This is a genomic window from Streptomyces sp. enrichment culture (assembly GCF_964272855.1).
Lineage (GTDB): Bacteria > Actinomycetota > Actinomycetes > Streptomycetales > Streptomycetaceae > Streptomyces.
In genome coordinates this window covers 2,920,409-3,032,530 of record NZ_OZ186847.1, presented here as the reverse complement: position 1 = coordinate 3,032,530, position 112,122 = coordinate 2,920,409, and the positions used below count along the sequence as shown (strand labels likewise).

Annotated in this window: 107 protein-coding genes, 1 tRNA gene, 1 pseudogene and 1 riboswitch (2 of these 110 only partly in view); of the genes and pseudogenes, 57 read left to right on the top strand and 52 right to left on the bottom strand. The window is 70.8% G+C overall.

Features of this window, described 5'->3' with window-relative positions; all coding sequences use genetic code 11:
• Positions 1-1,380 carry the 3' portion of a catalase gene (locus ACSU6L_RS12710; protein ID WP_437056440.1) on the top strand. 75 nt of this gene lie to the left of the window's left edge, so the window shows 1,380 of its 1,455 coding nt (coding positions 76-1,455); its start codon lies off the left edge, out of view; its stop codon occupies positions 1,378-1,380.
• A 100-nt stretch (positions 1,381-1,480) separates the two neighbouring features.
• On the opposite strand, the gene ACSU6L_RS12705 is transcribed toward ACSU6L_RS12710, so the two are convergent.
• Both ACSU6L_RS12705 and hisN read right to left on the bottom strand, forming a co-directional pair.
• Positions 1,481-1,891, bottom strand: coding sequence for a CBS domain-containing protein (locus ACSU6L_RS12705; protein ID WP_437056438.1), 411 nt, complete (start codon positions 1,889-1,891; stop codon positions 1,481-1,483).
• Positions 1,892-2,053: 162 nt separating this feature from the next.
• Entirely contained in the window at positions 2,054-2,854 is an 801-nt protein-coding gene (gene hisN / locus ACSU6L_RS12700) for a histidinol-phosphatase (protein WP_437056436.1), read from the bottom strand.
• Between the two features lie 690 nt (positions 2,855-3,544).
• On the opposite strand from hisN, the gene ACSU6L_RS12695 reads away from it, so the two are divergent.
• Positions 3,545-4,153, top strand: a complete 609-nt coding sequence (locus ACSU6L_RS12695; protein WP_437056434.1) for a TetR/AcrR family transcriptional regulator — start codon at positions 3,545-3,547, stop codon at positions 4,151-4,153.
• Between the two features lie 7 nt (positions 4,154-4,160).
• Here ACSU6L_RS12695 and ACSU6L_RS12690 read toward each other — a convergent pair whose 3' ends face one another.
• The 4 genes from ACSU6L_RS12690 to ACSU6L_RS12675 form a co-directional block, all read right to left on the bottom strand.
• The gene (locus tag ACSU6L_RS12690) at positions 4,161-4,484 is read right to left on the bottom strand and encodes a DMT family transporter (protein WP_073940824.1); all 324 of its coding nucleotides are present in this window, start codon (positions 4,482-4,484) and stop codon (positions 4,161-4,163) included.
• Positions 4,485-4,619: 135 nt separating this feature from the next.
• Complete coding sequence (gene rsgA / locus ACSU6L_RS12685) at positions 4,620-5,630, bottom strand: ribosome small subunit-dependent GTPase A (RefSeq protein WP_437056432.1); 1,011 nt, start codon at positions 5,628-5,630, stop codon at positions 4,620-4,622.
• Between the two features lie 10 nt (positions 5,631-5,640).
• On the bottom strand, positions 5,641-6,978 hold the full coding sequence (gene aroA, locus ACSU6L_RS12680) for a 3-phosphoshikimate 1-carboxyvinyltransferase (RefSeq protein ID WP_437056430.1): 1,338 nt from the start codon (positions 6,976-6,978) through the stop codon (positions 5,641-5,643).
• 95 nt (positions 6,979-7,073) lie between these two features.
• Positions 7,074-7,787, bottom strand: coding sequence for a M50 family metallopeptidase (locus ACSU6L_RS12675; RefSeq protein ID WP_437056428.1), 714 nt, complete (start codon positions 7,785-7,787; stop codon positions 7,074-7,076).
• Between the two features lie 51 nt (positions 7,788-7,838).
• Between ACSU6L_RS12675 and ACSU6L_RS12670 the strand changes: the two genes are divergently transcribed.
• From ACSU6L_RS12670 to ACSU6L_RS12625, 10 genes are all read left to right on the top strand, one after another.
• A complete protein-coding gene (locus tag ACSU6L_RS12670) occupies positions 7,839-8,654 on the top strand; it encodes an SOS response-associated peptidase (RefSeq protein ID WP_437056426.1) in 816 nt (271 codons plus the stop codon).
• 1 nt (position 8,655) lies between these two features.
• Positions 8,656-9,306, top strand: a complete 651-nt coding sequence (locus ACSU6L_RS12665; RefSeq protein ID WP_437056424.1) for an alpha/beta hydrolase family protein — start codon at positions 8,656-8,658, stop codon at positions 9,304-9,306.
• Positions 9,307-9,583: 277 nt separating this feature from the next.
• Positions 9,584-10,279: a sigma-70 family RNA polymerase sigma factor gene (locus ACSU6L_RS12660; RefSeq protein WP_198948493.1), complete on the top strand. Its 696-nt coding sequence runs from the start codon at positions 9,584-9,586 to the stop codon at positions 10,277-10,279.
• Entirely contained in the window at positions 10,276-10,578 is a 303-nt protein-coding gene (rsrA, locus tag ACSU6L_RS12655) for a mycothiol system anti-sigma-R factor (RefSeq protein ID WP_073940829.1), read from the top strand. The genes ACSU6L_RS12660 and rsrA overlap by 4 nt, the downstream gene beginning before the upstream one ends.
• 132 nt (positions 10,579-10,710) lie before the next feature.
• Positions 10,711-12,018 carry an HD-GYP domain-containing protein gene (locus tag ACSU6L_RS12650; protein WP_437056421.1) on the top strand — a complete coding sequence of 436 codons (1,308 nt, stop codon included), beginning with the start codon at positions 10,711-10,713 and terminating at the stop codon, positions 12,016-12,018.
• Positions 12,015-13,256, top strand: a complete 1,242-nt coding sequence (locus tag ACSU6L_RS12645; RefSeq protein WP_437056419.1) for an HD-GYP domain-containing protein — start codon at positions 12,015-12,017, stop codon at positions 13,254-13,256. The genes ACSU6L_RS12650 and ACSU6L_RS12645 overlap by 4 nt, the downstream gene beginning before the upstream one ends.
• Before the next feature lie 116 nt (positions 13,257-13,372).
• Entirely contained in the window at positions 13,373-14,353 is a 981-nt protein-coding gene (locus ACSU6L_RS12640) for a tetratricopeptide repeat protein (RefSeq protein ID WP_073940831.1), read from the top strand.
• A 120-nt stretch (positions 14,354-14,473) separates the two neighbouring features.
• On the top strand, positions 14,474-15,124 hold the full coding sequence (gene def, locus ACSU6L_RS12635) for a peptide deformylase (RefSeq protein WP_437056417.1): 651 nt from the start codon (positions 14,474-14,476) through the stop codon (positions 15,122-15,124).
• A gap of 279 nt (positions 15,125-15,403) precedes the next feature.
• Complete coding sequence (gene cyc1, locus ACSU6L_RS12630) at positions 15,404-16,501, top strand: epi-isozizaene synthase (RefSeq protein WP_437056415.1); 1,098 nt, start codon at positions 15,404-15,406, stop codon at positions 16,499-16,501.
• On the top strand, positions 16,498-17,877 hold the full coding sequence (locus ACSU6L_RS12625) for a bifunctional albaflavenone monooxygenase/terpene synthase (RefSeq protein WP_437056413.1): 1,380 nt from the start codon (positions 16,498-16,500) through the stop codon (positions 17,875-17,877). The genes cyc1 and ACSU6L_RS12625 overlap by 4 nt, the downstream gene beginning before the upstream one ends.
• Before the next feature lie 47 nt (positions 17,878-17,924).
• Here ACSU6L_RS12625 and ACSU6L_RS12620 read toward each other — a convergent pair whose 3' ends face one another.
• From ACSU6L_RS12620 to ACSU6L_RS12595, 6 genes are all read right to left on the bottom strand, one after another.
• Positions 17,925-18,929 carry a ribonucleotide-diphosphate reductase subunit beta gene (locus ACSU6L_RS12620; protein ID WP_437056411.1) on the bottom strand — a complete coding sequence of 335 codons (1,005 nt, stop codon included), beginning with the start codon at positions 18,927-18,929 and terminating at the stop codon, positions 17,925-17,927.
• A gap of 56 nt (positions 18,930-18,985) precedes the next feature.
• A complete protein-coding gene (locus tag ACSU6L_RS12615; protein ID WP_437056409.1) occupies positions 18,986-21,346 on the bottom strand; it encodes a ribonucleoside-diphosphate reductase subunit alpha in 2,361 nt (786 codons plus the stop codon).
• Positions 21,347-21,471: 125 nt separating this feature from the next.
• A riboswitch (cobalamin riboswitch) is annotated at positions 21,472-21,608 on the bottom strand.
• Positions 21,609-22,033: 425 nt separating this feature from the next.
• Positions 22,034-22,435 carry a hypothetical protein gene (locus tag ACSU6L_RS12610; RefSeq protein WP_437056407.1) on the bottom strand — a complete coding sequence of 134 codons (402 nt, stop codon included), beginning with the start codon at positions 22,433-22,435 and terminating at the stop codon, positions 22,034-22,036.
• A 269-nt stretch (positions 22,436-22,704) separates the two neighbouring features.
• On the bottom strand, positions 22,705-24,315 hold the full coding sequence (gene mctP, locus ACSU6L_RS12605; protein ID WP_437056405.1) for a monocarboxylate uptake permease MctP: 1,611 nt from the start codon (positions 24,313-24,315) through the stop codon (positions 22,705-22,707).
• Positions 24,312-24,569, bottom strand: coding sequence for a DUF3311 domain-containing protein (locus ACSU6L_RS12600; protein ID WP_437056403.1), 258 nt, complete (start codon positions 24,567-24,569; stop codon positions 24,312-24,314). The genes mctP and ACSU6L_RS12600 overlap by 4 nt, the downstream gene beginning before the upstream one ends.
• Before the next feature lie 112 nt (positions 24,570-24,681).
• The gene (locus ACSU6L_RS12595) at positions 24,682-25,446 is read right to left on the bottom strand and encodes a GntR family transcriptional regulator (protein ID WP_437056401.1); all 765 of its coding nucleotides are present in this window, start codon (positions 25,444-25,446) and stop codon (positions 24,682-24,684) included.
• A 343-nt stretch (positions 25,447-25,789) separates the two neighbouring features.
• Here ACSU6L_RS12595 and ACSU6L_RS12590 point away from each other — a divergent pair, with 343 nt between their 5' ends.
• The 5 genes from ACSU6L_RS12590 (at position 25,790) to ACSU6L_RS12570 (ending at position 31,226) form a co-directional block, all read left to right on the top strand.
• Positions 25,790-27,067 carry an extracellular solute-binding protein gene (locus ACSU6L_RS12590; RefSeq protein WP_437056399.1) on the top strand — a complete coding sequence of 426 codons (1,278 nt, stop codon included), beginning with the start codon at positions 25,790-25,792 and terminating at the stop codon, positions 27,065-27,067.
• A 92-nt stretch (positions 27,068-27,159) separates the two neighbouring features.
• A complete protein-coding gene (locus ACSU6L_RS12585) occupies positions 27,160-28,155 on the top strand; it encodes a carbohydrate ABC transporter permease (RefSeq protein WP_437056397.1) in 996 nt (331 codons plus the stop codon).
• Positions 28,152-28,982, top strand: coding sequence for a carbohydrate ABC transporter permease (locus ACSU6L_RS12580; protein WP_437056395.1), 831 nt, complete (start codon positions 28,152-28,154; stop codon positions 28,980-28,982). Before ACSU6L_RS12585 ends, ACSU6L_RS12580 begins: the two co-directional genes overlap by 4 nt.
• Positions 28,983-28,990: 8 nt before the next feature.
• Complete coding sequence (locus ACSU6L_RS12575; protein ID WP_437056393.1) at positions 28,991-30,508, top strand: glycoside hydrolase family 3 protein; 1,518 nt, start codon at positions 28,991-28,993, stop codon at positions 30,506-30,508.
• 166 nt (positions 30,509-30,674) lie between these two features.
• Positions 30,675-31,226, top strand: coding sequence for a DoxX family protein (locus tag ACSU6L_RS12570; RefSeq protein WP_437056391.1), 552 nt, complete (start codon positions 30,675-30,677; stop codon positions 31,224-31,226).
• A gap of 91 nt (positions 31,227-31,317) precedes the next feature.
• Here ACSU6L_RS12570 and nagB read toward each other — a convergent pair whose 3' ends face one another.
• A complete protein-coding gene (nagB, locus tag ACSU6L_RS12565; protein WP_437056389.1) occupies positions 31,318-32,103 on the bottom strand; it encodes a glucosamine-6-phosphate deaminase in 786 nt (261 codons plus the stop codon).
• 220 nt (positions 32,104-32,323) lie between these two features.
• Between nagB and ACSU6L_RS12560 the strand changes: the two genes are divergently transcribed.
• Positions 32,324-33,394, top strand: coding sequence for an SIS domain-containing protein (locus ACSU6L_RS12560; protein ID WP_437056387.1), 1,071 nt, complete (start codon positions 32,324-32,326; stop codon positions 33,392-33,394).
• A gap of 117 nt (positions 33,395-33,511) precedes the next feature.
• Here the strand turns inward: ACSU6L_RS12560 and ACSU6L_RS12555 are convergent, their stop codons facing one another.
• Complete coding sequence (locus tag ACSU6L_RS12555) at positions 33,512-34,261, bottom strand: SDR family oxidoreductase (RefSeq protein ID WP_437056385.1); 750 nt, start codon at positions 34,259-34,261, stop codon at positions 33,512-33,514.
• A gap of 97 nt (positions 34,262-34,358) precedes the next feature.
• Here ACSU6L_RS12555 and ACSU6L_RS12550 point away from each other — a divergent pair, with 97 nt between their 5' ends.
• Together ACSU6L_RS12550 and ACSU6L_RS12545 are read left to right on the top strand one after the other, a co-directional pair.
• Entirely contained in the window at positions 34,359-35,012 is a 654-nt protein-coding gene (locus ACSU6L_RS12550; RefSeq protein ID WP_437056383.1) for a TetR/AcrR family transcriptional regulator, read from the top strand.
• Positions 35,013-35,452: 440 nt separating this feature from the next.
• Positions 35,453-36,919 carry a sensor histidine kinase gene (locus tag ACSU6L_RS12545; RefSeq protein ID WP_437064858.1) on the top strand — a complete coding sequence of 489 codons (1,467 nt, stop codon included), beginning with the start codon at positions 35,453-35,455 and terminating at the stop codon, positions 36,917-36,919.
• Between the two features lie 227 nt (positions 36,920-37,146).
• On the opposite strand, the gene ACSU6L_RS12540 is transcribed toward ACSU6L_RS12545, so the two are convergent.
• The gene (locus ACSU6L_RS12540; protein WP_003992873.1) at positions 37,147-37,404 is read right to left on the bottom strand and encodes a WhiB family transcriptional regulator; all 258 of its coding nucleotides are present in this window, start codon (positions 37,402-37,404) and stop codon (positions 37,147-37,149) included.
• A 318-nt stretch (positions 37,405-37,722) separates the two neighbouring features.
• The gene (locus ACSU6L_RS12535; protein WP_437056381.1) at positions 37,723-38,691 is read right to left on the bottom strand and encodes a diacylglycerol/lipid kinase family protein; all 969 of its coding nucleotides are present in this window, start codon (positions 38,689-38,691) and stop codon (positions 37,723-37,725) included.
• A 169-nt stretch (positions 38,692-38,860) separates the two neighbouring features.
• On the opposite strand from ACSU6L_RS12535, the gene ACSU6L_RS12530 reads away from it, so the two are divergent.
• Positions 38,861-39,307 carry a hypothetical protein gene (locus ACSU6L_RS12530; RefSeq protein ID WP_437056379.1) on the top strand — a complete coding sequence of 149 codons (447 nt, stop codon included), beginning with the start codon at positions 38,861-38,863 and terminating at the stop codon, positions 39,305-39,307.
• Between the two features lie 19 nt (positions 39,308-39,326).
• Here ACSU6L_RS12530 and ACSU6L_RS12525 read toward each other — a convergent pair whose 3' ends face one another.
• From ACSU6L_RS12525 to ACSU6L_RS12515, 3 genes are all read right to left on the bottom strand, one after another.
• Positions 39,327-40,457: an RNA polymerase sigma factor SigF gene (locus tag ACSU6L_RS12525; protein ID WP_437056377.1), complete on the bottom strand. Its 1,131-nt coding sequence runs from the start codon at positions 40,455-40,457 to the stop codon at positions 39,327-39,329.
• 17 nt (positions 40,458-40,474) lie between these two features.
• A complete protein-coding gene (locus ACSU6L_RS12520) occupies positions 40,475-40,888 on the bottom strand; it encodes an anti-sigma factor (RefSeq protein ID WP_015657891.1) in 414 nt (137 codons plus the stop codon).
• A gap of 275 nt (positions 40,889-41,163) precedes the next feature.
• On the bottom strand, positions 41,164-41,424 hold the full coding sequence (locus tag ACSU6L_RS12515) for a UBP-type zinc finger domain-containing protein (RefSeq protein WP_437056375.1): 261 nt from the start codon (positions 41,422-41,424) through the stop codon (positions 41,164-41,166).
• 61 nt (positions 41,425-41,485) lie between these two features.
• Here ACSU6L_RS12515 and ACSU6L_RS12510 point away from each other — a divergent pair, with 61 nt between their 5' ends.
• A complete protein-coding gene (locus ACSU6L_RS12510; protein WP_437056373.1) occupies positions 41,486-43,081 on the top strand; it encodes a Na+/H+ antiporter in 1,596 nt (531 codons plus the stop codon).
• Between the two features lie 105 nt (positions 43,082-43,186).
• Positions 43,187-44,395 (top strand): annotated as a pseudogene (locus ACSU6L_RS12505) (TIR domain-containing protein); the annotation flags it as partial.
• Between the two features lie 19 nt (positions 44,396-44,414).
• Here ACSU6L_RS12505 and ACSU6L_RS12500 read toward each other — a convergent pair.
• Positions 44,415-45,311 (bottom strand): 1-aminocyclopropane-1-carboxylate deaminase/D-cysteine desulfhydrase, encoded by an 897-nt coding sequence (locus ACSU6L_RS12500; RefSeq protein ID WP_437056371.1) that lies wholly within the window; start codon positions 45,309-45,311, stop codon positions 44,415-44,417.
• A 57-nt stretch (positions 45,312-45,368) separates the two neighbouring features.
• Positions 45,369-45,959 (bottom strand): N-acetylmuramoyl-L-alanine amidase, encoded by a 591-nt coding sequence (locus tag ACSU6L_RS12495; RefSeq protein ID WP_437056369.1) that lies wholly within the window; start codon positions 45,957-45,959, stop codon positions 45,369-45,371.
• Between the two features lie 314 nt (positions 45,960-46,273).
• Here ACSU6L_RS12495 and ACSU6L_RS12490 point away from each other — a divergent pair, with 314 nt between their 5' ends.
• On the top strand, positions 46,274-47,680 hold the full coding sequence (locus ACSU6L_RS12490) for a family 2B encapsulin nanocompartment shell protein (protein WP_437056367.1): 1,407 nt from the start codon (positions 46,274-46,276) through the stop codon (positions 47,678-47,680).
• Between the two features lie 34 nt (positions 47,681-47,714).
• A complete protein-coding gene (locus ACSU6L_RS12485; protein ID WP_437056365.1) occupies positions 47,715-48,881 on the top strand; it encodes a family 2 encapsulin nanocompartment cargo protein polyprenyl transferase in 1,167 nt (388 codons plus the stop codon).
• A 152-nt stretch (positions 48,882-49,033) separates the two neighbouring features.
• Here ACSU6L_RS12485 and ACSU6L_RS12480 read toward each other — a convergent pair whose 3' ends face one another.
• Complete coding sequence (locus tag ACSU6L_RS12480; RefSeq protein WP_437056363.1) at positions 49,034-49,624, bottom strand: TetR/AcrR family transcriptional regulator; 591 nt, start codon at positions 49,622-49,624, stop codon at positions 49,034-49,036.
• A 129-nt stretch (positions 49,625-49,753) separates the two neighbouring features.
• Between ACSU6L_RS12480 and ACSU6L_RS12475 the strand changes: the two genes are divergently transcribed.
• Genes ACSU6L_RS12475 through ACSU6L_RS12465 form a run of 3 tightly spaced genes read left to right on the top strand, consistent with a single transcriptional unit; the run spans position 49,754 to position 51,056 of the window.
• Entirely contained in the window at positions 49,754-50,338 is a 585-nt protein-coding gene (locus tag ACSU6L_RS12475; protein ID WP_437056361.1) for a dihydrofolate reductase family protein, read from the top strand.
• Positions 50,339-50,392: 54 nt separating this feature from the next.
• Positions 50,393-50,614 carry a hypothetical protein gene (locus tag ACSU6L_RS12470; RefSeq protein WP_437056359.1) on the top strand — a complete coding sequence of 74 codons (222 nt, stop codon included), beginning with the start codon at positions 50,393-50,395 and terminating at the stop codon, positions 50,612-50,614.
• A 16-nt stretch (positions 50,615-50,630) separates the two neighbouring features.
• A complete protein-coding gene (locus tag ACSU6L_RS12465) occupies positions 50,631-51,056 on the top strand; it encodes a YciI family protein (protein ID WP_437056357.1) in 426 nt (141 codons plus the stop codon).
• Between the two features lie 164 nt (positions 51,057-51,220).
• Here the strand turns inward: ACSU6L_RS12465 and ACSU6L_RS12460 are convergent, their stop codons facing one another.
• Positions 51,221-51,964, bottom strand: a complete 744-nt coding sequence (locus tag ACSU6L_RS12460) for a VOC family protein (protein WP_437056355.1) — start codon at positions 51,962-51,964, stop codon at positions 51,221-51,223.
• Between the two features lie 66 nt (positions 51,965-52,030).
• On the opposite strand from ACSU6L_RS12460, the gene ACSU6L_RS12455 reads away from it, so the two are divergent.
• Positions 52,031-52,459, top strand: coding sequence for an HIT family protein (locus tag ACSU6L_RS12455; RefSeq protein WP_437056353.1), 429 nt, complete (start codon positions 52,031-52,033; stop codon positions 52,457-52,459).
• Here the strand turns inward: ACSU6L_RS12455 and ACSU6L_RS12450 are convergent.
• Positions 52,446-52,886: a hypothetical protein gene (locus tag ACSU6L_RS12450; RefSeq protein ID WP_437056351.1), complete on the bottom strand. Its 441-nt coding sequence runs from the start codon at positions 52,884-52,886 to the stop codon at positions 52,446-52,448. The genes ACSU6L_RS12455 and ACSU6L_RS12450 overlap by 14 nt on opposite strands.
• 153 nt (positions 52,887-53,039) lie before the next feature.
• Positions 53,040-53,435, bottom strand: coding sequence for a superoxide dismutase, Ni (sodN, locus tag ACSU6L_RS12445; RefSeq protein ID WP_020136639.1), 396 nt, complete (start codon positions 53,433-53,435; stop codon positions 53,040-53,042).
• A 144-nt stretch (positions 53,436-53,579) separates the two neighbouring features.
• Between sodN and sodX the strand changes: the two genes are divergently transcribed.
• Entirely contained in the window at positions 53,580-54,014 is a 435-nt protein-coding gene (gene sodX / locus ACSU6L_RS12440; RefSeq protein WP_437056348.1) for a nickel-type superoxide dismutase maturation protease, read from the top strand.
• Here sodX and ACSU6L_RS12435 read toward each other — a convergent pair.
• The gene (locus ACSU6L_RS12435) at positions 53,918-54,547 is read right to left on the bottom strand and encodes a CGNR zinc finger domain-containing protein (protein ID WP_437056346.1); all 630 of its coding nucleotides are present in this window, start codon (positions 54,545-54,547) and stop codon (positions 53,918-53,920) included. The genes sodX and ACSU6L_RS12435 overlap by 97 nt on opposite strands.
• Positions 54,548-54,651: 104 nt before the next feature.
• Here ACSU6L_RS12435 and ACSU6L_RS12430 point away from each other — a divergent pair, with 104 nt between their 5' ends.
• Positions 54,652-55,422: a class I SAM-dependent methyltransferase gene (locus tag ACSU6L_RS12430; RefSeq protein ID WP_437056345.1), complete on the top strand. Its 771-nt coding sequence runs from the start codon at positions 54,652-54,654 to the stop codon at positions 55,420-55,422.
• 63 nt (positions 55,423-55,485) lie between these two features.
• On the opposite strand, the gene ACSU6L_RS12425 is transcribed toward ACSU6L_RS12430, so the two are convergent.
• From ACSU6L_RS12425 to ACSU6L_RS12415, 3 genes are read right to left on the bottom strand one after another with little or no spacing between them, the layout of a single operon-like run.
• Positions 55,486-56,292, bottom strand: a complete 807-nt coding sequence (locus ACSU6L_RS12425) for an amino acid ABC transporter ATP-binding protein (protein ID WP_073940867.1) — start codon at positions 56,290-56,292, stop codon at positions 55,486-55,488.
• A complete protein-coding gene (locus tag ACSU6L_RS12420; RefSeq protein ID WP_437056343.1) occupies positions 56,289-57,230 on the bottom strand; it encodes an amino acid ABC transporter permease in 942 nt (313 codons plus the stop codon). Before ACSU6L_RS12420 ends, ACSU6L_RS12425 begins: the two co-directional genes overlap by 4 nt.
• A 41-nt stretch (positions 57,231-57,271) precedes the next feature.
• Positions 57,272-58,240 (bottom strand): ABC transporter substrate-binding protein, encoded by a 969-nt coding sequence (locus ACSU6L_RS12415; protein WP_437056341.1) that lies wholly within the window; start codon positions 58,238-58,240, stop codon positions 57,272-57,274.
• A gap of 548 nt (positions 58,241-58,788) precedes the next feature.
• Between ACSU6L_RS12415 and ACSU6L_RS12410 the strand changes: the two genes are divergently transcribed.
• From ACSU6L_RS12410 to ACSU6L_RS12395, 4 genes are all read left to right on the top strand, one after another.
• Entirely contained in the window at positions 58,789-60,012 is a 1,224-nt protein-coding gene (locus ACSU6L_RS12410; RefSeq protein ID WP_437056339.1) for an NAD(P)-dependent malic enzyme, read from the top strand.
• Between the two features lie 288 nt (positions 60,013-60,300).
• Positions 60,301-61,266, top strand: a complete 966-nt coding sequence (locus tag ACSU6L_RS12405; RefSeq protein WP_073940871.1) for a zinc-binding dehydrogenase — start codon at positions 60,301-60,303, stop codon at positions 61,264-61,266.
• Positions 61,267-61,385: 119 nt separating this feature from the next.
• A complete protein-coding gene (locus tag ACSU6L_RS12400) occupies positions 61,386-61,595 on the top strand; it encodes a helix-turn-helix domain-containing protein (protein WP_437056337.1) in 210 nt (69 codons plus the stop codon).
• A gap of 3 nt (positions 61,596-61,598) precedes the next feature.
• Positions 61,599-62,165 (top strand): Clp protease N-terminal domain-containing protein, encoded by a 567-nt coding sequence (locus ACSU6L_RS12395; RefSeq protein WP_437056335.1) that lies wholly within the window; start codon positions 61,599-61,601, stop codon positions 62,163-62,165.
• A 220-nt stretch (positions 62,166-62,385) separates the two neighbouring features.
• Here the strand turns inward: ACSU6L_RS12395 and ACSU6L_RS12390 are convergent, their stop codons facing one another.
• The 8 genes from ACSU6L_RS12390 to ACSU6L_RS12355 form a co-directional block, all read right to left on the bottom strand.
• Positions 62,386-63,558 (bottom strand): helix-turn-helix transcriptional regulator, encoded by a 1,173-nt coding sequence (locus tag ACSU6L_RS12390; protein ID WP_437056333.1) that lies wholly within the window; start codon positions 63,556-63,558, stop codon positions 62,386-62,388.
• Between the two features lies 1 nt (position 63,559).
• The gene (locus ACSU6L_RS12385; protein ID WP_437056331.1) at positions 63,560-64,528 is read right to left on the bottom strand and encodes a DUF4097 family beta strand repeat-containing protein; all 969 of its coding nucleotides are present in this window, start codon (positions 64,526-64,528) and stop codon (positions 63,560-63,562) included.
• A 165-nt stretch (positions 64,529-64,693) separates the two neighbouring features.
• Positions 64,694-64,873 (bottom strand): DUF6104 family protein, encoded by a 180-nt coding sequence (locus ACSU6L_RS12380; protein WP_003992906.1) that lies wholly within the window; start codon positions 64,871-64,873, stop codon positions 64,694-64,696.
• 105 nt (positions 64,874-64,978) lie between these two features.
• Positions 64,979-68,791, bottom strand: coding sequence for a multifunctional oxoglutarate decarboxylase/oxoglutarate dehydrogenase thiamine pyrophosphate-binding subunit/dihydrolipoyllysine-residue succinyltransferase subunit (locus ACSU6L_RS12375; protein ID WP_437056329.1), 3,813 nt, complete (start codon positions 68,789-68,791; stop codon positions 64,979-64,981).
• Positions 68,792-69,082: 291 nt separating this feature from the next.
• Positions 69,083-70,192 (bottom strand): sensor histidine kinase, encoded by a 1,110-nt coding sequence (locus tag ACSU6L_RS12370; protein ID WP_073940880.1) that lies wholly within the window; start codon positions 70,190-70,192, stop codon positions 69,083-69,085.
• A complete protein-coding gene (locus ACSU6L_RS12365; protein ID WP_073940881.1) occupies positions 70,189-70,929 on the bottom strand; it encodes a response regulator transcription factor in 741 nt (246 codons plus the stop codon). Before ACSU6L_RS12365 ends, ACSU6L_RS12370 begins: the two co-directional genes overlap by 4 nt.
• Before the next feature lie 123 nt (positions 70,930-71,052).
• On the bottom strand, positions 71,053-71,730 hold the full coding sequence (locus ACSU6L_RS12360) for a spermidine synthase (RefSeq protein ID WP_437056327.1): 678 nt from the start codon (positions 71,728-71,730) through the stop codon (positions 71,053-71,055).
• 76 nt (positions 71,731-71,806) lie between these two features.
• Positions 71,807-72,298 carry a MarR family winged helix-turn-helix transcriptional regulator gene (locus tag ACSU6L_RS12355; RefSeq protein ID WP_437056325.1) on the bottom strand — a complete coding sequence of 164 codons (492 nt, stop codon included), beginning with the start codon at positions 72,296-72,298 and terminating at the stop codon, positions 71,807-71,809.
• A gap of 255 nt (positions 72,299-72,553) precedes the next feature.
• Between ACSU6L_RS12355 and ACSU6L_RS12350 the strand changes: the two genes are divergently transcribed.
• Positions 72,554-73,375, top strand: a complete 822-nt coding sequence (locus ACSU6L_RS12350; RefSeq protein ID WP_437056323.1) for a lysozyme — start codon at positions 72,554-72,556, stop codon at positions 73,373-73,375.
• Between the two features lie 70 nt (positions 73,376-73,445).
• Here ACSU6L_RS12350 and lon read toward each other — a convergent pair whose 3' ends face one another.
• Positions 73,446-75,869: an endopeptidase La gene (gene lon / locus ACSU6L_RS12345; protein WP_437056321.1), complete on the bottom strand. Its 2,424-nt coding sequence runs from the start codon at positions 75,867-75,869 to the stop codon at positions 73,446-73,448.
• Between the two features lie 157 nt (positions 75,870-76,026).
• On the opposite strand from lon, the gene ACSU6L_RS12340 reads away from it, so the two are divergent.
• The gene (locus tag ACSU6L_RS12340) at positions 76,027-77,403 is read left to right on the top strand and encodes a tetratricopeptide repeat protein (protein ID WP_437056319.1); all 1,377 of its coding nucleotides are present in this window, start codon (positions 76,027-76,029) and stop codon (positions 77,401-77,403) included.
• Positions 77,404-77,501: 98 nt separating this feature from the next.
• On the opposite strand, the gene ACSU6L_RS12335 is transcribed toward ACSU6L_RS12340, so the two are convergent.
• Complete coding sequence (locus tag ACSU6L_RS12335) at positions 77,502-78,290, bottom strand: hypothetical protein (RefSeq protein ID WP_437056317.1); 789 nt, start codon at positions 78,288-78,290, stop codon at positions 77,502-77,504.
• 356 nt (positions 78,291-78,646) lie between these two features.
• Here ACSU6L_RS12335 and ACSU6L_RS12330 point away from each other — a divergent pair, with 356 nt between their 5' ends.
• From ACSU6L_RS12330 to ACSU6L_RS12310, 5 genes are read left to right on the top strand one after another with little or no spacing between them, the layout of a single operon-like run.
• A complete protein-coding gene (locus ACSU6L_RS12330; RefSeq protein ID WP_437056315.1) occupies positions 78,647-81,670 on the top strand; it encodes a nitrate- and nitrite sensing domain-containing protein in 3,024 nt (1,007 codons plus the stop codon).
• Positions 81,667-82,170, top strand: a complete 504-nt coding sequence (locus ACSU6L_RS12325; protein WP_437056314.1) for a roadblock/LC7 domain-containing protein — start codon at positions 81,667-81,669, stop codon at positions 82,168-82,170. Before ACSU6L_RS12330 ends, ACSU6L_RS12325 begins: the two co-directional genes overlap by 4 nt.
• Positions 82,167-82,589, top strand: coding sequence for a DUF742 domain-containing protein (locus ACSU6L_RS12320; RefSeq protein WP_073940890.1), 423 nt, complete (start codon positions 82,167-82,169; stop codon positions 82,587-82,589). The genes ACSU6L_RS12325 and ACSU6L_RS12320 overlap by 4 nt, the downstream gene beginning before the upstream one ends.
• Positions 82,570-83,208, top strand: a complete 639-nt coding sequence (locus ACSU6L_RS12315; protein WP_073940891.1) for a GTP-binding protein — start codon at positions 82,570-82,572, stop codon at positions 83,206-83,208. Before ACSU6L_RS12320 ends, ACSU6L_RS12315 begins: the two co-directional genes overlap by 20 nt.
• A 24-nt stretch (positions 83,209-83,232) precedes the next feature.
• Positions 83,233-84,486 carry a styrene monooxygenase/indole monooxygenase family protein gene (locus tag ACSU6L_RS12310; RefSeq protein WP_073940892.1) on the top strand — a complete coding sequence of 418 codons (1,254 nt, stop codon included), beginning with the start codon at positions 83,233-83,235 and terminating at the stop codon, positions 84,484-84,486.
• Between the two features lie 115 nt (positions 84,487-84,601).
• Here the strand turns inward: ACSU6L_RS12310 and ACSU6L_RS12305 are convergent, their stop codons facing one another.
• The gene (locus ACSU6L_RS12305; protein WP_437056311.1) at positions 84,602-84,949 is read right to left on the bottom strand and encodes a hypothetical protein; all 348 of its coding nucleotides are present in this window, start codon (positions 84,947-84,949) and stop codon (positions 84,602-84,604) included.
• Positions 84,950-85,252: 303 nt separating this feature from the next.
• On the opposite strand from ACSU6L_RS12305, the gene ACSU6L_RS12300 reads away from it, so the two are divergent.
• Positions 85,253-85,603, top strand: coding sequence for a DUF1330 domain-containing protein (locus tag ACSU6L_RS12300; protein WP_437056309.1), 351 nt, complete (start codon positions 85,253-85,255; stop codon positions 85,601-85,603).
• Positions 85,604-85,620: 17 nt separating this feature from the next.
• On the opposite strand, the gene ACSU6L_RS12295 is transcribed toward ACSU6L_RS12300, so the two are convergent.
• The 4 genes from ACSU6L_RS12295 to ACSU6L_RS12280 all read right to left on the bottom strand — a co-directional run bounded on the left by ACSU6L_RS12295 (position 85,621) and on the right by ACSU6L_RS12280 (position 88,841).
• Positions 85,621-86,631 (bottom strand): NlpC/P60 family protein, encoded by a 1,011-nt coding sequence (locus tag ACSU6L_RS12295; RefSeq protein WP_437064856.1) that lies wholly within the window; start codon positions 86,629-86,631, stop codon positions 85,621-85,623.
• Positions 86,632-86,774: 143 nt separating this feature from the next.
• Positions 86,775-87,086 (bottom strand): hypothetical protein, encoded by a 312-nt coding sequence (locus tag ACSU6L_RS12290; protein ID WP_437056307.1) that lies wholly within the window; start codon positions 87,084-87,086, stop codon positions 86,775-86,777.
• Between the two features lie 10 nt (positions 87,087-87,096).
• Complete coding sequence (locus ACSU6L_RS12285) at positions 87,097-87,753, bottom strand: TetR/AcrR family transcriptional regulator (RefSeq protein ID WP_437056305.1); 657 nt, start codon at positions 87,751-87,753, stop codon at positions 87,097-87,099.
• Between the two features lie 149 nt (positions 87,754-87,902).
• Positions 87,903-88,841, bottom strand: coding sequence for an AurF N-oxygenase family protein (locus ACSU6L_RS12280; protein WP_073940897.1), 939 nt, complete (start codon positions 88,839-88,841; stop codon positions 87,903-87,905).
• A gap of 138 nt (positions 88,842-88,979) precedes the next feature.
• Here ACSU6L_RS12280 and ACSU6L_RS12275 point away from each other — a divergent pair, with 138 nt between their 5' ends.
• Positions 88,980-90,086, top strand: a complete 1,107-nt coding sequence (locus ACSU6L_RS12275; protein ID WP_437056302.1) for a ferritin-like domain-containing protein — start codon at positions 88,980-88,982, stop codon at positions 90,084-90,086.
• Positions 90,087-90,110: 24 nt separating this feature from the next.
• On the opposite strand, the gene ACSU6L_RS12270 is transcribed toward ACSU6L_RS12275, so the two are convergent.
• From ACSU6L_RS12270 to ACSU6L_RS12250, 5 genes are all read right to left on the bottom strand, one after another.
• Positions 90,111-91,568 carry a penicillin-binding transpeptidase domain-containing protein gene (locus ACSU6L_RS12270; RefSeq protein WP_437056300.1) on the bottom strand — a complete coding sequence of 486 codons (1,458 nt, stop codon included), beginning with the start codon at positions 91,566-91,568 and terminating at the stop codon, positions 90,111-90,113.
• Positions 91,565-92,929 carry an FtsW/RodA/SpoVE family cell cycle protein gene (locus tag ACSU6L_RS12265; RefSeq protein WP_437056298.1) on the bottom strand — a complete coding sequence of 455 codons (1,365 nt, stop codon included), beginning with the start codon at positions 92,927-92,929 and terminating at the stop codon, positions 91,565-91,567. The genes ACSU6L_RS12270 and ACSU6L_RS12265 overlap by 4 nt, the downstream gene beginning before the upstream one ends.
• Before the next feature lie 136 nt (positions 92,930-93,065).
• Positions 93,066-94,337 (bottom strand): ATP-binding protein, encoded by a 1,272-nt coding sequence (locus tag ACSU6L_RS12260; RefSeq protein WP_437056296.1) that lies wholly within the window; start codon positions 94,335-94,337, stop codon positions 93,066-93,068.
• On the bottom strand, positions 94,334-95,104 hold the full coding sequence (locus tag ACSU6L_RS12255) for a hypothetical protein (RefSeq protein WP_437056294.1): 771 nt from the start codon (positions 95,102-95,104) through the stop codon (positions 94,334-94,336). The genes ACSU6L_RS12260 and ACSU6L_RS12255 overlap by 4 nt, the downstream gene beginning before the upstream one ends.
• Positions 95,105-95,251: 147 nt before the next feature.
• Entirely contained in the window at positions 95,252-95,758 is a 507-nt protein-coding gene (locus ACSU6L_RS12250) for a protein-tyrosine phosphatase family protein (RefSeq protein WP_437056292.1), read from the bottom strand.
• 97 nt (positions 95,759-95,855) lie between these two features.
• On the opposite strand from ACSU6L_RS12250, the gene ACSU6L_RS12245 reads away from it, so the two are divergent.
• Positions 95,856-96,659, top strand: a complete 804-nt coding sequence (locus tag ACSU6L_RS12245; protein ID WP_437056290.1) for a nuclease-related domain-containing protein — start codon at positions 95,856-95,858, stop codon at positions 96,657-96,659.
• A gap of 84 nt (positions 96,660-96,743) precedes the next feature.
• On the opposite strand, the gene ligD is transcribed toward ACSU6L_RS12245, so the two are convergent.
• On the bottom strand, positions 96,744-97,625 hold the full coding sequence (ligD, locus tag ACSU6L_RS12240) for a non-homologous end-joining DNA ligase (RefSeq protein ID WP_437056288.1): 882 nt from the start codon (positions 97,623-97,625) through the stop codon (positions 96,744-96,746).
• A 96-nt stretch (positions 97,626-97,721) separates the two neighbouring features.
• Between ligD and ACSU6L_RS12235 the strand changes: the two genes are divergently transcribed.
• From ACSU6L_RS12235 to ACSU6L_RS12205, 7 genes are all read left to right on the top strand, one after another.
• Positions 97,722-98,807: a Ku protein gene (locus ACSU6L_RS12235; RefSeq protein WP_437056286.1), complete on the top strand. Its 1,086-nt coding sequence runs from the start codon at positions 97,722-97,724 to the stop codon at positions 98,805-98,807.
• Positions 98,808-99,089: 282 nt separating this feature from the next.
• Positions 99,090-100,727: an MFS transporter gene (locus tag ACSU6L_RS12230; protein ID WP_437056284.1), complete on the top strand. Its 1,638-nt coding sequence runs from the start codon at positions 99,090-99,092 to the stop codon at positions 100,725-100,727.
• 184 nt (positions 100,728-100,911) lie between these two features.
• Positions 100,912-101,109 (top strand): hypothetical protein, encoded by a 198-nt coding sequence (locus ACSU6L_RS12225; protein WP_437056282.1) that lies wholly within the window; start codon positions 100,912-100,914, stop codon positions 101,107-101,109.
• Positions 101,110-101,302: 193 nt separating this feature from the next.
• A complete protein-coding gene (locus ACSU6L_RS12220) occupies positions 101,303-101,992 on the top strand; it encodes an HdeD family acid-resistance protein (protein WP_437056280.1) in 690 nt (229 codons plus the stop codon).
• Between the two features lie 113 nt (positions 101,993-102,105).
• Complete coding sequence (locus ACSU6L_RS12215; protein WP_437056278.1) at positions 102,106-102,564, top strand: SHOCT domain-containing protein; 459 nt, start codon at positions 102,106-102,108, stop codon at positions 102,562-102,564.
• A 10-nt stretch (positions 102,565-102,574) separates the two neighbouring features.
• Positions 102,575-103,000 carry a DUF7144 family membrane protein gene (locus tag ACSU6L_RS12210; RefSeq protein ID WP_437056277.1) on the top strand — a complete coding sequence of 142 codons (426 nt, stop codon included), beginning with the start codon at positions 102,575-102,577 and terminating at the stop codon, positions 102,998-103,000.
• A 726-nt stretch (positions 103,001-103,726) separates the two neighbouring features.
• Positions 103,727-105,583, top strand: a complete 1,857-nt coding sequence (locus tag ACSU6L_RS12205; RefSeq protein ID WP_437056275.1) for a GmrSD restriction endonuclease domain-containing protein — start codon at positions 103,727-103,729, stop codon at positions 105,581-105,583.
• A 139-nt stretch (positions 105,584-105,722) separates the two neighbouring features.
• Here ACSU6L_RS12205 and ACSU6L_RS12200 read toward each other — a convergent pair whose 3' ends face one another.
• Together ACSU6L_RS12200 and ACSU6L_RS12195 are read right to left on the bottom strand one after the other, a co-directional pair.
• Positions 105,723-106,331, bottom strand: a complete 609-nt coding sequence (locus ACSU6L_RS12200; RefSeq protein WP_437056273.1) for a hypothetical protein — start codon at positions 106,329-106,331, stop codon at positions 105,723-105,725.
• A gap of 271 nt (positions 106,332-106,602) precedes the next feature.
• Positions 106,603-106,674: transfer RNA gene (locus ACSU6L_RS12195), tRNA-Arg, on the bottom strand.
• 61 nt (positions 106,675-106,735) lie between these two features.
• Between ACSU6L_RS12195 and ACSU6L_RS12190 the strand changes: the two genes are divergently transcribed.
• From ACSU6L_RS12190 to thrC, 5 genes are all read left to right on the top strand, one after another.
• The gene (locus tag ACSU6L_RS12190; RefSeq protein ID WP_437064855.1) at positions 106,736-107,308 is read left to right on the top strand and encodes a response regulator; all 573 of its coding nucleotides are present in this window, start codon (positions 106,736-106,738) and stop codon (positions 107,306-107,308) included.
• Between the two features lie 284 nt (positions 107,309-107,592).
• A complete protein-coding gene (gene nrtL, locus ACSU6L_RS12185; RefSeq protein WP_437056271.1) occupies positions 107,593-108,630 on the top strand; it encodes an ArgS-related anticodon-binding protein NrtL in 1,038 nt (345 codons plus the stop codon).
• Between the two features lie 17 nt (positions 108,631-108,647).
• Positions 108,648-110,039 (top strand): diaminopimelate decarboxylase, encoded by a 1,392-nt coding sequence (gene lysA, locus ACSU6L_RS12180; protein WP_365508288.1) that lies wholly within the window; start codon positions 108,648-108,650, stop codon positions 110,037-110,039.
• A 162-nt stretch (positions 110,040-110,201) separates the two neighbouring features.
• Positions 110,202-111,491, top strand: a complete 1,290-nt coding sequence (locus ACSU6L_RS12175; protein WP_073941283.1) for a homoserine dehydrogenase — start codon at positions 110,202-110,204, stop codon at positions 111,489-111,491.
• A 6-nt stretch (positions 111,492-111,497) separates the two neighbouring features.
• Positions 111,498-112,122: the 5' portion of a threonine synthase gene (gene thrC, locus ACSU6L_RS12170; RefSeq protein ID WP_437056269.1), read on the top strand. It continues 434 nt past the right edge of the window; the window shows 625 of its 1,059 coding nt (coding positions 1-625); its start codon is at positions 111,498-111,500; the stop codon falls past the right edge of the window.

Sequence of the window (112,122 nt, the reverse complement as noted above, 5' to 3'; positions counted from 1 at the left end):
GGCGGCCCGGTGCTCGTCCAGGACCAGCTGCTGCTCGAGAAGCTGGCCCACTTCAACCGTGAGCGCATCCCGGAGCGTGTCGTGCACGCGCGCGGTGCCGGTGCCTACGGCACCTTCACGGTGACCGCCGACGTCACGAAGTACACGCGTGCCAAGTTCCTCTCCGAGGTCGGCAAGCAGACCGAGACCTTCCTGCGGTTCTCCACCGTGGCCGGCAACCTCGGCGCCGCGGACGCCGTGCGCGACCCGCGCGGTTTCGCGCTGAAGTTCTACACCGAAGAGGGCAACTACGACCTCGTCGGCAACAACACCCCGGTGTTCTTCATCCGCGACGCGATCAAGTTCCCGGACTTCATCCACACCCAGAAGCGCGACCCGTACACCGGCTCGACCGAGGCGGACAACGTCTGGGACTTCTGGAGCCTCTCGCCCGAGTCCACCCACCAGGTGACCTGGCTGTTCGGCGACCGCGGCATCCCCGCCTCGTACCGCCACATGGACGGCTTCGGCTCGCACACCTACCAGTGGAACAACGAGGCCGGCGAGGTCTTCTGGGTCAAGTACCACTTCAAGACAGACCAGGGCATCAGGAACCTCACCCAGGAAGAGGCCAACAAGCTCGCCGGTGAGGACCCCGACTCCCACCAGCGCGACCTGCGCGAGGCCATCGAGCGCGGGGAGTTCCCGAGCTGGACCGTGGGCGTGCAGATCATGCCGGCGGCCGACGCGGCGACCTACCGCTTCAACCCGTTCGACCTGACCAAGGTGTGGCCGCACGCGGACTACCCGGTCATCGAGATCGGCAAGCTGGAGCTCAACCGCAACCCGCAGAACGTCTTCGCCGAGGTCGAGCAGTCGATCTTCTCGCCCGCGCACTTCGTGCCCGGCATCGGCCCCTCGCCGGACAAGATGCTCCAGGGCCGGCTGTTCGCCTACGGCGACGCGCACCGCTACCGCGTCGGCATCAACGCCGACCACCTGCCGGTGAACCGTCCGCACGCCACCGTCGCGAACACCAACTCGCGGGACGGCTTCCTGTACGACGGCCGGCACGGCGCCGCGAAGAACTACGAGCCGAACAGCTTCGGCGGCCCGGCCCAGACCGGCCGTCCGCTGTGGCAGCCGTTCGACGGGTTCGCCGGCGGCACCGGCAACCACCCGACGCCGCGGCACGCCGAGGACGACGACTTCGTCCAGGCGGGCAACCTCTACCGCCTGATGAGCGCGGACGAGCAGGAGCGGCTCATCGGCAACCTGGCGGGCTTCATCGCCAAGGTCTCGCGCGAGGAGATCATCGAGCGCGCGATCGGCAACTTCCGCAACGCGGACGCCGACTTCGGCAAGCGGCTGGAGGCCGCGGTCCAGGCCCTGCGCGGCTGAACAACCCGACCAGCGCTGGATCGCTTGCCGTGGACAGCGGGCCGGGTCCCTTCGGGGGCTCGGCCCGCTGGTCTGTGCGGGATCGGGCGGATCGGGTGGGTCAGGCGGGTACGGCGGGTGCGGCGGATGTCTGCCGCCGGGCCGGGGCCCAGCAGCGGATGATGTCGCGGACCGAGACGATGCCGACCGGCTCGTCGCGGTCCAGGACGACGAGATGGCGGAAGCCGCCGTGCGCCATGGCGCGGGCCGCCTCCTCCAGGGTCCAGGCCGGTGCGGCGAAGACGACGTCGGTGGTGGTGTGGGCGTGGGCGCACTCCGTGTCCAGGTTCTGGCCGAGGCCCACGGAGTTGAGGATGTCGCGTTCGGTGAGGATGCCGATGCCGCCGGCGTCCGGGTCGTGGACCACGGCCGCGCCCACCCGGCGGGCGGACATCAGGGCTGCGGCCTGGCGGAGGGTGTGGGTGGGGCCGATGGTGAGGACCACGGTGCTCATGGCGTCGCGGACGAGCATGGGCGGGAGCCACCTCCTAAGGGAACCCCTGATGAAGCCCCGGGCGGGGATTGTTCAGGGATTCACAAATGCACAAGTGGGGGGACTCTCAGAGTGGCAGGCAAAGAGAGGGTCAACAAGGGGGCGCGTGAAGCTCGGACGCGCCCGCCTGTGACTGCTGGCTCAGTACCGCTGGTTCAGGTAGCCCAGGAGCTCGTCGTGCAGGAGGCCGTTTGACGCGGCCGCGTTGCCGCTGTGCGGGCCCGGGCGGCCGTCGAGGCCGGTGAAGGTGCCGCCGGCCTCCGTGACGATGATCGCGTTGGCCGCCATGTCCCACAGCGACAGCTCGGGTTCCGCGCACATGTCCACGGAGCCCTCGGCCACCATCATGTACGGCCAGAAGTCGCCGTACGCGCGCGTGCGCCACACCTCGCGGGTGAGGTCCAGGAAGCCGTTGAGGCGTCCCTGCTCCTCCCAGCCTGAGAGCGAGGAGTACGAGAAGGAGGCGTCCGCGAGCTTGCCGACGCGGGAGACGTGCAGGCGGGTCGCCTTCGTCAGGCTGCGGCCGGTGAACGCGCCGTGGCCCTTCGCGGCCCACCAGCGGCGGCCCAGCGCGGGGGCGGAGACCACGCCGACGACGGGCTGGTAGCCGCCCTCGCCGGCTTCCATCAGGGAGATGAGAGTGGCCCAGACGGGGACGCCGCGGACGTAGTTCTTGGTGCCGTCGATCGGGTCGACGACCCAGCGGCGGGGGCCGGTGCCCTCGATGCCGTACTCCTCGCCGAGGATCGCGTCGCGGGGGCGGGCGCGCTGGAGCTGGCCGCGGATGAGCTCCTCGGCGGCCCGGTCCGCCTCGCTCACCGGGGTCATGTCCGGCTTCGTCTCCACCTTGAGGTCGAGAGCCTTGAAGCGGTCCATGGTGGCGGCGTCTGCGGCGTCCGCGAGGACGTGGGCGAGGCGGAGGTCGTCGAGGTAGTCCGGCATGTGAGGAACCGTATCTGGCGTTGGCGGTACGGGGCCACATGGGCCCTCGGGGTGCTGTGACCGGCGGGGGCGGGCGAGGGTGGGGCGCGCGCCCCGGCGCCGAGGAGGTGCCGCCCGCGCCGCCCCGTGTCGCCCGGGGGCGCGAATGCCCGCGGCTGTGGCGAGCGTGTCCGACCGCGCTTGGGGGGTGGAGGGGTGGTGCGTGCTGCCGAGGCCGGGGCGGGGTGGTGGTTCCGCGGCTCGGGGAAGCGGTGCGCGCGCTGCTGGGAGGGGGAGGGGTGGTGCGGGTTGCCGAGAGAGACGTGGTGCGCGCAGCTCGGGGGCGGAGGGCAGCCCGCGCGGGTCGCGGGAGGCCGTGCTGCCCGCGGCTGGGCGGAGCGGTGACGGCGTTGCTTGCGCGAGGGCTGCCCCGCGTGGCCTGGAGGGGTTCGGTCGTGCCCGCGACTGTGGCCAGCGTTGCCTGGGTGAGGGCTGCACGCGTGGCTTTCCAAGGGCTGGCGGTGGGCGTTGCTGGGGGAGGGGCCGTGTGTGCTGCTCGGTCAAGGGGGCGTGCGTGGCCTTGGTGGGGCGTGCTGGGGGCCGCGGTCGGAACGGGTGGCGGGTGAACCCCTTTGTGCCTGCGTGAGACCTTGACAGTGGTTTGGGGGGCGTCAAATCTGTGCGCAGAGCCGGTTGCCGGCGAGGGAGGCGATGATGCCTGCAGCGCGGGAGTCCCTGCTGGACGCCGCTTACACGGCGCTGGCGCGCCGGCCGTGGTCGGCGGTGCGGATGGTGGACGTGGCCGCGGCGGCCGGGGTGTCCCGGCAGACGCTGTACAACGAGTTCGGCAGCAAGGACGGCCTCGCGCGGGCGCTGGTGCGGCGGGAGGCCGACGGCTTCCTCGCCGGGGTGGAGCGGGCGCTCGCCGCCCACCCCGAGCCCCGGGAGGGGCTGGCTGCCACCGCCGAGTGGATCGCCGAGGCCGCCCGGGAGAACGCGCTCGCGCGTGCCCTGCTCACCGGCTGCTGGAGCGAGCGGCTGCCCGCCCTGGCGCTGACCGCCGTACCGTCCACCTCGGCCGTCCCGGCGCAGCGGCGGGCGGACGGGCCGCTGCCGTCGCCCGGTGACTTCGTGGCCCTGGTCCGTGACCGCGCGGTCGCCGTGGTCTGCGGGCCCGGCGAGGACAAGGCGGAGGCCGCCGAGGCGGCGCGCTGCTGCGAGCTGGTGGTCCGGCTGGCCCTGTCCTGTGTGGCGGCCCCGCCGGGCGAGGGGGGCGTCGCCGGTCTGGTGCGCGGTGTCCTGTACCGGCAGCCGGTCTGACTTACGCTCAGTGCGTCGAGCCCGACAGCTGGAGACCGATCACCCCGATGATCACCAGGCTGATCGAGACGATCTTCAGGGTGGACACGACGTCGCCCAGGAAGACCATGCCGTAGATCGCGGTGCCCGCCGCGCCGATGCCGGTCCACACCGCGTACGCCGGGCCGACGTCCAGCTTCCGCAGGGCGAGGGTCAGCAGGCCGAAGCTGCCGAGGGCGAAGGCGGCGAAGGCGATGGTGGGCCACAGGCGGGTGAAGCCGTGCGAGAGCTTGAGGCAGACGGCGAAACCGGTTTCGAGCAACCCGGCCACGATGACCAGCAGCCACGCCATGTGCTGTCCTCCTGTACGACCCCGTGTATCCCCGTTGCGCACTGTGGCCGCATTGCCCGACTTTGGCTGAGCTTGCTTCCGGCTCGGTGCGATTATGCCCTTACCGGACCCGCTGCCAGGCAAACAATGTCGAGGTCAGTCGCCCTCCCGGCGCTCCCGGGTGGCCAGCAGCCGGCGCAGCGAGTAGAGGCGGGCCGGGTCGGCGTGCCCCTCGGCCACCCAGTCGTCCAGCGCGCAGTCCGGCTCGTCGTGACTGCACGCGCGCGGACACCCCTCGGTGCCGGGTTCCAGGTCGGGGAAGGCGTGGATCACCCGGGACGGGTCGACGTGGTGCAGGCCGAACGACCGTACGCCCGGAGTGTCGACCACCCAGCCGTCCGCGTCGGGCAGAGGGAGGGCCAGGGCCGAGGTCGTGGTGTGCCGGCCGCGGCCCGTCACCGCGTTCACATGGCCGGTCAGCCGTCGCCGCTCCTTCGCCACCAGCGCGTTGACCAAGGTCGTCTTGCCGACCCCGGAGTGCCCGACGAACGCGGTGACCTTGCCCCGCAGGTGGTCGCGCACCCGGTCCGCCGCGCCGCCGTTCTCCAGCTCCTCGCGGCTGGTGACCACGTACGGGATGTCCAGGTCGCCGTACAGCTCCAGCAGCTTGTCCGGCGGGGCGAGGTCCGACTTCGTCATCACCAGCAGCGGCGTGAGTCCACCGTCGTACGCCGCCACCAGGCACCGGTCGATCAGCCGCGGGCGCGGTTCCGGGTCGGCTAGGGCGGTGACGATGGCGAGCTGGTCGGCGTTGGCGACGACCACCCGCTCGTACGGGTCGTCGTCGTCGGCGGTGCGGCGCAGCACCGAGGACCGCTCCTCGATGCGGACGATCCTCGCGAGGGTGTCCTTCTTGCCGGACATGTCGCCGACGAGGGCGACCCGGTCGCCGACCACGGCCGCCTTGCGGCCCAGTTCACGGGCCTTCATCGCGATCACCGGCCGGTCCTCGACGAGGCAGGTCAGCCTGCCCCGGTCGACGGTGAGGACCATGCCCTCGGCGGCGTCCTCGTGCTTGGGCCGGATGTTCGTACGCGGCCGGTTGCCCTTGCGGTTGGGACGGCTGCGGATGTCGTCCTCGTCGGTGTGCTTGCCGTAGCGGCGCATCGCGATGTCCCTATGCCCCGAGCATCCCGGTCCACAGCTCGGGGAAGTCCGGGAGGGTCTTCGCCGTCGTCGCCACGTTCTCGATCTGCACGCCCTCGACCGCCAGGCCGAGGATCGCGCCGGCGGTGGCCATGCGATGGTCCTCGTACGTGTGGAAGACGCCGCCGTGCAGCGGGCGCGGGCGGATGTGGAGGCCGTCGGCGGTCTCGGTGACATCGCCGCCGAGTTCGTTGATCTCCTTGGTCAGGGCCGCCAGCCGGTCCGTCTCGTGAAGCCGCAGATGCGCCACGCCCCGCAGCGTCGACGGGGAGTCGGCGAGCGCGGCGACCGCCGCGATGCCCGGGGTCAGCTCGCCGACCTCGCTCAGGTCGACATCGATGCCATGGACGGCCCCCGAACCGGTGAACCGCAGACCCTGTTCCGTCAGCTCGCAGGAACCGCCCATCTCGGTGAAGATCTCGCGCAGCCGGTCACCGGGCTGCGTGGTCCGGGCCGGCCAGTCCGGGACGAGGATCTTGCCGCCGGTGACCAGGGCCGCCGCGAGGAACGGCTGGGCGTTGGACAGATCCGGCTCGACGGTCAGGTCACGGCCGAGCAGCGCACCCGGCGTGACCCGCCACACGTTCGGTTCGCCGCCCGACTCGGGCGTGTCCACCTGGGCGCCGACCGCGCGGAGCATCTCCACCGTCATCCGGATGTGCGGCAGCGAGGGCAGCGCGGCACCGACGTGCCGCACCTCCACACCCTGGTTGAACCGCGGCCCCGACAGCAGCAGCGCCGACACGAACTGCGAGGACGAGGATGCGTCGATCTCGACCCGGCCGCCGTCCAGGGCGCCCCCGCCGTGCACGGTCAGCGGCAGCGCGCCCCGCCCGTCGTCGTCGATCCGGGCGCCCAGGACGCGCAGCGCGTCGATGACGCCGTGCAGGGGACGCTCGTACGACCTCGGGTCGCCGTCGAAACGGACCGGGCCGTCGGCGAGCGCGGCGACCGGCGGCAGGAAGCGCATCACCGTGCCGGCGTTGCCGACGTCGACCGTGGCCGGGCCGCGCAGTCCCGTGGGGAACACCCGCCAGGCCTCGCCCGTGACGTCACCGGCCCCGGCGCCGACCGAGCTGGACGACACGGTCTCCTCGATCCCCACGCCCATCGCCCGCAGGGCACCGGCCATCAGCAGGGTGTCGCGGGAGCGCAGCGGGCGGCGCACCCAGCCCGGTTCCGAGGCGAGCGCGGCGAGCACGAGGGCGCGGTTGGTGACCGACTTGGACCCCGGCACGTGGACCGTCGCGTCGACGGCTCCGCTCGCGTGGGGGGCGGGCCAGAGGGCGGGGTGTGCATCGTGGGCCATAGGGCCACTTTATAAGGAGGCCGCTCCTCGAGTGCGGCGCCGTTGTGGCTGGTCGCGCCCCGGGCGATACGGCCTCGCGCACCCGCCGCCGGCCGTCACAGGGCCAGCAGCCACCGCCCGCCGCCGATCAGCGAGCACAGCGACACCGCGTGGAAGAGGAACAGCCACACCGCGGCCGGCGCGTGCGTCAGCCTCGCGAGCTGGTCGGCGTCGGAATCAGGCGCTCCGCCGTGCCGCCGCTTCGACTGCAGCTCGAACGCCGGGCGCACGCCCCCCAGCAGCAGGAACCACACCACCGCGAACGCGAACGCCGACTGCACCTGGGGCCCCGTAAGCCAGGACACCAGTACGAACAAGGCCCCCGTCAGCACCACCGTCAGGACCCCGTACGCGTTCCGGATCATCACCAGCATCACCAGCAGCAGGGCCGTCGCCAGCCACAGCAGCAGGGTTATGCGGCCGGAGGCCAGCAGGGCCGCGCCGCCCAGGCCCAGCAGGGGCGGCGCGGTGTAGCCGGCGGCGGCCGTGAGGATCATGCCCAGGCCGTACGGCTTGCCGCGGCTGACGGTGAGGCCGCTGGTGTCGGAGTGCAGCCGGATGCCGGTGAGGGTGCGGCCGGTGAGCAGGGCGACCAGGCCGTGGCCGCCCTCGTGGGCGATGGTGATCGCGTTGCGGGCGAGTCGCCACGGGCCCTGGGGGACGACGACGGCGAGGGCGGCGACCAGGGTGGCGATCACCACCCACAGGTCGGGCTCGGGCTGGGTGCCGACGAGTTCGTCCCAGAGGGAGGTGGCGGTGGTGCTGTCCATGATTGCTCGAGCGCTCCCTCTCGTCGTGCGGAGTCTGGCAGTGTGGCACGTATGTGCGGACGGTTTGCAGCGAGTCGTAGGCCCGAGGATCTCGCGGGCGTCTTCGAGGTCGAGAAGTGGGAGCCGGAGGAGACCCTGGCACCCGACTACAACGTGGCGCCGACCAAGGAGGTCTACGCGGTCCTGGACCGTCCTCTGAAGGACGCCGACGACCCGCGCCCGGTTCGCCAGCTGCGCAAGCTCAAGTGGGGCCTGGTGCCGTCCTGGGCGAAGACCCCGGAGGGCGGCGCCCGGATGATCAACGCCCGCGCGGAGACCGTCCACGAGAAGCCCGCCTACCGCCGCGCCTTCGCCACCCGGCGCTGCATCCTGCCCGCCGACGGCTACTACGAGTGGGTCACCGGCAAGCAGGAGCGGGAGCTGGAGGCCGAGGGCAAGCGGAAGCGGCCCCGCAAGCAGCCCTACTTCGTGCTGCCCGCCGACGGCTCGGTCTTCGCGATGGCCGGGCTGTACGAGTTCTGGCGGGACCGCACGCTGCCCGACGACCACCCGCAGGCCTGGTGGGTCACCTGCTCGGTGATCACCACCGAGGCGGAGACCGCCCCCCTCGCCGTCGCGCCCGCCGAGGGCCCGTACGTGCTCGCCGACATCCACCCCCGGATGCCGCTGATGCTGACCCCGGACCGCTGGGACGCCTGGCTGGACCCGTCCCGCACCGAGACCGAGGATCTGCGCGCCCTGCTCGCCCCGCCGCCGCCCGGCCTGATGCGCGCCTACCCGGTGACCACGGCCGTCAGCAACGTCCGCAACAACGGACCGGAGCTGCTGAAGGAGCTGGAGGGGCCGGAGGAGGGCACACTCTTCTGATGTGACCAGGACTGAGACCACCGAGATCACCGAGCTCGTCGAGACCGACGCCGGAACCGCCCGTATCACCTGGCGCCGGGTGGCGAAGGCCCGGCTCGTGCTCGCCGTCAGCCACGGCGCGGGCGGCGGCGTCGACGCCCGCGACCTGCGGGCGCTGGCGGCGGTGCTGCCGGGGCACGGCGTGACCGTGGCCCTCGTCGAGCAGCCGTGGCGGGTGGCCGGGAAGAAGATGGCACCCGCGCCGAAGACGCTGGACACCGGCTGGCGGGGCATCTGGCCCGCGCTGAGCGCGCCGGGGCTGCCGGTGGTCTCCGGCGGGCGCAGCGCGGGCGCCCGGGTGGCCTGCCGTACCGCCACGGAGCTGGGCGCGGCCGGGGTGCTGGCGCTCGCCTTCCCGCTGCACCCGCCGGGCAAGCCGGAGAAGTCCCGCGCCGAGGAGCTGCTGGGGGCGGGGGCGCGCACGCTGGTCGTGCAGGGCGGCAACGATCCGTGGGGGAAGCCGGCGGAGTTCCCAGACGGGGACTTCGAACTGGTCGAGGTGCCGTACGCCGATCACGGCCTCGCGGTGCCGAAGCGGGCGCCGCTGGACCAGGACGAGGCCCTGGCGGTCGTCACCGACGCGGTCGTGAAGTGGACCGGCTCACTGGCGTGACGCGCCGGGAATGACCGGCGGGTGGTCGCTGTTGCAGCGGACAGAAGTGCTGACGACCAGCACCGACGTCGTAGGAGAGGAAGTCCGCCGCATGGGTTCGACCTTTTGCCCGAGCCGCAGCAGCCGTGCTGACCTGGACTGGACGGTGCTGCACGCGGCCAAGACGGCACCGCTTCGCGCGGCGGGCGGAACGGATCGACAGGCGTCCCCGGCCGCGGGTCGTCTATCCTCCGATTCCAGTGGGACCTTTTTCGGTCCCGTCCGGAACTTTGAGGAGGTGGGTCCGGTCAGCGGTACCGACGCAGGGACCGACAACGGCCAGGCGGAGCTGCCCGAGGGCCAGGGCATCAGCGCGGACGCGAGCACGGAGACGACCGCGGAGCGCAGCGCGCGCTTCGAGCGGGACGCGCTCGAATTCCTCGACCAGATGTACTCGGCCGCGCTGCGCATGACGCGCAACCCGGCCGACGCCGAGGACCTGGTGCAGGAGACGTACGCGAAGGCGTACGCGTCCTTCCACCAGTTCCGCGAGGGCACCAACCTCAAGGCGTGGCTGTACCGGATCCTCACGAACACGTTCATCAACTCGTACCGCAAGAAGCAGCGTGAACCCCAGCGCAGCGCGGCCGAGGAGATCGAGGACTGGCAGCTGGCCCGCGCCGAGTCGCACATGTCGACGGGTCTGCGCTCCGCGGAGTCGCAGGCGCTCGACCACCTGCCCGACTCGGACGTGAAGGAAGCGCTCCAGGCCATCCCGGAGGAATTCCGCATCGCCGTGTATCTCGCCGACGTAGAGGGCTTTGCGTACAAGGAGATCGCGGACATCATGGGGACACCCATCGGTACGGTGATGTCCCGGCTGCACCGGGGCCGCCGTCAGCTGCGCGGGATGCTCGAGGACTACGCCCGCGAGCGCGGGCTGGTCCCGGCCGGCGCCGGTAAGTCGGACGAAGCGAAAGGCTCGGGCTCATGAGCTGCGGAGAGCCGCACGAGACGGACTGCAGTGAGGTCCTGGACCACCTGTACGAGTTCCTCGACAGCGAGATGCCGCCCGTCGACCGGGACAAGTTCCAGCACCACTTCGAGGAGTGCTCCCCGTGCCTGGAGAAGTACGGGCTGGAGCAGGCCGTGAAGAAGCTGGTCAAGCGGTGCTGCGGGCATGACGAGGTGCCGACCGACCTGCGCGCCAAGGTCATGGGGCGCATCGACATGATCCGCTCCGGGCAGGCCGTGCCCGAGCACGACGTGACGGCCACACCGCAGGAGTCCTGAGCCTCCTCCCGGCGGCCGGCCGCCGTCACCCGAACGTGCTAATCGGCGGACCATCGGTCCGCACCCTCCCCCTCGCCGCCCTAGGCTCCCAGCCCGAAACAGGCAGGAACGGGGGCGGGGAGGGGCGGCGTCATGGAGGCGGTTCCGGCACAGGCCCGGGTGTACGTCGCCGGTGTCGCCCTGGGCGCGCTGTGCTGCCTCGCGCCGCTGTCCGCCGCAGGCCCGCCCTGGTGGGCGACGGCCCTGCTCGCCGCCCTCTACGCGGGCGGTGAGCAGATCGCCGGCCGGAGGTTCTCCGGCACCTGCTACCCCGTGCTCCTCGCCGGCGCCTTTCTGCTGGCGCCGCCCGCCGCCGCGCTCGTCGCGCTGCCGGGGGCGCTGTCGGCCCGGGTCGAGCAGCGGCCCGCGGCGCTCCGCCGGATCTGGCGGGCCGCCGAGCTGGTCCTCGCCGTCTGGGCCTCGGCACAGGTCTTCCGGGCGCTGGGCGGCGGGGCGGCCGTCGCGACCGCCGACTTCCCGTACGCGCTGCTGCCCGCCACGGGCGGCGTGCTGGCGTTCTGCGCGGCGCTCGCCCTGCTCGACGGCGGTGTCCTGGTGCTCGCGGAGCACGTGCCCGCCCGCCGGGCCTGGCGGGGCCTGTTCGCGCGCTCGCTCGCCCCGCTCGGGGTGCACGGGCTGGCCGGGCTGATGATGGCCGTGCTGTGGCGCAGCCCCTACGGGCCGACCGCCGCGCTGCTCGTGCTGCTGCCGATGTGCGTCTCGTGGTGGGCGTTCGCCCAGTACCACCGGGAGCGGGCCGCCCACCGGGCCACCATCCGGGCCCTGGTGCAGGCCGTCGACATCAAGGACGGATACACCCGGGGCCACAGCGAACGCGTCGGACAGGCCTCGATGATGATCGCCCGCGAGCTGGGCATGGCCGACGACCGCGTCGAGGTGCTGCGGTTCGCCGGGATCCTGCACGACGTGGGCAAGCTCGGCGTCCCCACCCGGCTGCTGCGCAAGGACGGGCCGCTGACGCCCGAGGAGCGGCGGATCATCGAGCTGCACCCCGAGTACGGGCACGAGATCGTGCGGGGCATCTCCTTCCTGTGCGAGGCCCGGGCCGCGGTACTCCACCACCACGAGCGGCTGGACGGCAGCGGATACCCCTACGGGCTCGTCGGCACCCAGATCCCGGAGTCCGCGCGGGTGGTCGCCGTCGCCGACGCCTTCGACGCGATGACCTCCACCCGGTCCTACTCGCGCGCCCGGCCCGTCGAAGCCGCGCTGGCCGAGCTGGAGCGGTGCGCCGGGACGCACTTCGACCCGCGCATGGTGGCGGCCCTCACGCAGGCCCTGACCCGGTACGGCTGGCATCCGGCGGTCACCGCGGACGAGATGCCGGCGCCCCGGCCGCCCGCCGCGCCCTTCCCCGGCAAGGAGGGGGCGCGCCGATGACCGCCGCCCTGCCCCGCACCCTCATCCACACCAGCGCCGCCCTCGTCGCCGCCGTCTCCCTCGCCGTCACCCTCTGGACCGGGATGACGGAACGCGGGGTCGCCCTCGCCTTCGGCGCGCTGATCACGCTCGGCGAACTCAGCCGGTGGACCGGGGCCGCCCGGGTCAGGGAGGCGGCGCCGCTCGGAGCCGCCGGGGCACTGTCGTACGCGCTGCTCGGGGAGAACGCGGGCCGGCCCACCGGGCACGGGGTCGCCCAGGTCCTCACGGTCGTGCTCGCCGCCTCGCTGCTCGGCTGCGTCCCGCACATCGCGCGCGGCCGGGGCCCGATGTACGACCATCTGGCGCGCCGGGTGCTCACCGTCGCCTTCGCCGCCGCCTGCTTCCAACCGCTCTACAACCGGGGCGTGTTCGACGACTGGACCGGCGCCGCCTACGCGCTGCTGCTGATCGCGCTGCTCTCCCTCACCGCGCTGTGCGACGCCGTGCTCGCCGCCGCGCTGGCGCACGCCCGTACCGACTGGCCGTTCGTGCCGCTGCTGCGGGACGGGCTGCGGGCCATGTCCGGAGTGGGGTCCGCGGTGTGCGCGACCGGGGCCGTGATCGCGCTCGCGGTGGCCGTCGCCGGACTGTGGGCGCTGCCCGTGTTCTGCGTGCCGCTGCTGCTCACCCAGGTCTCCGTCCGCCGGTACGCCGCCGTGCGCGCCACCTACCGGCAGACCATCGCCTCCCTCGCCCGCGCCACCGAGATCGCCGGATACACCCCGGCCGGGCACGCCCACCGGGTCGCCGCGCTCAGCCGGGCCGTCGGCAGGGACCTGGGGCTGTCCGGGAGCGAGCTGACCGTGCTGGAGTACGCGGCCCTGATGCACGACATCGGGCAGCTGAGCCTGGTCGACCCGGTGCCGGCCGGGGCCACCGCCGCACTGCCGGCCGCTGAACAGCGGCGGATCGCGCTGCTGGGCGGGGCCGTCGTCCGGCAGACCGGGGTGGACCGGCGGGTGGCGGAGGTGGTGGAGCGGCAGGCCGACGCCTGCGCGGAGCAGCCGCTCGCCGCCCGGATCGTGCGGGTGGTGAACGCCTACGAGGAGAAGGCGCGGTCCGCGGGGCCCGGCGGGCCGCTGACCGCGCTTGAGGAACTGCGGCTGGCGACGGCCGGGGAGTACGCCCCGGAGGTGGTGGAAGCGCTGGCCCGAGTGCTGTCCAGGGACTGTCTGACCCTGCCCGCAGGTGGGTAACCCATGGGTAATGAGCGCCTCTCCAGGCGTACGTGGTTGGATGCGAAGGAGAGGGAGTCCGAGAGGCTGTCCGGGGGCACAGCCGGCCCACTCCACAAAACTGGCAGGCGGGAATCGTGAGGATCTTCGGCAAGGGACGGCACCGGCCCTCCGCCTCCTGGCGGCAGGCCACCGACCGTGCGTTCACGCTGATCGGCGACGGCCGGTACGAGGACGCGGGCGCGCTGCTGACACGGGCCGCCGACCTCGAGCCCTGGCTGTCCGAGTCCTGGTTCAACCTGGCCCTGCTGCACAAGTTCCGGCACGACTGGGAGCAGGCCCGCACGGCCGGCCTGCGGGCCGTCGCGCTGCTGGACCGGGAGGCCGGGGCGCCCGACTGGTGGAACGTCGGCATCGCCGCCACCGCGCTCCAGGACTGGCCGCTGGCCCGGCGGGCCTGGCAGGCGTACGGACTCCAGGTGCCCGGCGGCGCCACCGACAACGGGGAACCCGTCGGCATGGACCTGGGCAGCGCGGCCGTGCGGCTGTCGCCCGAGGGCGAGGCCGAGGTGGTGTGGGGGCGGCGGCTGGACCCCGCGCGCATAGAGGTGCTGTCCATTCCGCTGCCGTCGTCCGGGCGGCGCTGGGGCGAGGTCGTACTGCACGACGGGGTGCCGCACGGCGAGCGGACCACGGCCGTGGGGCACTCCTATCCGGTGTTCGACGAGATCGAACTGTGGGCGCCGTCGCCGGTGCCGACCTGGGTGGTGCTGCTGGAGGCGGCCACCGAGGCGGACCGGGACGCGCTGGAGCAGCTGGCCGCGGACGCCGGGTTCGCTGCGGAGGACTGGTCGTCGTCGGTGCGGCTGCTGTGCCGGATGTGCTCGGAGTCGCGGATGCCGGCGGACGAGGGGGACGGGGAGCACCTCGATCCCCACGATCACAGCGAGCCGGGGCATCCGGGGCCGCTGGGGCATCGGACGGACGGGCAGTTGTGGGTGCCGGAGCGGGAGTGCGGGGTGGCCGCGCCGGCTTCACTGGTCAGGGGGTTGTTGGACGGGTGGGTTGCGGACAGCCCGGACTCTCGTGACTGGCGGGATCTCGAAGAGGTGTGCTAGCGCCGTTGCCGGGTCTCCGTAGTGGGGGTTGATCGCGCAGTTCCCCGCACCCCTCGCGGCGTCACCCGTACCCTGTATCAGCATCACCACCCTGTTTTTCTAGGAAGGCATACGTCGGTCATGGCGCAGCAGGACACCGATCAGCAGCACGTGGGCGTGCTCCCCGTGGACGACGAGGGCTTCGTCATCGACACCGAGCAGTGCGAGGAGCGCGAGGCCGAGTGGCGCGGGCGGGGCACCTCGCGGCCGATCACGGTCGTCGGCAACCCCGTGCTGCACAAGGAGTGCAAGGACGTCACCGACTTCGGTGACGAGCTCCAGCAGCTCGTCGCGGACATGTTCGCCAGCCAGCGCACCGCCGAGGGCGTGGGCCTGGCCGCCAACCAGATCGGCGTCGACCTGAAGGTCTTCGTATACGACTGCCCGGACGACGAGGGCGTGCGCCACGTCGGCGTGGTGTGCAACCCGAAGCTGGTCGAGCTGCCGGCGGACAAGCGCCGCCTAGACGACAGCAACGAGGGCTGCCTGTCGGTGCCGACCGCGTACATGCCGCTCGCCCGGCCGGACTACGCCGAGGTGACCGGGCAGGACGAGAAGGGCAACCCGATCAAGGTGCGGGGCACCGGGTACTTCGCTCGGTGTTTGCAGCACGAGACCGACCACCTGTACGGCTACCTGTACATCGACCGGCTGTCGAAGCGGGACCGCAAGGACGCGCTGCGGCAGATGGCCGAGAACGAGCCCCGCTACCCCGTGGTCGCGAACGACTGACGTCGTCCGCCCCATCCGTACGGCGCCCGACCGGGCTTCCCTTCCCGGTCGGGCGCCGTTCGTATGTCCGTCGCACGTTCGACCGTGTCCCCTTCCTTAGTGATCCAGAACCAGTCACGCAAGAGGGGTGTCTCGGCAGTATGGGGTAGTGAGTGAAGCAAATCCGTTCCCAGAACGGTCAGTTGTGGTGCTGAATGGTAAGTGCGGGATTACGCAACGGCGCACGCCCTGGCACAACGGAGAGGCGTGCGCCAACCGGCGGCTGAGAGGGGTTTGTTCGTGCCTGCTTTCCCACACAGCACCACCGCGACCGCGGTCGCCGTTCCACCGTCGCTCGCACTCCCGGTGATCGAGGCGGCGTTTCCCAGGCAATTGCACCCGTATTGGCCCAGGCTCCAGGAGAAGACCCGTGCCTGGCTCCTGGAAAAACGGCTCATGTCGGCGGACAAGGTGGCGGAATATGCCGACGGCCTGTGCTACACCGACCTGATGGCGGGGTACTACGTGGGCGCCCCGGACGAGGTCATGCAGGCGATCGCGGACTTCAGCGCGTGGTTCTTCGTCTGGGACGACCGCCACGACCGGGACATCGTCCACCGCCGTCCGCTCGCCTGGAGCCGGCTGCGGTCCCGGCTGCACACGGCACTCGACTCCCCCCGGGGCCATCTGCACCACGAGGACCCGCTGGTGGCGGGGTTCGCCGACAGTGTGCTGCGGCTGTACTCCTTCCTGCCGGGAACGTGGAACGCGCCGGGCACGTGGAACGCGCGGTTCGCCCGGCACTTCCACGCGGTGATCGAGGCGTACGACCGGGAATTCCGCAACCGCGCCGGGGGATTCGTACCCACCGTCGAGGAGTATCTGGAACTGCGCCGCCTCACCTTCGCGCACTGGATCTGGACCGATCTGCTGGAGCCGAGCGCGGGACGCCAACTCCCGGACGACGTGCGGAAACACCCGGCATTTCGGCAGGCGGCACTGCTGAGCCAGGAATTCGCCGCCTGGTACAACGACCTCTGTTCGCTGCCCAAGGAAATTGCGGGCGACGAGGTCCACAATCTCGGCATCAGTCTCATCGTCCATCAGGGAATGAGCCTGGAAACGGCGGTCATCGAAATACGGCGCCGGATCGAGAACTGCATAGCCGACTTCCTCGTCGCCGAGCGGGACGCCCTGCGATTCGCCGACGAGCTGGCCGACGGCACGGTCCAGGGAAAGGAATTGAGCGCCGCCGTGCGGTCCTGCGTCGCGAATATGCGGAACTGGTTCAGCTCCGTCTACTGGTTCCACCACGAGTCCGGCCGGTACCGGGTCGACAGCTGGGAGGACCGGTCCACACCCCCGTACGTCAACAACGAAGCGGCAGGTGAGAAATGACCGTCGAGTCCGTGAAGCCCGCGACCTCCGCGGCCGCCCAGGCGTCGCAGCTGCGCGAACCGCCCCTCGCGGGAGGGGCCGTGCCACTCCTCGGGCACGGTCTGAAGCTGGTCCGCGACCCGCTGGCCTTAATGTCCCGGCTGCGCGAGCACGGGGACGTCGTCCGGCTGAGGCTGGGCCCGAAGACCGTGTACGCGGTCACCACCCCGGCGCTCACCGGGGCCCTCGCGCTGAGCCCCGACTTCAAGATCGACGGGCCGCTGTGGGAGTCCCTGGAGGGCCTGCTCGGCAAGGAGGGCGTGGCCACCGCCAACGGCCCCCGGCACCGCCGCCAGCGCCGCACCATCCAGCCCGCCTTCCGGCTGGACGCCATCCCCGCCTACGGGCCGATCATGGAGGAGGAGGCGCACGGGCTGACCACCCGCTGGCGGCCCGGCGAGACCATCGACTGCACCTCGGAGTCCTTCCGGGTGGCCGTGCGGATCGCGGCCCGCTGTCTGCTGCGCGGCGAGTACATGGACGAGCGCGCCGAGCGGCTGTGCAACGCGCTCGCGGTCGTCTTCCAGGGCATGTACCGGCGGATGGTCGTCCCGCTGGGGCCCCTGTACCGGCTGCCGCTGCCGGCCAACCGGGAATTCAACCGGGCGTTGGCCGATTTGCATCTGCTCGTCGACGAGATCATCGCCGAGCGCCGGGCGTCCGGTCAAAAGCCGGACGATTTGCTGACGGCACTGCTGGAGGCGAAGGACGAGAATGGCGACCCCATCGGGGAGCAGGAGATCCATGATCAGGTGGTGGCGATACTCACCCCCGGAAGCGAAACCGTGGCTTCCACGATCATGTGGCTGCTCCAGGTGCTCGCGGAACATCCGGAACACGCGGACCGGGTCCGGGAAGAAGTTGAATCCGTGACGGGTGGCCGTCCGGTGGCATTCGAGGACGTCCGCAAACTGCGGCACACCAACAATGTCGTCGTCGAGGCGATGCGTTTGCGCCCGGCCGTCTGGATATTGACCCGGCGGGCGGTCACCGACACCTCGCTCGGCGACTATCGCATTCCGGCCGGAGCCGACATCGTGTACAGCCCGTACGCGATCCAGCGCGATCCGCACTCGTACCCGGACCACCTCGAGTTCGACCCTGACCGATGGCTTCCGGAACGCGCCAAGGACGTGCCGAAATATGCCATGAGCCCCTTCAGTGTGGGTAATCGGAAGTGCCCGAGCGACCACTTCTCCATGGCCCAGCTGTCGCTCATCACCGCGGCGATCGCGACGAAGTACCGGTTCGAGCAGGTGGCCGGCTCCGACGATGCCACCCGCGTGGGCATCACACTCCGTCCGCAGCGGCTGCTGCTGAAGCCCGTACCGAGGTGAGGGAAGACGGGCCGGGGCCGGCCCCGTGCCGGCCCCGGCCGCGGGGCTCAGAAGTCCTCGTCCAGGTCCACGGTGCCCTCGACCGCGACCTGGTACGCGGACGGACGCCGCTCGAAGAAGTTGGTCAGCTCCTGCACGCCCTGCAGCTCCATGAAGGAGAACGGGTTCTCCGAGCCGTAGACCGGGGCGAAGCCCAGCCGGCTGAGCCGCTGGTCGGCCACGCACTCCAGGTACTGCCGCATCGAGTCGGTGTTCATGCCCGGCAGGCCGTCCCCGCACAGGTCGCGCGCGAACTGCAGCTCCGCTTCCACGGCCTCCCGCAGCATGTCCGTCACCTGCTGCTGGAGCTGGTCGTCGAAGAGGTCCGGCTCCTCCTTGCGGACGGTGTCGACCACGTCGAACGCGAAGCTCATGTGCATCGTCTCGTCGCGGAACACCCAGTTGGTGCCGGTCGCGAGACCGTGCAGCAGGCCCCGGCTGCGGAACCAGTAGACGTACGCGAACGCGCCGTAGAAGAACAGGCCCTCGATGCACGCGGCGAAGCAGATCAGGTTCAGCAGGAAGCGACGGCGGTCCGCCTTCGTCTCCAGCCGGTCGATCTTCTCCACCGAGTCCATCCACTTGAAGCAGAACTCGGCCTTCTCGCGGATGGAGGGGATGTTCTCGACGGCCGCGAAGGCCGCCGCCCGGTCGTCCGGGTCGGGCAGGTAGGTGTCCAGCAGCGTCAGGTAGAACTGGACGTGGACGGCCTCCTCGAAGAGCTGCCGGCTCAGGTACAGCCGCGCCTCGGGGGAGTTGATGTGCTTGTAGAGGGTCAGCACCAGGTTGTTCGCCACGATCGAGTCGCCCGTCGCGAAGAACGCGACCAGACGGCCGATCAGGTGCTGCTCACCCGGCGTCAGCTTCGCGAGGTCGGCGACGTCCGAGTGGAGGTCGACCTCCTCCACGGTCCAGGTGTTCTTGATGGCGTCCCGGTAGCGCTCGTAGAAGTCCGGGTAGCGCATCGGGCGGAGAGTGAGCTCGAAGCCGGGGTCGAGCAGATTCTGAGTCATGACTGTCGGCGCGAAGCGCCGTCCTCCAGGGGTGGTGGTCGGGTGGCGGGTGGGAATTACTGGCAGGCCTCGCAGGACTCGGGGTTCTCAAGGGAGCAGGCGACCGCTTCGGGGTCGGCGGCCTGCTGGACGGGGACGGTGGCCTGCGCGCGGGCGGCGCGGGCGATGCGCGTCGCGGGGCGCGAACGCAGGTAGTACGTCGTCTTCAGCCCGGACTTCCAGGCGTAGGCGTACATCGAGGAGAGCTTGCCGATGGTCGGCGTCTCCATGAACAGGTTCAGGGACTGCGCCTGGTCCAGGTACGGGGTGCGGGCCGCCGCCATGTCGATCAGGCCGCGCTGCGGGATCTCCCACGCCGTGCGGTACAGCCGCCGTACGTCCTCCGGGATCCACGCGAAGTCCTGTACCGAGCCGTTCGACTCGCGCAGCGCCTCCCGGGTGCGGGCGTCCCACACGCCGAGGTCCTTCAGGTCCTGCACCAGGTAGGAGTTCACCTGGAGGAACTCGCCGGACAGCGTCTCACGCTTGAACAGGTTGGACACCTGCGGCTCGATGCATTCGTAAGCGCCCGCGATCGAGGCGATGGTCGCGGTCGGCGCGATCGCCAGGAGCAGCGAGTTGCGCATGCCGACCCGCGCGATCCGGGCCCGCAGCGCCGCCCAGCGCTCCGGCCAGGCGGGCTCCACGCCGTAGTGGTCTGGGTGCAGCACACCCCGGGCGGTACGGGTCTGCTCCCAGGCCGGCAGCGGGCCGCTGCGCTCGGCCAGGTCGGCGGAGGCCTCGTACGCGGCGAGCATGATCCGCTCGGCGATCCGCGTGGACAGGGCCCTCGCCTCCGGCGAGTCGAACGGCAGGCGCAACTTGAAGAACACGTCCTGCAGGCCCATCGCGCCGAGGCCGACGGGGCGCCACTTGGCGTTGGAGCGGCCCGCCTGCTCGGTCGGGTAGAAGTTGATGTCGACCACGCGGTCGAGGAAGGTGACGGCCGTGCGGACCGTGGAGTCCAGCCGCTCCCAGTCGATGTCGCTGTCGGCGACGAACGCGCCGAGATTGACGGAGCCCAGGTTGCAGACCGCCGTCTCGCCGTCGTCGGTGACTTCCAGGATCTCCGTGCAGAGGTTGGAGGAGTGGACGACGTGGCCCGGCTCGGCGGTCTGGTTGGCGGTGCGGTTGGCGGCGTCCTTGAAGGTCATCCAGCCGTTGCCGGTCTGCGCCAGGGTGCGCATCATCCGGCCGTACAGGTCGCGGGCGGGGATGGTCTTGCGGGCGAGGCCCGCCGCCTCGGCCTTGCGGTACGCCGCGTCGAACTCCTCGCCCCACAGGTCGACCAGCTCCGGCACGTCGGCGGGGGAGAACAGGGACCACTGCCCGTCGGCGTTCACGCGGCGCATGAACTCGTCCGGGATCCAGTGCGCCAGGTTCAGGTTGTGGGTGCGGCGGGCGTCCTCACCGGTGTTGTCGCGCAGCTCCAGGAACTCCTCGATGTCGGAGTGCCAGGTCTCCAGGTAGACCGCGGCGGCCCCCTTGCGCCGGCCGCCCTGGTTCACCGCGGCGACCGAGGCGTCGAGGGTCTTCAGGAACGGGACGATGCCGTTGGAGTGGCCGTTGGTGCCGCGGATCAGCGAACCGCGCGAGCGGATGCGGCTGTACGACAGGCCGATGCCGCCGGCGTGCTTCGAGAGCCGGGCGACCTGGTGGTAGCGGTCGTAGATGGAGTCCAGCTCGTCCTTGGGGGAGTCCAGGAGGTAGCAGGACGACATCTGGGGGTGCCGGGTGCCCGAGTTGAACAGCGTGGGGGAGGAGGGCAGGTAGTCGAGGCGGCTCATGAGCCCGTAGAGCGCCGCGACCTCGTCCAGGGAGTGCGTGGTGTCGTCCTCGGCGAGACCGGCGGCGACCCGCAGCAGGAAGTGCTGGGGCGTCTCGACGACCTTGCGGGTGATCGGGTGGCGCAGCAGATATCGGCTGTGCAGGGTGCGCAGGCCGAAGTAGCCGAAGCGGTCGTCGGCGGTGCGGTCGACGAGGGCGTCCAGGCGGTCGGCGTGCAGCCGCACGAACTCGGCGGTGCGGTCGGCGATCAGGCCCTCGCGGTGGCCGACGGCGACGGACTCGGTGAAGGACGTGACACCCTGCGAGGCGGCCTCGGCGGCGATGCCGATCGCCAGCAGGCGGGCGGCCAGCCTGCTGTACGCGGGGTCCTCGGAGATCAGGCCGGCGGCCGCCTCCGTGGCCAGCTCGCGCAGCTCCGCGTCGTCCGCGTGGGCGGACCGGCCGCGCAGCGCGGCGGCAGCGACCCGGCCGGGGTCGGCGTCGGGGAGGTCGGCGGTCAGCTCGGTCAGGGTCCGCAGCAGCGCGGCACCGGGACCGTCGTCGTTCGACCGGGTCGCTGCTGAGGCCGGATCTGCGGGCGCGATGGTCACGTGGGGGCTCTCCCTCGCTGGGCACGGGGGCCTCGGTCGAGGGCAGGGGGCAGCTCACGAGCGCACACGGCGTCGCGTCCACCGGCCCATTCCACGAGGCCCGGACGTCAGGCACCCGGACCGGACGGCCGGGCGCACTGTCGGCAGGTCCTCGGACTGACGCTCGTGTGCGCGTATGCGGGCATACGCGCATGAGTACACCGTTGCGGGACAGTTCCGGATTCGCACCGGATTCCCCTGCGGCGACAGCGAGCATGAGCATACATGTTGTGCCGGGTGACGGTGACACCCCCAGATGTTGTGTCCGGGTGGTTTCACACTGTCAACTGGCCACGGCAAAAGCCAAGTGTCTCGCCGTTTCCATGAGCCCAGGACTCGCGTGAGGAGACCGCATCATGACGAGGGCGTCCCCCGACGAGGGCCGTCCGCCGCCCACCGGGCGAGGTGCGCCCGTGAGCCGCGCCGATCGGCTTCCCCGCCCGCGCCACCGGCGGATACCGCAAGCACAGCCTGTGGACCCCGAACACGCCCCCGGCCGGCTGGCGCGCCCTCGGTCCGCAGCGCGATGAGGGTGCGCCGACTGCGCCGCTTCCGGGTTCAGATGGCACGGCGGACGCGGGCGTGGTTCAGGCCGCGTGAATCGATGACTGATCGAGACTGATCGAGTGAATCCGACCGATCGGGCAATCAGACCGTGAAGACGCGTACGTCCACGTCCGGGCCGGAGGAGATGAGGGAGTACTCGCAGGAGCCGGTCGGCGTCACCTGGTCCGCCTGCGGCGGGAAGCCGGTGAACTGGATCCACAGCTCGTCCGTCTCGCCCTCGTCCCAGTGCAGGGTGCCCTCGCCGAAGAACGCGTTGCTGCCCGACTGGTCGCTGACGGCGGCGGTGACCGTGGCGGCCTCGCCCCGGAAGTTCTCCACCTTGATGTCCACGGTCAGCGGTTCGCCGGGGCTGGACAGTGCCGTACCGGTGGCGGCCGCCACGCTGCCCACCCTGAAGGCGCTTCCGAGATCTGCGGAGTTGGTGCCGGACACCTGCTGGACCTTCACGTTGAATGTGCGCTGGCTGCCGGATACCGAGGTCATGGGGACCTCCTGAGTCACTACTGAGGGGTCGGGCAGGGGCCACCGTGTGCGGAGAACAGGGCCGGGTAGCCCAGTGACGGAGCCTTTGGTTGAACAGGTCGGCGATCTGGCGGGCGGACACCAGGGCTCCCTCGGGGCTGGGTGCCGACACTTCGCGGGACCACCACGGTCGACCGTTGTACAGGATGCAGACCGGCCAGGACACGGTCCCCTTTCGCAGCAGACGGCGGCCCGCAACTCGCGGGCCGCCGTCGAAAACCGAGGCGCGGTCAGTGGGCCGATCCCGCCGTCGCCGGCGGCAGCTCCACCTGGACTCCCGGGTCGCCCGCGTCGGCCGTGTAGTCCTCCGGCTTGGTCTCGTCGACGCCCTCGGGGGCCTTGACGGCCTTCAGGACGAAGGTCAGGACCACGGTCACCACGACGTTGAGCACGAACGCGGTGAGGCCGATGTAGCCGATCTCCCCGATGCCCGGGATCTCCTTCGACGAGCCGCCGAAGTGCTTCTGCGTCGGCGAGGCCACCCCGTACGCGGCGATCGTGCCGTAGAGCATGCCGACCGCCCAGCCGGCGAGCAGCGCCCAGCGGTGGAACCAGCGCGTGAACAGGCCGCCGACCAGGGCCGGGAAGGTCTGCAGGATCCAGATGCCGCCCAGCAGCTGGAAGTTGATGGCGACGGTCTTGTCCATGGTCAGGACGAAGGCCAGCGCGCCCACCTTCACCAGCAGCGACACCAGTTTGGAGACCTTGGTCTCCTGCTCGGGCGTGGCGTCCTTGCGGATGAAGTCCTTGTAGATGTTCCGGGTGAAGAGGTTGGCCGCCGCGATGGACATGATGGCCGCCGGCACCAGCGCGCCGATGCCGATCGCCGCGAACGCGACGCCCGCGAACCAGTCCGGGAACATGTTCTCGAACAACTGCGGGATGGCCAGCTGGCCGTTCTGCACCTTGATGCCGGCCGCGATCGCCATGAAGCCCAGCAGGGCCAGCAAGCCCAGCATGAGGGAGTACAGCGGCAGGATCGTGGTGTTGCGGCGGATCACCTCACGGCTCTTGGAGGAGAGCGTCGCGGTGATCGAGTGCGGGTACATGAACAACGCGAGCGCGGAGCCCAACGCCAGCGTGGCGTACGTCCACTGCCCCGCCTCCGGCGGGACGAGGCCGCCCGCCCCGGCGCTGGTGAACTTCTCGTCCGCCTTGGCGAAGATCTCGTCGAAGCCGCCCAGCTTGATCGGGATGTAGATGATCGCCACGGCGATGACGATGTAGATCAGCGTGTCCTTCACGAACGCGATCAGTGCCGGGGCCCGCAGGCCCGAGGAGTAGGTGTACGCGGCCAGCACGCCGAACGCGATCAGCAGCGGCAGGTCCTTGATGAACCAGTTGGTGTCCTCGCCGCCACCGACGCCCATCACGTCCAGCACGGCCTGGATGCCGACGAGTTGGAGCGCGATGTACGGCATGGTGGCGAGGATGCCGGTGAGGGCCACCGCCAGGGACAGGCCCTTCGAGCCGAACCGGCCGCGCACGAAATCCGAGGTCGTCACATAGCCGTGCTTGTGCGAGACCGACCACAGACGCGGCAGGAACGTGAAGATCAGCGGGTACACCAGGATGGTGTACGGCACGGCGAAGAAGCCGGCCGCGCCCGCGGCGTAGATGGCCGCCGGTACGGCGACGAAGGTGTAGGCCGTGTAGAGGTCGCCGCCGAGCAGGAACCAGGTGATCCAGGTGCCGAACGACCGGCCGCCCAGACCCCATTCGTCGAGGCTGTGCTCGTTCTCGGCCTTGCGCCAGCGCGCGGCCAGGAAGCCCATGACCGTGACGGCCAGGAAGAAGAAGATGAAGACGGCGAGTGCGACGCCGTTCACGCCGTCCTTCATCGCTGCTCACCGCCCCGGCGGGCGCGCTGGTCACGCTGCCACAGCTTGAACGCGACCATCGTGAGCACGGTGGAGATGACCACCCACGCCATCTGGTACCAGTAGAAGAACGGGATGCCGATCAGAGCCGGGTCGGTCTTGGCGTACGAGCCGACCCACAGCATGGCCACGAACGGTGCGACAAGACAGAGGGCGATGACGACGCGAACGGGCGTCACCACCGGCCCTCTGTTCACTTCTGGCGCTTGCGACATCTGGCGACTCCGTCCCCTCGCTGATCACCTGCGTAATGGGCTGGCAATCTAGGTCACGGTGTCGGCCAGAGGAACCCCTCGTCCGTATATCGGTACCGGCTTTACAAAGTCGCTACTCGGTGGGGCGCTTCAGCCGGGCCACGAACTTGTACCGGTCGCCCCGGTAGACCGACCGCACCCACTCCACCGGCTTGCCCTCCCGGTCCAGGGAGTGCCGGGACAGCATCAGCATCGGCAGGCCCACGTCGGTGCCGAGCAGGCCGGCCTCGCGCGGGGTCGCCAGTGAGGTCTCGATGGTCTCCTCGGCCTCCGCGAGGTGGACGTCGTACACCTCGGCGAGGGCGGTGTAGAGGGACGTGTACTTGGCCAGGGAGCGGCGCAGCGCCGGGAAGCGCTTGGCGGAGAGATGGGTCGTCTCGATCGCCATCGGCTCCCCGTTGGCCATGCGCAGCCGCTCGATGCGCAGCACCCGGCCGCCGGCGGTGATGTCGAGCAGGCCGGCGAGCCGGTCGTCGGCGGTGATGTAGCCGATGTCCAGCAGCTGCGAGGTCGGCTCCAGGCCCTGGGCGCGCATGTCCTCCGTGTAGGAGGTCAGTTGCAGCGCCTGGGAGACCTTCGGCTTGGCGACGAAGGTGCCCTTGCCCTGGATGCGCTCCAGCCGCCCCTCGACCACCAGCTCCTGGAGGGCCTGGCGCACGGTGGTGCGGGAGGTGTCGAACTCGGCGGCCAGGGTCCGCTCGGGCGGGACCGGGGTGCCCGGTGCCTGGGTCTCCGTCATGTCGAGCAGATGCTTCTTCAGGCGGTAGTACTTAGGCACGCGCGCGGTACGGACGGTCGTCCCACCCTCGTTCTCCGCACTGCTGACGTCGGTGCTCATGCTCCGCCTTCCCGGCTCCGTAGAGGTGTCGTCGGCACGCTCCGTGATCCCCTCTGTATACCGTCGCGGGCCTTGTTGGTCTAGTCCACCATGCCCGAAGTGGTCTACCCGAGTATGACGGGTGGAGCCCCTGTTTTCGCGGGGTTCTTACTTAAAGGTTCCTGCATATGTAGGTCCCATAACGGCTGGTCGGGCCGTACTTCAGACCCTTGACACGCCTTTTGGTCTGGGCCAAGCTCCCCGGTACTGGTCTACACCATTGGTCCAGGTCCCGGCCCCATGGGCGGTACGTCAGTTCACCGCGGGGAGCAGGGGGGTTTGTGGCATCCCTGAGGAGGGTGGCGTGAAGCGCAAGCTGATATCCGCGATCGGTGTCGCGGGCATGATGATCTCGCTCGCGGCGTGCGGTGGCGACGACGGCAGCGGCGAGGGCAAGGGCGGGGCGGACGGCTACGCGGGCCAGACCCTGACGGTGTGGGTGATGGACGGCTCCTCGCCGGACCAGTGGCAGAAGGACGTCGCCGCGGCCTTCGAGAAGAAGACCAAGGCCAAGGTCCAGTTCGAGATCCAGCAGTGGAACGGCATCCAGCAGAAGCTGACCACCGCCCTGTCCGAGGAGAACCCGCCGGACGTCTTCGAGATCGGCAACACCCAGACCCCGGCCTACGCCAAGACCGGCGGCCTCGCCGACCTCGCCGACCTCAAGACCGCGATCGGCGGCGACTGGACCGAGTCCCTGAACAACTCCTCGGTCTTCGAGGGCAAGCAGTACGCGGCCCCCTGGTACTTCGCCAACCGCGTCGTCGTCTACAACAAGAAGGTCTGGGCCGACGCCGGCATCAAGGACCTGCCCAAGACCCGCGATGAGTTCTACGCCGACCTCAAGCAGATCGGCGAGAAGACCGACGCCGAGCCGATCTACCTGCCCGGCCAGAACTGGTACCACTTCGTCGGCCTGGTCGTCGGCGAGGGCGGCGAGCTGGTCAAGAAGGACGGCGACAAGTACGTCTCCAACCTGGACGACCCGAAGGTCGCCGCCGCCATGGAGACCTACAAGAAGTTCCAGGCCCTCTCCAAGGCCCCCAAGGACAAGGACGAGGCCACCCCGCAGCAGGGCGAGGTCTTCGGCAAGGGCAACGTCGGCGCCTTCATCGGCATGGGCTGGGAAGCCGGCATCGCCATCGAGGCCAACCCGAAGATCGAGAAGGAGATCGGCTACTTCACCATCCCCGGTGCCGCGGCCGACAAGCCCGAGGGCGTCTTCCTCGGTGGCTCCAACCTCGCCGTCGCCGCGGGCAGCCAGAAGCAGGACCTCGCCAAGGAGTTCCTGAAGATCGCCCTGTCCGACCAGTACGAGGGCCAGCTCGCCAAGCTCAACGGCGTCATCCCGAACAAGGAGTCGCTGCAGGGCAACGTCAAGGGCAACGCCGCCGCCGAGGCCATGGCGCCGGCCGCCGCGGGCGGTGGCACCACGCCGCTGATCCCCGAGTGGGCCGCGGTGGAGAACGCCCCCAACCCGGTCAAGACCTACATGACCGCGGTGCTGAACGGTAAGTCCCCGGCCGAGGCCGCCAAGCAGGTCGAGGGCGAGTTCAACAAGCGCCTGGCGCAGCAGCAGTAACAGCGCTCGCCGGGGACGGGGGCCGCACGCGCCGCACCGCCGTGCGGCCCCCGCCCCGCGACAGTCGTAGGTCTAGAGAAGAGATGGCGAGCATGACCGTGCAGACCGAACGGCCGCCCTCCGGCCCGGCGGACGTCCGCAAGGGGGCGGACGTCGGAGGACCGGGCCGGCCCACACCGAGAGCGTCCCGCGCCGGCGCGCTCGGCCCCTACCTCCTGCTGCTGCCGGCCTGCGCGGCCACCGTGCTGCTGCTCGGCTGGCCGCTGCTCAAGGACGTCCTGCTGTCGTTCCAGAACCTCAACATGGCGCAGCTGATCCAGCACGTCACCGAGTGGAACGGCGTCGACAACTACACCGAGGTCCTCACCGGCGAGGACTTCTGGCGGGTCACCCTCCGCTCGATCCTGTTCACGGCGGTCAACGTCGTCCTGACCATGGTCCTGGGCTCCCTGGTCGGCCTGCTCCTCGCCCGCCTCGGCAAGCGGATGCGGTTCACGCTCCTGGTCGGCCTGGTGCTCGCCTGGGCGATGCCCGTGGTCGCCGCGACCACCGTCTACCAGTGGCTCTTCGCCCAGCGCTTCGGCGTCGTCAACTGGGTCCTGGACAAGCTCGGCTGGCACTCCATGGCCGACTACAGCTGGACCAGCAGCCAGATGTCGACGTTCTTCGTCGTCACCGTGCTGATCGTCTGGATGTCCATCCCGTTCGTCGCGATCAACCTGTACGCCGCGACCACGACCATCCCCGACGAGCTGTACGAGGCCGCCGCCCTGGACGGTGCGGGCGCCTGGCGGAGCTTCACCACGGTCACCCTGCCGTTCCTGCGCCCCTTCCTCTACGCGACGACCTTCCTGGAGATCATCTGGATCTTCAAGGCGTTCGTGCAGGTCTTCACCATCAACGGCGGCGGCCCCGACCGGCTCACCGAGATCCTGCCCGTCTACGCCTACATCGAGGGCGTCGGCAACCAGCACTACGGCATGGGTGCGGCGATCGCCGTCCTGACCATCCTGATCCTGCTCGGCCTCACCGCCTACTACCTGCGGATCGTGCTCAAGCAAGAACGAGAAGAGGAGGCCAAGTCGTGAAGCGCTCGCTCTTCGGCCGCCTGTGGCCCAACGTCACGGCCGTCGTCCTGTTCATCGGCTTCGTCTTCCCCGTGTACTGGATGTTCGCCACGGCCTTCAAGCCGACCGGCGACATCATCTCCGAGGACCCGGTCTGGTTCCCGACGGACTTCACGTTCGAGCACTTCAAGACCGCGACCGGCGTCGACCACTTCTGGACGTACGTCACCAACTCGCTGATCGTGACCGTCCTCGCGGTCGTCCTCTCCCTCGTCATCGCACTGGCTGGCTCCTTCGCCCTGGCCCGTATGCGGTTCAAGGGGCGGCGCGGCTTCATCATCGGCTTCATGCTGGCGCAGATGGCGCCCTGGGAAGTCATGATCATCGCGATGTACATGATCGTCCGGGACGCGTCGATGCTGAACAGTCTTGTCCCGCTGACGCTCTTCTACATGATGATGATCCTCCCCTTCACCATCCTCACGCTGCGTGGCTTCGTCGCCGCCGTGCCGATGGAACTGGAGGAGGCGGCCATGGTCGACGGCTGCACCCGAGCCCAGGCCTTCCGCCGCGTCATCCTGCCGCTGCTGGCGCCCGGCCTGATGTCGACCTCCCTCTTCGGCTTCATCACCGCGTGGAACGAGTTCGCGCTGGTCCTGGTGCTCAACAAGGAGGCCGAGGCGCAGACCCTGCCCCTGTGGCTCTCCAGCTTCCGCACCGCCTTCGGCGACGACTGGGGCGCGACCATGGCGGCCTCCTCCCTCTTCGCGATCCCGATCCTGATCCTCTTCGTCTTCCTCCAGCGCAAGGCCGTCAACGGCCTGACCGCCGGCGCCGTGAAGGGATAGCCCCCTCGATGACGACATTCGCCAGCGACACCGACACGCTCACCCGTGACGCGCTGACGGTCCTCCAGCCCGGCTTCACCGGCACCACCGCCCCCGACTGGCTGCTGCGCCGCCTCGGCGAGGGCCTCGCCTCGGTCGGCCTGTTCGGCCGCAACATCGCCACGCCCGAACAGCTCGCGGCACTCACCGCCCAGTTGCGCGCCGAACGCGACGACGTGCTGGTCGCCATCGACGAGGAGGGCGGCGACGTCACGCGCCTGGAGGTGCGGACCGGCTCCTCCTTCCCCGGCAACCACGCGCTGGGCGCGGTCGACGACGTGGAGCTGACCCGCGAGGTCGCCCACGAACTCGGCCGCCGCCTCGCCGCCTGCGGCGTCAACTTCAACTGGGCCCCGTCCGCCGACGTCAACTCCAACCCGGGCAACCCCGTCATCGGCGTCCGCTCCTTCGGCGCCGACCCGGACCTGGTCGCCCGGCACACGGCGGCCTATGTGAGGGGCCTCCAGGCGGCGGGCGTAGCCGCCTGCACCAAGCACTTCCCCGGCCACGGCGACACCGCCGTCGACTCCCACCACGCGCTGCCCCGCATCGACGCGGACCCGGCGGTGCTCGGCGACCGCGAACTGGCCCCGTTCCGGGCCGCCATCGCGGCCGGCACCCGTGCCGTGATGAGCGCCCACATCCTGGTCCCCGCCCTGGACCCGGACCGCCCGGCAACGTTGTCCAGCCGCATCCTCACCGACCTGCTGCGCGGCGAACTCGGCTACGACGGCCTGATCGTCACCGACGGCATGGAGATGCAGGCCATCGCCGCCACCTACGGCATCGAACGGGGCAGCGTCCTCGCCGTCGCCGCGGGCGCCGACGCGATCTGCGTGGGCGGCGGACTGGCCGACGACGAGACGGTACGCCGCCTGCGCGACGCCCTCGTCACGGCCGTGCGCTCCGGCGAACTGCCCGAGGAACGGCTGGCGGACGCGGCGGAACGGGTGCGGGGGCTGGCGGCCTGGACGGCCTCGGCCGTGGGCGCCCGGTCCGCGGCACCGGCCGGAGGACAGCTCGCGGGACGGGCCGGGGCGGACGGCGAGGTGGGCCTGCGGGCGGCTCGCCGGGCGCTCCGGGTCACCGGCGCGGACGCCTTCACGCCGGTCACCGGGGCTCCGTACGTCGCCGCTCTCACGCCGGTCGCCAACATCGCCGTCGGCGACGAGACGCCGTGGGGCGTGGCGGCGGAACTGGCCGCGCTGCTCCCCGGCACGGAGGCGGGCACGTTCACGGGGGAGGGCGCGGGCGGCGCCGCCCTGACCGCCGCGGGGGAGCGCCGCATCGTGGCGGTCGTCCGTGACGAGCACCGGCACGCGTGGATGGCGACAGCCCTCGACACGCTCCTTCGGACCCGCCCGGACACAGTCGTGGTCGAGATGGGCGTCCCGCAGGCGGCCCCCCGGGGCGCCCTGCACATCGCCACCTACGGCGCGGCCCGGGTGTGCGGAAGGGCGGCGGCGGAGGTCATCGCCGGGGTGTGAGCGGCGGCGGGGCGGAGTGCCGGGCGGCGGAGGGGCCGGGCGCCCGGCACCCCGCTTCTCCCTCGCCCCTTCCTCCTCCCTTCCTCCCTTGGACGTCCTCTCCCCGGGAGAGGAGGATCGAAAGGGGGAGACCGCACCGATGGCTGTGCCCGGAGGTGATGCCGTGATGACAGCCCCCACTCCGCGATCACACGACTCCACCGAGTCCTACGACACGAGACCGGCGCGGGGGGCGGTGGGCGCCGCGGACGTGGGAATGCTTCTCCTGCGGCTGGCGGTGGGTCTGCTCCTGGCGGGTCACGGCGCACAGAAGCTGTTCGGCATGTTCGGCGGGCCGGGTCTCGACGCGACGGCCAAGGCCTTTGCCGAGCAGGGATACGAGCCGGGCCGCTTCTTCGCCGTCCTGGCAGGGATCTCCGAGGTCCTCGGCGGTCTGGGCCTGGCCGTCGGACTGCTCACGCCGCTCGCCGCGGCGGCCACCGTCGGCGTGATGATCAACGCCATGGCGGTGGCGCCCGAGTACAGCCTGTGGCCCGCCGGGCCCCCGTCGTTCGCGCACCCCATGCTCTTCGCGGTCGCCGCGCTCGCCATCGCCGCCGTGGGCCCCGGCCGCCTCGCGATCGACGCCCTCTTCCCCTGGCGGAACGGCGGATGGATCCCGTTCCTCATCGCCCTGGGCCTGGGCGTGCTCGGAGGTGTGCTGGTCCTGGTGCTGTGACACGCCACGGCGTCGTGCGGTGGGTACCGGTCCTGGTCGGGAAGGACCGGTACCGCGATGCCGGCCTGATCCGAGAGCCCCTGGCTAGAAACTAGATGCCCTGCCACTCCGGCTTGTTCGCGTAGGTGTGCCGGAAGTAGTCCGCCAGCTTCAGCTTGGAAGCGGCGGCCTCGTCGACCACGACCGTCGCATGCGGGTGCAACTGCAGTGCCGACGCCGGACACACCGCGGCGACCGGTCCCTCCACCGTCGCGGCGACCGCGTCGGCCTTGCCCTCACCGGTGGCCAGCAGCACCAGGTGCCGCGCCTCCAGGATCGTTCCGATGCCCTGGGTGATGACGTGGTGCGGGACCTGGTCGATGTCGCCGTCGAAGAAGCGCGCGTTGTCGATCCGGGTCTGCTCGGTCAGCGTCTTGATCCGGGTGCGGGAGGCGAGCGAGGAGCACGGCTCGTTGAACCCGATGTGCCCGTCGGTGCCTATCCCGAGCAGCTGCAGATCCACCCCGCCCGCCTCGGCGAGGGCCCGGTCGTACGCCTCGCAGGCCGCCTGCACGTCCGCGGCCTCGCCGGCGGGCCCCATGAACGCCTCCATCCCGAGCCCCAGCGGCTCGAGCACCTCGCGGCGCAGCACGGAGCGGTACGACTCGGGATGCGTCGCGGGCAGCCCCACGTACTCGTCGAGCTGTGCGATCCGCGCCCGGGAGGCGTCCACGGCACCGGATCTCACCTTGGCCGTCAGCGCCTGGTAGATGGGCAGCGGCGTCGAGCCGGTGGCCACACCGAGCAGGGCGTCGGGCTTGCGTCGGAGCAGCTGGGCCATGGCCTCGGCGATCAGTTCGCCGCCGGCCTCGGCGTCCGGAACGATGACAACTTCCACGCTGGCCTGCCGATCTGAAGAGGGGACTCGAGGGCACCCGAAAGGGTCCATGTGGTTTAGACCAATCTAACAGAGCGGGGGCCGACCTCCCAGGCGCCGTAGGGGAGAAACAGGCCCCCGGCAGCTCCGCCCACAGGCCTGCCCTGAGCGGGCGCGCCAACGCCCGGGGGAGTGGAATGGGAGCTGCACCGCATGCCCCTCCAGGCCCCCCGGAGATCCCATGACCGCCACCCCACCGGAGCCCCACACAGACGTCCCCGGCCGGATCATGGCCCGCGAGATGGACGAGCAGCCCGCCGTGCTGCGGCGGATCCTTCAGGACGGCGCCCCGGACATCCGCCGGGTCGCGCAGGAGATCGCCGCCCGCAAGCCCCGCTTCGTCCTGCTCACCGCCCGCGGCACCTCCGACAACGCCGCGCTCTACGCCAAGTACCTCATGGAGATCCGCCTCGGCCTGCCCTGCGGCCTCACCTCGATGTCGACCATCACGGCCTACGGCGCCGCCCCCGACCTCACCGACGTCCTCGTCGTCACCGTCAGCCAGTCCGGCGGCTCCCCCGACCTGGTCGCCTCCACCCGGGCCGCCCGCCAGGCCGGCGCGATCACCCTCGCCGTCACCAACAACCCGGACTCACCGCTGGCCGGCGTCGCCGAACACCACCTCGACATCCTGGCGGGCCCGGAGAAGGCCCTGCCCGCGACCAAGACCTACACGGCCTCCCTCCTCGCGCTCTACCTCTTCGTCGAGGGCCTGCGCGGCGGCGACGGCGCCCCCGCGGAGCCGCTCCCCGACCTTGCCGGTCAGCTGCTCTCCCGCAAGGACGAGGTACGCGCCCTCGCCGGCCGCTACCGGTTCGCCGAGCGCATGGTGATCACCTCACGCGGCTACGGCTACCCGACGGCCAAGGAAGCCGCCCTCAAACTGATGGAGACCAGCTACATCCCCGCCCTCTCCTACTCCGGCGCCGATCTGCTGCACGGCCCCCTCGCCATGGTCGACAACGTCTCCCCGGTCATCGCGGTCGTCACCGACGGCAGGGGAGGGGAGGCGCTCCAGCCCGTCCTGGACCGCCTGCGCGGCCGCGGCGCCGATCTGGTCGTCTTCGGGCCCGGGCGTCAGGTGGCGCAGGCCTCGGCGGGCTTCGTCCTGCCCACCGAGGGCATCGCGGAGGAGGTCCAGCCGATCCTGGAGATCATCCCGCTGCAACTGCTCGCCTACGAGGTCACCATCGCCCGCGGCCAGGATCCGGACGCGCCCCGTGCCCTGGCCAAGGTCACGGAGACGCGGTGAGGCGCGCGCGGCGGGGATGGCGTGGTCGCCGTTGGTCCCGGCCCGGCGGGAGTGACGGGGTCGCCCCGAGCCCCGGTCCGACGGGAAGCCCCCGGCTCAGCATGGCGAGCCCCCAGCTCAGCTCAGCGAGCCGCCCGTCACGTCCACCCAGCTCCCCGTGATCCACCGGCCCTCGTCGGAGGCCAGGAAGGCCACCACGTCGGCCACGTCCGCCGGTACTCCCACCCGCCCCAGCGCGGATATCGCCGCGGCCTGCGCCCGGCCGTCCTCCGTGCTCAGGAACTCGGCCGTGTTGTCGGTGTCGATGATGCCCGGCGCCACCGAGTTCACCGTGATGCCCCGGGGTCCGAGCACCTTGGACAGATCCCGGGTGAAGACGTCCAGCGCGCCCTTCGTCATCGCGTAGGCCATCTTGTCCGGCATCACGGCGGTCCGAGCCAGGCCCGAGGAGACATTGATGACCCGGCCGCCGTCGCGGAGCCGGCCGAGGCCGTGCCGGACGATGAAGTGGGGTGCCTTCACGTTCACCGCGAAGACCCGGTCGTACTCCTCCTCGTCGATCTTCTCCAGCGGGGACGCCGTGCCGATCCCGGCGTTGTTCACGATGATGTCCACCCCGTCGGCATGCCGGTCGAACTCGGCCCACAGCGCCTCGGCGTCCCCGGGCCGGCCCAGCTCGACGCCGATCGTGAAGGCGGAGCCGCCCGCAGCCTCGATCGCCGTGACCGTCTCCCTCGCCGCCGCCTCGCTGCTGCCGTAGTGCACCGCGACCCGGGCCCCGTCGCGCCCCAGCCGCTCGGCGATCCCGCGCCCGATCCCCCTGCTCGCCCCCGTGACGAGTGCCGTCCTGCCGCTCAGCGCGCCCATGTCGACGCCCCCTTCGCAATTAACTAGCGGTCGTTACACAAATGACCGTAGAGCACGGCTCTGTTGTTTGTCTAGTGCTCGCTATAAAATGAACTCCATGGCGACCGAGCAGGACTCCGAGACACGGGCGGGAGCGCGGGCCGCGGGGCCCGCCGCCCGGCAGCGCGGCCGTGGCCGGCCTCGCTCCTTCGACCGGGAGACCGCCCTGGAGAAGGCGATCATGGCCTTCTGGGAGCACGGCTACGAGGCCACCTCCGTCTCCGACCTCACCCGTGTCATGGGCATCGGTGCCCCCAGCCTCTACTCGGCCTTCGGCGACAAGCGGGCGTTGTTCGAGGAGGCCGTGGAGGTGTACGGCGTGCGGTACGGCTCCTTCACCGGGCGTGCCCTCGCCGAGGAGCCCACGGCCCGGGCCGCCGTGGAGCGTGTGCTGCGCGAGGCCGCCGTCGAGTACACCGTCCCCGGCCGCCCGCACGGCTGCCTCGTCGTCCACGCGGCGACCAACTGCACCAGCCCTGAGGTGGAGCAGTTCCTGCGGGACCGGCGCAACGCCGGCATCGCGGCCTTCGAAAGCCGTATAAAGGCGGACATCGCCTCGGGCGAGCTGCCGCCGGACACGGACGCGGCGGCGCTCGCCAGGCACACCGGAGCCATGATCCAGGGCATGTCCCAGCAGGCTCGCGACGGCGCGAACCGGGCGGAACTCGAAGCGCTCGCCGAAATTGCCATGGCCATCTGGCCCCGTAGGTGACCGGGGCGGGTTAGGCTGCGAAGCGCCGATAACGTACGGCGGCCCCGCGCCGCACGGTCTTTCGACAAAAACAGTCTCCGACGCATGGACACGCGGAGTGGTCTAGTCCACAATCGTAGGCGCCTCGCTGTGCATCCGTAGCCTCCATGCGAGGGGAACAAGCCTCCGTCTTCCCCGCACAGGAAGACGGACCGAGGAACCGGAGCTCTCTGCCCTGACTGCCCCGGCTCCTCATCCTTCGGCCGACCGGGACCGCACACCCCACGGCCGTTGTTGCTCCGGGCTGCGGTGCCGGGAGGGTTGAGGGTCCCTCCCAGGCGCCGCGGCCCGCGGGTGTTCTCCGGGCCCGCGCCGGCCCTCCGGGCGTGCGGGGACCGGACCGGGAGTCACGTATTTCAGCGCCGTCCGAAGCCCCAGGTACGCTCGCACACGTGCCCTCCATGAACGAACTGGTCCGCCAGCACACCGCCCTCGACGACTCCGACCTCGAGTGGCTGCATCTGCTGGTCTCGGAGTGGCAGCTGCTCTCCGACCTGTCCTTCGCCGACCTCGTCCTCTGGGTCCCCACCCGCGACGGCACCCGCTATGTCTCCGTGGCCCAGATGCGGCCCAACACCGGCCCCACCTCCTACCAGGACGACATGGTCGGCCACCTGGTCCCGCGCGGCCGCCGCCCCATGCTGGACGTCGCGCTCGACGAGGGCCGCATCGTGCGCGAGGGCGACCCGGAGTGGCGTGAGGAGGTCCCCGTACGGGTCGAGTCGATCCCCGTACGGCGGGAGGGCCGCGTCCTCGGCGTCATCGCCCGCAACACCAACCTGCTCACCGTGCGCACCCCGAGCCGCCTGGAGCTGACCTACCTCCAGTCCGCCTCGGACCTCGCCCAGATGATCGCGGCCGGCGCGTTCCCCTTCGCCAACCAGCAGGTCGACATGGACGCCTCGCCCCGTGTGGGCGACGGACTGATCCGGCTCGACGCGGACGGCATCGTCCAGTACGCCTCCCCGAACGCTCTCTCCGCCTACCACCGCATGGGCCTCGCCGCCGACCTCGTCGGCCACCACCTCGGCCGCACCACCGCCGAACTCGCCCCCACCCGCGGGCCGGTCGACGAGGCGCTCGCCAAGGTCGCCAGCGGCTGGGCGCCCCGCGAGTTCGAGATCGAGGCCAACGACGGCGTCATCCAGTTCCGGGCGATCCCGCTCAAGCCCAAGGGCACCCGCATCGGTTCGCTGGTCCTCCTCCGGGACGTCACCGAACTGCGCCGCCGCGAGCGCGAGTTGATCACCAAGGACGCCACCATCCGGGAGATCCACCACCGGGTGAAGAACAACCTCCAGACGGTGGCCGCGCTGCTGCGCCTCCAGGCCCGGCGGATCGAGTCCGAACGCGGCCGCGCGGCGCTCGAGGAGGCGGTGCGCCGGGTCGGGTCGATCGCCATCGTGCACGAGACGCTGTCCCAGAACCTGGACGAGCGCGTGGAGTTCGACGAGATCGCCGACCGGGTGCTCGCCATGGTCGCCGAGATCTCGCCCGGCAAGGTCACCGGCCGGCGCACCGGCCGCTTCGGCATCCTCGACGCCGAGGTCGCGACCCCGCTGTCCATGGTGCTGACCGAGGTGCTGCAGAACGCCCTGGAGCACGGCTTCCGCGAGGGCGACACCGGAACCGTCGAGGTGTCGGCCGTCCGCGGCGGTACGACGAAGGAGGCGCGCCTCCTGGTCACCGTCCAGGACGACGGGGTGGGGCTGCCCGAGGGCTTCGACCCGCACACCTCCGGCAATCTCGGCCTGCAGATCGTACGGACGCTGGTGGAGGGCGAGTTGGGCGGCAGCTTCGACATGGTCCCGGCACCGGAGCGGGGCACCCAGGTGATCCTCGACATCCCGGTGCGGGCGCAGAAATAGTCCGTTTCGCGAAACAGTCCGTCCCGCGAAGTAGTCCGTCCCCCAGAAGCAGTCCGCCCCGGAAAAGCAAAGAGCCCCGGACCTTGGTCGGTCCGAGGCTAGTGCTCGCTGCTGCTCTGCTCGTTTGCTAAGCGCATCGGGGTACTGCGCGCTGCGTGCTCGGGGGCGGGAGTTGCGTACTCGCTGTACGCGCCGCCAAGCTCAGGCTGTCAGCGGGGTGGGTGATGTCAGGCGGAAGCCTGACGAGCCCGGTTGCGGGCGGCGCGGCGCTTCATCGCGCGGCGCTCGTCCTCGCTGAGACCACCCCAGACGCCGGAGTCCTGACCGGACTCGAGCGCCCACTGCAGACACTGCTCGATCACCGGGCAGCGACGGCAGACGGCCTTGGCTTCCTCGATCTGCAGCAGCGCAGGACCGGTGTTGCCGATGGGGAAGAAGAGCTCGGGGTCTTCCTCGCGGCAAACGGCGTTGTGACGCCAGTCCATGGCTGCTACCTCTCCTTGGTATTACGTGCAGGTTGCTTGTGAATGTGAACGCTTTCACGAATCCCTCAACAAGTGAAGGGCCGACCGCCAGGTTTCCTGGCGTGGTCCTTGGTTTGGAGAGGGGTTCCGGTGATCTGTGGAGGCCGGTCTTGCGGGCCGTCCCGATCGCCACGTAGAGACTCGCAAACCTCAGCGGCGGATACAACCCCTTCCGGAAAGTTTTTTTTGATTCCTCGGTGTCGACTAGGTCACAGCCGTACTTCCATGGGGTGGATCCTGGCCTAAACGTTCGAGTGAAAGGACTTCAGCCCTTTCTGCTCACACAATCACACGCAGTGCACGGCGTACGCCTGTGAACGTCACGCTCGTACGCAGCCCCAGGTGGTCACCGTCCATCTGAAGGGGGAGAGGGACCTTCGAATGCAAGGTGAACCGGGTCAGGTCGTGCAGTGAGACGGCATGCTTCCCCTTGGGGCCGCGCTCGGGGGACGAAGTGAGCAACTGGGTGCCATACCGGGCAACCGCGGCCGTGGACAGACGGCTGAGACCGAATACGTCGAGGCCGGTGTCGAACGACGCCTTAGGAGACGCATACATGGGGCGATTGCCGAGGAACGTCCACGGGGCGGTGTTCGAGACTATGGACAGCACAAGATCCGTCGCCAGTTCCTCGCCGTCCTGCTCCAGCGTGATCGTCCCGCGCCGGCGGTGAGGCTCGCCGAGCAGCTGGCGCACCACCTGGCGGACGTACAGCGCGTGCGTGGACTTCTTGCCGAGCTCCCGCTGCTGCTCGACCCGGCCGACCACGCCCGCGTCGAAGCCCAGCCCAGCGTTGAAGGTGAACCAGCGGGACGGGACGGCCTCGTCGTCGGTGCCGGGGGTCCCCGAGGTGAGGCCCAGCCCGACGGTCCGCTCGCTGCCCTCGCGGAGGGCGTCCAGCAGAGCGCCGGTCGCCTCCACGGCGTCGTTGGGCAGACCCAGGGCGCGGGCGAAGACATTGGTGGAGCCGCCGGGCACCACGGCCAGGCCGGGCAGGTGATCCGGGTCCGGGCCGTCGTGCAGCAGTCCGTTGACCACCTCGTTGACCGTGCCGTCGCCGCCGAGGGCCACGACCAGTTCGATGTCCTCGCTCTGCGCCGCCTGCCGGCCGAGGTCACGGGCGTGACCGCGGTACTCGGTGGTGACCGCCTCCAGCTTCATCTCGCTCGCGAGCGCGTGGATCAGCACATCGCGCGTACGTGCGCTTGTGGTGGTTGCCGCCGGATTGACCACGAGAAGTGCACGCATGGATGGCAGCGTACCTACTGGGGGGTACCGGGCCCAGACCGGACCGAAGATCGGGCCGAGTTCCAGGCGTGAACCTCGACACGGGCGCGGGCGTGGTAAGACGGGCGCGCGCCCGTCGGCTCCCGCCCCGCACCCGAGGCCGTCCCGCCCCGGCCGCTACCCTGCAGGGGTGAGCTCTGCGCAGAACCCCAGCCCCGAAGCCGCCGAAGAGGCGGGCCCCCGCCCTGTCCGGCTGATCGCCGCCGCGGCGCTGGCCGCGCTGGAGGGCCTGGCACTGGTGGTCGGCGGTGTCTGGATCCTCGTCCTCGGGCTGACCGGCGAGCCGGACGACCGGCAGCAGGCCGTCACCGGAGGCATCACCCTGATCGTGCTCGCGCTGCTCCCGCTGCTCGCCGCCCGGGGCCTGCTGGCCCGGCGCAGCTGGAGCCGCGGTCCCGCCGTGATCACGCAGCTGATGGCGCTGCCCGTGGCCTACAACCTGCTCCAGGCCGACAGCATGGCCATCCCGGCGGGCATCGCGCTGGCCGTCGTCGCAGTCGCCGCGCTGGTCCTGCTGATCAACGCCGAGACGACCCGGGCCCTCGGCATCCGCGGGCCCGGCAACGCCGAGAAGTAACCGCCCTCGGTCACTCCTCTCACTCCTCCACGAGCAGCTTCTCCCGCAGCTGCGCCAGCGTGCGCGCCAGCAGCCGCGAGACGTGCATCTGCGAGATGCCGACCTCCTGCGCGATCTGCGACTGGGTCATGTTGCCGAAGAACCGCAGCAGCAGGATCCGCTTCTCGCGCGGAGGCAGATCCTCCAGCAGCGGCTTGAGCGACTCGCGGTACTCGACGCCCTCCAGCGCCTCGTCCTCCGCCCCCAGCGTGTCCGCGACCGCCGGGGACTCGTCGTCGGTGTCGGGGACGTCCAGGGACAGCGTGGAGTACGCGTTGGCGGACTCCAGGCCCTCCAGGACCTCCTCCTCCGAGATCGACAGCTTCTCGGCCAGCTCGTGGACCGTGGGGGAGCGGCCGTGCAGCTGCGACAGCTCGGCCGTCGCCGTGGTCAGCGAGAGCCGCAGCTCCTGCAGCCGGCGCGGCACCCGCACCGCCCAGCCCTTGTCCCGGAAGTGCCGCTTGATCTCGCCGACGACCGTCGGGGTGGCGTACGTCGAGAACTCCACGCCGCGGTCCGGGTCGAACCGGTCGACCGACTTGATCAGCCCGATGGTGGCGACCTGCGTCAGGTCGTCCAGCGGCTCGCCCCGGTTGCGGAAGCGGCGCGCGAGGTGCTCGACGAGCGGCAGGTGCATCCGGACCAGCCGGTTGCGCAGCTCCGCGTACTCCGGGCTGCCCTGGCTCAGGCCGCGCAGCTCGACGAACAGGGCGCGCGCCCCGCTGCGGTCCTGAGGGTCGTGGGGCGCGGCAGGCGTGTGCCGGGCGCTCGCCGCGTCGTCCTCGGAATTTCGCTCGTGCTCGCTCATCGTCCCGCCCGTCGCCCTTCCCCGAGCCCTCGCCTCGGCCCGGACAGGGAAGCCCCCGTTCCGCCGCTCCGGAGGCGCGCCCTGCACGGCATCGTCCCGATCCCGCCGGCCGTCACCGGGGAAGTCCGCCGACGGGGAGTCCTCCTCCGGGTGCGGCCGGGCCTGCTCGGGGATGCCGTCGATGCCGTCCGTCATGCGTCGGGCACCGCCCTGGCCGCCCGGACCCGCCGGACCGCCCGGTCCGCCCGGTCCGCCCGTGCCCTCGGCCGGCAGCTCCCGTGTGCCGCGCTCTTCGTCCCGCACCGGCCCGTCCCCGTTCCTCACGCCGGCCCGGGTCCCGCGCCGCGCTGTTTGTAGAGGCTGATCGAAACGGTCTTGTCGTCGTCCACGGCGGAGGAGACCTTGCCCGCGAGGGCGGACAGGACGGTCCAGGCGAAGGTGTCGCGCGAAGGGGCGTGACCGTCCGTGGTCGGCGCGGAGACGGTGACCTCCAGCGAGTCGTCGACGAGCCGGAAGACGCAACTGAGCACCGAGCCGGGCACGGCCTGCTGAAGCAGGATCGCGCAGGCCTCGTCCACCGCGATGCGCAGGTCCTCGATCTCGTCCAGGGTGAAGTCCAAACGGGCCGCGAGGCCGGCCGTGGCCGTCCGCAGCACCGACAGGTAGGCACCCGCAGCCGGCAGCCGGACTTCGACGAAGTCCTGGGTCGCGGGCTCGCCTGCGATCTGGGACACCCTCACCTCCAAGGTGGTACAAGCTCTACGGGGCCGAGGGTCGCCCCCCGGGGTAACGCGATGTGTGGTTCAGCGGTGACGCTACCGCGCTCTCGATTTTCCTGTCCTCGGGACCCCAACCCCCTGCTGTCACTCATAGTAAACACATGAACACGCACAGTGGCTAGAGGGTGGGCGGTCCCAATTCGGAACAGGGGGCGCCGGGTTGACGTACCCCGGCGTCAGACGCTCGAACCGTCCGGATCCGACCCTCCGGATCCGGCGTCACGAGCAGGTCACACGAGCACGTGGTCGACGAAGCACCAACGCCAATTCTCACCCGGTTCGTACGTGCGCATCACCGGATGCCCCGACTTCTCATGGTGATCGGTCGCGTGCCGCCCCGGCGAGGAGTCGCAGCAGCCGACGTGACCGCAGGTGAGGCACAGCCGCAGCTGCACCGGGTGCGTACCCGCCGCCAGACACTCCGTACACGTCTCGCTCAGCGCGGACGGTTCCGGGTGCGGCAGCGCGTCGGCATGCGTGCACTGTTTCATGATTGCCAGATTACGACGGGTGTGCGGATGACCGCGCGGAATACGAGGGCTGGCGAGAACCATGAACGTGATGCCACTGCTGTTGCTGGTGGCCGGCAGTGCCGCTGTCGCCGCGGCCGGACGCCGCACCCCGGTACCGGCCCCGCTGCTGCTGGTCGCGGCCGGGCTGGCGGTGTCGTACATCCCCGGCGTCCCCGACTACACCCTCGACCCGCACATCGTCCTGCCGCTCCTGCTGCCCCCGCTGCTGCACACCGCGGCCACCGACAGCTCCTACCTGGATCTGCGCGCCCAACTGCGGCCGGTCGCCCTGCTCTCCGTCGGATACGTGCTCTTCGCGACCGTCGCCGTCGGCTGGGCCGCCTACCTGCTCGTCCCCGGGCTGCCGCTCACCGCCGCCCTGGTGCTGGGCGCGGTGGTGGCGCCCCCGGACGCCGTCGCCGCCACCGCGATCGCCCGCCGCGTGGGGCTGCCGTCAAGGATCACCACCATCCTCCAGGGCGAGTCCCTGGTGAACGACGCCACCGCGATCACCGCCTACCGCGTGGCTGTCGCCGCGGCCGTCGGCGAGGCCACTTCCTGGGCCGGCGGAATCGGTGAGTTCCTGATCGCGGCGGTCGGCGGCATCGGCATCGGACTGGTGCTGATGGTGCCGATCCACTGGCTGCGCACCCACCTCAAGGAAGCGCTGCTGCAGAACACGCTCTCCCTGCTGATCCCGTTCGTGGCGTACGGCGTCGCCGAGCAGGTGCACGCCTCCGGAGTCCTGGCGGTCGTGGTCGTCGCCCTCTATCTCGGCCACCGCGCGTGGGAGGTCGATTTCGCCACCCGCCTCCAGGAGGACGCGGTGTGGAAGATGGTCGCCTTCGTCCTGGAGTCCTCGGTCTTCGCGCTGATCGGACTCCAGCTGCCGGTGGTCCTGCGGGGGCTCGGGGAGTACGAGGGCGCCGACGCCGCCTGGTACGCGGTCGCCGTCTTCCTCGTCGTCGTCGTCACCAGGTTCGTCTGGGTCTACCCGGCGACCTTCCTGCCCCGCCTGCTGTCCGCGCGGATCCGCAAACGCGAGGACAACCCCACGTGGAAGGGGGCGTTCATCATCTCCTGGGCCGGGATGCGCGGCGTGGTCTCCCTGGCCATCGCCTTCTCCATCCCGCAGACCATCCACGGCGGCGAGGACTTCCCCGGCCGCAACCTGATCCTCTTCCTGACCTTCACCACCGTCATCGGCACCCTCGTCGTCCAGGGCCTCACCCTGCCGCCCCTGATCGGCCTGCTGCACCTGCCCGGCCGCGACGCGCAGGCCGAGACCCTGGCCGAGGCCAACGCCCAGGCACAGGCCTCCCGCGCGGCCGAACAGCGCCTCGACGAACTCCTCACCGACGAACGCAACGCCCTCCCCGAACCGCTCGCCGACCGGCTGCGCTCCGTCCTGGAGCGCCGCCGCAACGCCGTGTGGGAACGCCTCGGCCAGCCCAACCCCATCACCGGCGAGACCGCCGACGACACCTACCGCCGGCTCGCGCGGGAGATGATCGGCGCCGAGCGCGAGGTCTTCGTGAAGCTGCGCGACCTGCGCTACATCGACGACGAGATGCTGCGGACGCTGCTGCGCCGGCTGGACCTGGAGGAAGCGGCGGCGTACCGCGAGACGACGTGATGAGATGCCACCGAGCGTTGTCAGTGCGAGGGGGGATCATTGACCGCACACGCACCGACCGCAGACGCGGGACGCGGCGACGACCACGGTGACTCGGGGGGCTCGATGGCCGACACCACTCAGCGGTACTTCATCAGTTACGCGGGCGTGGACCGCACCTGGGCCGAATGGGTGGGCTACCACCTGGAGCGGAACGGCCACCAGGTCATGCTCGACGTGTGGGACTGGCGCACAGGCGACGACTTCGTGCAGCGCATGGAGGAAGGGCTGCGGCAGGCCGACGCGGTCGTGGCGCTCTTCTCCAAGTCGTACTTCGAGGCGGGCCGCTGGACCAACGAGGAGTGGACCGCCGTCGTCGCCCGCCGCGACCGCATCATCCCGCTCGCCGTCGAACCCCTCACCAACCACGACGTCCCCGCGATGCTCGCCACCCGGGTCCGCAAGGACCTCCACGGACTCGACGAGGAAGGCGCGCTCGCGGCGCTGCTGGCCGCGGTCGACGGGGGCGGACGGCCGAGCGGCCCGCCCCCGTTCCCGGGCGCCGCCGCGCCGGCCCCGCCCGGTCCGCCGGAGACCGGCACGGCCGACGGGGCCAGACCCCGGCTGCCGGACAGCACCAAGCGCGCCGACGTGTGGAACGTACGCCGGAAGAACGCCGACTTCTCCGGCCGGGAGGCAGTGCTCGTCGAGCTGCGGGAGGGACTGCTCGCCGGCCGCGACACCGCCGTGTACGCGCTGCACGGCCCCGGCGGCATAGGCAAGAGCCAGATCGCCCTGGAGTACGCCCACCGCTTCGCCGACCAGTACGACCTGGTGTGGTGGATCGACGCCGAACAGGCCGACCGGCTGCCCGTCCACTACACCGAACTGGCGGACCGGGTCGGCATCGCCGACCCCGAGGCCGGCGCGGAGCACAACGCCCGTACGCTGCTGCGGCATCTGCGCGACCGGTCATGCTGGCTGATCGTCCTCGACAACGCCGAGAACCCCCGGCAGATCGAGAACTGGCTCCCCGAAGGGCCCGGCCACGTCGTGATCACCTCCCGCAACCCCGACTGGCGCGACATCGCTCACCCGCTCGCCCTGGACGTCTTCACCCGCGAGGAATCCCTCGCCTACCTGGACAAGCGCATCCCCGGCATCCCCGAGTCACAGGCCCGCGCCCTCGCCCAGGACCTCGGCGACCTGCCGCCGGCCCTCGCCCAGGCCGCCGGCGTGATCGGCAACGGCATGACCGTGGACCGCTGTCGCCGGCTGCTGACGGAGAGCACCGGGCGCATCCTCGAACAGGGCGAGGTGCCCGGTCAGACCGCGAGTCCCGACGGAAGTCCCGCTAGCGGGAACCCGTGATCACAGCCGCCACCACCGTCCCCGGCGCGAACGCGCCCTCGTCCGCCAGGGCGACGAGTCCGTACAGCATCTTGGCGACATAGAGACGTTCCACACCCATCCCGTGCCGCTCCTCGAACTCCTCTGCGAACGCGTGGAGTTCGGGTGTGGTGCGGGCGTACCCCCCGAAGTGGAACCGCTCGTCGAGCCACCACTCGCCCCGCGGCCCACCGAACGCCCGCTCCTGCAAGTCCCGTATCTCGTCGCCGAGAAAGCCCCCTTTGAGTACCGGTACCCCCAGTACCCGCTGCTCAGGCGCCACCCCGGCGGCCAGCCCCGCCAGCGTGCCCCCGGTCCCGCAGGCCAGCGCCACCACGTCCGCCCGACCGCGCAGCTCCTCGCCCAGGGCCTGGCAGCCGTGGACGGCGAGGGCGTTGCTGCCGCCCTCGGGGACGACGTAGGCGTCCTCGGCGTCGGCCGCGCGCAGGACGTGCGCGAGGGCGGCCGGATCCTTCTTCCGGCGATACGTCGACCTGTCGATGAAGTGCAGCCGCATGCCGTCGGCCGCACAGCGGGCCAGTGACGGGTTGAGGGGACGGCCGGCCAGTTCCTCGCCGCGGACCACGCCGACCGTGGGCACGCCGAGCAGGCGGCCCGCGGCGGCGGTGGCGCGCAGATGGTTGGAGTACGCGCCGCCGAAGGTGACGATCGGCCGGCCGTCCGCCGCAGCGAGGTTGGGCGCGAGTTTGCGCCACTTGTTGCCGACGAGGTCGGGATGGATGAGGTCGTCGCGCTTGAGGAGCAGACGAACGCCATGGCGGGCGAACCGGTCGTCCCGTACCTCCCGCAGGGGAGAGGGGAGCCTCGGTTTCAGTGCGGCGAGGGCGTCGTTGCTGGTCACGGCACCATTGTCACCCTGCCGGGCGGCCCCGCCACCGGCCGCCCGCACCGCGCCGTCTCACTTCAGCCGGTCCCGGACTCGCTCCCGCATCGACGTCATGGTGAAGCCGCGCGGGTCCACCTTCCCGGGCTGCCACTCCTTGTGCCCGATGACCGACCGCTCCGTCCATCCGTGGTGGCGGCAGACCGCCGCGGCGGCCCGTTCGATGGCCTCCAGCTGGGCCGCGGGCCAGGGGTCCTCGCCGTCGCCGAGGTTCTCGCACTCGAAGCCGTAGAAGTGGCGGTTCCCGTCGGTGTTCGTCTCGTTGTCGTGCGGCAGCGCCTTCTCCGCGATCACCGCGCGCAGCACGTCGTCGTCGCCCGGGCCGGCGTGGTTGGCCCGGCCGTAGCCGACGAGGTGGACGGTGCCGTCCTTGGTGATGACGCCGTGGCACAGCGGACCGGGCAGGTCCTCGTAGCCGTTCCGGCACACCTCCACGGTGTGCGCGCTGCCCTCGGTCACGGTGTGATGGATCATCACGCCGTGGACGGGACCCCACGGCCCCTTGTGGTTGCGGTTGTGGTGCCGCCAGTCGCCCACTTCGACGACCGTGACGCCTTCCGCCCGCAGGACTTCCAGGAACCGGTCCGCGGACATCGGTGAGGCCATGCGAGCCCCCTTCGTGCTGCGTGACGGCCGCCCGTCGCGACCGCCCATATCGCTGCTTGTACCGAATCGTGACGGTGCGAAATCATCCGTTCGCACAGCGTGCGAGTCGATCCGGACAGCGCGCTTCCGGCGGCGCGCGCCCGCGTGAAATCCCGGGGCGGGGCGTGCGCGAGGTCCTATGGGTGCCCAGGGCGCGGTGATCCATTCCCGCTCTTTCGGGTAATAGCACGAGCACGTTGCGTGATGGAAGGCTGGTACCGAGATCGGTGCCGGCGGCAGATGGCCGCAGGGCATGACCGGGAGGGCAATTCCTTATGTCGGTAGGCGAAGAGGTCCGCACGGAGCAGAGCAAGCCGCAGCAGAGTCTCGGCACGGCGGCCGCGCGGAACCTGGCCACCACCACCAAGTCCGTTCCCCAGATGCAGGAGATCAGCTCCCGCTGGCTGCTCCGCAACCTTCCCTGGGTGGACGTGCAGGGCGGTACGTACCGAGTGAACCGGCGGCTGACCTTCGCGGTGGGTGACGGACGCATCACCTTCGTGAAGACCGGCGATCGCGTCGAGGTCATCCCGGCGGAACTCGGAGAACTGCCCGCGCTGCGGTCATTCGAGGACGAGGAGGTACTGACCGAGCTGGCCCGGCGCTGCGAACAGCGTGAGATCGCCGCGGGCGAGGTGATCGCCTCGTTCGGCAGCCAGACCGACGAGGTCTATCTCATCGCGCACGGCAGGGTGGAGAAGATCGGCACCGGCCCCTACGGCGACGACGAGAGCCTCGGGGTCCTCGCCGACGGCTCCTACCTCGGCGAGCAGGCGCTGCTCGACCCGGACGCCATCTGGGAGTACACGGCCCGCGCGATCACCGCGTGCACCGTCCTGGTCCTGTCCCGGCAGCACTTCGAGCAGGTCGCCGAGCGCTCGGAGGAGCTGCGCGGCCACCTGGACCAGCGGCGCTCGCTGCCCCGGCAGCGCACCAACAAGTACGGCGAGAAGTCGATCGACCTCGAGGCCGGCCACACCGGTGAGCCGGACATCCCGCACACCTTCGTCGACTACGAGGCCCGCCCCCGCGAGTACGAACTGAGCATCGCCCAGACCGTGCTGCGCATCCACACCCGCGTGGCGGACCTGTACAACCAGCCGATGAACCAGACCGAGCAGCAGATCCGGCTCACGGTGGAGGCGCTGAAGGAGCGCCAGGAGCACGAGCTGGTCAACAACCGCGAGTTCGGCCTGCTCCACAACTGCGAGTACGACCAGCGGATCCAGCCGCACGACGGCGTCCCGAGCCCGGACGACCTGGACGAGCTGCTGAGCCGCCGGCGCGGCACCAAGATGCTCCTGGCCCACCCGCGCGCGATCGCCGCGTTCGGCCGCGAGCTGAACAAGCGGGGCCTGGTGCCCGAGACCATCGACGTCGCCGGCAACCGCATCCCCACCTGGCGCGGGGTGCCGATCTACCCGTGCAACAAGATCCCGGTCACCGAGGCGCGGACCACGTCCATCATCGCGATGCGTCTCGGCGAGGCCGACCAGGGCGTCATCGGCCTCAGGCAGTCCGGCATCCCGGACGAGATCGAGCCGAGTCTGTCGGTCCGGTTCATGGGCATCAACGAGCAGGCGATCATCAAGTACCTGGTGACGGCCTACTACTCGGCGGCGGTCCTCGTCCCGGACGCCCTCGGTGTCCTGGAGAACGTCGAGATCGGCCGCTGGCGGTGACCCCACCGGCCGCGGAGGCGGCGAGGGGGATGCCGTGACCGAGTCCCTGACGCGGGCCGAGCAGCCCCTCGCCGGCCCGCGACGAGCTGGACGGAGTCCCATCGCGACCGGCACGGACACCGGCGCGGACGGCGACGCCCGCACGGACACCGGCACCGACGGCCGGCCGGGCCGGCCGGACGGCCACGAGGCGGCGGTGATCCTGGAACGCACCCGGGCCTGCGTCGACCCCGAACTGCGCGCGGCCGTCGAGTCGTTGCCGGGTGCCATGCGCAGGGTCGCGCGCTACCACTTCGGCTGGGAGCACGCGGACGGCACTCCGGCGGCGGGCAACGCGGGCAAGGCGATCCGGCCGGCGCTGGTGCTGGCCGCGGCTGCCGCGCTCGGCGGCCCCGGCGCCCAGGCGGCGGCGGTTCGGGCGGCCGCAGCGGTCGAGCTGGTGCACAACTTCACGCTGCTGCACGACGACGTGATGGACCGGGACACCACCCGCCGGCACCGCCCCACCGCGTGGACGGTGTTCGGTGACGCCGACGCCATCCTGGCGGGCGACGCCCTTCAGGCGCTGGCCCTGCGGCTGCTCGCCGAGGACCCGCACCCGGCGTCGGCGCCTGCCGCGGCCAGGCTGGCGGATTGCGTGATCGAGCTCTGCGAGGGCCAGCAGGCGGACACCGCGATGGAGCGACGCGGACCCGCCGATGTCGGCCTGGACGAGGTGCTGGTCATGGCCGAGGCCAAGACCGGGGCGCTGCTGGGCTGCGCCTGTGCGCTGGGCGCGCTGTACGCGGGAGCGCCCGCCGGGGACGTCGAGGCGCTGGACGCGTTCGGCCGGGAGGCCGGGCTCGCCTTCCAGCTGATCGACGACGTCATCGGCATATGGGGCGATCCGAGCCACACCGGGAAGCCGGCCGGCGCGGATCTCGCTGCCCGCAAGAAGTCCCTGCCGGTGGTGGCAGCGCTGGCCTCCGGCACCCCGGCGGCGGCGGAGCTCGCCGCGCTGTACGAGGTGCCGTACGACGGTGGTGACCTGGAGCCGACCGTGCTCGCGGTGGAGCGGGCCGGCGGCCGGGACTGGGCCCAGGTCCAGGCGGCGGACCACATGGCCCGGGCGATGCAGGAACTGGCCCGTGCCGTCCCGGAGCCGGAGGCGGCCGGCGGCCTCCTGGCCCTCGCCGAGTTCGTCACCCGCCGTACGACCTGAACCGCTCCCGTCACACCGGCGACCGGCCCGCGCAGGCACTCGGCAGGACCCCGAAGCCCCCGGGGCCGTGCGGCTCCTGACGCCGCACGGCCGCCGGGGGCTTCGGCCCGGAAGGCGGGTCCCGCACATCCCGGGGCGTTGCCGGAAACTGACTACCGGGCGGGCACGACGGCTGCCACGATCCGCTCGACCAGCCCGTCCGGGACCTCCGTCCCGGACAGGACGCCGTCCAGCACGCCCGGCAGCGTGACGTGCTCCAGAATCAGTCCGAGCATGGCCAGGTAGAGCACGACGACCGTCTCGTCGCCGCCCGGCAGTCCCGCGTCCCGGTGGAACTCCATGCCGTACAGCAGTTGCTCCCGGACCGACTTCGTGTAGGAGTCCCGCAGTTCCGGGCGCCGGGTGGCTTCGAGGCGCAGTTCCAGCAGGGCCAGCCAGCCCGTGCGGTCGCGCACGGCCCGGGCCATCAGGTCGTGCATGAGGGCCGTGACCAGCGCGCGGTCCTTCGGTGCCCGCATCAGCTCGCCCAGGACCCGCGGGTCCGGCGCCAGCCGGGTATGCACCCGGGCGTCGATCTGCCGCAGCAGGTCGTCGCGTCCGGCGAAGTAGTTGGAGGCGGTGCCCACCGGCACCCTGGCCTCGGCGTCCACCGCGCGGAAGGTGAGCCCGCGCGCGCCCTCGCGGGCGAGCACCTCGACACCGGCGTCCACCAGGACGGCGCGGCGCTCCGGGTTGCTGGCCATATCGGAACCTCTTCTCTCACTTGGGTCCGTCTTGCGTCCGTCCCCGAAATCCCATTGCAACCACTACACGTGAAGTACTACAACTGGAGTGGTACCACGGTCATCGCAGCCTACGAAACAGAGGCCGACTTGCGAAAGCTCACCTACTTCATCGCCTGCTCCATCGACGGTTTCATCGGCGACCCGGCAGGCGACGCCTCGTCCATGTTCCGTTTCGTCGACGAGGAGTTCCTGGCGTTCCTGAAGGCGGAATATCCGGAGACCCTGCCCACCCACGGCCGCCGCCCCCTCGGCATGGACCACCTGCCGAACAAGCGGTTCGACACCCTGATCCAGGGCCGCGCCAGCTACGAGCTGGCCCTGAAGCAGGGCATCACCAGCCCCTACGCCCACCTGCGGGAGTACGTCGCCTCCCGCACCCTCGCCGAGTCCCCGGACCCGAACGTCGAGATCGTCTCCGACGACCTGGTCGGCAAGGTCCGCGAGCTTAAGGCGGAGGACGGCCCGCTCGGCATCTACCTCTGCGGCGGCTCGCGGATCGCCGGTGAGCTGATCGACGAGATCGACGAGATCGTCGTCAAGACCTACCCCCTCGTGCTCGGCTCCGGCATGCCGATGTTCGGCTCCGGCTTCGACGTCACCGACTTCGCCCTCGATTCCGTGCGCGCCTTCGGCAACGGAACGCTGATGCGGACGTACACCAGGAAGCGGTGAGGGGCGGGCATCCGGCGAGGGGCGCGGAGGCGTCGGCCGTCCTACCCTGAGGACATGGACAGCGACAAGCGCGTCTGTCCCGCCTGTGGACAGCCCGTCGAAACGTTCGTCCGGCGCCACAAGACGCTGGGCGCGTGGGTACCGACCTGGGTGGCGGGTCCATGCCGGAACCCGAGGTGCCAGGCGTACGCCGCGGAAGGCTCCGACGCCGCCGAGGAGCGGCACGGACGCGCCGCCGAGCAGACGCGGCACACCGGACACGCCAAGAAACCCTGAAGCGAGGAGCGGACGTATGAAGTACCTGGTCGTCGTGCAGGGCACCCAGGCGGACTACGAGGGCATGCGCGGCCAGGCGTCCGAGTATGCCCCGGTGTGGTCCGAGGACGAGCTGAAGGCGATGTACGCCTACATGGGCGCGATCAACGCCGAGCTGGCCGAGACCGGGGAGCTGGTCGACGCGCAGGGTCTGGCCGAACCCGCCCGGATCCGGCTGGTCACCCGGGGCGCGGGGGGCCGTACGGTGATCAAGGACGATCCGTACGACCTGGTCGAGGTGCTGCCGGCCGGCTACTGGCTTCTGGACTGCGCGAGCCTGGAACGGGTCACCGAGATCGCCGAACGCGTCATCCGCTGCCCCGGCCCGGACGGAGTCGCCGACCTGCCGGTGGTGATCCGGCCCGTCATGGAGGACACGGACGAGACCTCGACCACCCCCTAGGGGGCGTCTCGTCGATCATGCCGGGCCTCGCGGCGTCTGGCACCGCGCCTTGCCGCGTTGTCGTCGGTCCCCGATGCTCCGTTCCGCATCGACTCCCTCCTCCGCCTTGCGATGCACGGCGCCAGACGCCGCTCCCTGATCCGGCCTGATCGACGAGACACCCCCTAGGCCTTGCCCGGCAGCCCGCCCGTCTCCGGGTCCCGGCCGGTGAGGCAGTAGGTGCCGCCCGCCGGGTCCCGCAGCACCGTCCAGTGCGAGCCGCCGGACAGGCGGACCGCGCCGAGGCGTTCGTGTTCCGCGGCCGTCTTCCCGAGGTCGGCGCAGGCCAGGTCGAGGTGGGCGGAGGCCGGCCGCTCGGTGCCCAGGCGCTGGAGCAGCACCCGCACGGGCAACCCGGCCGGCGGCACCACCACGTGGAACTCCGGCAGCGACCCCGGGCGGGACGACCAGTCGGCCAGCAGTCCGCTCCAGAAGGCGACCTCGGCGTCGTAGCGCGACGGCGGGATGTCGACGCACACCTGGTCGAGGCGGCTGCCCCGCACCACGGGCGGCCGGACCGACTCCCCCTGCCAGGGCACGGCGCAGAACAGCTGCCCGGCCGGTGACCGCAGGACGGCCCACCCGTTGTGCTCCGCGACGGTCCGCGCCCCCAGCCGCAGTGCGTCCGCGACGAACTCCGCCATGTCGTCCACGGCGAAATCGAGATGAGCGCCCCCGTCCCCCGAGTCCACGCCCTGTACCTTCACACAGGCATCTGCGCCGCCACCCGGCAGCAGCGTGGCGAACTCGTCCTTGTCGCCGCGCGGCGCGGAGAGCCGGGTGTCCGTGACGGCCGTCCAGAACTCCTGGGCCCGGCCGAGGACGGCGGCGGGGCGGTCGATGAAGGCGTACGTCCAGCGGATGGTCATGCGCGTGATCGTAGAAGGAACCCTCGCACGGCCCCGCACGTTTTTTCAGACGAGAGAGAGCACCCGATGGAACCCTGCCCCTTCTGCGCCATCGTCGCCGACCCCGCCCGGGCACGTGTCGTCCACGAGGACGCCCACACGCTCGCGTTCTTCCCGGTGACCCCGGCCACCTGGGGGCACACCCTGGTGGTGCCCCGGGTCCACTCGGCGGACCTGTGGGAGATGGCCGAGGAGGAGGTGGCGCGGCTGATGGACGCCGTGCTGATGGTCGGCGGGATCCTGCGCTCGGTGCTCGACCCCGAGGGCATGAACGTCATCAACTCGGCCGGACGGGCCGCCACCCAGACGGTCTTCCACACCCATGTCCATCTGGTGCCGCGTCACTCGGGCGACCCGATGGGCGACTTCTGGCCACCGCGCGAGGCCCCCCGCGACGAGGCGGCCCTGGACGTGCTGGCGGGGCGGCTGAGAACCGCCGGCCTCACCTCAGGATGACGGCGAGCCCCAGGTCGGCGACGAGCAGCGCGCCGTAGAACAGGGAGAGGGTGTCGGACAGGACGGCGCGGCGCAGCGGCGCGTCCGGGCGGAACGGGCGCACGTCCATGGACAGCACCTCGACCGTGCTGTCCGCGCGGCGCGCGGCGTCGTACAGCCGCCGGTAGAGCCGTTCTTGACGCAGGAAGTGCGCGTCGAGGAACCAGAAGCAGAGCAGCGGCACCACCCCGGCGCCGGCCACCGTCCAGCTCTTCTGACTGGCCGACAGCGCGAGAAAGCCCGCGCCCAGCGTGAGCGCCCAGCCCTTGACGAGGAACGAGTTGGCGCCCAGCCGGGCGATGGTCGCCTGGATGAACTCCAGGTGCTTGACCCGGTCGGCGTCCAGCGGCTCACGGCTGGTGCCGGCACCGTCGTTCAAGGCGGTCACGTGTGAAGTCCCCCGTCCCGGGCGCCGGTTCGCCCCCGCCGTTCGATGCTAGCGAACGCCGAGGGGGCCGGTCGGTGTCCCGACCGGCCCCCTCGGGTGGCCCGGTGACCTGCGATGGTGCACCGATCGCGGGTCGTGGGGGCAGAGCCTGGGTCAGGCCTTCTTGGTCTCCCAGAAGATCTTGTCGATCTGGGCGATGTAGTCCAGCGCCTTCTGGCCGGTCGCCGGGTCGGTCGACGCCTTGGCGGCCGAGAGGGCCTTCAGGGTGTCGTTGACCAGCTGGTGCAGCTCGGGGTACTTCTCGAAGTGCGGGGGCTTGAAGTAGTCGCTCCAGAGCACGGAGACGTGGTGCTTCGCGAGCTCCGCGCGCTGCTCCTTGATGACCGTGGCACGCGCCTGGAAGTGCGGGTCGTCGTTGGCGGCCATCTTCTCCTGGACGGCCTTGACCGACTCCGCCTCGATGCGGGCCTGGGCCGGGTCGTACACACCGCAGGGCAGGTCGCAGTGCGCGCTGACCTTGACCTTGGGGGCAAACAGGCGGGAAAGCATGGAGCATTCCTTCCTCGTGATCGTCTTCTCAGGGGGGACATTACTCCCTGAGGGACCGGTTTTCGCGAGTGCCCCCTTGGGCTTAGGACAAAAGTCCGGGGTCAGACTGAGACTGGTGGAGGATCGAACCGGGGAGGTGCCGGGATGCGGGAGCTGTCGCAGGAGACCGAGCGGAGGGGGGCGGTGGCCCCCTTCGGGCTGGCGGAGGTGACCGGGCCGTCGATGGTGCCCACCCTGCTCCACGGGGACCGGCTCGTGGTGCACTACGGCGCCCGGATCCGGCCCGGTGACGTGGTCGTCCTGCGCCATCCGTTCCAGCAGGACCTGCTGGTGGTGAAGCGGGCCGCGGAGCGCCGCGAGGGCGGCTGGTGGGTGCTCGGGGACAACGCGTACGCGGGCGGCGACAGCACCGACTACGGCACCGTCCCGCACGAGTTGGTGCTGGGCCGGGTCCGCTTCCGGTACCGGCCGCGCAAGCCGGATCAGCGTTCGCCGCTGGCGGTGCTGCGCTGGGCGGTGTCGGCGGCCAGGCCCGTCCTCTGCGACCGGTCGGCCTCCAGGCGCTTGCGCGCGCGGTAGGCGGCCACGTTCGCCCGGGTGGCACAGCGGTCGGAGCAGTAGCGCCGGGAGCGGTTGGTGGAGGTGTCGAGGTAGGCGTTGCGGCAGGGCGCGGCCTCGCACAGGCCCAGGCGGTCCACGCCGTACTCGGTGAGGTGGAAGGCCAGGCCCATCGCGGCGATGGCCGCGTAGCCGGCGGTGACGTTGGACGGGTGGTCGGCGAGGTGCATGTGCCACAGCGGGCGGCCGTCGTCGTCGCGGTAGTCGTGCCCGGAGATCTGCGGGCTGACCGGGAACTCCAGCAGCAGTGAGTTCAGCAGGTCCACCGCGAGGGTCTCGTCGCCGCCGTCGGCCGCCTCGAAGACCGCGCGCAGCCGGGACCGTACCGAGCGGAAGCGGGTGACGTCGGCCTCGGTGGCGCGCCGGGCCGCCGACTGGTTGCCGCCGAACAGGTCGCGGACGGCCTCGACGGAGGTCAGCGAGTCCTTGCCCCGGGCCGGTTCCTCGCTGTTGACGAGACGTACGGCGTAATCCGAGTAATAGGCCAGTTCCACTTGTAGTCCTTACGGGGGCGCTCTATGGTCGTGGTGCGGTCGGGGTAACAGACGATCGTGCTTCCAGGGTATTACGCATGCGTACGTCAGGGAGGGCGACGACGATGACGGACACGGGCATCACGGGCACGGGCACCGACTGGCAGGCCTGGCAGGACAGCTGGGACCGCCAGCAGGAGTGGTACATGCCCGACCGCGAGGACCGCTTCCGGATCATGCTCGACATGGTCGAGGCACTGGTCGGCCGGGCCCCCCGCGTGCTCGACCTCGCCTGCGGCACCGGCACCATCACCGCGCGGCTCCTCGCCCGCTTCCCCGAGGCCACCAGCACCGGCGTCGACCTCGACCCGGCCCTCCTCGCCATCGCCGAGGGCACCTTCGCCGGCGACGACCGGGTCACCCTGGTCAGGGCCGACCTCAAGGACCCGGCCTGGCCGGCAGGGCTGCCGCACGACTCCTACGACGCCGTCCTCACCGCGACCGCACTGCACTGGCTGCACAGCGAACCCCTCGCGGCCCTCTACGGTCAGGTCGCGGAGCTGGTCCGCGACGGCGGTGTCTTCATGAACGCGGACCACATGATCGACGACAGCACGCCCAGGATCAACGCCGCCGAGCGCGCCCAGCGCCACGCCCGCATGGACGCGGCGAAGGAGGGCGGCGCCCTCGACTGGGCCGAGTGGTGGCAGGTCGCCGCGAAGGACCCGGTGCTCGCCGAACCCACCGCCCGCCGCTTCGAGATCTACGGCGAGCACGCCGAGGGCGACGCGCCGTCCGCCGCGTGGCACGCGAGCGTCCTGCGCGAGAAGGGCTTCGGCGAGGCCCGCCCGGTGTGGTGCTCGCCGTCCGACACGCTGCTGCTCGCGCTCAAGTAGGGCACACGCGCCGAGGGGCGGTACGGAAGATCCCGTACCGCCCCTCGCCGTCGTGCGTACCGCTTACAGCACCTTGGACAGGAACGCCTTCGTCCGCTCGTGCTGCGGGTCGGTCAGGACGTCGCGCGGGTTGCCGGACTCGACCACCACACCGCCGTCCATGAAGACCAGGCTGTCGCCCACCTCGCGGGCGAAGCCCATCTCGTGGGTGACGACCACCATCGTCATACCGGACTCGGCCAGGTCGCGCATGACGTCGAGGACGTCACCGACCAGCTCCGGGTCCAGCGCCGACGTCGGCTCGTCGAACAGCATCAGCTTCGGTTCCATCGCCAGCGCCCGGGCGATGGCCACCCGCTGCTGCTGGCCGCCGGAGAGCTGCGAGGGGTAGTTCCCGGCCTTGTCGGCCAGGCCCACGCGCTCCAGGAGCTGCATCGCGCGCTCCTTGGCCTGGCCCCGGCTCACGCCCTTGACCTGCACCGGCGCCTCGATGACGTTCTCGGCGGCCGTCATGTGCGGGAACAGGTTGAAGCGCTGGAAGACCATGCCGATGTCCCGGCGCTTCAGCGCGACCTCGCTGTCCTTGAGCTCGTACAGCTTGTCGCCCTTCTGGCGGTAGCCGACCAGCTCCCCGTCGACGTACAGCCGCCCGGCGTTGATCTTCTCCAGGTGGTTGATGCACCGCAGGAAGGTCGACTTGCCGGAGCCGGAGGGGCCGATGAGGCAGAACACCTCACCCTGCTTGACCTCCAGGTCGATGCCCTTGAGGACCTCGACCGGGCCGTAGCTCTTGTGGACGCCCTCGGCCTTGACCATCGGGACGGTGGAGTGCTTCGAAGGCTCGTCCGTCTTGCTCGTCTTGTCGGTCATGCGGCCGCGTCTCCCTTCGGACGTGACAGGGACAGCAGATTGGCCTTGACCTTCTGCCACGGCGTGGGCGGCAGCTGGCGGGTGGCTCCCTTGGCGTAGTAACGCTCAAGGTAGTACTGGCCGACGCTGAAGACCGAGGTCAGCAGCAGGTACCAGGCCGCGGCGAGGAACAGCATCTCGGCCGGGGCGCCGGAGGTCTGGCCGATGTCCTGGGCGACGCGGAACAGCTCGGAGTACTGGACCACGGAGACCAGCGAGGTCGTCTTCAGCATGTTGATGACCTCGTTGCCCGTCGGCGGCACGATCACCCGCATCGCCTGCGGGATCACGATCCGGCGCAGGGTCTTGGAGTGGCTCATGCCCAGGGCGTGCGCGGCCTCGGTCTGGCCCTCGTCGACCGCGAGCAGACCGGCGCGGCAGATCTCGGCCATGTACGCGGCCTCGTTCAGGCCGAGGCCGAGCAGCGCGGTCAGGAACGGGGTCATGAAGTCCGACCACTCGTCCTTGTAGACCGGACCCAGGTTGATGTACTCGAAGACCAGGCCCAGGTTGAACCAGACCACGAGCTGCACCAGGACCGGCGTACCGCGGAAGAACCAGATGTAGAACCACGCGATGGTGGAGGTCACCGGGTTCTTCGACAGACGCATGACGGCGAGCAGGATGCCGCCGACGATGCCGATCGCCATGGACAGGACGGTCAGCAGAAGCGTTTTGCCGACGCCGCTGAGAACACGGTCGTCGAAGAAGTAGTCGGGGATCGCGCCCCAGTTGATCCTGCCCTGGGAGAACGCGTACACGACCGCGCCGAACAGCGCGAGCGCGACGACGGCGGAGACGTACCGCCCGTAGTGACGGACCGGGATGGCCTTGATGGCCTCCGGACCGGTCGGCGGAGTGCCGGCCGGACCCGTCGTCTTGTCGATGTCAACAGTCACGGGTGTTGCCTTTCAGTGCCCGCAGTGCGGTGGCCGCGCGGTCACTTGCCGCCGTTGACGACGGCTTCCTTGACGGCGCCGTCCTCGACGCCCCATTCCTTGAGGATCTTCTCGTACTCACCGTTCGCGATGATCGCGTCCAGCGCCGCCTGGAGGGCGTCACGCAGCTGCGTGTCGTTCTTGGCGACCGCGATGCCGTACGGCGCGGCCTCGACCTGCTCGCCGACCAGCTGGAAGTCCTTGCCGCCACCGGACGTCGTCACGGCGTACGCGGCGACCGGGAAGTCGGAGGAGCCGGCGTCGGCGCCGCCGCCGCGCAGGCGGGTCTGGGCCTGCTGGTCGTTGTCGAAGGCCTCGATGGAGAGCTTCTTGTTCTTCGGGCACTTCTTGGCCTCGGCCTTGGCCAGGTCCTCGGACACCGTGCCGCGCTGCACCACGAGCTTCTTGCCGCACAGGTCGGCCCAGGTCTCGATGCCCTGGTCGTCGCCCTTCTTGGTGTAGATCGAGACACCGGCCGTGAAGTAGTCGACGAAGTCGACGCCCTCGCCGACCTTCTTGCCGCTCTCGGAGTCGATGCCCTCCTGGCGGTCCTTGGTGTCGGTCATCGCGGACATGGCGATGTCGTAGCGGCCCGAGCGCAGACCGGTGATCAGGGTGTCGAAGGTGCCGTTCTCGAACTGGAACTCGACGCCGAGCTGCTTGCCCATGGCGGCGGCTATGTCCGGGTCGATACCGACCGTCTTGCCGGAGTCGTCCTTGAACTCGACCGGCGCGTACGCGATGTCCGAACCGACCTTGATGATTCCCTTGTCGCGGATCTCCTTGGGCAGCCGGTCGGCAAGCGGAGCCTCGACGGTCTTCGCAGCGGCGTCCGTGCTGTCCGAGCCGCCGCCGTTCTCCGTCTGGTCACCGCAGCCGGTGAGCATCAGGGCGCCAGCGACCGCGATCGCACCGACCGCGGCTAGCCGGGAACGCGCGGCGGTCGGACGACGGGTGGAGCTTGCGGTCATGGTGGGTTCCTCCGGCGGATGGGTGGAGTTGCCGATGGGTCGACGAGAACACACACCTTCGGGTGTCGCGACCTCGTGTGATTACGGCATCTTGCCATTCGGACTGAGCCATTCAGGCGGCTCGCCATGTCAAAATCGGATAACGGGCGACCCCCGAACCGCATCACTCCGGACAACACGGCCGCACCTTCTGCGGGAATCCTTCCTTCCGGCCGGAAGATCTTCGGTGCGTCTCATGATGCGGATGCTCGATACCTGGCATTTGTCAGCGCTTGAGCGCTTGTCAAGGGTTTGCCGGGCCCTTGTCCCCATATTCAGCTATGAGTCATGTCACCGGCATGTGACCTTCGCGTTATGGACTCGTCGGCGACGCCCTCTGTCCGGTAAGAAGGTTCTTTACACCCCTCATCCGGGGCAGGGCGCGTGTGCGGCGCGCCCGTCGCGTATGTGCCCGTACGGCATCACGAATGGGTCATGCGCGGTGCCCGCCCATTCCTCACCAGGAGTGGACAACCCTCAAACCATGAACACTTAAGGGGTAAAACGAAGTGGCAGCGGAGATCGTCAATCCTCGCAGCGAGACCCATACGGACCAGGAGGGCGGTGCGGAGCCCCTCGACTCCTTCGATCCGGCTTTCGCGCTGCACCGCGGCGGCAAGATGGCTGTGCAGGCCACCGTGCCGGTCCGCGACAAGGACGACCTGTCCCTGGCTTACACGCCCGGCGTCGCGAAAGTGTGCACCGCGATCGCCGAGCAGCCCGAGCTCGTCCACGACTACACCTGGAAGTCGTCGGTCGTGGCCGTCGTGACGGACGGTACGGCCGTGCTCGGGCTCGGCGACATCGGACCCGAGGCCTCCCTTCCGGTCATGGAAGGCAAGGCCATCCTCTTCAAGCAGTTCGGCGGCGTCGACGCGGTGCCGATCGCTCTGGCCTGCACCGACGTCGACGAGATCGTCGAGACCGTGGTGCGGCTCGCGCCCTCCTTCGGCGGTGTGAACCTGGAGGACATCTCGGCCCCCCGGTGTTTCGAGATCGAGCGCCGGCTCCAGGAGCGGCTCGACATCCCGATCTTCCACGACGACCAGCACGGCACGGCGGTCGTGACCCTCGCGGCGCTGCGCAACGCGGCGAAGCTCTCCGGGCGCGAGCTCGGCGACCTGCGCGCGGTCATCTCGGGCGCCGGTGCGGCCGGCGTCGCGATCGCCAAGATGCTGATCGAGGCGGGCATCGGGGACGTCTCCGTGACCGACCGCAAGGGCGTCGTCTCCCGCGACCGCGCGGACCTGACGGACGTCAAGCGCGAGCTGGCCGAGATCACCAACAAGGCCGGGCCGAGCGGGTCGCTGGAGCAGGCCCTGGCCGGCGCCGACGTCTTCATCGGCGTCTCCGGCGGTACGGTCCCGGAGGAGGCGGTCGCCTCCATGGCCGAGGGTGCCTTCGTGTTCGCCATGGCGAACCCGAACCCCGAGGTGCACCCGGACGTCGCGCACAAGTACGCGGCGGTCGTGGCCACCGGCCGGTCGGACTTCCCGAACCAGATCAACAACGTGCTGGCGTTCCCCGGCATCTTCGCCGGCGCGCTCCAGGTGCGGGCCTCCCGGATCACCGAGGGCATGAAGATCGCGGCGGCCGAGGCGCTGGCCGCGGTCGTCGGGGACGACCTCGCCCCCGACTACGTCATCCCCTCGCCGTTCGACGAGCGGGTCGCCCCGGCCGTGACGGCGGCGGTGGCCGCGGCGGCTCGGGCGGAGGGTGTGGCCCGGCGGTGACGCCGAGATGAACACGGCCCGCTGAGCGAGCCGCGTTGAGCCGAATGGCCCCGCCCGAACGGGCGGGGCCATTTTGCTGCCCTGACGTTCGACTGTTCGAGTGCGTGCGGGTGCGGGTGCGGGTGCGGGTGCGGGTGCGGGTGCGGGTGCGGGTGTGGGTGCGGTTGCCGTGCTGGGCGGGCGGGGGTTGCCGTGCGGCTCTGCGCAGGTGCGTCCGACGCGCAAGAGGGCGTGTCTCACAGCGCGGTGTTGTTCCGTCGGCCGGGCCCGCCGCCTATCGTCGCCCCCATGTTCGCTGTCTACGCCGCCCGAATCGACCGCGACCAGCCGCTCACCGGCCTGGAGTTGGGGGAGCGACCCGCCCCCGAGGCCCGTCCCGGCTGGAGTGTCGTCAACGTCAAGGCCGCCTCCCTCAACCACCACGACCTCTGGTCCCTGCGCGGGGTCGGCCTCCCCGAGGACCGGCTGCCGATGATCCTCGGCTGTGACGCCGCCGGCGTCGACGAGGACGGCAACGAGGTCGTCCTGCACTCCGTCATCGGCCAGACCGGCCACGGCGTCGGCCCGAAGGAGCCGCGCTCCATCCTCACCGAGCGCTACCAGGGCACGTTCGCCGAGCAGGTCGCCGTGCCGACCTGGAACATCCTGCCCAAGCCGAAGGAACTGTCCTTCGAGGAGGCCGCCTGCCTGCCGACCGCCTGGCTGACGGCGTACCGGATGCTGTTCACCAACGCCGGGGTGCGTCCCGGTGACTCGGTGCTGGTGCAGGGCGCCGGCGGTGGGGTCGCCACGGCCGCCATCGTGCTCGGCAAGGCGGCCGGGCTGCGGGTCTTCGCGACCAGCCGGGACGAGGCCAAGCGGAAGCGGGCGCTGGAACTCGGCGCGGTGGAGGCGCTGGAGTCGGGGGCGCGACTGCCGCAGCGGGTGGACGCGGTGATCGAGACGGTGGGCGCCGCGACCTGGTCGCACTCGGTGAAGTCGCTGCGTCCCGGCGGCACGCTGGTCATCTCCGGTGCCACCAGCGGCGACCGGCCGTCGCACGCCGAGCTGACGCGGATCTTCTTCCTGGAGCTGAAGGTGGTCGGCTCGACCATGGGCACCAAGGACGAGCTGGAGGACCTGCTGGCGTTCTGCGCGGCCACGGGTGTGCGGCCGGTGATCGACGAGGTGCTGCCGATGGACCGGGCCCGCGAGGGGTTCGAGCGGCTGGCGGCGGGCGATCAGTTCGGCAAGATCGTGCTGACCAACTCCTGAGTACGGCGCGGGCGGATGGCCCGCGAGTGACGGCCGGTCCCGTTCCCGGGCCGGCCGTTTTCGCGGCGGTCTCGTCAACTGGGGTTGACGGGCGCTTCGCGTCAACCTACGTTGACACCATGACCGAAGCAACGGATCTGGCCGAGCGCGCGGGCGACCGCGATCCGCGGATCGGACTGCGGGCCGTCGCCGCCCTGCGCCGGCTGCTGGAGCAGTTGGAGGCCGTGCAGGTGCGCAACGCGCGCAACCAGGGCTGGTCGTGGCAGGAGATCGCCGCGGAACTCGGAGTGAGCAAGCAGGCCGTGCACAAGAAGTACGGGAGGCGATGAACGATGTTCGAGCGGTTCACCAAGGGCGCCCGCGAGGTGGTGAAGGGAGCCTTCGTCCACGCCGAGCGTGAGCGGGCGGGGACCGTCGACGCCGGGCATCTGCTGCTCGCGCTGCTCGACCGGGAGGCGAGCCGGGGATCCTTCGTGCTGACGGTGCTGGGAGCGGCGGACCGCCGGGAGTCGGTGGCCCGGGCGCTGGCCGAGGCCCGGCGCCGGGCCGGGCTGTCCCAGGCCGAGACCGAGGCGCTCGCCGGGCTGGGGATCGACGTGGCGGAGATCGTGGCCCGGGTGGAGGAGGCGCACGGCGTCGGCGCGATGTCCGGGTCACCGAAGGACAAGGCGTGGTGGGGCGGAGGCCGCCCCGCCTTCGGCCGGGACGCGAAGGACGTACTGGAGAAGTCCCTCCGCGTCGCCCTTGCCCGCCGTGACCGCTCCATCGGCGACCAGCACCTCCTGCTCGCCCTGACCGCCCGCCCGGGCGTCGCTGCGGACGTGCTGGCCGGCCATGGCGTCACCTATGAATCGGTGACCCGGGTGCTGGACGGCGGGGGAGAGGCGAAGGCGGGGTGACAGCCGCCCAGCCGCCCCCTAGGGGGTGTCTCGCCGATCATGCCGGGCTCGCGGCGTCTGGCACCGCGCCTCGCCGCGTTGTCGTCGGTCCCCGATTCCCCCAAGCTCTCGGCTCCGCTCGAGCAGGGAGGGACCCCCATCGCATCGACTCCCTCCTCCGCCTTGCGATGCACGGCACCAGACGCCGCTCCCTGATCCGGCCTGATCGACGAGACACCCCCTAGGCGTTGGGTGCCTTGGGCGCCTTGGGTGTCCTGGGTGCTTCGGGAGCCCGCAGCAGCGCCCCGATGTGTGCCGCCGCGGTGGACAAGTGGCGGCGGGCGTCGCGGAGTTGCTCCGGGCTGACGCCGTGGTCGCGGGCCGTGTCGCGGATGTCGTCGCGGAAGCGGTCCAGGAGACGGTCCAGGTCGCGGGCGGGGTCACCGGTGGGGGGCTCGTGGGCCCAGGACGGCTCGTAGTCGGCCGGGAACTCCTCCGGTGTCGGGGAGTACTCCGGCTGCGGGGAGTGCGCCCGCTCCCGGGCCGGGGAGTGCTCCCGCTCCGGGGGCGCGGGGTAGTCCCGTTCCGGAGCCCCGGGGTGCTCCCGTTCCGGACCCGCCTTCGTCCCGTTGGCCCGGCCGAAGCCCAGGTCCTTGCCGAACTCCTTGCCGAAGTCCTTCCCGAACTCGCCGAACTCCTTGGCCAGTTCCGTCAGCCCCTCCCGCAGCCCCGTCGGCCAGTCGCCCCGCGAGAAGTGGTCCTGCACCCGGTCCTGGACCCGCTGCGCGATGCGCTGCATCTCCTCCTGGGCCTGCGCCCGCGCCCGCTCCTGCGCCTCCTTCGCCTGGCGCCGCGCGCGCTGGGCCTCCTCGCGGGCCCTGCGGCTCTCGTCCTTCGCCCGCCGGGCCTGCTCCTTCCACTCCTGCTTGACGCGCCGCATCTCCTCCTTGGCCGCGCGCCAGGCCTCCTTGTCGACGGCCTCGCCGAAGTCTCCGGGACCGCCCTCGGCGGTCCCGGCGCCCCGCTGGGCCTGGCCGGCCGCGGCGGCCCGCATCTCGCGCCGCAGATCACCGGCCGCGCCCCGCACGTCGGCCCGGATCTCCGCCGCGAGCTCGGCGACCGACTCCCGGATCTCCATCTCCAGGTCGGCCAGTTCACCGCTGCGCTCGGCCAGCTCGGCGCGGCCCGCGTCGGTGATGGCGTACACCTTGCGGCCGCCCTCGGTGGTGTGGGTGACCAGGCCCTCGCTCTCCAGCTTGGCCAGGCGCGGGTACACCGTGCCCGCCGACGGCGCGTACAGCCCCTGGAAGCGTTCCTCCAGGAGGCGGATCACCTCGTAGCCGTGGCGCGGGGCCTCGTCGAGCAGCTTCAGCAGATAGAGGCGGAGGCGGCCATGGGCGAAGACGGGGGGCATGTCAGAGCACCTTCTTGTCGGTCGTGCCGTCGGCCGGGGCGCTGGTCGGCGCGCTGGTCGAGGGCGGGTCCTCGCCCAGGCCGGAAGCGGCATTGTCTCCCGGGCCGCCCCCGGCCCCGCTCTCGGGCCGGGCATCCCGCTCCGGCGCGTCCCAGCGCTCCGTCTCCCCGGGTGGCCTGCGCAGCAGGGCGATGGAGCCGGAGACGGTGGTCGCTTTCAGGCGGCTGTTGCCCGCGCCGAGGCGGCCGGTGATGCGCTTGGCGCCCCACCGGCCCGTGACCCTCAGGTCCTCGAAGGCGTTGGAGATGGCCCCGCTGGCCGTGTTGGCCTCCACCCGCGCGTCCGCCGGCTGCGGCAGGCGGATGGCGATCTCGCCGGAGACGCTGGTGAGGCTGATGTCGGTGGGGCGGCTCGCCGGGTCGAGGTCGACGATCATCGAGCCGCTGACCGAGTCGGCCCGTACGGAGGACCCCGTCTCGACGACGGTCAGGTCCCCGGAGACGGAGTTGAAGCGCAGATCGCCGGTGAGGGCCTGGGCCTCCAGGTGGCCCGAGACGGTGTCCGCGCGGACCTGCCCCGCGAGCCCGACCAGGGCCGTGTCCCCGGAGACGCCCTTCACCTCGACCTGTCCGTCGACGCCGGAGACCACGGCGGTGGCGGTGACCGCGCCCACCTCGACGCGTGTCCCGGCCGGAACGGCCAGGGAGACCACGGCGCTGCGCCGCCAGCCCTTGGGGTCGAGCCACGTCATGAAGCCCTTCCAGGGCAGGTCCTGGTAGGCCACGGTCAGCGTGCCGTCCCGCTGGGTCACCACCAGGGGCGGGCCGTCGATCTCGGAGACTTCCAGACGGGCGGAACCCTCGTCCGTCCCGACCACGTTCACCGTTCCATTGACGATGCGGACCTGGAGCTCGCTCACGGGCTCGTCGAAGGTGAGCTTCCCCGGCTCCGCGACGGACCAGTCGGACATGTGCAGACCTCCTCGACGCCACCCCGGGCGCACGACACGCCATATCGCGTCTTACTCGATTCACGATATATCGCGGCTACGGAAAGTCAAGACACTCTTACGGGGACCCGGACATGCGAGAAGGGGCGCCCCGGGGCGCCCCTTCTCGCATGTCACACCGACGATCTACTCGTCGTCCTCGTCGTCCAGCCGCGCCAGCCACGTCGCCAGCCGTTCCACCGGCACCTCGAAGTCGGGATTCAGATCGACGAACGTCCGCAACTGCTCGGCGAGCCACTCGAAGGTGACCTCCTCCTCGCCGCGCCGCTTCTCCAGTTCCTCGATGCCACGGTCCGTGAAGTACATGGGGTCAAGGATAAGTGCCCTGATACGACCGGGCCGCACCCCCGAATCGGGGATGCGGCCCGGTCACGCACGCGGTGCCGAGGCGGTCACGCCTCGCTGAAGCGGTTACGCCTCGAACACCTCACGCACCAGCTGCTCCTGCTCCGCCTGGTGCCGCTTCGCGGAACCCACGGCCGGGGACGAGGAGTGCGGACGCGAGATGCGGCGCAGGCGCTCGCCGTGCGGGACGTCCGCGCCGACCGCCAGGTCCAGGTGGTCGATCAGGTTGAGCGCGATGAACGGCCAGGCGCCCTGGTTCGCCGGCTCCTCCTGCGCCCACAGGTACTTCTCGGCGTTCGGGTACTTCTTGATCTCCGCCTGGAGCTCGGCACCCGGCAGCGGGTACAGGCGCTCGATGCGGATGATCGCGGTGTCCGTCACGCCGCGCTTGACCCGCTCGGCCTCGAGGTCGTAGTAGACCTTGCCGGCGCAGAAGACGACCTTCTTCACCGCGGCCGGGTCGACCGAGGCGTCGCCGATGACCGGGCGGAACTGGCCCGTGGTGAACTCCTCCGCCTTCGACGCGGCGGCCTTGAGGCGCAGCATCGACTTCGGCGTGAAGACGACCAGCGGCTTGTGGTGCGGGTTGTGCACCTGCCACCGCAGGAGGTGGAAGTAGTTCGACGGCGAGGTCGGCATGGCGACCGTCATGTTGTTCTGCGCGCACAGCTGGAGGAAGCGCTCCGGGCGGGCGGACGAGTGGTCCGGGCCCTGGCCCTCGTAGCCGTGCGGGAGGAGCAGGACCACACCGGAGGTCTGGGCCCACTTCTGCTCCGCCGACGAGATGAACTCGTCCACGACCGTCTGGGCGCCGTTGACGAAGTCGCCGAACTGCGCCTCCCACATCACGAGCGCGTCCGGGCGGGCCAGCGAGTAGCCGTACTCGAAGCCCATGGCCGCGTACTCGGACAGGAGGGAGTTGTAGACGTTGAGGCGCGCCTGCTCCTCGGCGAGGTACTGCAGCGGCGTGTACTCCTCGCCCGTCTCGCGGTCGATGATGACCGCGTGACGCTGGCCGAACGTACCGCGCTGCGAGTCCTGGCCGGCGAGCCGGACCGGGACGCCCTCCAGCAGGAGGGAGCCGATGGCGAGGGTCTCGCCCATGCCCCAGTCGATGGTGCCGTCCTCGACCATCGTCGCCCGGCGCTGCAGCTGCGGCAGCAGACGCGGGTGGACGGTGATGTGGTCGGGGATGTTGACCTGGGACTCGGCGATCCGCTTGACGACCTCGGTGGTGACCGCGGTGCCGACGGCGACCGGGAACTCGGCCTGCGGGTCCGGGGTCTCGACCGAGGCCGGCTGCGAGGTGGCCTCGCGGACCTCGGTGAAGACCTTCTCCAGCTGGCCCTGGTAGTCCTGGAGCGCCTGCTCGGCCTCTTCCAGGGTGATGTCGCCGCGACCGATCAGGGACTCGGTGTACAGCTTGCGCACCGAGCGCTTCTTGTCGATCAGGTCGTACATCAGCGGCTGGGTGAAGGCCGGGTTGTCCGACTCGTTGTGACCGCGGCGGCGGTAGCAGATGAGGTCGATCACCACGTCCTTGTTGAACGCCTGGCGGAACTCGAAGGCGAGTCGCGCCACGCGGACGACGGCCTCGGGGTCGTCGCCGTTCACGTGGAAGATCGGGGCCTCGATCATGCGGGCCACGTCCGTCGCGTACATGGAGGAACGCGAGGACTCGGGGGCCGCGGTGAAGCCGACCTGGTTGTTGATGACGATGTGGACCGTGCCGCCGGTGCGGTAGCCGCGCAGCTGCGACATGTTCAGGGTCTCGGCCACCACGCCCTGGCCCGCGAAGGCCGCGTCGCCGTGGATCGCCACCGGCAGGACGGTGAAGTCCGTGCCGCCCTTGTTGATGATGTCCTGCTTGGCGCGGGCGACGCCCTCCAGTACCGGGTCGACGGCCTCCAGGTGGGAGGGGTTCGCGACCAGGGAGACCTTGATCTGCTCGCCGTCGAGGCCGGTGAAGGTGCCCTCGGCGCCCAGGTGGTACTTCACGTCGCCGGAGCCGTGCATCGACTTCGGGTCGAGGTTGCCCTCGAACTCGCGGAAGATCTGGGCGTACGACTTGCCGACGATGTTGGCGAGGACGTTCAGGCGGCCGCGGTGGGCCATGCCGATGACGACCTCGTCCAGGCGGGACTCGGCGGCCGAGTCCAGCACCGCGTCCAGCAGCGGGATGACGGACTCGCCGCCCTCCAGGGAGAACCGCTTCTGGCCGACGTACTTCGTCTGCAGGAAGGTCTCGAAGGCCTCCGCCGCGTTCAGGCGGCGCAGGATGCGCAGCTGCTCCTCGCGCTCCGGCTTGGCGTGCGGGCGCTCCACGCGGTCCTGGATCCACTTGCGCTGCTTGGGGTCCTGGATGTGCATGAACTCGATGCCGGTGGTGCGGCAGTACGAGTCGCGGAGCACGCCGAGGATGTCGCGCAGCTTCATCATCGACTTGCCGGCGAAGCCGCCGACGGCGAACTCGCGCTCCAGGTCCCACAGGGTGAGCCCGTGCTCGGTGATGTCCAGGTCGGGGTGCTTGCGCTGCTGGTACTCCAGCGGGTCGGTGTCGGCCATGACGTGGCCGCGGACCCGGTAGGAGTGGATCAGCTCGAAGACGCGGGCGGCCTTGGTGACGTCGTCGTCGTGGGACGCGTCGATGTCCTTGAGCCAGCGGACCGGCTCGTAGGGGATGCGCAGCGCCTCGAAGATGTCGTCGTAGAAGCCGTTCTCGCCGAGCAGCAGGTTGGCGACCTGGCGGAGGAACTCGCCGGAGGCGGCGCCCTGGATGACCCGGTGGTCGTAGGTCGACGTGAGCGTCATGACCTTCGAGATGCCGAGCTTGTTCAGGGTGTCCTGGGAGGTGCCCTGGAACTCCGCCGGGTAGTCCATGGAGCCGACGCCCATGATCACCGACTGGCCGGGCATCAGACGCGGCACGGAGTGGACGGTGCCGAGGCCGCCGGGGTTGGTCAGGGAGACCGTGACGCCGGTGAAGTCGTCCATCGTCAGCTTGCCGTCGCGGGCGCGGCGGACGATGTCCTCGTAGGCCTGCCAGAACTCGAAGAAGTTCAGCGTCTCGGCCTTCTTGATCGCCGCGACGACCAGCTGGCGGTCGCCGTTCGGCTTGACCAGGTCGATGGCGAGACCGAGGTTGACGTGCGGCGGCTTGACCAGGGTCGGCTTGCCGTCCTTCTCGCCGAACGACCAGTTCATCGACGGCATGGCCTTGATGGCCTGCACCATCGCGAAGCCGATGAGGTGGGTGAAGGAGATCTTCCCGCCCCGGGCGCGCTTCAGGTGGTTGTTGATGACGATGCGGTTGTCGAAGAGCAGCTTCACCGGCACCGCGCGGACCGAGGTGGCGGTCGGCAGCTCCAGCGAGGCGTTCATGTTCTTCGCGACCGCGGCGGCCGGGCCGCGCAGCGTGATCAGCTCGGGACCCTCCGCGGGCGCGGCGGCCGGAGCGGCCTTCGGCTTCGCGGCGGCGGGCTTGGCCGGGGCCGGGGCAGCGGCCTTGGGGGCCGGAGCCGCCGGGGCGGCGGGAGCGGGCGCGGCGGCGGGCTTCGGGGCCGCCGGAGCCGGGGCCGGAACGGCCGGGGCGGAAGCGGCCGGGGCCGCGGGCGCGGCCGGCGTCTGAGTCGTGGGGGTGGTCTGCGCGGCCCCCGCGGCCGCGGTACCCGCCGGAGCCGAGGCGCCTGCGGCTCCCGGCTTGTAATCGGCGAAGAAGTCCCACCAGGCGCGGTCTACTGAGTTCGGGTCCTGGAGGTACTGCTGATAGATCTCGTCGACGAGCCACTCGTTGGCACCGAACGCGGCAGCGGGGTTCTTGCCCGCTTGGTCTGCGTCGGTGGAGATGCTCGATGCGTTACTGGGGGACTGTGGCGACACGGCGGCAACCGCCCTCTTCCGCTTCACAAGGTGATGGACAGCGGGAATAAAGGCTACGCCTCCAAGACCGCGAAGGTCAGGCCCGCCCCGTTCATCGTCGTGTAAGTCACATCGGAATCCGTGTTTCGGGCCTGATAATGGCGGGAAACTAGCGAGGTTTCGGTTTGTGACGGGGCGCAACGGGTACGCCGACGCGGGCCCTGTGCGCACGGCGCGCGGGCCCTTGCCTGATCACACGTGTCCGCCAGCGCGGACGCCCGTGGATCTTGTGGCTCCGGTTCGAACTTTACGTCAACTTGGCACGGATGGCAGTCCCGGAAGAGTGATAAGAATCCGGCAACCTCGCTCGGATTCGGCCACCCCGATCCGCCCGCCGTGCAGATCCACGGCCCAGCGCGCGATCGCCAGCCCCAGGCCGGTGCCGCCGTCGCTGCCGGGGCCGTGCGGCCGGCTGACCGCGCCCCGGTTGAACCGCTCGAAGACCCGGTGCCACTCCGAGCGCGGGATGCCCGGCCCCTCGTCCAGCACCTCCAGCTCCAGCGACTCCGGCTGCGCCCCGCGCCGCGCCCTCACCGTCACCCGGCCGTGCGCCGGGCTGTGCTTGACCGCGTTGTCGATCAGGTTGGCGACCACCTGGTGGATGCGCTCCGGGTCGGCGTGCGCGGTCAGCTCCGGCGGGGAGACGTCGAGGTGCAGATGGACGTCGGTGCGGGTGTGGCTGCCGGAGCCGGAGGCGATGCCCGCGCGCGCCGAGGCGACCATGTTGGCCTCCTTCAGCACGCCCGAGAGGTACGGCCACACCTCGAACCGCCGCTTCTTCAGCGGTACGACGCCGTTGTCCAGCCGGGACAGGTCCAGCAGCGTCTCCACCAGCCGCCCCAGCCGCTCGGTCTGCTTCAGCGCCGTGCGCATGGTCTCGGGGTCGGCCTCGGTGACGCCGTCGACGATGTTCTCCAGCACCGCGCGCAGGCCCGCGATGGGGGTGCGCAGCTCGTGCGAGACGTTGGCGACCAGCTCCTTGCGCTGGCGGTCCTGCGCCTCCAGCTCGTCGGCCATGACGTTGATCGTCCCGGCCAGGTCGCCCAGCTCGTCCCGTCGGTTCTCGCGCACCCGGCGGGTGTAGTCGCCCTGCGAGATGGAGCGGGCGACCAGGTTCATCTCGTCCAGCGGGGCGGTCAGTGAGTGGGCCACGAACTGCGTGATCAGCAGCGTGGCGATCATCGAGAAGACCGTGATGAAGCGGAGCTCGGTCTTCGTGTGCACCGCGATCACCGACAGGCCCGTCGTGATCAGCACCGAGATGACGACCAGCGCCCCCAGCTTGGTCTTGATCGAGAACGGGCGTACGCCGCCCCAGGGCTCGCCGGGGCTCCTCCGTGCGGCTCTCCGCCCGTCGCTCATGGCGTCGGCGTCTCCAGGGCGTAGCCCACGCCGTGCACCGTGCGGATCCGCTCGGCGCCGATCTTCCGGCGCAGCGCCTTGATGTGGCTGTCGACCGTGCGGGTGCCGGAGGCGTCCGCCCAGTCCCACACCTCGGCGAGCAGCTGCTCGCGGGAGAGCACCGCGCGCGGGGTGTTCGCCAGGCACACCAGCAGGTCGAACTCGGTGGGCGTCAGATGGACGTCCTCCGACTTCACCCGCACCCGGCGCTGCGCGTGGTCGATCTCCAGCTCGCCGAGCCGCAGGATGCCGCTGCGCGGCGTGGAGGCGGCCAGCGCGGCCCGCTCGACCCGGCGCAGCAGCACGTGCACCCGGGCCGCCAGCTCCCGCATGGAGAACGGCTTGGTCATGTAGTCGTCGGCGCCCACGCCGAGCCCGACCAGCATGTCGGTCTCGTCGTCGCGCGCGGTGAGCATCAGGACCGGGACGGGCCGCTGGGCCTGCACCCGGCGGCACACCTCCAGACCGTCGAAGCCCGGCAGCATGATGTCGAGGATCAGCAGGTCGGGCTGCCAGGCCTCCGCCGTGTCGACCGCCGCCGGGCCGTCGCCGGCCGTTTGCACCAGGAATCCCTCGGCGCGCAGGCGGGCCGCGATGGCGTCGACGATCGTCGCGTCGTCCTCGACCACAAGGACCCGGCGCTGTGCACCCGGGGTGGTCGTCGCCGTGCCGTTGTGGGAGGTCTGTGTCTGCTCCATCGCCCGCCCCAAGAGTGTGCTTTCCGGAATCAGTGGGGTGATCCCTTGTCTGCGCATGACTGCGATTGACGCTTGAATGATCCGCGTCAGGGAAGCAGAGTACGGGGAGTCACCGCGCCTTTGCTATCCAGGTCGGACGCCGAGGTGCACGACGTCCGGAACGCCCCGGGCAACGGGGATCTCTTCGGTACGCACATGTTGGAATCCGGCATTCCACAAGGTTTCTTCGAAATCCGGGGACGGTTGCGCGGACCACACCGCCAGCACCCCGCCGGGGCTCAACACCCTTGCGCAGCTTGCCAGTCCGGCCGGCCCGTACAGCCCGTCGTTGCCCTCGGTGACGGTCCAGCCGGGCCCGTTGTCGATGTCCAGGCACAGGGCGTCGTACGTGGCGGATGTCTCATTGACGAACCGGACCAGGTCGGCTTCGACGACCTCGGCTCGGGGGTCGGCCAGCGCCTCGCGGGACAGCTCGGCGAGGGGGCCGCGGCGGTGCCAGTCGATCACGGCGGACTCGCGCTCCACCACCGTGATGCGGCCCCAGCGGGCGTTCGCGGCGGCGTGTGCGAGCGAGAAGCCGACTCCCAGGCCGCCGATCAGCACGCGCGGCGCCGGGCGTCCGTCGAGCGCGGCGAGCGCCGCGTCCACGAGCCGCCGCTCCGAACGGCCGTCGGAGGTGTCCATCAGGAAGCAGCCGTTGGCGATGATCTGCAGCAAATCGCCGAGTCGGCGCAGCACGACCTCGCCGTAGGGGCCCTCGCGACGGTCCAGTACTTCGGGAATGTCGTAAGCGGTGGGCATCCGACCATCCTGGCACCTGTCCGCCGGGCCGCGCCCCGAATTACCGAGGTCTTGCCCCGGCAAGGTGAGCGCTGGACTACTTCTCCATCTGCCGGTTGAGCTGGTGCAGCAACCGGGCCAGTTCGGCCACCTCGCGGCGGTCCCAGTGGGCCAGCTGGCTGACGTACCGGCCGCGCCGGGCCTCGCGGACCCGCTGCACCCGGCCGCGGCCCTCCTCCGTGAGCTGGACGAGCCAGGCGCGGCCGTCGGCGGGGTCCGGCTCGCGGGCCACCAGGCCCAGGTCCTCCAGCGCGCGCAGCTGGCGCGACATGGTGGCCTTGCCGACGCCGATGTAGGCGGCCAGTTCGGTGGCCCGCTGCCGGCCGCACTCGTCCAGCCGGACCAGCAGGCCGTACGCCGCCGACTCCAGGTCGGGGTGGACCTGGCGGGCCATCTCGCCCTGGTTGGCGCGGGCCCGGCGCAGCAGGACCGTCAACTCGCGTTCCAGCGAGAGGTACTCCTGGTCCACACCAGTCGGCGACGCCTCGGATTCGCCTCTGTGTCCGCCGCCGTTTGCGTCCTCGTGCACGTCAGCACCCCTGATCCGGTTTCCCGCTCGTGAAAGTTCCTGCCAAAGACCGTCATCGCCGCAGCTCCGCCAGTATTTCGCAGGCTTAGACCAACGGCGGCAACCGGGCCCTCTTCCCTCCCGCACTTCTACGTGCGTAGCTTCTTCACCAGGCAACTACTGGCATGTTCACGCCAGTAGGCGAACCCGCCGGCACCCGCTCACCGTGTTCCCCCCACCGAGCACCATCGAGTCTTCAGTCTTCGGAGGCACGTCATGCCCGTGCACAGATCCCGAACGACCCGACGCCGACGCCGCCTGACCGTCGCAGGGACCCTGCTCGCCGCCTTCTCCCTCCTCCTCACCCTCCCCGCGTCCGCCGCCGACGTGCCCACCCGGGGCACCGCCTACATGGGCATGGGCGTACCGGCCCACGACGGCGTGCACGGCACTCCCACGCCCGGTGACGCCACCCAGACCGAAGGCGTGGACGTCAGCGGCCACCAGGGCAACGTCGCCTGGACGACGCTCTGGAACAGCGGCGTGAAGTGGGCCTACGTGAAGGCCACGGAAGGCACGTACTACAAGAACCCGTACTTCGCGCAGCAGTACAACGGCTCGTACAACGTGGGCATGATCCGCGGCTCGTACCACTTCGCCACCCCGGACACCACCAGCGGCGCCGCCCAGGCCAACTACTTCGTCGACAACGGCGGCGGCTGGTCCCGCGACGGCAGGACGCTCCCCGGTGCCCTCGACATCGAGTGGAACCCCTACGGCGCCGCCTGCTACGGCAAGTCCCAGACCGCGATGGTCTCCTGGATCCGCGACTTCCTGAACACCTACAAGGCCCGCACCGGCCGCGACGCCGTCATCTACACCGCCACCAGCTGGTGGAAGCAGTGCACCGGCAACTACGCGGGCTTCGCCCAGTACAACCCGCTGTGGATCGCGCGGTACGCGTCGACGGTGGGGGAGCTGCCGGCGGGATGGGCGTACTACACGATGTGGCAGTACACCTCCACCGGTCCGACCGTGGGTGACCACGACTGGTTCAACGGGGCGCTGGACCGGGTGCAGGCCCTGGCCAACGGCTGATCCCCGTCGTACGGCGAAGGCCCGGGCCTCCCTCACGGGACCCGGGCCTTCGTTCATCCGGAGGCGTCCGTCACGCCGCCGCCGGGACCCTGGGCTCCGCGGTGTTCGTCGCGGGGGCGAGGGCCAGGTCCAGGACCTGGCGGACGTCGGTGACGGTGTGGACGTCGAGCTTGTCCAGGACCTCGGCGGGCACGTCGTCGAGGTCGGGCTCGTTGCGCTTCGGGATGATCACCGTGGTGACGCCCGCGCGGTGCGCGGCGAGCAGCTTCTGCTTCACGCCGCCGATGGGCAGGACGCGGCCGGTCAGGGAGACCTCGCCGGTCATGGCCACGTCCGTGCGGACCAGGCGGCCCGACAGGAGGGACGCCAGGGCGGTCGTCATCGTGATGCCGGCGCTGGGGCCGTCCTTCGGAACGGCGCCCGCCGGGAAGTGGATGTGCACGCCGCGGTCCTTCAGGTCGGCGACCGGGAGTTCCAGCTCGGCGCCGTGGGAGCGGAGGAAGGACAGGGCGATCTGCGCGCTCTCCTTCATCACGTCGCCCAGCTGGCCGGTGAGGGTCAGGCCCGCCGCGCCCGTCTCCGGGTCGGCCAGCGACGCCTCCACGTAGAGCACGTCGCCGCCGGCGCCCGTCACCGCCAGGCCGGTGGCCACGCCCGGCACGGAGGTGCGCCGCTCCGCCGGGTCCTGGGCGGACTCGGGCACGTGGTGCGGGCGGCCGATCAGATCGCGCAGGTCCGCGTCCGTGATGGTGAACGGAAGCTCCCGCTCGCCCAGTTCGTGCTGGGCGGCGACCTTGCGCAGCAGCCGCGCGACCGACCGCTCCAGGGTACGCACCCCCGCTTCGCGCGTGTACTCGCCGGCGAGCTTGCGCAGCGCGCTCTCGTCGATGGTCACCTCGTCCGCGCCGAGCCCGGTGCGCTCCAGCTGGCGCGGGACCAGGTGGTCGCGGGCGATGACGACCTTCTCGTCCTCGGTGTAGCCGTCGAGCCGGACCAGCTCCATCCGGTCGAGCAGCGCCTCGGGGATGGCCTCCAGGACGTTGGCCGTGGCCAGGAAGACGACGTCCGACAGGTCGAGTTCGACCTCCAGGTAGTGGTCGCGGAAGGTGTGGTTCTGCGCGGGGTCGAGGACTTCGAGGAGCGCCGCGGCCGGGTCGCCGCGGAAGTCGGAGCCCACCTTGTCGATCTCGTCCAGGAGCACCACCGGGTTCATCGACCCGGCCTCCTTGACGGCCCGCACGATCCGGCCGGGCAGGGCGCCGACGTACGTACGGCGGTGGCCGCGGATCTCCGCCTCGTCGCGGACGCCGCCGAGGGCGACCCGGACGAACTTGCGGCCCATGGCGTGGGCGACGGACTCGCCGAGGCTGGTCTTGCCGACGCCGGGCGGGCCGACCAGGGCCAGCACGGCACCGCCGCGCCGCCCGCCGACGACGCCGAGGCCTCGGTCGCTGCGGCGCTTGCGCACCGCGAGGTACTCGGTGATGCGCTCCTTGACGTCCTCCAGGCCGGCGTGTTCGGCGTCGAGGACGGCCTTGGCGCCCTGGATGTCGTAGGCGTCCTCGGTCCGTTCGTTCCACGGCAGTTCGAGGACGGTGTCCAGCCAGGTGCGGATCCAGGAGCCCTCGGGCGACTGGTCGCTCGCCCGCTCCAGCTTGTCGACCTCCTTGAGGGCGGCCTCGCGCACCTTCTCCGGCAGGTCGGCGGCCTCGACGCGGGCGCGGTAGTCGTCGGACTCCTCGCCCTCCGTCTCGCCGTTCAGCTCGCGCAGCTCCTTGCGGACGGCCTCCAGCTGACGGCGCAGCAGGAACTCGCGCTGCTGCTTGTCGACGCCTTCCTGGACGTCCTTGGCGATGGTCTCGGCGACGTCCTGCTCGGCGAGGTGGTCGCGCAGCTGCTGGGTGGCGAGCTTCAGGCGGGTGACCGGGTCGGCGGTCTCCAGCAGCTCGACCTTCTGCTCGGTGGTGAGGAACGGGGAGTACCCGGAGTTGTCGGCGAGCGCGGAGACGTCGTCGATGGCCTGGACCCGGTCGACCACCTGCCAGGCGCCGCGCTTCTTCAGCCAGGCGGTGGCGAGGGCCTTGTACTCCTTGACCAGGTCGGTGACGTGCCCCGGCAGCGGCTCGGGCACGCTCTCGTCGATCCGCGTCCCCTCGACCCACAGCGCGGCGCCCGGCCCGGTCGTCCCGGCGCCGATCCGCACCCGCCCGCGCCCGCGGATCAGGGCGCCCGGGTCGCCGTCGGCCAGCCGGCCGACCTGCTCGACGGTGCCGAGGACGCCCGTGCTCGCGTAGGTCCCGTCGATGCGGGGCACGAGGAGCACCTTGGGCTTGCCCGGTTCCGCCCGCGCGGCGGCCTGGGCGGCCTCCACCGCGGCCCGTACATCGGTGTCATTGAGGTCCAGCGGTACCACCATCCCGGGCAGCACGACCTCGTCGTCGAGCGGCAGCACAGGCAGGGTGAGCGGTGTGAACGCCGTGGACTCAGCAGCCATGATCTCCCCTTCGGCAGTCAAGTTGAGTTATGAGGACTCAATGAGTTGAGCTATGCCGACTCAATGCTTGGGAGAGCTTGATTGTTCCCCGGCCGCTGTTCGCTCTGAGCGATCAACGGAAGGAGGCGTTGTCAGTGGGCGTCCCTATGATCCGGACATGAAGCTGGACGACCTCGAATGGCAGTTCTCCAACTACGGCGGCCTCCCTCCGAGGACGGTGAGACTGCTGCTCGAAGGCGGGCATCTCGATCTGGTGATCGAGGCCGCGCGGGAGCGTGGTGAGTGGTTCTGCGCCGAGGCCGCGGTGCGGGAACTGTGCCGGGCGGGGGAGTTCGAGCGGGCCTGGGCCGTCCTGGAGCCGTTCGTCGCGGTGGGCTGGCGGGAGGCGGTGTGGTTGCGCGCCGAGGTCCTGCTCCAGTGGGGGCGGGTGGACGAGGCGCTGGAGCTGGTGCGCCCGGACGAGGAGGGGCGGCAGTCGGGGCGGGTCTGCCGGGACTTCGCCGAGCTGCTGGTCAGAGCCGGGCGGGTGGACGAGGCGATCGACGTGCTCGCGCCGCACGTCGAGGAGTCGTGGCTGCTGTCGTCACTGGTCGAGATGACCGAGGGGCAAGGACGTGACGAGCGCCTCCTGGAACTGATCGCCCCACTGGCGGAGCGGGTGAGGCGGGCGCGGGCCGAAGGGCGGTGCCACGACCCCGCCTGGGAGGCGCAGGCGCTGCAGGCCCGGGTGCTGGAACGCGCCGGCCGTGCCGACGAGGCGATCCGGATCCTCGGGGAGGATGTCGCCGCGCGGCGCTACCTCGTCCAGAACACGCTCACCGCGTACGCCGAACTGCTCGCCCGGCATGGCCGGATCGAGGAACTGCGCGCCCTCGGTACCGGCGAGCACGCGACCACAGCCCTCGGCCACTACGCGAAGGCGCTGGAAGACCTCGGGCGGGCGGACGAGGCCGAGGCCGTCCTGCGCGAGTTCATCGACGCCACCGACCACCCCGGCCACCGCGGCGCCCTCGTGGACCTGCTCGGCCGGCAGGGCCGGATCGACGACGCCGTCGAGGTGGGACGGCCCACCTTCGAGTACTTCGACTGCGGCAACCACCTCGAATGGATCGTGAGCCTGCTGATCGAGGACGGACGGCCGGAACGGGCGCTGGAACTCCTCGACGGGCTCGGTGAGAAGTACGTCGAGGAGCACTCCTGGTGGGTCCGGCCCACCCGGCTGCGCCTGCTGGGGGAGGCGGGACGGCTCCGGGAGGCCCTGGCGGAAGCCGCCGCGCTGCCGGCGGACGAGTACGCCGGCCAGGCGTCGGTCGTCGCCTGGCTGCTGGAGCAGGACGGCCGGGTGGAGGAGGCCGCCGACCTGCTCCGCACCGCGGAGTCCGGGTCGCTCTGGCAGCTGGCGGAGCTCCTGATCGGGCAGGGCCGGCCCGCCGAGGCCGTCGCCGCCATGCCCGCCATCTCCGCCCAGCGCGAGGAGGCGATACGGCGACGGGAGGCCGCCCGCCCCCGCGAGGGCTACGAGCCTCCGTTCTGAGCCCGGGCCCCGCCGCCCCGACCCCCGGCTGCTCCAAGAACACCCCGCATCAGAACCCCAGAGCACCCCCGCCTCGGAACTCCACGAGCACCTCTGCCTCAGAACTCCACCAACACCACCGTCGCGTCGTCGTGCGTCTTGCCGCGGCCCAGGTGGGCCCGCCGCTCCCGGTCCGCCTCCTCCAGGGCGCGTACGCGGTCGACCAGCCACCGGCAACCGTTCTTGCGGACGGCGGTGTGCAGGTCGGCCCAGTCGCCTTCCCGGAACTTCTCCGTCCAGCGGGTGGCGCCGTCGGTGAGGGCGGTGAGGGAGACGACCCGATCGCGGGGCACGGACCCGGTGACCGCGCGGGCGGCGACCGCGGGGTCCGCCGCGGCGGTGAAGAAGCCGCCCTCCTTGTTGCGCAGGGTGGCGTCGACGGCGGCGTCGGAGGTGAGGGCCTCGCGGGGGAGGCGGGCGAGGCGGTCGTCGAGAACGGGGGAGATCGCGCCACCGGGGGACTCCAGGAGGAGGGCGGAGTCGGACAGGACCAGGTAGTCGACGGTCTCCTCGGTCCAGCGGACGAGAACCACGGTTGCCTGTGGGGTACGCGGGTGAGAAAGGTCACAGGTTTCGGCGTGGGTCTCGGAGGTACGCGCGATCGCGAGGGACAGCGCGTCCGGCAGCGGAACATCCGGTAGTGAAACGGTCAGTTCGGTCAGCGCCCCGCCAAGTCGTGTTGTGTACCAAGGGACGGAATGCAGGCATCCGGTTCCGCCTCTGGGCGGCGTCACCCCATCCAGGACGACCAGACAACCGCCCTGTCCGGAAGCGGGAACTCCGACACTGGCGAAGTCCTCGTTGGGGCGGGCGTGATCGCCGGGCACCGACACAAGTTCCGTACGCATCCAGTCAGTCTGCACGACCCCTTCACAAGCTTCGCGAAAGCCCGGCATCGGTTGCCCGATCGTCGAACCGTCGCAGGTCAGGAGCCGGGTTTGGGGTGGATTGGCGCGGTCCGGGAAGACGTGGCGGCGAATACTGTCAAAGCCTGCCGCAGACGTCCAACCGGCCCGCCGCGCAAGGCCGTCGCACGGACCGGAGCAACTTGCCCGCCAACTCCGGTCCGGGGTTCACTCCTTCGGGTGGCGGGTCGGGCGATGCGCGACCCCTGCCCACCGGCACTGGGAGGGTCGGGAACTGTACCGGGAGTACGTGCCAGTTGACGGTGCGTCACCCGGGTCCACGGGTACACGAGTCAGGAATGCGAGCACCGGTGCAGAAGAAGCGGCCTCGGCGCACAGGCAGGCAGACGGCCCCCGAGGGGGCAGCGGAGCAAACCCCCGTCGGAAAGGGCCGCCCCACCCACGTACGCAACCGCCTCATCGTGGCCGTCGCCGTGGTGGCCGCCGCGATCGCCGGCGCGGGAGCCCCGTCCGTGCTCGCCGCCGCCGGGCAGGCGAGCGACACCCAGGACCTGGTGACCCTCGCCGGGCAGACCCAGGACGCCCTCGCCCTCGCGCACGCGCTCGCCGACGAACGCGACGAGGTGACGCCGTACATCGCGGCCGGCCGCCCCAAGTCCAAGGCGCCCTCGGAACAGCACAGCGCCCGGGTCGACCGGCAGGTCGAGGAGCTGCGCGGCGACACCGACACCCCGGCGTCCCTGCTGAAGGACCTCGACGGCATCGCGGCCGTCCGCAGGGCGGCGCTCACCGGGAAGAGCACCGCTCTCGAAGCGCACCGGGCCTACTCCGACGCCATCACCGAACTCCACCGGCTCGCCGAGGAGCTGGCCGAACAGCTCCCGCCCCGCGCGGGCTCCGGCGCCTACGCCCTCGCCGAACTCGACTCCGCGGTCCAGCAGGCCGCCGCCACCCGCGGCCTGCTGCTCGCCGCGCTCAGCGTCCCGAGCAGCACCCAGACGGTCATCGACCCCGTCACCGGCCTGCCCGCCACCAAGCCGACCTCCTCCGAGTCCGACACCCGGCAGCGTGCCGCCCTCACCGCCGCCGCCCAGCAGGCCCGGCTGCGCTCCGACGCGGCCCTGGAGGACTTCCGGGACACCGCAACCAAGACCGCCCGCGGCTCCTACGACTCCACGGTCACCGGCCCCGAGGTCAACTCCGCCGAGAAGTACCTGGCGAGCCTCACCGACCAGCCCACCCTCGCCGACGGTGAACTCACCACCGACCCGAAGAAGCTGAACGCCGCGCTCTCCGCCCGCGTCGAGGCGATGCGCGGCATCGAGTCCGCGCTCTACGACCGCCGCACCAAGGACCTGGAGCGGCTGCGCGACGACGACGTCACCGAGCTGGAGATCCGCATCGCGATCCTCGGCGCGCTCATGCTGCTCGCCGTCGGCATCGCCACCGCCATGGCGCGCAGCCTCACCCGCCCGCTCGCCGTGCTGCGCATCGGCTCCGCCCGCCTCGCCGAGGCCGCCGACCCCTCCGCCGAGGAGCCGGTCAAGTTCACCGGCCGCAACGACGAGTTCGCCCGCGTCGTACGCTCCGTCAACACCCTCCACGCCCAGGCGGTCGCCCTTCACGAGCGGCTCGCCACCCTGGAGACCGACCGCAAGCACCTGGTCGGGCAGCGGCAGAAGATGGCCGACGCCCGGGAGCAGCTGCGCGCGGAACTGGAGGAGTCCACCGCCCGGCTGGAGCGGGTGCGCACCAGCATCGGCGGCACGTTCGTCAACCTGGCCCTGCGCACGCTCGGCCTGGTCGAACGGCAGCTCGCCGTCATCGAACAGCTGGAGGACCGCGAGCAGGACCCGGACCGGCTCGCCACCCTCTTCAAGCTCGACCACTTCGCCACCGTGATGCGCCGGCACAGCGAGAACCTGCTGGTCCTCGCCGGCACCGAGCACGTCCAGCAGCACCCCGGCCCCGTCCCGCTGGTCGACGTCGTCCGGGCGGCGGTCAGCGAGATCGAGCGCTACGAGCGGATGCGGATCTCCGCGCTGCCGCCGCACGCGCACATCGCCGGGTTCGCCGCGGACGACCTATCCCACCTGCTCGCCGAGCTGATGGAGAACGCCACCTCGTTCACCCCGCCCGACCTGCCCGTCGAGGTCTCCGGCTGGCTCCTGGAGAACGGCGAGGTCATGCTCTCCGTCCAGGACGAGGGCATCGGCATGACCGAGGAGCGGATGGAGCGGCTCAACGCCCGCCTCGCCGACTTCGACGCCGACGCCCCCTACGACCAGGAGGGCGAGGAGGGCCTCGGGCTCGGCCTGTACGTCGTGGCCCGGCTCGCCCACCGGCTCGGGGTGCGGGTGCAGCTGCGCGAGCAGAAGCAGGGCGGCGTCGCGGCGGTCGTGGTGCTGCCGCAGTCGCTGCTCGCCGACGCCGCTCCGGCCGCCGTGCCGGGCGCCTCGCCGTCCCCGGACGGCACCCACACCTTCTCGCTCCCCGGCGCCGACGCCGAGGCCAACTCCAACGTCCTGCGCGGCCGCGCGAAGACCGGCGACCCGCTCGTCGCCCTCGCCGAGCAGACCGTACGGGAGCAGGAGACCGCACCGGACGCCGAGCGGGCGGAGCGGGACGCGGAGTCCGGCACACAGTCCGGCTCGGAGGCGCGGCCGGAGTCCCACGCCGGGACCGAATCCCACGCCCGGCCCGACTCCGACGTACGGCCGGACCCGGACGTACGACCGACCCCGAAGCCCGAGCCCACCGCTGACGCGGAGACCACCGCCGGCGCGGAGCCCGCGGCCGACTCCGAGGCCACCGCCGACACCGACACCGACACCGACCCCGCCTCCGACCTGCCGTCCCCGTCGGAGACCCCTTCCGAGATGACGCTCGAGCTGCTGATCCCGGAGCCCACGCGGCCGGAGCCGGACGCGGAGCCGGTGGCGAAGCTGCCCGCGCAGGCGGAACCCGCGGACGAGGCGTCCGCTCCCGCACGCCCGGAGCCGGAGCCGGAGGCCGCCGCAGACCCGTACGCCATCGGGCCCGACGCCCACGACCGCACCCCCGACGAGGGTGAGGAGCCCCTCACCGACAAGGGGCTGCCCAAGCGCACACCGAAGATCACCGCGCCCGCGACGGCGCCCCGGCAGCGTTCCGGGGGCGTCGACGCCGAGGCGCTGCGCCGCCGGCTGGGTGGCTTCCGCCGGGGGGCGGAGGCCGGTCATCGCGACGTACAGGCGGAGATCGCCGAGCAGACCGCCCAGACCAGGACGACGGACGTACCCGCACCGCACGACCGCACGAGCGCAGGACACGTACAAGCCGAAGAAGCCACGGGGGGCACAGTCGAGGAGGCAAGCAGTTGACCGCGCCCAGTACCTTCGGACTGAGCAGTGAGGCCCGCAATCTGCACTGGCTGCTGACCAACCTCGTCGAGGAGGTGCCCGGCATCCTCTCCGTCGCGGTGGTCTCCTCCGACGGACTGCTGCTGCTCTCCTCCGACCCCGGTCGCAACGAGGCCGCCCGCACCCCCCGCGACGGCCGCCCCGCCGGCCCGCGCGGCTCCTCCGCCGACCTGGCCACCATCGTCTCCGGTATCGGCAGCCTCACCGTGGGCGCCTCCCGCCTGCTGGACTTCGGCGGGGTGAAGCACACCATGGTCGCGATGGACGAGGGCAGCCTGTTCGTGATGTCGATCAGCGACGGCTCGCTGCTGGGCGTGCACGGCTCCGCGGACTGCGACATGAGCGTGGTGGCGTACCACATGGCGCTCTTCGTCGGCCGCGCCGGTCATGTCCTGACGCCCGAACTGCGCAGCGAGCTACGGAAATCCCTGGAGTCCGAGTCGACGGGGAGTACGCGATGAGTGCCAACTCCAAGCCGCATCTGCCGGTCCGCGGCGGTGACCGCAAGCCCGCCCGCGTCCGTCCCTACTCGCTCACCGGCGGCCGTACCCGCTTCGGGCACGTCCTGCTGGTCGAGACGTTCGTGGCCTCCACGGCCGCGCTGGAGGCCGCCGAGGAGCGCAGGGAACTGACGAACGGTTCCCTCACCACCCGGGTCATGCCGGAGATGCGGGCCATCGTCGAACTGTGCCGCCGGATGCGCACGGTGGCCGAGATCGCCGCGCTGCTGAAGATGCCGCTCGGCGTGGTCCGCGTGCTCCTCAGCGACCTCGCGGACCAGGGAAAGATCCGGGTGTACGGAACCGGTACCGGGCACGGCACGGGCCGCCCGAACCGAGCGCTGCTGGAAAGGGTGCTGAGTGGACTCCGTCGTCTCTGACGCCGCTCATGGCGTCTCCCCGCTCCTCGACGAAGAGGGGCCCGAACAACCCTGGCAGACGGACCGCACCCGTGCGCCCATCGCCACGAAGATCGTGGTGGCGGGCGGCTTCGGCGTCGGCAAGACCACGCTGGTCACCTCCGTCTCGGAGATCACTCCGCTGCAGACCGAGGCCCTGATGACCGAGGCGAGCGAGGAGACCGACGACCTCACCGCCACGCCCGGCAAGCTGACCACCACCGTGGCCATGGACTTCGGCCGCATCACGCTCGACGACGACCTGGTGCTCTACCTGTTCGGCACGCCGGGCCAGCAGCGGTTCTGGTTCATGTGGGACGACCTGGTGCGCGGCGCGATCGGGGCGGTCGTGATGGCGGACACCCGCCGTCTGAAGGACTGTTTCCCGGCGCTCGACTACTTCGAGAGCTGCGGGCTGCCGTACGTGGTGGCGGTGAACCACTTCGACGGCAGCGAGCTGTTCGATCCCGAGGACGTCCGCGAAGCCCTCACGATTCCCGCGCACATACCTGTCATGATCATGGACGCGCGGCGCCGGATCTCGGCGATAGAGACCCTCCTGGCCCTCGTCGGCCACGCGCTCGACGAAACCCCCGAGTAGTCCCGACTAGGAGACAGCAACCGCATGCGGAAGATACTCGTCGTCGGAGCCGGCCAGTCCGGACTCCAGCTCGCCCTCGGCCTCCAGTCGCACGGGTACGAGGTCACCCTGATGTCCAACCGGACGGCGGACGAGATCCGTTCCGGCCGGGTCATGTCGACGCAGTGCATGTTCCACACGGCACTCCAGCACGAGCGCGAGCTCCAGCTGAACTTCTGGGAGTCCCAGGCCCCGAAGATCGAAGGACTCGGCGTCTCGGTGGCGGCGCCCGGCTCGCACGACCCGGGACCGACGCAGCGGGCGATCGACTGGGTGGGCAGGCTCGACGGGTTCGCGCAGTCGGTCGACCAGCGGGTGAAGATGGCCGGCTGGATGGAGACCTTCGCCCAGCGCGGCGGCCAGCTGGTCATCCACGGCGCGGCCGTCGGCGACCTCGACTACTTCTCCCGCGCGTACGACCTGGTGCTGGTCGCGGCCGGCAAGGGCGAGCTCGTGCAGATGTTCGGCCGCGACGCCGAGCGCTCCCCGTACAGCGAGCCGCAGCGCGCCCTCGCGGTGGCGTACGTCCACGGCCTCGGCCCGCGCCCGGAGCACCCGGAGTTCGACGCGGTCCGCTGCAACCTGGTGCCCGGCGTCGGCGAGCTGTTCGTGATGCCGACGCTCACCACCTCCGGCCGCGCCGACATCCTGTTCTGGGAGGGCATACCCGGCGGCCCGCTGGACGCCTTCAAGGGCGTCAAGGACCCGGCGGAACACCTCTCCCTGACCCTGGAACTCATGGAGAAGTTCACGCCCTGGGAGTACGCCCGGGCCACCAAGGTCGAGCTGACCGACGCGGGCGGCACGCTGGCCGGGCGGTACGCCCCGACCGTCCGCAACCCGATCGGCCGCCTCCCCGGCGGCGGCCTGGTCCTCGGCGTGGCCGACGTGGTCGTCGCCAACGACCCGATCACCGGCCAGGGTTCCAACTCGGCGTCCAAGTGCGCGGCCGCCTACCTCGCGTCCATCCTCGAACAGGGCGACAAGCCGTTCGACGAGGAGTGGATGCAGGCCACCTTCGACCGCTACTGGGCCACCGCCCAGCACGTCACCAAGTGGACCAACGCGATGCTGGCCCCGCCGCCGGAGCACGTCCTGAACCTGATCGGCGCGGCAGGCCGGCTCCAGCCGGTGGCCGACCGTTTCGCCAACGCGTTCAACGACCCGTCCGACTTCGAGAACTTCTTCTACGAGCCGGAGAAGACGGCCGCGTACCTGACCTCGGTCACCGGAGCCTGACCGGCATCCGACCAGCGGTCCAGCCGTTTTCGTCTGTCGTTGTCGGTTGTCCTCGGCCGTGGGACGGCAATCCAGGGGCGATGCCCTCCCCGCCTGGAATGCCGTCCTGTGGTTGCTACTGGTCCGCTTCGAATTCGGACGCGTCGGTGGCGAACGCGTAGGTGCCGGTCTTTTGGCGGCCGTTGAGTGGCTGAGTGCACCTCAGGGTCGCCTTGTAGTGGCCTGGGCGTAGTCCGGTCCATGAGGCCATATGAAATTCCGAGTCCGCCGCCAGCGTCACGGGAGCCTTTGTCGTACCCAGGCCGTTCAGCGTCACGGTGATGTCCCCGGCCGGATCCGGGGAGGACCTCACGAACATCCGCAGACCTACTTCCGAATTGCCGCGGATTGCCAGCTCCTTCGTTTCCGCGCTTTCCTGGAACGTGAAGTCCCTGTTCCCCATGATGTCCCTGAATTCGCCCATTTCGTCTCCTCCGTCGAGCGCCGAGCATGGTGAAACTTGGGAGGCGTGAAATCGGATCAATAGGGTGCGGTCCAGTGGCCACTTCGCTGAGACTGTGCCAGTCGCTCTTGGAGTGGGGCACTCAACGGACAGCGGAGCGTCACAATGCCTATGAGCCCACATTAGCTCTGCTGCCGGCGGCCCGCGAATGGTGCTGCCGCCCTACGTCCGGGCGCCCGGCGCTTACCCGACAGGTAATCGCCCGGGCCCCGTCGGCATGTCACGATCGGCGGCGTACGGAGCCCGACCGACCGGAAGGACATCATGACCGCCTACGTCATCGCTCATCTGCGTGAGGCCGCCCCGCACCCGGAGATCGCCGAGTACATCGAGCGCATCACCGGCACCTTCGAGCCGTACGGCGGCCGGTTCCTGGTGCACGGGGGTACGCCGCCGCAGGTGCTGGAGGGCGGCTGGCCCGGGGACGTGGTGATGATCGGTTTCCCGGGGGCCGCCGAGGCGCGGGCCTGGTGGGACTCGCCCGAGTACCAGGAGATCGCCCCGCTGCGCTCCCGGCACATCAAGGGCGACATCATCCTGATCGACGGCGTCCCCGAGGGGTACGAACCGGCGACCACCGCCGAGAAGATCCGGGCGGCGCTGCCGGCGGAGTAGGCCGGCGGCCTGGCCCCCTAAGGGAGCTCCTGCGGGCGTACCGCCCCCAGGATCGGGTTGCTCGCCAGCGGGGCGACCTCGATCCGTTCGCCCGTTCTGGGGGCGTGGACCACCTCGCCCTCGCCCACGTACATCGCCACGTGCGTGGCCTCCGGGAAGTAGATCACCAGGTCCCCCGGGCGCAGGTCCTTCAGCGGCACCTTCGGCAGCCGCTGCCACTGCTCCTGGCTGGTGCGGGGGATGGGCGTCCCGGCGTGGGCCCAGGCCTCGGAGGTCAGGCCCGAGCAGTCGTACGCCCCCGGGCCCTCCGCGCCCCACTCGTACGGTTTCCCCAGCTGCCGCAGGGCGTAGTGCACGGCCCGGTCGCCCTGCTCGGACGGCTTGGCGTCGTCGCCGAGCGCCCCGGACGTCACCAGGTCCCGCTGCGCCTTCTCGATCCCCTTGTCCTCCACGTCGGCGAGGGCGGTCAGCTGCTCGGCGGTGAGGGAGGCCAGCAGCTCCTCCACCTCGTCCAGGCGTTCCCGTACGCCGTCCCGCTCCTTCTTCTTCCGTTCGGCGAGGACGAGTTGGTCGTCCAGGGCCGCGCGGGCCCGGCGGGCCAGCTCGTCGGCCCGGTGCTCGGCTCCGGTCAGCCGCCCGACCGTCTCGGCGCGCTCCTGCGCCAACTGGCCGATGACATGGCCCTGGTCGAGGGCGCCCTGCGGGTCGCGGGCCAGGAGGAGGCGTACGTAGGGGGAGATGTCGGCGGTGGTGTTCTGGTACTGCTGACGGGCCAGCCGGCCGGCGGCGACCCGGCTGTCGTGCAGGGAGAGCCGGGCGCGGGCCAGCGCCCGGTCGAGGCGGGCGACCTCGGCGCGCTGTTCCCTCAGCTTCTCCTCGGTGGCGTTGTACGCCTCCGCTGCCTCCTCGGCCTCCCGGTACAGCCGCTGAAGATCCGTCAGCAACTCGGCCGCCGAGCGGTCGTGGGGCGGCTCGGGTTCGGGCGCGGCCGCCACCGCGGTGGGGGTGAGTGCGGCGTGGGCCGCCATGGCCGCCGTACCGACCAGACGCAGAAGCCTTCCTGACACGCCATCACCTCCGGTGCGGGGCGGAGTCTCCGCGCCGCACCGAGAGCTTTTCCGCGGCATCGCGCGGTCCGAGCGCCGGTTGTGCTCGGGATGGCGTAACCGCGTCACTCGTCCGCGTCGTCCCGGTTGCCGCCCGGCGTGGCACCGGGACCGGACGGCGGCTTCGGCTTGGACCACGGCCACTTCGGACCGCCGCCCTGGTCGCCCGCCGGGTCGTGGACGTACTTCCAGCGCTGGGTCAGCCGGCCCTGGCCGCGCGACACCCGGCGGTAGACCAGCACGGTCGGCGGACCGCCCGCGGGGTCGGGGACGGGGATGCGGTACGTCTTGGGCGGGTGCCCGGTGAGCCCCAGCAGCACGGGCAGCGTCCGGCCGTCCATCGGCCCGCCCTCGAAGGGGGTGTCTTCGCTCTTCACGGCACCAGTGTCAGCCATCCGCCGGGGCGAGCGCGGCCACCACCGCCGCGGTCTGCCCGTCCCGCGCGGCCGTCACCGACAGCACCGCGACGAACTGGTCCACCAGCCAGTCCCGCAGCTCGTCGAGGGGGGGCTGCTTGTCCTCGTCCAGCCACATCAGGGAGGCGGCCTCCACCGCCGTGATCCACATGCGGACGGTCATCCGCAGCCGGGGGCCGGGGTCCGGCACGCCGAGGTGGCGGTAGATATGCTCCGCCGCGGCCCGTCGTACGCCGTCCACTATGGCGTTCGTCCGGGAGGTCTCCACCACGCTGCCGCCCTGGAGGAGGGCGGCGAAACCGGCGTCGTGCTCGTCGACGAAAGTCAGATAGCGGTCCAGGGCGCGGGCCAGGCGGGGCAGCAGCGGGCCCTCGCGCGGCTCGTCGAAGCAGCCCCGCAGCGCCTCGGCGGCGGTGCGCAGGGCGGCCTCGTACAGCTGCTGCTTGCCGCCGGGGAAGTAGCGGTACACCAGCGGCCGGGAGACCCCGGCGGCCTCCGCCACGTCGTCCAGCGAGACGTCCTCGGGGGCCCGGTGCGCGAACAGGGACAGCGCGGCGTCGAGCAGCTGGCTGCGCCGTTCCTCGACACTGAGCCGGCGGTAGGTGCGGGCGGGGGCCTGGGGGGTCATGACCGGCAGCGTAACCGGCGACTCCCACCACGTGCCCTGATGGCAAGCCCTTCCAAGACAGCAACCCCGACGACTTCCCCGGCCGCCACCCGATGCGGTATACGCGGCCGGCCGCGCGGCGCCGTTCGCGGAACCGGACCCTCAGACCCTCAGGCCAGCAGCCCGGACGACTTCCACAGCCGCCGCCCGACGCCGCGCAGGACTCCGATGTCGTCCAGGAAGTCGGTGAGCCGCTTGGCGCCGGTCTGCATGATCTCGCGCCGGTGGCCGCTCGCCTTCACCTGGGCCATGGCCTCCCGCTTGTCGAGGCCGACGTTGGTGTACACCTCGGGGTTGACGAAGGCGACGGAGAAGACGCGGGCGAACTCGCCGGAGGTGACGCGGGTGAACTCCTGCGACCACTTCGGCGCCGTCACCATCTGGCGGCGCAGTTCCTCCCGCGCGTACCGCACATGGCGGGCCTCCTCCACGACGTGGATGCGCGTCACGCCGCGGATCAGCGTCTGCACCCGCTCGTCGGGGAAGGTCAGCCGCTGCATCCAGTCCAGGACCTCCTCGCCGAGCAGGGTCGCGGTGAACGAGCCCGGCGTGGTGGAGATGGTCTTGAACAGCCGGCCGAGGTGCTGGTGGGTGCGGCTGACCGGATACCACGGGGTCTCACCGCGGGATATCAGCCGGGCGAACATCTTCGAGTGCCGGCACTCGTCCTCGATCTCGGTCAGCGCGTAGCGGACGTGCGCGCTCGTCGCCGCCTTGTCGTAGATGTGCCGGACCAGCAGCTGCATCAGGATGATCTCGAACCAGATGCCCAGCGAGGCGAGCGCCGCCGCCTCGTGCTGGGACAGCAGGATCCGCTGCTCCTCGCCCATCCGCTTCCACAGCGGGGTGTCGTAGAGCGACACCAGCTCGGGTGGCCAGAACCACTTGCCCTCCTCGAAGGGCGCGTCCCAGTCGAGTTCCTTGTCCGGGTCGAAGGAGTGTTTGGCGGAAGAGTCGAGCAGCCGCTCGGCCACCTGCTCCCGGTCCTTGAGCAGGCCGAGCGCGTCGCGCAGTCCCTCGACCGCGTCGGCTTCCGTCAGGGTCGTCATGGCAGTCCCATCTCGTCGTACGGAGCTGTTTCCGGTTACCCGTGAGTCACTGCTTATGAGACTGGCTGTCAGTAAGCCCGTCAATAGTCCGGGCACTACTTGTTGACCGCGCGTCTACTACGCGAGAGCCTGCGGAGCATGCCGACCTTCGACGTGTACGTCACCCCACCGGAAGACCCCCACTGGCCGGTCCCCGCCACCGGTGCCGCCCGCTTCGACTGGGAGTACGACGACGGACGGGACCGTCTGCTCGCCCTCTACCAGAAGGGCAAGGACAAGCAGTGGGACGGCGCGAAACGCATCGACTGGGACCTGGAGGTCGACCCCCACGACCCCCTCGGCACCCCCGACGAGGCACTCGCCCTGTACGGCACCAAGTACTGGGCGAAACTCACCGACAAGGACAGGGCGGAGTTACGCAGGCACTACGCCTCCTGGCAGTTCAGCCAGTTCCTGCACGGCGAACAGGGCGCGATGATCTGCGCCGCGCGGATCGTCGAGTCCGTCCCCGACCTCGACGCCAAGTTCTACTCGGCGACCCAGACCATGGACGAGGCCAGGCACGCCGAGATCTACGGCCGCTTCCTGCACGAGAAGATAGGCCTGCTCTACCCGATCAACGACAACCTCCAGTCCCTCCTCGGCGACACCCTGCGCGACAGCCGCTGGGACATGCCCTACCTCGGCATGCAGGTGCTGATCGAGGGCCTGGCACTGGCGGCCTTCGGCATGATCAGGGACTCCACGAACAAGCCGCTGCCCAAGCAGATCCTCGCGTACGTCATGCAGGACGAGGCCCGGCACGTGGCCTTCGGGCGCATGGCCCTGCGCGACTACTACAAGCAGCTCACCGACGCCGAACTGCGCGAACGCGAGGAGTTCGTCGTCGAGGGCTGCTACCTCATGCGCGACCGCCTGCGCGGCGTCGAGGTCCTGGAGAACTTCGGCGTCCCGACGGCGGAGGCGGCGGAGTACAGCGAGCACACCGAGTTCCTCGCGGTGTTCCGCAAACTCCTCTTCAGCCGCATCGTCCCCTGCGTCAAGGACATCGGCCTGTGGGGCAAACGCCTCCAGCAGGCCTACGTCGACATGGGCGTGCTCGAACTGGGCGACTCCAACCTCGACCTCCTCATGTCCCAGGACGAGGAGATCGCCGAGAAGCTGGACGCGGAACGGTTCGCGGCGGAGGAGCGGGAGCGGGTGGCGGAGGTGACGGAAGCGATCGAGCGGGGCGCCGAGGGCTGACGGACCCGTCCCGGAGGCGGTGTCTCAGGAATCGAGCACCGCCTCCATCACCGCCCTCGCGATCGGCGCCGCCACCCCGCCCCCGGTGATCTCGCCCCGGTTGGCGTTCGCGTCCTCCACCACCACGGCGACCGCTACCCGCGGCTCCAGGTCGCGGTCGCCCTGCGCCCAGGAGACGAACCAGGCGTACGGGGTGCCGGAGTTGCCGATGCCGTGCTGGGCGGTGCCCGTCTTGCCGCCGACCATCGCGCCGGGGATCGCCGCGTTGGTGCCGGTGCCCTCCTCGACCACGTTCCGCATCAGCTCCCGCATCCGCACGGCGGTCGCGGGGTGCATCGCCTGGCGGACCGGGCGGGGCCCGAACGCGGCCACGGTCGCGCCGGCCGCCGTCGTGGTGCGCTCCACCAGGTACGGCTCCCGCACCTGCCCGCCGTTGGCCACGGCCGCCGCCACCATCGCCATCTGCAGCGGTGTCGCACGGGTGTTGTACTGGCCGATCGACGACAGCGCCAGCTGCGCCCGGTCGACCGTACTGTCGAACGTGCTCTGGGAGACCGCGTACGGGATCCGCAGACCGGTGTCGTTGAAGCCGAACGCCTCCGCCGTGGCCGCCATGTCCTCGGCCCCGACGTCCACGCCCAGCTTGGCGAACACCGTGTTGCACGACCACTCGAACGCCACCCGCAGCGAGGCGTCCTCGCAGCTGTCGCTCTCGTTGGTCAGGCGCGTCCGCGTGCCCGGAAGGGTGTAGGGCGCGGGGGAGTCGGTCGGCTCGTCCAGGTCGGTGACGACACCCGCGTCGAGCGCCGCCGCCGCGGTGACCACCTTGAAGGTGGAGCCCGGCGGGTACGTCTGCAGCGCCGCCCGGTTCAGCATCGGCTTGCTCGGGTCCTCGTTCAGCTGCGCCCAGGACCGTCCCACGGTGGTGGCGTTGCCGGACAGCGACTCGGGGTCGTACGACGGCGTCGACACCAGCGCCAGGACGCGCCCGGTGGCCGGTTCCAGCGCCGCCACCGCGCCCTTGCGGGTGCCCAGCCCCCTGTACGCCGCCTCCTGGGCGGCCGCGTTGAGGGTGGTGGCCACGTTCCCGCCGGGGTTCCGCGCCCGGGTGAGGTCGTTGATCAGCGGGAACGGCGAGAGCATCGGGTCGGTGCCGGAGAGGATCCCGTCCTCGGCGTGCTCCAGCAGCGTCGAGCCGTACACCTGGGAGGCGAAGCCGGTGACCGGCGCGTACAGCGGGCCGTCCAGGTAGGTGCGTTCGTAGCGGAGCCGGCCCCCGGTGTCCTTGGAGCCGGTGATCGGATCCCCGCCGACCAGGATGTCGCCGCGCGGCTGGCCGTACCGGGCGATGCTCTGGCGGCGGTTGGCGGGGTTGTCGTCGTAGGCGGGGGCCTGGAGGATCTGGACGCGGCCGGCGTTGAGCAGCAGCGCCGTCAGCAGCAGGCCGCAGAAGGCGGCCGCGTGCCGGATGTACCGGGTCATGGGGCCACCTTCCCGTCGTACTGCCGCCGGGCCGCGTGGCTCACCCGGATCAGCAGCGCCACGATCGCCCAGTTGGTGACGACGGAGGAGCCGCCCTGGGCGAGGAACGGCATCGCCATGCCGGTCAGCGGGATCAGCCCGGTCACCCCGCCGGCGATCACGAACACCTGGAGCGCGACGATCGAGGCGAGGCCGACCGCGAGCAGCCGCCCGAACGGGTCGCGCAGGGCGAGGCCCGCGCGGTAGCCGCGTTCCACCAGCAGGCCGTAGAGCAGGAAGATCGCGGAGAGGCCGGCGAGGCCCAGTTCCTCGCCCGCGGTGGCCAGGATGAAGTCCGACTTGGTGGCGAAGCCGATGAGAGTGGAGTGGCCGAGGCCCAGGCCGGTGCCGAGCACACCGCCGGCCGCGAAGGCGAACAGCGACTGGGCGAGCTGGTTGGGGCCCTGCCCGGCGTCGATGCTGGCGAACGGGTGCAGCCAGTCCTCGATCCGGCCGTGCACATGCGGCTCCATCCGGGCCACCGCGACCGCGCCGAGCACCGCCAGCAGCAGCCCGACGGCGATCCAGCCGGTGCGGCCGGTGGCGACGTAGAGCATCACGACGAACAGGCCGAAGAAGAGCAGCGAGGTGCCCAGGTCGCGTTCCAGGACCAGGACCCCGACGCTCACCAGCCAGATCGCCACGATCGGGCCGAGCACCCGGCCGGTGGGCAGCTGGAGCTTCCAGATCGTGTGGCCCGCGTACGCCAGGGCGTTGCGGTTGGCGGCCAGGTAGGCGGCGAAGAACACGGCCAGCAGCACCTTCGCGAACTCGCCCGGCTGGATGGAGAACCCGGCGATCCGGATCCAGATGCGGGCGCCGTTCACGGCGGGGAAGAAGATCGGCAGGGTGAGCAGCGCGAGGGCGGCGGCGACGCAGACGTACGCGTACCGCTGGAGGACGCGGTGGTCGCGCAGCGCGAGGACGACCAGGATGAACAGGCCGACGCCCAGCGTGGACCAGATCAGCTGGGCGGGGGCGGCACGGTCGGCCGGGGTCTCCAGGTCGAGACGGTAGATCAGCACCAGGCCGAGGCCGTTGAGCAGCACGCCGATGGGCAGCAGCAGCGGATCGGCGTACGGGGCGCGCAGCCGGACCGCCAGATGGGCGATGAGCGCCAGCACGCCGAGCCCGGCGCCGTAGCCGGCGGCGCCGGGCGGGACCGTGCCGTGCTTGGCCAGGCCGACGGCGCAGTAGCCGTACACCGGGAGCAGTACGGCCACGACCATGAGGGACAGTTCGACGCCGCGGCGCCGGGGCAGGCGTACCGCGGGCGCGGGCGCGTCCGCCACCACGGCGGTTCCGGTTCCGGCCTTCGTCATGTCCGGAACCTACCCAAACAGGGCATCTTGCTCGTTGTGTTCCGTCAGCACCAGCGTGGCGCGGGACACGGATGACCTCCCGGAAGGGCGAAGCTGACCAATCGCCACATTAGGAGCGGAACGGACGGGCCGCCCGTCACACTGCGCCATCGGGGAGCACGCCCGCCGCGGACGGGGTCTGAGGCAGCGTCAGCGTCGCCACCGCCCCGCCGTCCGCCGCGTTGCCGAACCCCAGCCGGGCACCCAGCACCTCCGCCTGGCCCAGCGCGATGGTCAGGCCCAGCCCGTGGCCGCGCGCCCCGCCCTCGGTGCGGAACCGCTGCGGGCCGTGCGCCACCAGGTACTCCGGATAGCCGTCCCCGTGGTCCCGCACGGTGACGACCGGCCCGTCCACCGTCAGCACCACCGGCGCCCGCCCGTGCCGGTGCGCGTTCGCGACCAGGTTGCCCAGCACCCGCTCCAGCCGCCGCCGGTCGGTCTCCACCCGCACGTCCCGCACCACCCGCACCTCGGTGTCGGTGCCGGACGCCCGCACCACCCGCCGCGCCAGCGCCCCCAGCTCCTCGCCGTCCAGCTCCAGCCGCTCCCGCCCCGTGTCCAGACGGGAGATCTCCAGCAGGTCCTCGGTCAGCGTGCGCAGCGCCGCCACCCGGTCGCGCACCAGCTCCGTCGGCCGGCCCGGCGGCAGCAGCTCGGCCGCCGCGTGCAGCCCGGTCAGCGGGGTGCGCAGCTCGTGCGCCACGTCCGCGGTGAACCGCTGCTCGGCCAGCAGCTTGCCCTGCAGCGACGCCGCCATGGAGTCCAGCGCGGCGGCCACCACGGCCACCTCGTCCTGCGGACGGCGTACGTCCTCCGCCCGCCGGTCGTGCACCCGCGCGTCCAGATCACCGGCGCTGATCCGCCGCGCCACCCGTGCCGTGGCGTGCAGCCGCCGCGTCACCCGCGTCACCGCGAACGCGCCGACCAGCACCGTCGCCCCGATCGCCGGCGCCGACGACCAGACGATCGCCCGGTCCAGGCCGTCGATGGTGCGGGCCTGCTGCGAGTAGTCGACGGCCACCGCGAGCGCGCGCCCTCCGTCGGCCGGCCCCGCCGCCCACATCGTCGGACGGCCCCGGTCGTCGGCGACCATCGTGCCGCGCCGCCCGGACACCGCCAGCTCCCGCAACGGCTCCGGCAGCTCCGCCGGGTCCAGTCCGGCGCCCGGATGCAGGGGGTCACCCGCCTCGTACGCGGCCGTGGCGTCCGCCAGCCGGGACAGCGCGAGGTCGCGGGCCTCACCGACGGTCTGGTGGGTCACCGAGACATGGACGAGGGCACCGAGCATCGCGGCGAGCGCGCAGCACATCACGGTGATGAACAGCGCCGTCTTCACGGCCAGGGCGCCGGCCCACCGCGGAAGCCTCATCGCGGCGCCGCCGAGGGGGAGGGCTGCGCCGCCGGGGGCGACTTCGAAGGTGACGGCTTCGCCGCTGAGGGCGACGGCTTCGCCGCCGAGGGTGCGGGCTTGCGCAGCATCTCGTCGTGGGTGAGCAGCATCGTCCGCTGGTCCCGGTCCCAGCTCCACTGGAGCCGGTACTCGTAGCCGTCCAGCTCCGACGGCGAGCGGATGATCACCGACCGCCCGGCCAGCTCGACCCCGCTGACGGCGTCGTCCCAGGCCATGACCCGCACCAGCCGGTTCTTCTCCGCGGTGTACACCCGTACGGCGGTCAGCTCGCCGGGCAGCTGCCGGAAGCCCAGCGTCAGGTCGTCGTGCCCGTCGCCGGTCAGATCCCGGTAGTACGGCGTGAGGACGGGGCACCTGCCGCGCCCCGCGCCCGCCCCGCAGTCCGCCATGCGCGCCCCCGTCTCGCGGTACGAGGCGTCGGCGCCCTCGTACTCGCCCGGATGCGCGTCGATCTCGGCCCGTACGACCGCCACCGGGTCCACCGCGCGGACGTCCCCGGCGGGCACCCGCAGCCCCTTGACGACCTCCCGCTCCACCTCGCCGATCTCGTAGGCGGGGCTCGACGCCGGCCGCAGCGTCGGCCACAGCAGGACGGGCCCCTCGGCGGTCGGCGTGGGACCCGCGCCCCGCAATCCGCCGGCGTCACCGCAGGCCGTCGCGGCCGCACCGGTGACCAGCAGCAGGGCCAGGGCGACGCAGGCACGGACACGGGCACGGACGGACACGGCACTCCGGTGAGCGGGGACGAGCAGGACGCGTACACCTTATTCGCGCGGTAGTCCGTTTTTGCGTTTCGGGCGGTGGGGCGGATCACTCCACACTCGGCGGGGGCGCCGGTGGGGGCGGGTCACCCCGCCGCCGGTGGGCGCGGATCACTCCGCGAGCTCCTCCAGCAGCCGCGCCGTCGGCAGACCCGCCCGCAGGTACTCCACGAACAGCTCGTTGTGCAGCGCCCAGGGCGAGCGGCGGGCCCGGATCAGCCGGATCGCCTCGTCGGCGGAGCGGCCCTGCCGGACCAGAGCGTGCGCCACCACCAGCCCGGACCGGTTGTACCCGTGGTAGCAGCGCACCAGCACCCGTCGCCCCGAGTCCACCGCCTCGCACGCGGCCTCCGCCAGCCGGATCACGCCCGCCAGCTGAGTGCCGTCCAGCGGGCCGTCCGGGATGGGCCAGACCTGGTGGGCCACACCGGGCCCGGGACCGTGTCCGGGCAGCCTCAGCAAGGTCTGGACGAGATCGAACTCGTCCCGCACCACCGCGAACTCCAGTTGCCCCGAGGAGCCCTTGAACTCGTGCCCGCCCATCCACAGACCGGGCACCACCTCGCTCCACGGGCCGTCCGGAGCCGGTACGTCGGGTCGCCTCCCCTGGGTACGCAACGACGCCTCCCCAACCGCCTCCCAACACCTCTCCAAGGTAACCGGGTTCTTGCCCGCACAGCACCCCGCCTGTTCCCATGGTCGGGGGTGATGGTGCATGAGCGGACTGCGCGTCATACCGACCCGGCGGCACGGCCGGGACCGGCTCTACGTCTGCCTCCCGGACGGTACGAACGTCGCCTGGTACGACCGTGACACGGCCCGCGTCAACCTGCTGAGCGAGGACCGCGGAGAGGACGTCCTGGCCGCCCTGCGCCCCTTCGTCACCGGCCCCGTCACCATCGGCCCGCCGCCCGTCCCCACCCCCGCCGAACTGGCCCGGCTCAGCCTCCACCCCGACGACGACCTCGCCCCCAACCGCCCCGGCGAGGCCCTGCTCGTCGCCCTCGACCGCGACCCCGGCCCCGGCCACCGGCTGCGCCCCGACCCCAGGCGCCGGGCCCTGGAGGCCGAGCAGGCGGTGGGGGAGGCGCTGGACGCCCTGGACGGCGCGGGCTGGCACACCCTGCACTCCGTGCCGCTGCCCGGCGGCCACCGCGTCCACCACCTGCTGATCGGCCCCGGCGGACTGTTCGCCGTCCACACCCTGTACGCCCGCAGACAGCGGGTCGTCGTCGCCGACCCCATGGTCGCGCTGGGCCGGCGCGAGCCGGTCCCGCTGCTGCGCCGCGTCCGCGCCGACGCCTCCCGCGCCACGTACGCCCTCACGGCCGAGGTCCGCCCCGTGCTCGCCCTCGTCGGCCCCGCCCGGGTGAGCCTGCCCGGCCCGGTCCGCGAGGTCCGCGTCCTCACCGACGCCACCGTCGCCACGCTGGGCGGCCTCGGGGGCGTACTCAAACCGGCGGACGTGGAGGCGCTGCACGCGATGGCGCGGGACCGGCAGTTGTGGAACCGGGTCTGATCGTCTGTTGACAGGTCTGATCGTCTGGGAGGTCTGATCGTCTGCGAGGCCTGATCGTCTGCGAGGTATGCGAGACCGGTCGGCTCACGGCAGCGGACCCGCGTGGTCCGGATCGAGCAGCGGGGCCAGCAGATCGCCGTAGTCCTGTACGCGCGGGGCGATGTCCGGCGCCCGGAACGCCAGCTGGGCCGGGTCTCCGCACGCCTCGACCTCCTCCCAGGTCACCGGCGCGGACACCCATGGCTCGGCGCGCGCCCGCAAGGTGTACGGCGTCGCCGTGGTCTTGCGGCCGGCGTTCTGGCTCCAGTCGACGAACACCTTGCCCGGCCGCAGGCTCCGCGTCATCCGGTGGACGACCAGCCGGGGCATCGTCCGCTCCGCCTCGACGGCCAGCGCCTTCGCGTACTCGGACGTCCGTTCGGACGACGCCCCCCGCACCGCCGCCAGCAGATGCAGCCCCTTCGACCCGGACGTCTTGGCGTACGCCTCGATCCCGTCCCCGGCCAGCCGCTCGCGCAGCCACAGGGCGACCTCGCAGCAGTCCACGACGGTCGCGGGAGCGCCTGGATCCAGGTCGAAGACCAGCCGGTCCGCCTCGTCCGGCGTGCTCGCGAGCCACTGGTGGGTGTGGAACTCGGCGACCAGGTTCGCCGCCCACATCAGGCTCGGCAGGTCCTGCACCAGCACCATCCGCGCGGGCCCCTCCGAGCGGGGCACCTCCGCGGTCATGACCCAGTCGGGCGTACCGGGCGGCACGTTCTTGGTGAAGAACACCTGTCCGTCCGGCCCGTCCGGGTAGCGCAGGAAGGACACCGGCCGATCGCGCAGATGGGGCAGCAGGACCTCGGCGGTGGTGGCGTAGTAGTGGAGCACCTCGGCCTTGGTGAAGCCGGACGCCGGGTACAGCACCTTCTCCAGGTTGCTCAGCGCGAGCCTCCGGCCCTCCACCTCTGTGATCGGCGTCATACGATGAGAATCACACGAAACCGGATGAAAAAGGGTGATATCGCATATCTCCTGATCAAGGACGCTCGCTGGACCGAATGATCGAAAGGTGCCGCAGTGCGATCCATTTGGAACGGAGCCATCTCGTTCGGCCTGGTCAGCATCCCCATCAAGCTGGTGAACGCCACCGAGAGCCACTCGATCTCCTTCCGCCAGATCCACAACGAGGACGGCGGCCGCATCCGCTACCGCAAGGTCTGCGAGCTGGAGGACCGCGAGGTCACCCAGTCGGAGATCGGCAAGGGATACGAGGACGCCGACGGCACCATCATCCCGATCACCGACGAGGACCTGGCCCAGCTGCCGATCCCGACCGCCAGGACCATCGAGATCGTCGCCTTCGTCCCGGCCGACCGGATCGACCCGCTCCAGATGGACGCGGCGTACTACCTCGCCGCGAGCGGCGCCCCCGCCGCCAAGCCGTACACCCTGCTGCGGGAGGCGCTGAAGCGCAGCAACAAGGTGGCGATCGCCAAGTTCGCCCTGCGCGGCCGGGAACGCCTCGGCATGCTCCGCGTCGTCGGCGACGCCATCGCCATGCACGGCCTGCTCTGGCCCGACGAGGTACGCGCCCCCGAGGGCGTCGCCCCCGACACCGGCGTCACCGTCCGCGACAAGGAACTCGACCTCGCGGACGCCCTCATGGACACCCTCGGCGAGGTCGACCTGGAGGACCTGCACGACGAGTACCGCGAGGCCGTCGAGGAGGTCATCGCCGCCAAGGCGGCCGGCGAGGCACCCCCCGAGGCGCCCGAGCCCGCGGCGGGCGGCAAGGTGCTCGACCTCATGGCCGCCCTGGAGAGCAGCGTCCGCGCGGCCAAGGAGTCCCGCGGGGAGCACGCCGAGGTCAGACCCCTGTCCGAACGGAAGACGGCCAGGGCCGCGCCCAAGCAGACCGGCGGCAAGAAGTCGACGTCCACGGCGGCGACGTCCGCGGCGGCGAAGAAGACGGCCGCGAAGAAGACCACCGCCTCCTCCGCCAGGAAGTCGACGGCGAAGTCGACCCAGGGCAGCACGAAGAATACGGCGGCCTCCAAGAGCACCGCGAAGAGCGCGGCGGCGAAGAGCACTGCGGCGAAGAGCACGGCGGCGAAGAAGCCGACGGCGAAGAAGTCCACGACGTCACGCAAGCGCCCGGCGTGAACGGACGCGGAGCCCCGCGGACCGGGCACGCTCTGCGATGAATGGTCCGTGAACGCCAGACCGCAGGTGGGGCACCGGTTTCCGTCCACCGGGACAAAAAACGGGGTGCGGGCTGTACGCCTGGGCAGCGGGTTCGCCGTCCGAGTGGTGCGGTCGGCCTCCCCCGAGGAGGGTGAGGCGCCGACGGCGTCCGGCCGGTGTCAATGGACAGGGCGGTGTGCGCGTGCCGAGGCCCGCGACGCCGAGGTGATCCAGACGACGGCAGGGCCCAAGGGGGAAACCATGACCCACCGACGCGCTCTGATCGTGCTCGGCACGGCCCAGTTCCTGATGGTCCTGGACACCTCCGTCATGAACGTGTCCATCAGCCAACTGGTCGAGGACTTCGACACCGAGGTCACCGCCATCCAGGCCGTCATCACGCTGTACGCGCTCGTCATGGCGGCGTTCATGATCGTCGGCGGTCGGCTGGGAGACATCCTCGGACGGCGGCGCATGTTCTTCCTGGGGCTCGCCGTCTACGCCACGGGTTCGACCCTGACCGCCGTGGCTCCCACCCTGTGGGTGCTCGCGCTGGGCTGGTCGGTCATCGAAGGGCTCGGGGCAGCGATGGTGCTGCCTGCCATGGCGGCACTCGTCGCCGAGAACTACCGGGGGCGGGACCGGGCCGTCGCCTACGGCGTCATCGGCGGCCTGGCCGGCGCGGGAATCGCGGTCGGCCCGCTGCTGGGCGGCTGGGTGACGACGTACCTCACCTGGCGGCTGGTCTTCGCCGGTGAGGTGGTCGTCGTCGTGGCCGTCCTGCTCTGCCACCGCGTGATCACGGAATCCCCCAGGACCGGCCCCCGCCCCCGCCTGGACGGCGTCGGCGCCGCACTGTCGGCGGCCGGACTGGCGCTGGGCGTGCTCGGTGTGCTGCAGAGCGGCACCTGGGGATGGGTGCAGCCCCGCAACCCGCCCTTCACCGTCCTGGGCTTCGCCCCGACGCTGTTCGTCATCGCCGCCGGAGCGGCCGTACTGGCCCTGTTCGCACACTGGGAACGGCGGCGGGACGCCCAGGGCACCGACCCCTTGGTGCACCTGGCGCTGCTGCGCCAACCGGTGCTGCGCTCCGGCCTGCTGACACTGGTGAGCCAGAACCTCATCCTCCTTGGCCTGTTCTTCACCATCCCGCTGTATCTGCAGGTCGTGCAGGGCTTCGACGCCTTCGAGACAGGTCTGCGGCTGCTTCCGGTGTCCGTCACCATGCTGGTCGCCTCCACGGTCGGCTCCCGGCTGGGGCGGGCGGCGGGCCCCCGGAGGCTGGTCCGCCTGGCGCTGCTGACCCTGGCGGGAGCCGTGGTGTGGCTGCTGGCCACCATCGACCCCGTCATCGACGACGCGCAGTTCGCCGGAGCCATGGCCCTGCTCGGCGTGGGCATGGGCCTGCTCGCCTCGCAGCTGGGCAACGTCGTCCAGTCCAGCGTGGGGGAGGAGGAGCGCAGCGAGGTCGGCGGGCTGCAGTTCACGGCCCAGAACCTGGGCTCCGCGCTGGGCACCGCCCTCATCGGGTCCCTGCTCGTCGGCGCCCTGGCCCACGCCTTCACCACCCAGGTGGAGAGCGACCCGCGCGTGTCGGAGGAGGCCCACCGGCAGACCGGCGTCGCCCTCGAAGCCGGCGTCACCTTCGTGCCCACCGAGCAGGTGCGCTCGGCGGCGCAGAGTGCCGGACTGCCACCCGCCGAGGTCGACGCCATCACGGACTCCTACGCGTCGGCGCAGCTGGACGGCCTGAAGGCGGCGATCCTCGCCACCGGCGGGATCACCCTCGCCAGTTTCCTGGTCACCTCCCACTTGCCGACCGGCCAGACCGGCCAGACCGGCCGAACACGACCCGACGAGGCGGGTGGCGCCGACACCGGGGCACGCCCGAAGCCTTGACCTTCGGCGGGGCGGCGACGCGTCGCGGCAGCGATCGCGTGCAGGAGGAGCGGCTGCCCCCCCGTCGCGTCCCCGCTTTCTCCGGATCACCTGTACCGGGTGAGGGCAGGCGCCGCATCCGGACGGACGATCGCAGGGAAAGCCTCGTGCCGTCGGCCCCGGACGGTCCGCTGGAGAGCAGCTCATGCGCTATGAGATCCGCGTCGACGGACACCTGTCGGAGACGCAGTCCAAGGCATTCCCGGAGCTGGACCATGTGGCGATCTCCGGTCAGACCGTCCTGTTCGGGCACGTCGTCGACGAGGCACACCTGTACGGGCTGCTGGCCCGCTGCCGGTCGCTGGGGCTGCGGGTCGTGGAGATGCGGCAGGCACCGGAGTGAGCGATTCGGGACGAGGGCCGCAGCGATGAACCGCACCGGTGGATCACCCGCGGAGGGTGATCCCCTGGCCGGCGGAGCGGAGGACGCTGACAGGTGGTGAGGCCCCGCGCCCGCGCACACCGCCCAGCCGGAGGCTTGGCAGCGACCCGCCCGATCAAGCAAGCAATCAAGCAACAAGCGAGGTGGAGGAGCCATGACCGTGCCGCGTGGCCCAGCACCGTTCCCCGGACCGGGCTCGACATCGACATCGACATCGACATCGATGTCCGGCGGAGCGGCCCCCGGCCCGGCGGGCGACGACCCCGCGCGGGCGCTCGCGGCGCTTGGCCGTTCGTGGACCTGGATCCTGGCGTCCGCGATCGCGACGCTCATCCCGGGCGTCCTGATACTGGTCTGGCCGGACGAGACCCTGCATGTGCTGGCCGTCCTCATCGGCCTGTACCTGCTCGTGGCCGGGGCCTTCCGGTTCGTAGCGTCCTTTGCCCGTGAAGGAGCCGGCGAGCGCTTGGCGGGCCTGCTGCTCGCGGTGCTGTTCGTCCTGGCAGGCGTGCTGTGCCTGCGCCACCCGCTGCAGACGATCACCGCGCTCTCCCTGATCGTCGGGATCGTCTGGCTGGTGTCCGGCGTGATCACCCTGCACACCGCGCTGGCGGCCAAGGACCTGCCCCACCGGGGCTTCGTCCTGGGCGCCGCGGTGCTCGGCATAGTCGCGGGGATCGTCGTACTGGCCCTGCCGACCGAGTCGGCCCGCGCGCTCACCCGGCTGCTGGGGCTGTGGCTGGTCCTGCTCGGCCTCTTCGAGGCAGTGGTCGCGTTCGCATGGCGAGCCGCACTCCGCAAGTCGAGCACCCCGGCGGCGCGCGGACCCGACGCGTCCGGCTGAGCGGCGGGTGCTCGCTTCACCCGCCCCGGGTGAGGCCGCCAGAGGGTTGCCGTGGGCACGCTGAAAACCGCACACAGCGCCTGCCGGGCACATGCCCGGGATGAAGGAGTGGCATGAACGCGCAGACGTACCTCGCGTACGAGTTTCCGCTGCTGAGCGTCTTCTGGACGATGTTCATCTTCTTCTTGTGGATCCTGTGGTTCGTCCTGCTCTTCCGGATCATCGTCGACATCTTCCGCGACGACTCCATCGGCGGCTGGGCGAAGGCCGGCTGGCTGGTGTTCGTCTGTGTCCTGCCGTTCCTGGGCGTGTTCATCTACGTGATCGCCCGAGGCAAGAACATGGGACGCCGGGAGATCGAACAGGCGCGCGCCCAGCAGGAGGCGTTCGACCAGTACATCCGGGACACCGCCAAGGGAGCCGAGGGCCGGCCCAGCAGCACCGACGAACTCGCCAGGCTGTCCGAGATGCGCGCCCGCGGCGACATCACGGACGAGGAGTTCCGCAGGGCGAAGGAACTGATCCTGACCGGGACGGGCCCTTCCGGGCGCCCGACCGACGTCATGAAATGAGGTAGCCAGGATGACCGCCACACACCACGCTCGCACCCACGAGGCCAGGCAGGAGTGGGCCACCGGCCTGACCGCCTTCGCAGCCGTCATGCTCATGATCGCCGGCGTTCTCGACATCATGAGAGGCATAGCGGCGATAGTCGAGGACGACATCTTCGTCACGACGCAGAACTACATCTTCGAGTTCGACCTCACCGGCTGGGGCTGGATCCACCTCGCCCTCGGCGTCCTCGCGGTGATCGTCAGCTTCGGACTCTTCCAGACAGCGATGTGGGCCCGCGTCGCCGGCATAGCCATCGCCGGCCTCGTCATCGTCGCCAACTTCCTGTCCCTGCCGTACTACCCGGTCTGGTCGGTCGTCATGATCACCATGTCGGGCTTCGTCATCTGGGCCCTGTGCGTGACACGAGAGGGCGCCTTCGCGGACGAGATCTGAGCCCGGAGCAATCCCAAGCCTGCCCATACAAGAAGAAGACCCCGCACTCAGCGCTTTCGCTGATGACGGGGTCTTTGCTCACCCTCCGGGAACGCGGCCCGTGTAAGGGAGAGAAGCTCTCAGCCTGTGCACAGCTTCGTCGAGGCTGCACTCAAGGAAATGGCGGCGGTGAGGGGCGTTCTTCCACAGGATTCGAACGTGTGCACACGGCTTCGGAGGGCCTTTCGGAGTCCGGCGGTTCCTCTACTTCTGGGCCCGGTTCTGCCCGAGGTCAGGGTGGTCTCCCCGCTGACCCTTGACATGAAGCTGGCCCAAGCTCTTCGGAAGCAAGCGACGGCCGACATGGACGGCTGGCCCGCGAACCCGGACGTCATCGAACTGGCTCCTCGACGGAGCCTGCGAGCCAGTGGGGCAGCGGCCCGGCGACGACCCGGGAGTGGCGGAAGTAGATCTTCAGTGAGCTAGACGCACGTACGCACCGGGGACTATCGGGATTGATGACGCACAGATGCCAACTGGTCTGCCCGCACAGGGGACAGAACACTTTCCTGGAGGTCACCAAAATGACCAAGGAGGAGGCTGAAGCGCAGAAGGTCAGGCAGTGTGGGAGTTACAAGTCATAGGCCGGTGGGTCGGCGGGGACAGGAGCCGAGCGGACCTGAACGCTGCCAATCAGCTCGGGGCCCCGAGCGTCGGCGGACGTGTTGTGTTGCACAAGGAGGAGATGTGGCGACCGAGACTTTCAGCATCGACAAGCGGCCCTTGCGGGACCTTCTGGGCCAGGTCGAGGCGGGGAAGATTCAGTTGCCTGAGTTCCAGCGTGGCTGGGTCTGGCCTTGGCCCAACATCGCGAGTCTGCTGGCCTCGGTGTCCCTCAACTACCCGATCGGGACCGTGATGCTGCTCGAGGGCGGTGGGGACGTCCGGTTCAAGTACAGGCCGATCGAGGGGGCGGCCCCGAGCGGCCGGGTGCAACCGGAGTCGCTGGTTCTTGACGGGCAGCAGCGGCTCACCTCGCTGTTCCAGTCGCTTGCGATGGACAGCCCGGTGGAGACTCAGGACGAGCGCAAGCGCCGCGTGGGTGGCTTGTTCTACGTCGACATGGTCAAGGCACTCGACGAGAACGAGGACCGCGAGGACGCGATCCGTTTCATCCCACCCTCACGTAAGGTGGTCAACTTCCGAGGCGAAGTCCTGGAAGATTACTCGACACGGGAGTTGGAGTACCGGCACCGCGTCTTCCCGCTGCGATGCGTCTTCGACAACTCCTGGGGCGACGGCTTCGCCCGCCACTGGGGCTTCGCACCGGATGCGATGGAGCTGTGGTACGGCTTCCGAGACGGCTTCATCCGGTCATTCGACCTCTACCACTTCCCGGTCATCGAACTCGGCAAGGGCACCCCACGTCAGGCAGTCTGCCAGGTCTTCGAGAAGGTCAACACGGGCGGAGTCACGCTTACCGTCTTCGAGTTGCTGACGGCGACATACGCCGCCGACGAGTTCGATCTGCGACATCACTGGCGTGAGTGCCGGTCCGCCTGGGAGGCGCCCGAATACGCCATCCTGCGGGATGTCTCCAACACCGACTTCCTCCAGGCGGTCACCCTCCTCGCCACCGCCGAGCGGCGACGTCGAGAGGAAGAGGCCGGTATGGACGAAGAGCGGCTGCCGCGTATCGGCTGCAAGCGCAAGGACATGCTTGCCCTGAGCCTGGAGGACTACCGGCGATACGCACCCGACGTCGTCGCCGGTTTCAAGGCCGCCGCCAAATTTCTGCGCCAGCAGTTCATCTTCGATACGCGCTTCCTTCCGTACGGCACACAGCTCATCCCGCTGGCCGCGATCTTCGCCCTCGCCGGCAAGGACGCGGAGACCGCAGGCGCACAGGAGAAGCTGGCTCGCTGGTACTGGTGCGGAGTGTTCGGTGAGCTGTACGGCGGTACGACCGAAACCCGGTTCAACCTTGACCTCCCTGACGTCGTCGAGTGGATTCGCGGGTCGACGCACGAACCTCGTACGGTCACACAGGCACAATTCGCGGCGAGCCGCCTGCTGACCCTGCGGACCCGACAGAGCGCCGCGTACAAGGGCATCTACGCGCTCCTGCTCAAGGCGGGCGCCGCGGACTGGCGGACAGGGGAGAAGGCGGAGGTCAGCGTTTACTTCGACGAGGCGATGGACATCCACCACATCTTCCCGCAGGTCTGGTGCCAGAAGTACGGCTACGAGCGTTCCGTCTACAACTCCATTGTCAACAAGACACCCTTGACAGCACGCACCAACCGAATCATCGGCGGCCACGCACCGTCCGAGTATCTGCAGCGGCTCGCCAAGACTGCCGAGACCAGCCCAGAGGGCGTCGAGCAGCGCATCAGGACTCACCTCGCGGATCCCAGGCTGATGCGGGCCGACGACTTCGACGCTTTCTTCGAGGCACGCCGAAAGGTGCTTCAGGAACACATCGCCGCGGTGATGGGCAAGCCGGTGGTTGACGACCACATCCCGGGTCAGCGACCGGACGCGGCGGTTCGCGCTGCGGAAAACGGGCTCGAAGCCGGCGTCTCGATTCCTGTGGAGTCATGACACCACGGTCCGTGGCACTGCCTGGGGGCGGACTTCGCGAAGGAAGCCGGTCTGTCGCAGAAGGACCGGCCAGAATTAGAGCCTTCCCGGAGCCTACCGTCCTCAGGGCCTACACCTGAGCACGTCAGCTGGGGGAGAGTCAGTAATCGGCCAGTTGTTCCGGTTCTGGTCCGATCTCGGGGTCGTACCAGTCCGGAAGTTTCTGAGTAGCGCGCACCTCAAGGCGCATGAGTGCTCGCACGTGCCCCTGCTGCGGGATGATCGAGTCCAAGAGATCGATGACCTGGTCAAGCCGCGCCTGACGAGTGGATGAGTCTGACTCGTGTGTTGCCTCCATCAGGCGTCTGTACGCGATCGTGAGCTGAGCATTCACCCGGCTCTCGATCTCGAGAACTGCGTCGCTTGCCACCAGCTGAGCTTCAGCGCGGGTATCCCGTTGAGCACGCCGCGCACTGCTCACTTCCGCTGCTTCCGCTTCGAAGGTTCCAGATTTCAGCGCGTAGGCGTACGCCAGCATTGCGTCCCTGTAGTGCCGATCATGCGCGTTCAACTGCACATAGCAGCTCCGAAGCTGGTCGACCTTGCGTTGATCTTCAGAAGCCCGCTGCTCCTCAAGGCGAACGCGCTCTCCCCGCTCCAACCTCCGTAACTCAGCCCGCTGGGCCAGCACCTGAGTGATCACTGCCGAAGCGAGCGTGCCGCCCACACCAACGATTGCAACGATCACAGAGATGGTCGCGCCGGACATCCCCACCCCCGGCAAGCACATGAGTCCCCCTGTTGCGTAGACGGTAGCTAACGCGTCCGTACGGCACCCTGCAAACGGTGGTGATTCGCTGCGGACGAGTCATCGCCGCCCGCTGGCTCCGCGTGCGCTGCGATGTCAGTCGCTCGGTCTGCCGAGCTGTCCACCGACCTCGACACACGACCGCTTCGGGCTGCATCCGCCTACACATACGCGAAGACCCCGACCTCAGCGTTTCCGCTGATGGCGGGGTCTTTAGGCACCTAATCCAAGGTGCCCCCGGCAGGATTCGAACCTGCGCACACGGCTCCGGAGGCCGTTGCTCTATCCCCTGAGCTACGGGGGCTTCGTCGTTCGCGGTGTCTCGCGGCGACGGGTAGAACACTACCAGCTCTGGTGGGGTGTTCATGAACGGGTTTTGCGGGGCGGGGGCGTCTGCGGGGGGAGGGTGGGGTTGCCCGCAGGGGGTGGAAGTGGGGAAAACCGGGACGCGGTGGCCGGTCCGGACCTACTCTCAAGTTGTGTCAGGCGCGTCGGGCCGGGTGCTTGTGGTGGACGACAACAAGGTCATCCGGCAGCTGATCAGGGTCAATCTCGAGCTGGAGGGCCTCGAGGTCGTGACCGCGGCCGATGGTGCCGAGTGTCTGGAAGTGGTGCATGAGGTGCGGCCGGATGTCGTGACCCTCGATGTGGTCATGCCGCGGCTGGACGGGCTGCGGACGGCCGCGCGGCTGCGGGCCGACCCGCGGACGTGTGATCTTCCGCTCGCCATCGTCAGTGCCTGTACGCAGTACGAGGTGGAGAGCGGTCTGGACCTCGGTGTCGATGCCTTCCTCGCCAAACCCTTCGAGCCGACGGAGCTCGTGCGCATCGTTCGGCGGTTGATCGACGGGCGGGGGGACGGGCCGGGCGGGCCGGGCTGCGGGCTGATCGGCGCGGAGGAAGGGGAGATCGCCGGGCACGGACGCGCTGGTCATTGATCTGCCGGTACGGGCGTGAAGGTCGATGAGTGGTGCGGTGAGGTGGTGCGGTGGTGGGGTGCGTTGGCCGAGCACACCGTGCTCGCCGAGCGCACCGTGCACACCCGAGCACGCCCAGCGCCAACGCCCTGTGCCTCCCCGTGCCGGGCCAGCCCCAAGCCGGCGAACTGCCCGGCGCAGCGCCCTCTCCTCCCCCCCCGCCAGCCCACCACCCTCGTCCACATGCCGGAACCCTCCCCAAACCGGCTCGCCTACCCACCCCCCTCCTCCCCTACGCTTGTCCCGTGACCCCCGTCGAGCTCTCGCGCACCGTGCTGCACGCGGTGCGTTGTGCTGTCGACGCGGGGGAGCTGAGGGTGACCGTTCCTGCGCGGGTCGTGGTGGCGCCGCCGGGGCCGGGGGGCTGGGGGGACTACGCGACGAACGTCGCGCTGCAGCTGGCGCGGCCCGCCGGGCAGCCGGCGTTGCGGGTCGCCGAGGTGATCCGGCCCTATCTGGCGGCGGCGAGCGGAGTCACCGGTGTCGAGATCACCGGGCCCGGGTTTCTCAACATCCGGCTGACGGCCTCCGCGGCCGAGGGGCTCGTGCGGCGGATCCTCGGTGAGGGGCTCGCGTACGGGCACGGTGACGGTCTCGCCGGGCAGGTCGTCTCCCTTCGTATCCCGTACGACGTGCGTGCCGAGGTCGTCGCCGACGCCCTTGTGCGGATCGTGTCCAGCCAGGGCGGGCGGGCCGAGGTGGCACACGGGGATCCCGTGACGCTGCGGCCGGTGCCCGCGCCGGAGGATCCCGCTCCGCTCGGGCCCGACGCCGCCCGCTGGGCGCTGCTGCATCCGGCGCCGCACGACCGGCCCCGGATCTCCGCCGACCATCTCGTCCAGCGGGAGAGCAATCCCCTCTTCCGCGTTCGCTACGCCCACGCCCGCACCCGGGCTCTCGGGCGCAACGCCGCCGATCTCGGCTTCACCTCCGAGCCCGGCCCGCTCGGCGACCTCGATCACATCGACGGCCGCGCCGACGACCACATCGACGACCGCGCCGACGGCCGCGCCGACGACCACGTCGACCGTCTGCTCGCCTCCCTCGCCGATCACCCTCGGGTTCTCGCCGCGGCCGCCACCCATCGCGCCCCGGATCGCCTCGCCCGGCACCTCGTCACCGTCGCCGATGCCGTTCTCCCCGTCCTGCCCGCCGTGCTGCCGCGTGGTGAGGAGAAACCCTCGGCCGCCCACCGTGCCCGGCTCGCCCTCGCCGAAGCCGCCGGGACGGTGCTGGCCGGCGGCCTGTCCCTGCTCGGCATCGACGCACCCGAACATCTCTGAGAGAGCCACGACACGTCATGAGCCGTTCCGCACATCCCGCCGGGCCCCGCTACGCCGACGTCCTGCCCGAGGGCCACTACTCCGCGCCGCCCGCCGATCTCAACGCCCTCGACGCCAAGGTGTGGGCGCAGACCGTCAGCCGGGGTGAGGACGGGGTCCTCACCGTCGGCGGTATCGACGTCAAGCGCCTCGCCGAGGAGTTCGGCACCCCGGCCTACATCCTCGACGAGACCGACTTCCGGGCCCGGGCGCGGGCCTGGCGCACCGCCTTCGGCCACGACGCCGACGTCTTCTACGCCGGCAAGGCGTTCCTGTCCCGCGCGGTGGTGCGGTGGCTGCACGAGGAGGGGCTGAACCTCGACGTCTGCTCCGGTGGCGAGCTGGCGACCGCGCTGTCCGCCGGGATGCCCGCCGACCGGATCGCCTTCCACGGCAACAACAAGTCCCCGGCGGAGATCGAGCGGGCCGTGCGTGCCGGGGTCGGGCGGATCGTGCTCGACTCCTTCCAGGAGATCGTGCGGGTCGCGCACATCGCCCGGGAGCTCGGCAAGCGGCAGCGGGTGCAGATTCGTATCACCGTCGGGGTCGAGGCGCACACGCACGAGTTCATCGCGACCGCCCACGAGGACCAGAAGTTCGGCATTCCGCTCGCGGGCGGGCAGGCCGCCGAGGCCGTGCGGCGGGCGCTGCAGCTGGACGGGCTGGAGCTGATCGGGATCCACTCGCACATCGGGTCGCAGATCTTCGACATGTCCGGGTTCGAAGTCGCCGCCCACCGCGTGGTCGGTCTGCTGAAGGACATCCGGGACGAGCACGGCGTCGAGCTGCCCGAGATCGACCTCGGCGGCGGGCTCGGCATCGCGTACACGAGCGACGACGACCCGCGCGAGCCGCACGAGATCGCCAAGGCGCTCACCGAGATCGTCACCCGGGAGTGCGAGGCCGCCAGGCTGCGCACCCCGCGGATCTCCGTCGAGCCCGGGCGCGCCATCGTCGGGCCGACCGCGTTCACCCTGTACGAGGTCGGCACCGTCAAGCCGCTCGACGGGCTGCGGACGTACGTCTCCGTCGACGGCGGCATGTCGGACAACATCCGTACCGCGCTCTACGACGCCGAGTACAGCGTCGCCCTGGTCTCCCGCGCCTCCGACGCCGAGCCGATGCTGGCCCGGGTCGTCGGCAAGCACTGCGAGAGCGGCGACATCGTGGTCCGGGACGCGTTCCTGCCCGCCGACCTGGCACCGGGCGACCTGATCGCCGTACCGGCCACCGGGGCGTACTGCCGGTCCATGGCCAGCAACTACAACCATGTGCTCCGCCCGCCGGTCGTCGCCGTGAAGGACGGCGAGGCGCGGGTGATCGTCCGCCGGGAGACGGAGGACGATCTGCTGAGGCTCGACGTGGGCTGAAGCCCGCCGCGAGCCGCCGGGGTGGAGGATCTGGAAGATCTCCTGTCGACCACCCTGCGAAAATGAAATAGACGTCTCACGATCCGGACCGGTGGCAGAAACTCCGGTCCGGTGAGTGAGACTGGTGAAACCGAAGACGGTAAGAGGAAACGAGGTCGGATGATGCGTACGCGTCCGCTGAAGGTGGCGCTGCTGGGCTGTGGAGTGGTCGGCTCAGAGGTGGCGCGCATCATGACGACGCACGCCGACGACCTCGCCGCCCGGATCGGGGCCCCGGTGGAGCTGGCCGGTGTGGCCGTACGGCGGCCCGACAAGGTCCGTGAGGGCATCGACCCCTCCCTCGTCACCACCGACGCCACCGCCCTCGTCAAACGCGGCGACATCGACGTCGTGGTCGAGGTCATCGGCGGGATCGAGCCCGCGCGGACCCTCATCACCACCGCCTTCGCGCACGGCGCCTCCGTCGTCTCCGCCAACAAGGCCCTCCTCGCCCAGGACGGCGCCGCCCTGCACGCGGCGGCCGAGGAGCACGGCAAGGACCTCTACTACGAGGCCGCCGTCGCCGGTGCCATCCCGCTGATCCGGCCGCTGCGCGAGTCGCTCGCCGGCGACAAGGTCAACCGGGTGCTCGGCATCGTCAACGGGACGACGAACTTCATCCTCGACAAGATGGACTCCACCGGCGCCGGCTACCAGGAGGCCCTGGACGAGGCCACCGCGCTCGGATACGCCGAGGCCGATCCGACCGCCGACGTCGAGGGCTTCGACGCCGCCGCCAAGGCCGCGATCCTGGCCGGCATCGCCTTCCACACCCGGGTGCGCCTCGACGACGTCTACCGCGAGGGCATGACCGAGGTGACGGCGGCGGACTTCGCCTCCGCCAAGGAGATGGGCTGCACCATCAAGCTGCTCGCCATCTGCGAGCGGGCGGCCGACGGGGAGTCCGTCACCGCGCGCGTGCACCCGGCGATGATCCCGCTGACCCACCCGCTCGCCTCCGTGCGCGGCGCGTACAACGCGGTCTTCGTCGAGTCGGACGCCTCCGGCCAGCTGATGTTCTACGGCCCCGGCGCCGGCGGCTCGCCCACCGCCTCCGCCGTCCTCGGCGACCTCGTCGCCGTCTGCCGCAACCGGCTCAGCGGCACCACCGGCCCCGGCGAGTCCGCCTACGCCGCGCTGCCCGTCTCGCCCATGGGCGAGGTCGTCACGCGCTACCACATCAGCCTCGACGTGGCTGACAAACCGGGTGTTCTCGCCCAGGTCGCGACCGTCTTCGCCGAGCACGGAGTCTCGATCGATACGGTTCGCCAGCAGGGGAAGGACGGCGAGGCCTCCCTCGTCGTCGTCACCCACCGCGCGTCCGACGCCGCCCTGAACGGGACCGTCGAGGCGCTGCGCAAGCTCGACACCGTGCGCGGTGTCGCCAGCATCATGCGGGTTGAAGGAGAGTAACCAGCAATGACCCACCAGTGGCGCGGAATCATCGAGGAGTACCGGGACCGGCTGCCGGTATCCGACACCACGCCGGTCGTGACGCTCCGCGAGGGCGGCACGCCCCTCGTGCCCGCGCAGGTGCTCTCCGAGCGCACGGGCTGCGAGGTCCACCTCAAGGTGGAGGGCGCGAACCCCACCGGGTCCTTCAAGGACCGCGGCATGACCATGGCCATCTCCAAGGCCAAGGAGGAGGGCGCGAAGGCGGTCATCTGCGCCTCCACCGGCAACACGTCGGCGAGTGCCGCCGCGTACGCCGTGCGGGCCGGTATGGTTTCGGCCGTTCTCGTCCCGCAGGGCAAGATCGCGCTCGGCAAGATGGGCCAGGCCCTGGTGCACGGCGCGAAGATCCTCCAGGTCGACGGCAACTTCGACGACTGCCTCACGCTGGCCCGCGCGCTCAGCGACAACTACCCGGTCGCGCTGGTCAATTCGGTCAACCCGGTGCGTATCGAGGGCCAGAAGACGGCCGCGTTCGAAATCGTCGACATGCTCGGCGACGCGCCCGACATCCACGTCCTCCCGGTCGGCAACGCCGGCAACATCACCGCCTACTGGCGGGGCTACAAGGAGTACGCCGCCGACGGCGTGT

Coding starts and splice junctions, on each gene's coding strand:
- ACSU6L_RS12705 (WP_437056438.1), bottom strand. CDS start 1,891: ATGCTCGTCCGCGACGCCATGAGCACCGTGGTCCTCACCATCGGCCCC.
- hisN (WP_437056436.1), bottom strand. CDS start 2,854: ATGCCGGACTACCTCGACGACCTCCGCCTCGCCCACGTCCTCGCGGAC.
- ACSU6L_RS12695 (WP_437056434.1), top strand. CDS start 3,545: ATGATGCCTGCAGCGCGGGAGTCCCTGCTGGACGCCGCTTACACGGCG.
- ACSU6L_RS12690 (WP_073940824.1), bottom strand. CDS start 4,484: ATGGCGTGGCTGCTGGTCATCGTGGCCGGGTTGCTCGAAACCGGTTTC.
- rsgA (WP_437056432.1), bottom strand. CDS start 5,630: ATGCGCCGCTACGGCAAGCACACCGACGAGGACGACATCCGCAGCCGT.
- aroA (WP_437056430.1), bottom strand. CDS start 6,978: ATGGCCCACGATGCACACCCCGCCCTCTGGCCCGCCCCCCACGCGAGC.
- ACSU6L_RS12675 (WP_437056428.1), bottom strand. CDS start 7,787: ATGGACAGCACCACCGCCACCTCCCTCTGGGACGAACTCGTCGGCACC.
- ACSU6L_RS12670 (WP_437056426.1), top strand. CDS start 7,839: ATGTGCGGACGGTTTGCAGCGAGTCGTAGGCCCGAGGATCTCGCGGGC.
- rsrA (WP_073940829.1), top strand. CDS start 10,276: ATGAGCTGCGGAGAGCCGCACGAGACGGACTGCAGTGAGGTCCTGGAC.
- ACSU6L_RS12650 (WP_437056421.1), top strand. CDS start 10,711: ATGGAGGCGGTTCCGGCACAGGCCCGGGTGTACGTCGCCGGTGTCGCC.
- ACSU6L_RS12645 (WP_437056419.1), top strand. CDS start 12,015: ATGACCGCCGCCCTGCCCCGCACCCTCATCCACACCAGCGCCGCCCTC.
- def (WP_437056417.1), top strand. CDS start 14,474: ATGGCGCAGCAGGACACCGATCAGCAGCACGTGGGCGTGCTCCCCGTG.
- ACSU6L_RS12625 (WP_437056413.1), top strand. CDS start 16,498: ATGACCGTCGAGTCCGTGAAGCCCGCGACCTCCGCGGCCGCCCAGGCG.
- ACSU6L_RS12620 (WP_437056411.1), bottom strand. CDS start 18,929: ATGACTCAGAATCTGCTCGACCCCGGCTTCGAGCTCACTCTCCGCCCG.
- ACSU6L_RS12610 (WP_437056407.1), bottom strand. CDS start 22,435: ATGACCTCGGTATCCGGCAGCCAGCGCACATTCAACGTGAAGGTCCAG.
- mctP (WP_437056405.1), bottom strand. CDS start 24,315: ATGAAGGACGGCGTGAACGGCGTCGCACTCGCCGTCTTCATCTTCTTC.
- ACSU6L_RS12600 (WP_437056403.1), bottom strand. CDS start 24,569: ATGTCGCAAGCGCCAGAAGTGAACAGAGGGCCGGTGGTGACGCCCGTT.
- ACSU6L_RS12595 (WP_437056401.1), bottom strand. CDS start 25,446: ATGAGCACCGACGTCAGCAGTGCGGAGAACGAGGGTGGGACGACCGTC.
- ACSU6L_RS12585 (WP_437056397.1), top strand. CDS start 27,160: ATGACCGTGCAGACCGAACGGCCGCCCTCCGGCCCGGCGGACGTCCGC.
- ACSU6L_RS12575 (WP_437056393.1), top strand. CDS start 28,991: ATGACGACATTCGCCAGCGACACCGACACGCTCACCCGTGACGCGCTG.
- ACSU6L_RS12570 (WP_437056391.1), top strand. CDS start 30,675: ATGACAGCCCCCACTCCGCGATCACACGACTCCACCGAGTCCTACGAC.
- ACSU6L_RS12560 (WP_437056387.1), top strand. CDS start 32,324: ATGACCGCCACCCCACCGGAGCCCCACACAGACGTCCCCGGCCGGATC.
- ACSU6L_RS12555 (WP_437056385.1), bottom strand. CDS start 34,261: ATGGGCGCGCTGAGCGGCAGGACGGCACTCGTCACGGGGGCGAGCAGG.
- ACSU6L_RS12550 (WP_437056383.1), top strand. CDS start 34,359: ATGGCGACCGAGCAGGACTCCGAGACACGGGCGGGAGCGCGGGCCGCG.
- ACSU6L_RS12545 (WP_437064858.1), top strand. CDS start 35,453: ATGAACGAACTGGTCCGCCAGCACACCGCCCTCGACGACTCCGACCTC.
- ACSU6L_RS12540 (WP_003992873.1), bottom strand. CDS start 37,404: ATGGACTGGCGTCACAACGCCGTTTGCCGCGAGGAAGACCCCGAGCTC.
- ACSU6L_RS12535 (WP_437056381.1), bottom strand. CDS start 38,691: ATGCGTGCACTTCTCGTGGTCAATCCGGCGGCAACCACCACAAGCGCA.
- ACSU6L_RS12515 (WP_437056375.1), bottom strand. CDS start 41,424: ATGAAACAGTGCACGCATGCCGACGCGCTGCCGCACCCGGAACCGTCC.
- ACSU6L_RS12510 (WP_437056373.1), top strand. CDS start 41,486: ATGAACGTGATGCCACTGCTGTTGCTGGTGGCCGGCAGTGCCGCTGTC.
- ACSU6L_RS12495 (WP_437056369.1), bottom strand. CDS start 45,959: ATGGCCTCACCGATGTCCGCGGACCGGTTCCTGGAAGTCCTGCGGGCG.
- ACSU6L_RS12490 (WP_437056367.1), top strand. CDS start 46,274: ATGTCGGTAGGCGAAGAGGTCCGCACGGAGCAGAGCAAGCCGCAGCAG.
- ACSU6L_RS12480 (WP_437056363.1), bottom strand. CDS start 49,624: ATGGCCAGCAACCCGGAGCGCCGCGCCGTCCTGGTGGACGCCGGTGTC.
- ACSU6L_RS12470 (WP_437056359.1), top strand. CDS start 50,393: ATGGACAGCGACAAGCGCGTCTGTCCCGCCTGTGGACAGCCCGTCGAA.
- ACSU6L_RS12465 (WP_437056357.1), top strand. CDS start 50,631: ATGAAGTACCTGGTCGTCGTGCAGGGCACCCAGGCGGACTACGAGGGC.
- ACSU6L_RS12460 (WP_437056355.1), bottom strand. CDS start 51,964: ATGACCATCCGCTGGACGTACGCCTTCATCGACCGCCCCGCCGCCGTC.
- ACSU6L_RS12455 (WP_437056353.1), top strand. CDS start 52,031: ATGGAACCCTGCCCCTTCTGCGCCATCGTCGCCGACCCCGCCCGGGCA.
- sodN (WP_020136639.1), bottom strand. CDS start 53,435: ATGCTTTCCCGCCTGTTTGCCCCCAAGGTCAAGGTCAGCGCGCACTGC.
- sodX (WP_437056348.1), top strand. CDS start 53,580: ATGCGGGAGCTGTCGCAGGAGACCGAGCGGAGGGGGGCGGTGGCCCCC.
- ACSU6L_RS12430 (WP_437056345.1), top strand. CDS start 54,652: ATGACGGACACGGGCATCACGGGCACGGGCACCGACTGGCAGGCCTGG.
- ACSU6L_RS12425 (WP_073940867.1), bottom strand. CDS start 56,292: ATGACCGACAAGACGAGCAAGACGGACGAGCCTTCGAAGCACTCCACC.
- ACSU6L_RS12415 (WP_437056341.1), bottom strand. CDS start 58,240: ATGACCGCAAGCTCCACCCGTCGTCCGACCGCCGCGCGTTCCCGGCTA.
- ACSU6L_RS12405 (WP_073940871.1), top strand. CDS start 60,301: ATGTTCGCTGTCTACGCCGCCCGAATCGACCGCGACCAGCCGCTCACC.
- ACSU6L_RS12400 (WP_437056337.1), top strand. CDS start 61,386: ATGACCGAAGCAACGGATCTGGCCGAGCGCGCGGGCGACCGCGATCCG.
- ACSU6L_RS12395 (WP_437056335.1), top strand. CDS start 61,599: ATGTTCGAGCGGTTCACCAAGGGCGCCCGCGAGGTGGTGAAGGGAGCC.
- ACSU6L_RS12390 (WP_437056333.1), bottom strand. CDS start 63,558: ATGCCCCCCGTCTTCGCCCATGGCCGCCTCCGCCTCTATCTGCTGAAG.
- ACSU6L_RS12385 (WP_437056331.1), bottom strand. CDS start 64,528: ATGTCCGACTGGTCCGTCGCGGAGCCGGGGAAGCTCACCTTCGACGAG.
- ACSU6L_RS12380 (WP_003992906.1), bottom strand. CDS start 64,873: ATGTACTTCACGGACCGTGGCATCGAGGAACTGGAGAAGCGGCGCGGC.
- ACSU6L_RS12370 (WP_073940880.1), bottom strand. CDS start 70,192: ATGAGCGACGGGCGGAGAGCCGCACGGAGGAGCCCCGGCGAGCCCTGG.
- ACSU6L_RS12365 (WP_073940881.1), bottom strand. CDS start 70,929: ATGGAGCAGACACAGACCTCCCACAACGGCACGGCGACGACCACCCCG.
- ACSU6L_RS12360 (WP_437056327.1), bottom strand. CDS start 71,730: ATGCCCACCGCTTACGACATTCCCGAAGTACTGGACCGTCGCGAGGGC.
- ACSU6L_RS12350 (WP_437056323.1), top strand. CDS start 72,554: ATGCCCGTGCACAGATCCCGAACGACCCGACGCCGACGCCGCCTGACC.
- lon (WP_437056321.1), bottom strand. CDS start 75,869: ATGGCTGCTGAGTCCACGGCGTTCACACCGCTCACCCTGCCTGTGCTG.
- ACSU6L_RS12340 (WP_437056319.1), top strand. CDS start 76,027: ATGAAGCTGGACGACCTCGAATGGCAGTTCTCCAACTACGGCGGCCTC.
- ACSU6L_RS12335 (WP_437056317.1), bottom strand. CDS start 78,290: ATGCGTACGGAACTTGTGTCGGTGCCCGGCGATCACGCCCGCCCCAAC.
- ACSU6L_RS12330 (WP_437056315.1), top strand. CDS start 78,647: ATGCGAGCACCGGTGCAGAAGAAGCGGCCTCGGCGCACAGGCAGGCAG.
- ACSU6L_RS12320 (WP_073940890.1), top strand. CDS start 82,167: ATGAGTGCCAACTCCAAGCCGCATCTGCCGGTCCGCGGCGGTGACCGC.
- ACSU6L_RS12310 (WP_073940892.1), top strand. CDS start 83,233: ATGCGGAAGATACTCGTCGTCGGAGCCGGCCAGTCCGGACTCCAGCTC.
- ACSU6L_RS12305 (WP_437056311.1), bottom strand. CDS start 84,949: ATGGGCGAATTCAGGGACATCATGGGGAACAGGGACTTCACGTTCCAG.
- ACSU6L_RS12300 (WP_437056309.1), top strand. CDS start 85,253: ATGACCGCCTACGTCATCGCTCATCTGCGTGAGGCCGCCCCGCACCCG.
- ACSU6L_RS12295 (WP_437064856.1), bottom strand. CDS start 86,631: ATGGCGGCCCACGCCGCACTCACCCCCACCGCGGTGGCGGCCGCGCCC.
- ACSU6L_RS12285 (WP_437056305.1), bottom strand. CDS start 87,753: ATGACCCCCCAGGCCCCCGCCCGCACCTACCGCCGGCTCAGTGTCGAG.
- ACSU6L_RS12280 (WP_073940897.1), bottom strand. CDS start 88,841: ATGACGACCCTGACGGAAGCCGACGCGGTCGAGGGACTGCGCGACGCG.
- ACSU6L_RS12275 (WP_437056302.1), top strand. CDS start 88,980: ATGCCGACCTTCGACGTGTACGTCACCCCACCGGAAGACCCCCACTGG.
- ACSU6L_RS12270 (WP_437056300.1), bottom strand. CDS start 91,568: ATGACCCGGTACATCCGGCACGCGGCCGCCTTCTGCGGCCTGCTGCTG.
- ACSU6L_RS12265 (WP_437056298.1), bottom strand. CDS start 92,929: ATGACGAAGGCCGGAACCGGAACCGCCGTGGTGGCGGACGCGCCCGCG.
- ACSU6L_RS12260 (WP_437056296.1), bottom strand. CDS start 94,337: ATGAGGCTTCCGCGGTGGGCCGGCGCCCTGGCCGTGAAGACGGCGCTG.
- ACSU6L_RS12245 (WP_437056290.1), top strand. CDS start 95,856: ATGAGCGGACTGCGCGTCATACCGACCCGGCGGCACGGCCGGGACCGG.
- ligD (WP_437056288.1), bottom strand. CDS start 97,625: ATGACGCCGATCACAGAGGTGGAGGGCCGGAGGCTCGCGCTGAGCAAC.
- ACSU6L_RS12230 (WP_437056284.1), top strand. CDS start 99,090: ATGACCCACCGACGCGCTCTGATCGTGCTCGGCACGGCCCAGTTCCTG.
- ACSU6L_RS12225 (WP_437056282.1), top strand. CDS start 100,912: ATGCGCTATGAGATCCGCGTCGACGGACACCTGTCGGAGACGCAGTCC.
- ACSU6L_RS12220 (WP_437056280.1), top strand. CDS start 101,303: ATGACCGTGCCGCGTGGCCCAGCACCGTTCCCCGGACCGGGCTCGACA.
- ACSU6L_RS12215 (WP_437056278.1), top strand. CDS start 102,106: ATGAACGCGCAGACGTACCTCGCGTACGAGTTTCCGCTGCTGAGCGTC.
- ACSU6L_RS12210 (WP_437056277.1), top strand. CDS start 102,575: ATGACCGCCACACACCACGCTCGCACCCACGAGGCCAGGCAGGAGTGG.
- ACSU6L_RS12200 (WP_437056273.1), bottom strand. CDS start 106,331: ATGTCCGGCGCGACCATCTCTGTGATCGTTGCAATCGTTGGTGTGGGC.
- ACSU6L_RS12190 (WP_437064855.1), top strand. CDS start 106,736: ATGAACGGGTTTTGCGGGGCGGGGGCGTCTGCGGGGGGAGGGTGGGGT.
- lysA (WP_365508288.1), top strand. CDS start 108,648: ATGAGCCGTTCCGCACATCCCGCCGGGCCCCGCTACGCCGACGTCCTG.
- ACSU6L_RS12175 (WP_073941283.1), top strand. CDS start 110,202: ATGCGTACGCGTCCGCTGAAGGTGGCGCTGCTGGGCTGTGGAGTGGTC.